This window comes from Amycolatopsis sp. NPDC026612 (assembly GCF_040638285.1).
In the GTDB taxonomy this organism is placed as follows: Bacteria; Actinomycetota; Actinomycetes; order Mycobacteriales; family Pseudonocardiaceae; genus Amycolatopsis.
The window spans coordinates 1-113,899 of the sequence record NZ_JBEZYB010000013.1; the positions used below are offsets into that span (position 1 = coordinate 1).

104 protein-coding genes (1 of these 104 cut by a window edge) are annotated in these 113,899 nt (G+C 72.5%); 67 read left to right on the forward strand and 37 right to left on the reverse strand.

Features of this window, described 5'->3' with window-relative positions; translation table 11 throughout:
• Positions 1-2,026, forward strand: a 2,026-nt coding sequence (locus AB0F15_RS15280) for a TIM-barrel domain-containing protein (RefSeq protein WP_360270269.1), incomplete at its 5' end; no start/stop codon positions are given.
• A gap of 51 nt (positions 2,027-2,077) precedes the next feature.
• Here AB0F15_RS15280 and AB0F15_RS15285 read toward each other — a convergent pair.
• Both AB0F15_RS15285 and AB0F15_RS15290 read right to left on the reverse strand, forming a co-directional pair.
• Positions 2,078-2,638 (reverse strand): DUF305 domain-containing protein, encoded by a 561-nt coding sequence (locus AB0F15_RS15285; protein WP_360270271.1) that lies wholly within the window; start codon positions 2,636-2,638, stop codon positions 2,078-2,080.
• Positions 2,635-3,567, reverse strand: coding sequence for a DUF1996 domain-containing protein (locus AB0F15_RS15290; RefSeq protein ID WP_360270272.1), 933 nt, complete (start codon positions 3,565-3,567; stop codon positions 2,635-2,637). Before AB0F15_RS15290 ends, AB0F15_RS15285 begins: the two co-directional genes overlap by 4 nt.
• A gap of 216 nt (positions 3,568-3,783) precedes the next feature.
• Between AB0F15_RS15290 and AB0F15_RS15295 the strand changes: the two genes are divergently transcribed.
• A complete protein-coding gene (locus tag AB0F15_RS15295; protein ID WP_360270274.1) occupies positions 3,784-5,913 on the forward strand; it encodes a discoidin domain-containing protein in 2,130 nt (709 codons plus the stop codon).
• Positions 5,914-5,953: 40 nt separating this feature from the next.
• Here AB0F15_RS15295 and AB0F15_RS15300 read toward each other — a convergent pair whose 3' ends face one another.
• On the reverse strand, positions 5,954-6,304 hold the full coding sequence (locus tag AB0F15_RS15300; RefSeq protein WP_360270276.1) for a VOC family protein: 351 nt from the start codon (positions 6,302-6,304) through the stop codon (positions 5,954-5,956).
• A gap of 177 nt (positions 6,305-6,481) precedes the next feature.
• On the opposite strand from AB0F15_RS15300, the gene AB0F15_RS15305 reads away from it, so the two are divergent.
• From AB0F15_RS15305 to AB0F15_RS15320, 4 genes are all read left to right on the forward strand, one after another.
• Positions 6,482-7,024: a helix-turn-helix domain-containing protein gene (locus tag AB0F15_RS15305; RefSeq protein WP_360270277.1), complete on the forward strand. Its 543-nt coding sequence runs from the start codon at positions 6,482-6,484 to the stop codon at positions 7,022-7,024.
• A 579-nt stretch (positions 7,025-7,603) separates the two neighbouring features.
• Complete coding sequence (locus tag AB0F15_RS15310; RefSeq protein WP_360270279.1) at positions 7,604-8,038, forward strand: XRE family transcriptional regulator; 435 nt, start codon at positions 7,604-7,606, stop codon at positions 8,036-8,038.
• Between the two features lie 19 nt (positions 8,039-8,057).
• Positions 8,058-8,648 carry a hypothetical protein gene (locus tag AB0F15_RS15315; protein ID WP_360270280.1) on the forward strand — a complete coding sequence of 197 codons (591 nt, stop codon included), beginning with the start codon at positions 8,058-8,060 and terminating at the stop codon, positions 8,646-8,648.
• Positions 8,649-8,657: 9 nt separating this feature from the next.
• Positions 8,658-9,734: a hypothetical protein gene (locus AB0F15_RS15320; RefSeq protein ID WP_360270282.1), complete on the forward strand. Its 1,077-nt coding sequence runs from the start codon at positions 8,658-8,660 to the stop codon at positions 9,732-9,734.
• A gap of 437 nt (positions 9,735-10,171) precedes the next feature.
• On the opposite strand, the gene AB0F15_RS15325 is transcribed toward AB0F15_RS15320, so the two are convergent.
• Both AB0F15_RS15325 and AB0F15_RS15330 read right to left on the reverse strand, forming a co-directional pair.
• A complete protein-coding gene (locus AB0F15_RS15325; protein WP_360270284.1) occupies positions 10,172-10,684 on the reverse strand; it encodes a 2'-5' RNA ligase family protein in 513 nt (170 codons plus the stop codon).
• 67 nt (positions 10,685-10,751) lie between these two features.
• On the reverse strand, positions 10,752-11,171 hold the full coding sequence (locus tag AB0F15_RS15330) for a hypothetical protein (RefSeq protein ID WP_360270285.1): 420 nt from the start codon (positions 11,169-11,171) through the stop codon (positions 10,752-10,754).
• Positions 11,172-11,326: 155 nt separating this feature from the next.
• On the opposite strand from AB0F15_RS15330, the gene dinB reads away from it, so the two are divergent.
• From dinB to AB0F15_RS15345, 3 genes are all read left to right on the forward strand, one after another.
• The gene (gene dinB / locus AB0F15_RS15335) at positions 11,327-12,517 is read left to right on the forward strand and encodes a DNA polymerase IV (protein ID WP_360270286.1); all 1,191 of its coding nucleotides are present in this window, start codon (positions 11,327-11,329) and stop codon (positions 12,515-12,517) included.
• Positions 12,518-13,532: 1,015 nt separating this feature from the next.
• Positions 13,533-13,943: an Lsr2 family protein gene (locus AB0F15_RS15340; RefSeq protein WP_360270288.1), complete on the forward strand. Its 411-nt coding sequence runs from the start codon at positions 13,533-13,535 to the stop codon at positions 13,941-13,943.
• A gap of 433 nt (positions 13,944-14,376) precedes the next feature.
• Positions 14,377-14,748, forward strand: a complete 372-nt coding sequence (locus AB0F15_RS15345; protein ID WP_360270290.1) for a hypothetical protein — start codon at positions 14,377-14,379, stop codon at positions 14,746-14,748.
• Between the two features lie 276 nt (positions 14,749-15,024).
• On the opposite strand, the gene AB0F15_RS15350 is transcribed toward AB0F15_RS15345, so the two are convergent.
• Positions 15,025-15,762, reverse strand: a complete 738-nt coding sequence (locus AB0F15_RS15350; protein WP_360270292.1) for a GntR family transcriptional regulator — start codon at positions 15,760-15,762, stop codon at positions 15,025-15,027.
• 28 nt (positions 15,763-15,790) lie between these two features.
• Here AB0F15_RS15350 and AB0F15_RS15355 point away from each other — a divergent pair, with 28 nt between their 5' ends.
• The 13 genes from AB0F15_RS15355 (at position 15,791) to AB0F15_RS15415 (ending at position 30,097) form a co-directional block, all read left to right on the forward strand.
• Positions 15,791-16,054 carry a hypothetical protein gene (locus tag AB0F15_RS15355; protein WP_360270294.1) on the forward strand — a complete coding sequence of 88 codons (264 nt, stop codon included), beginning with the start codon at positions 15,791-15,793 and terminating at the stop codon, positions 16,052-16,054.
• A 70-nt stretch (positions 16,055-16,124) separates the two neighbouring features.
• Positions 16,125-16,937: a TIM barrel protein gene (locus AB0F15_RS15360; protein ID WP_360270295.1), complete on the forward strand. Its 813-nt coding sequence runs from the start codon at positions 16,125-16,127 to the stop codon at positions 16,935-16,937.
• Positions 16,934-17,821 carry an NAD(P)-dependent oxidoreductase gene (locus AB0F15_RS15365; protein ID WP_360270297.1) on the forward strand — a complete coding sequence of 296 codons (888 nt, stop codon included), beginning with the start codon at positions 16,934-16,936 and terminating at the stop codon, positions 17,819-17,821. Before AB0F15_RS15360 ends, AB0F15_RS15365 begins: the two co-directional genes overlap by 4 nt.
• Before the next feature lies 1 nt (position 17,822).
• Entirely contained in the window at positions 17,823-19,514 is a 1,692-nt protein-coding gene (gcl, locus tag AB0F15_RS15370; protein ID WP_360270299.1) for a glyoxylate carboligase, read from the forward strand.
• 269 nt (positions 19,515-19,783) lie between these two features.
• Positions 19,784-20,653: an FAD binding domain-containing protein gene (locus AB0F15_RS15375; protein ID WP_360270301.1), complete on the forward strand. Its 870-nt coding sequence runs from the start codon at positions 19,784-19,786 to the stop codon at positions 20,651-20,653.
• A complete protein-coding gene (locus AB0F15_RS15380) occupies positions 20,644-21,114 on the forward strand; it encodes a (2Fe-2S)-binding protein (RefSeq protein ID WP_360270303.1) in 471 nt (156 codons plus the stop codon). The genes AB0F15_RS15375 and AB0F15_RS15380 overlap by 10 nt, the downstream gene beginning before the upstream one ends.
• The gene (gene pucD / locus AB0F15_RS15385; protein WP_360270305.1) at positions 21,111-23,402 is read left to right on the forward strand and encodes a xanthine dehydrogenase subunit D; all 2,292 of its coding nucleotides are present in this window, start codon (positions 21,111-21,113) and stop codon (positions 23,400-23,402) included. The genes AB0F15_RS15380 and pucD overlap by 4 nt, the downstream gene beginning before the upstream one ends.
• A gap of 1 nt (position 23,403) precedes the next feature.
• Positions 23,404-23,949: a nucleoside deaminase gene (locus AB0F15_RS15390; RefSeq protein ID WP_360270307.1), complete on the forward strand. Its 546-nt coding sequence runs from the start codon at positions 23,404-23,406 to the stop codon at positions 23,947-23,949.
• A 147-nt stretch (positions 23,950-24,096) separates the two neighbouring features.
• Complete coding sequence (locus tag AB0F15_RS15395; RefSeq protein ID WP_360270309.1) at positions 24,097-25,542, forward strand: NCS2 family permease; 1,446 nt, start codon at positions 24,097-24,099, stop codon at positions 25,540-25,542.
• A gap of 9 nt (positions 25,543-25,551) precedes the next feature.
• A complete protein-coding gene (locus AB0F15_RS15400; RefSeq protein ID WP_360270310.1) occupies positions 25,552-25,929 on the forward strand; it encodes a gamma-glutamylcyclotransferase in 378 nt (125 codons plus the stop codon).
• On the forward strand, positions 25,926-27,026 hold the full coding sequence (locus AB0F15_RS15405; protein WP_360270312.1) for a glycerate kinase: 1,101 nt from the start codon (positions 25,926-25,928) through the stop codon (positions 27,024-27,026). The genes AB0F15_RS15400 and AB0F15_RS15405 overlap by 4 nt, the downstream gene beginning before the upstream one ends.
• A gap of 35 nt (positions 27,027-27,061) precedes the next feature.
• Entirely contained in the window at positions 27,062-27,757 is a 696-nt protein-coding gene (locus AB0F15_RS15410; RefSeq protein WP_360270313.1) for a TetR/AcrR family transcriptional regulator, read from the forward strand.
• Between the two features lie 117 nt (positions 27,758-27,874).
• Positions 27,875-30,097, forward strand: a complete 2,223-nt coding sequence (locus AB0F15_RS15415; RefSeq protein WP_360270315.1) for a glycoside hydrolase family 15 protein — start codon at positions 27,875-27,877, stop codon at positions 30,095-30,097.
• Positions 30,098-30,171: 74 nt separating this feature from the next.
• On the opposite strand, the gene AB0F15_RS15420 is transcribed toward AB0F15_RS15415, so the two are convergent.
• Entirely contained in the window at positions 30,172-31,041 is an 870-nt protein-coding gene (locus tag AB0F15_RS15420; RefSeq protein ID WP_360270317.1) for a hypothetical protein, read from the reverse strand.
• 52 nt (positions 31,042-31,093) lie between these two features.
• Positions 31,094-32,095 (reverse strand): SPFH domain-containing protein, encoded by a 1,002-nt coding sequence (locus tag AB0F15_RS15425; protein WP_360270318.1) that lies wholly within the window; start codon positions 32,093-32,095, stop codon positions 31,094-31,096.
• Positions 32,096-32,178: 83 nt separating this feature from the next.
• Here AB0F15_RS15425 and AB0F15_RS15430 point away from each other — a divergent pair, with 83 nt between their 5' ends.
• Positions 32,179-32,856, forward strand: a complete 678-nt coding sequence (locus AB0F15_RS15430; protein ID WP_360270320.1) for an NUDIX domain-containing protein — start codon at positions 32,179-32,181, stop codon at positions 32,854-32,856.
• Between the two features lie 164 nt (positions 32,857-33,020).
• Here AB0F15_RS15430 and AB0F15_RS15435 read toward each other — a convergent pair whose 3' ends face one another.
• The gene (locus AB0F15_RS15435) at positions 33,021-34,166 is read right to left on the reverse strand and encodes an FAD-dependent monooxygenase (protein ID WP_360270322.1); all 1,146 of its coding nucleotides are present in this window, start codon (positions 34,164-34,166) and stop codon (positions 33,021-33,023) included.
• A gap of 86 nt (positions 34,167-34,252) precedes the next feature.
• Between AB0F15_RS15435 and AB0F15_RS15440 the strand changes: the two genes are divergently transcribed.
• The gene (locus tag AB0F15_RS15440; RefSeq protein ID WP_360270323.1) at positions 34,253-35,068 is read left to right on the forward strand and encodes a TetR family transcriptional regulator; all 816 of its coding nucleotides are present in this window, start codon (positions 34,253-34,255) and stop codon (positions 35,066-35,068) included.
• 9 nt (positions 35,069-35,077) lie between these two features.
• On the opposite strand, the gene AB0F15_RS15445 is transcribed toward AB0F15_RS15440, so the two are convergent.
• The 3 genes from AB0F15_RS15445 to AB0F15_RS15455 form a co-directional block, all read right to left on the reverse strand.
• On the reverse strand, positions 35,078-37,945 hold the full coding sequence (locus tag AB0F15_RS15445) for a glycoside hydrolase family 2 TIM barrel-domain containing protein (RefSeq protein ID WP_360270325.1): 2,868 nt from the start codon (positions 37,943-37,945) through the stop codon (positions 35,078-35,080).
• 100 nt (positions 37,946-38,045) lie between these two features.
• Positions 38,046-39,047 (reverse strand): LacI family DNA-binding transcriptional regulator, encoded by a 1,002-nt coding sequence (locus tag AB0F15_RS15450; RefSeq protein WP_360270327.1) that lies wholly within the window; start codon positions 39,045-39,047, stop codon positions 38,046-38,048.
• Between the two features lie 31 nt (positions 39,048-39,078).
• Entirely contained in the window at positions 39,079-40,470 is a 1,392-nt protein-coding gene (locus tag AB0F15_RS15455) for an amino acid permease (RefSeq protein ID WP_360270328.1), read from the reverse strand.
• 160 nt (positions 40,471-40,630) lie between these two features.
• Here AB0F15_RS15455 and AB0F15_RS15460 point away from each other — a divergent pair, with 160 nt between their 5' ends.
• Positions 40,631-41,536, forward strand: coding sequence for a glutaminase (locus AB0F15_RS15460; protein ID WP_360270329.1), 906 nt, complete (start codon positions 40,631-40,633; stop codon positions 41,534-41,536).
• A 1-nt stretch (position 41,537) separates the two neighbouring features.
• Here the strand turns inward: AB0F15_RS15460 and AB0F15_RS15465 are convergent, their stop codons facing one another.
• Together AB0F15_RS15465 and AB0F15_RS15470 are read right to left on the reverse strand one after the other, a co-directional pair.
• Entirely contained in the window at positions 41,538-42,155 is a 618-nt protein-coding gene (locus AB0F15_RS15465; protein ID WP_360270331.1) for a PAS domain-containing protein, read from the reverse strand.
• Entirely contained in the window at positions 42,152-43,261 is a 1,110-nt protein-coding gene (locus tag AB0F15_RS15470; RefSeq protein ID WP_360270333.1) for a pyridoxal-phosphate dependent enzyme, read from the reverse strand. Before AB0F15_RS15470 ends, AB0F15_RS15465 begins: the two co-directional genes overlap by 4 nt.
• 776 nt (positions 43,262-44,037) lie before the next feature.
• Here AB0F15_RS15470 and AB0F15_RS15475 point away from each other — a divergent pair.
• From AB0F15_RS15475 to AB0F15_RS15500, 6 genes are read left to right on the forward strand one after another with little or no spacing between them, the layout of a single operon-like run.
• The gene (locus AB0F15_RS15475) at positions 44,038-50,709 is read left to right on the forward strand and encodes an SDR family NAD(P)-dependent oxidoreductase (protein ID WP_360270335.1); all 6,672 of its coding nucleotides are present in this window, start codon (positions 44,038-44,040) and stop codon (positions 50,707-50,709) included.
• Positions 50,710-50,714: 5 nt separating this feature from the next.
• Entirely contained in the window at positions 50,715-55,064 is a 4,350-nt protein-coding gene (locus tag AB0F15_RS15480; RefSeq protein ID WP_360270337.1) for a beta-ketoacyl synthase N-terminal-like domain-containing protein, read from the forward strand.
• Positions 55,061-55,375 carry an acyl carrier protein gene (locus AB0F15_RS15485; RefSeq protein WP_360270338.1) on the forward strand — a complete coding sequence of 105 codons (315 nt, stop codon included), beginning with the start codon at positions 55,061-55,063 and terminating at the stop codon, positions 55,373-55,375. Before AB0F15_RS15480 ends, AB0F15_RS15485 begins: the two co-directional genes overlap by 4 nt.
• Positions 55,372-56,178 (forward strand): alpha/beta fold hydrolase, encoded by an 807-nt coding sequence (locus AB0F15_RS15490; RefSeq protein ID WP_360270340.1) that lies wholly within the window; start codon positions 55,372-55,374, stop codon positions 56,176-56,178. Before AB0F15_RS15485 ends, AB0F15_RS15490 begins: the two co-directional genes overlap by 4 nt.
• Positions 56,178-57,347, forward strand: coding sequence for a nucleotide disphospho-sugar-binding domain-containing protein (locus AB0F15_RS15495; protein WP_360270496.1), 1,170 nt, complete (start codon positions 56,178-56,180; stop codon positions 57,345-57,347). The genes AB0F15_RS15490 and AB0F15_RS15495 overlap by 1 nt, the downstream gene beginning before the upstream one ends.
• A gap of 45 nt (positions 57,348-57,392) precedes the next feature.
• Positions 57,393-57,845 (forward strand): GNAT family N-acetyltransferase, encoded by a 453-nt coding sequence (locus tag AB0F15_RS15500; RefSeq protein WP_360270342.1) that lies wholly within the window; start codon positions 57,393-57,395, stop codon positions 57,843-57,845.
• A 327-nt stretch (positions 57,846-58,172) separates the two neighbouring features.
• Here AB0F15_RS15500 and AB0F15_RS15505 read toward each other — a convergent pair whose 3' ends face one another.
• Positions 58,173-59,009 carry a PHP domain-containing protein gene (locus AB0F15_RS15505; protein ID WP_360270344.1) on the reverse strand — a complete coding sequence of 279 codons (837 nt, stop codon included), beginning with the start codon at positions 59,007-59,009 and terminating at the stop codon, positions 58,173-58,175.
• Positions 59,010-59,104: 95 nt separating this feature from the next.
• Here AB0F15_RS15505 and ligD point away from each other — a divergent pair, with 95 nt between their 5' ends.
• Positions 59,105-60,055 (forward strand): non-homologous end-joining DNA ligase, encoded by a 951-nt coding sequence (gene ligD / locus AB0F15_RS15510; RefSeq protein WP_360270346.1) that lies wholly within the window; start codon positions 59,105-59,107, stop codon positions 60,053-60,055.
• An 88-nt stretch (positions 60,056-60,143) separates the two neighbouring features.
• A complete protein-coding gene (locus tag AB0F15_RS15515; RefSeq protein WP_360270348.1) occupies positions 60,144-60,542 on the forward strand; it encodes a hypothetical protein in 399 nt (132 codons plus the stop codon).
• Here the strand turns inward: AB0F15_RS15515 and AB0F15_RS15520 are convergent.
• Positions 60,523-61,719 (reverse strand): thiolase family protein, encoded by a 1,197-nt coding sequence (locus tag AB0F15_RS15520; RefSeq protein WP_360270350.1) that lies wholly within the window; start codon positions 61,717-61,719, stop codon positions 60,523-60,525. The two genes, AB0F15_RS15515 and AB0F15_RS15520, sit on opposite strands and share 20 nt — an antisense overlap.
• A gap of 130 nt (positions 61,720-61,849) precedes the next feature.
• On the opposite strand from AB0F15_RS15520, the gene AB0F15_RS15525 reads away from it, so the two are divergent.
• The 3 genes from AB0F15_RS15525 to AB0F15_RS15535 all read left to right on the forward strand — a co-directional run bounded on the left by AB0F15_RS15525 (position 61,850) and on the right by AB0F15_RS15535 (position 63,562).
• Positions 61,850-62,287: a helix-turn-helix domain-containing protein gene (locus AB0F15_RS15525; RefSeq protein WP_360270351.1), complete on the forward strand. Its 438-nt coding sequence runs from the start codon at positions 61,850-61,852 to the stop codon at positions 62,285-62,287.
• Between the two features lie 45 nt (positions 62,288-62,332).
• The gene (locus AB0F15_RS15530) at positions 62,333-63,106 is read left to right on the forward strand and encodes an NAD(P)H-binding protein (RefSeq protein ID WP_360270353.1); all 774 of its coding nucleotides are present in this window, start codon (positions 62,333-62,335) and stop codon (positions 63,104-63,106) included.
• An 87-nt stretch (positions 63,107-63,193) separates the two neighbouring features.
• A complete protein-coding gene (locus AB0F15_RS15535) occupies positions 63,194-63,562 on the forward strand; it encodes a DoxX family protein (protein ID WP_360270355.1) in 369 nt (122 codons plus the stop codon).
• A 20-nt stretch (positions 63,563-63,582) separates the two neighbouring features.
• Here the strand turns inward: AB0F15_RS15535 and AB0F15_RS15540 are convergent, their stop codons facing one another.
• The 3 genes from AB0F15_RS15540 to AB0F15_RS15550 form a co-directional block, all read right to left on the reverse strand.
• Positions 63,583-63,753 (reverse strand): hypothetical protein, encoded by a 171-nt coding sequence (locus AB0F15_RS15540; RefSeq protein ID WP_360270357.1) that lies wholly within the window; start codon positions 63,751-63,753, stop codon positions 63,583-63,585.
• A gap of 492 nt (positions 63,754-64,245) precedes the next feature.
• Entirely contained in the window at positions 64,246-64,863 is a 618-nt protein-coding gene (locus AB0F15_RS15545; RefSeq protein WP_360270359.1) for an HAD family acid phosphatase, read from the reverse strand.
• 199 nt (positions 64,864-65,062) lie between these two features.
• On the reverse strand, positions 65,063-65,809 hold the full coding sequence (locus AB0F15_RS15550) for an ATP-binding protein (protein ID WP_360270361.1): 747 nt from the start codon (positions 65,807-65,809) through the stop codon (positions 65,063-65,065).
• A gap of 354 nt (positions 65,810-66,163) precedes the next feature.
• Here AB0F15_RS15550 and AB0F15_RS15555 point away from each other — a divergent pair, with 354 nt between their 5' ends.
• The 6 genes from AB0F15_RS15555 (at position 66,164) to AB0F15_RS15580 (ending at position 71,050) form a co-directional block, all read left to right on the forward strand.
• Positions 66,164-66,595: an OsmC family peroxiredoxin gene (locus AB0F15_RS15555; protein WP_360270363.1), complete on the forward strand. Its 432-nt coding sequence runs from the start codon at positions 66,164-66,166 to the stop codon at positions 66,593-66,595.
• 380 nt (positions 66,596-66,975) lie between these two features.
• The gene (locus AB0F15_RS15560) at positions 66,976-67,746 is read left to right on the forward strand and encodes an SDR family NAD(P)-dependent oxidoreductase (protein ID WP_360270365.1); all 771 of its coding nucleotides are present in this window, start codon (positions 66,976-66,978) and stop codon (positions 67,744-67,746) included.
• Between the two features lie 84 nt (positions 67,747-67,830).
• On the forward strand, positions 67,831-68,805 hold the full coding sequence (locus AB0F15_RS15565; RefSeq protein ID WP_360270367.1) for an LLM class flavin-dependent oxidoreductase: 975 nt from the start codon (positions 67,831-67,833) through the stop codon (positions 68,803-68,805).
• A gap of 63 nt (positions 68,806-68,868) precedes the next feature.
• Positions 68,869-69,708, forward strand: coding sequence for an SDR family NAD(P)-dependent oxidoreductase (locus tag AB0F15_RS15570; RefSeq protein ID WP_360270369.1), 840 nt, complete (start codon positions 68,869-68,871; stop codon positions 69,706-69,708).
• A gap of 20 nt (positions 69,709-69,728) precedes the next feature.
• Entirely contained in the window at positions 69,729-70,502 is a 774-nt protein-coding gene (locus tag AB0F15_RS15575; RefSeq protein WP_360270370.1) for an SDR family oxidoreductase, read from the forward strand.
• Positions 70,502-71,050 carry a nuclear transport factor 2 family protein gene (locus AB0F15_RS15580; protein ID WP_360270372.1) on the forward strand — a complete coding sequence of 183 codons (549 nt, stop codon included), beginning with the start codon at positions 70,502-70,504 and terminating at the stop codon, positions 71,048-71,050. The genes AB0F15_RS15575 and AB0F15_RS15580 overlap by 1 nt, the downstream gene beginning before the upstream one ends.
• 1 nt (position 71,051) lies before the next feature.
• On the opposite strand, the gene AB0F15_RS15585 is transcribed toward AB0F15_RS15580, so the two are convergent.
• Positions 71,052-71,750 carry a TetR/AcrR family transcriptional regulator gene (locus AB0F15_RS15585; RefSeq protein ID WP_360270373.1) on the reverse strand — a complete coding sequence of 233 codons (699 nt, stop codon included), beginning with the start codon at positions 71,748-71,750 and terminating at the stop codon, positions 71,052-71,054.
• 244 nt (positions 71,751-71,994) lie between these two features.
• On the opposite strand from AB0F15_RS15585, the gene AB0F15_RS15590 reads away from it, so the two are divergent.
• The 5 genes from AB0F15_RS15590 (at position 71,995) to AB0F15_RS15610 (ending at position 78,824) form a co-directional block, all read left to right on the forward strand.
• A complete protein-coding gene (locus AB0F15_RS15590; RefSeq protein ID WP_360270375.1) occupies positions 71,995-73,356 on the forward strand; it encodes a phenylacetate--CoA ligase family protein in 1,362 nt (453 codons plus the stop codon).
• Positions 73,353-74,078: a hypothetical protein gene (locus tag AB0F15_RS15595; RefSeq protein WP_360270376.1), complete on the forward strand. Its 726-nt coding sequence runs from the start codon at positions 73,353-73,355 to the stop codon at positions 74,076-74,078. Before AB0F15_RS15590 ends, AB0F15_RS15595 begins: the two co-directional genes overlap by 4 nt.
• Before the next feature lie 88 nt (positions 74,079-74,166).
• On the forward strand, positions 74,167-75,390 hold the full coding sequence (locus AB0F15_RS15600) for an ABC transporter substrate-binding protein (RefSeq protein WP_360270378.1): 1,224 nt from the start codon (positions 74,167-74,169) through the stop codon (positions 75,388-75,390).
• A gap of 12 nt (positions 75,391-75,402) precedes the next feature.
• Positions 75,403-78,099 (forward strand): ATP-binding cassette domain-containing protein, encoded by a 2,697-nt coding sequence (locus AB0F15_RS15605; protein ID WP_360270380.1) that lies wholly within the window; start codon positions 75,403-75,405, stop codon positions 78,097-78,099.
• Positions 78,096-78,824, forward strand: a complete 729-nt coding sequence (locus AB0F15_RS15610; protein WP_360270382.1) for an ABC transporter ATP-binding protein — start codon at positions 78,096-78,098, stop codon at positions 78,822-78,824. The genes AB0F15_RS15605 and AB0F15_RS15610 overlap by 4 nt, the downstream gene beginning before the upstream one ends.
• A gap of 6 nt (positions 78,825-78,830) precedes the next feature.
• On the opposite strand, the gene AB0F15_RS15615 is transcribed toward AB0F15_RS15610, so the two are convergent.
• From AB0F15_RS15615 to AB0F15_RS15625, 3 genes are read right to left on the reverse strand one after another with little or no spacing between them, the layout of a single operon-like run.
• Positions 78,831-79,652: an enoyl-CoA hydratase-related protein gene (locus AB0F15_RS15615; RefSeq protein ID WP_360270383.1), complete on the reverse strand. Its 822-nt coding sequence runs from the start codon at positions 79,650-79,652 to the stop codon at positions 78,831-78,833.
• Positions 79,649-80,881, reverse strand: coding sequence for an acyl-CoA dehydrogenase family protein (locus AB0F15_RS15620; RefSeq protein WP_360270385.1), 1,233 nt, complete (start codon positions 80,879-80,881; stop codon positions 79,649-79,651). The genes AB0F15_RS15615 and AB0F15_RS15620 overlap by 4 nt, the downstream gene beginning before the upstream one ends.
• A gap of 11 nt (positions 80,882-80,892) precedes the next feature.
• The gene (locus tag AB0F15_RS15625; RefSeq protein ID WP_360270386.1) at positions 80,893-82,353 is read right to left on the reverse strand and encodes a fatty acid--CoA ligase family protein; all 1,461 of its coding nucleotides are present in this window, start codon (positions 82,351-82,353) and stop codon (positions 80,893-80,895) included.
• Positions 82,354-82,415: 62 nt separating this feature from the next.
• On the opposite strand from AB0F15_RS15625, the gene AB0F15_RS15630 reads away from it, so the two are divergent.
• Genes AB0F15_RS15630 through AB0F15_RS15650 form a run of 5 tightly spaced genes read left to right on the forward strand, consistent with a single transcriptional unit; the run spans position 82,416 to position 85,858 of the window.
• Positions 82,416-83,261 (forward strand): acyl-CoA thioesterase domain-containing protein, encoded by an 846-nt coding sequence (locus tag AB0F15_RS15630; protein ID WP_360270388.1) that lies wholly within the window; start codon positions 82,416-82,418, stop codon positions 83,259-83,261.
• A gap of 23 nt (positions 83,262-83,284) precedes the next feature.
• The gene (locus AB0F15_RS15635; RefSeq protein WP_360270390.1) at positions 83,285-83,785 is read left to right on the forward strand and encodes a MaoC family dehydratase N-terminal domain-containing protein; all 501 of its coding nucleotides are present in this window, start codon (positions 83,285-83,287) and stop codon (positions 83,783-83,785) included.
• A gap of 1 nt (position 83,786) precedes the next feature.
• Positions 83,787-84,563 carry an enoyl-CoA hydratase/isomerase family protein gene (locus tag AB0F15_RS15640; RefSeq protein ID WP_360270392.1) on the forward strand — a complete coding sequence of 259 codons (777 nt, stop codon included), beginning with the start codon at positions 83,787-83,789 and terminating at the stop codon, positions 84,561-84,563.
• Between the two features lie 15 nt (positions 84,564-84,578).
• On the forward strand, positions 84,579-85,724 hold the full coding sequence (locus AB0F15_RS15645; RefSeq protein ID WP_360270393.1) for an acyl-CoA dehydrogenase family protein: 1,146 nt from the start codon (positions 84,579-84,581) through the stop codon (positions 85,722-85,724).
• Positions 85,721-85,858: a hypothetical protein gene (locus AB0F15_RS15650; RefSeq protein ID WP_360270395.1), complete on the forward strand. Its 138-nt coding sequence runs from the start codon at positions 85,721-85,723 to the stop codon at positions 85,856-85,858. The genes AB0F15_RS15645 and AB0F15_RS15650 overlap by 4 nt, the downstream gene beginning before the upstream one ends.
• A gap of 56 nt (positions 85,859-85,914) precedes the next feature.
• Here the strand turns inward: AB0F15_RS15650 and AB0F15_RS15655 are convergent, their stop codons facing one another.
• Both AB0F15_RS15655 and AB0F15_RS15660 read right to left on the reverse strand, forming a co-directional pair.
• Positions 85,915-87,063: a CaiB/BaiF CoA-transferase family protein gene (locus AB0F15_RS15655; RefSeq protein ID WP_360270396.1), complete on the reverse strand. Its 1,149-nt coding sequence runs from the start codon at positions 87,061-87,063 to the stop codon at positions 85,915-85,917.
• The gene (locus AB0F15_RS15660; protein ID WP_360270398.1) at positions 87,063-88,241 is read right to left on the reverse strand and encodes an acetyl-CoA C-acyltransferase; all 1,179 of its coding nucleotides are present in this window, start codon (positions 88,239-88,241) and stop codon (positions 87,063-87,065) included. The genes AB0F15_RS15655 and AB0F15_RS15660 overlap by 1 nt, the downstream gene beginning before the upstream one ends.
• A 106-nt stretch (positions 88,242-88,347) precedes the next feature.
• On the opposite strand from AB0F15_RS15660, the gene AB0F15_RS15665 reads away from it, so the two are divergent.
• From AB0F15_RS15665 to AB0F15_RS15680, 4 genes are all read left to right on the forward strand, one after another.
• On the forward strand, positions 88,348-89,322 hold the full coding sequence (locus AB0F15_RS15665; RefSeq protein ID WP_360270399.1) for a nitronate monooxygenase: 975 nt from the start codon (positions 88,348-88,350) through the stop codon (positions 89,320-89,322).
• Positions 89,319-90,131 (forward strand): N-acyl homoserine lactonase family protein, encoded by an 813-nt coding sequence (locus tag AB0F15_RS15670; RefSeq protein ID WP_360270400.1) that lies wholly within the window; start codon positions 89,319-89,321, stop codon positions 90,129-90,131. Before AB0F15_RS15665 ends, AB0F15_RS15670 begins: the two co-directional genes overlap by 4 nt.
• Entirely contained in the window at positions 90,128-91,003 is an 876-nt protein-coding gene (locus AB0F15_RS15675; RefSeq protein ID WP_360270402.1) for an NAD(P)-dependent oxidoreductase, read from the forward strand. The genes AB0F15_RS15670 and AB0F15_RS15675 overlap by 4 nt, the downstream gene beginning before the upstream one ends.
• A 99-nt stretch (positions 91,004-91,102) precedes the next feature.
• Positions 91,103-92,329 (forward strand): DUF222 domain-containing protein, encoded by a 1,227-nt coding sequence (locus AB0F15_RS15680; RefSeq protein WP_360270404.1) that lies wholly within the window; start codon positions 91,103-91,105, stop codon positions 92,327-92,329.
• A 41-nt stretch (positions 92,330-92,370) separates the two neighbouring features.
• On the opposite strand, the gene AB0F15_RS15685 is transcribed toward AB0F15_RS15680, so the two are convergent.
• From AB0F15_RS15685 to AB0F15_RS15720, 8 genes are all read right to left on the reverse strand, one after another.
• Complete coding sequence (locus AB0F15_RS15685; RefSeq protein WP_360270406.1) at positions 92,371-93,804, reverse strand: NAD-dependent succinate-semialdehyde dehydrogenase; 1,434 nt, start codon at positions 93,802-93,804, stop codon at positions 92,371-92,373.
• Positions 93,801-95,870, reverse strand: a complete 2,070-nt coding sequence (locus AB0F15_RS15690) for an acetate--CoA ligase family protein (RefSeq protein WP_360270408.1) — start codon at positions 95,868-95,870, stop codon at positions 93,801-93,803. The genes AB0F15_RS15685 and AB0F15_RS15690 overlap by 4 nt, the downstream gene beginning before the upstream one ends.
• Complete coding sequence (locus AB0F15_RS15695) at positions 95,867-97,015, reverse strand: acyl-CoA dehydrogenase (RefSeq protein ID WP_360270409.1); 1,149 nt, start codon at positions 97,013-97,015, stop codon at positions 95,867-95,869. The genes AB0F15_RS15690 and AB0F15_RS15695 overlap by 4 nt, the downstream gene beginning before the upstream one ends.
• Positions 97,012-98,379, reverse strand: coding sequence for an MmgE/PrpD family protein (locus AB0F15_RS15700; protein ID WP_360270498.1), 1,368 nt, complete (start codon positions 98,377-98,379; stop codon positions 97,012-97,014). The genes AB0F15_RS15695 and AB0F15_RS15700 overlap by 4 nt, the downstream gene beginning before the upstream one ends.
• Before the next feature lie 96 nt (positions 98,380-98,475).
• Complete coding sequence (locus tag AB0F15_RS15705; RefSeq protein ID WP_360270410.1) at positions 98,476-99,366, reverse strand: acyl-CoA thioesterase II; 891 nt, start codon at positions 99,364-99,366, stop codon at positions 98,476-98,478.
• Entirely contained in the window at positions 99,363-99,572 is a 210-nt protein-coding gene (locus tag AB0F15_RS15710; protein WP_360270411.1) for a hypothetical protein, read from the reverse strand. Before AB0F15_RS15710 ends, AB0F15_RS15705 begins: the two co-directional genes overlap by 4 nt.
• 17 nt (positions 99,573-99,589) lie before the next feature.
• Entirely contained in the window at positions 99,590-100,720 is a 1,131-nt protein-coding gene (locus tag AB0F15_RS15715) for an amidohydrolase family protein (RefSeq protein WP_360270413.1), read from the reverse strand.
• Positions 100,721-100,829: 109 nt separating this feature from the next.
• The gene (locus tag AB0F15_RS15720; protein ID WP_360270415.1) at positions 100,830-101,426 is read right to left on the reverse strand and encodes a helix-turn-helix domain-containing protein; all 597 of its coding nucleotides are present in this window, start codon (positions 101,424-101,426) and stop codon (positions 100,830-100,832) included.
• 147 nt (positions 101,427-101,573) lie between these two features.
• Here AB0F15_RS15720 and AB0F15_RS15725 point away from each other — a divergent pair, with 147 nt between their 5' ends.
• Positions 101,574-102,716, forward strand: coding sequence for an acyl-CoA dehydrogenase family protein (locus AB0F15_RS15725; RefSeq protein WP_360270417.1), 1,143 nt, complete (start codon positions 101,574-101,576; stop codon positions 102,714-102,716).
• A 48-nt stretch (positions 102,717-102,764) separates the two neighbouring features.
• On the opposite strand, the gene AB0F15_RS15730 is transcribed toward AB0F15_RS15725, so the two are convergent.
• A complete protein-coding gene (locus AB0F15_RS15730; RefSeq protein ID WP_360270419.1) occupies positions 102,765-103,949 on the reverse strand; it encodes an amidohydrolase family protein in 1,185 nt (394 codons plus the stop codon).
• Between the two features lie 32 nt (positions 103,950-103,981).
• Entirely contained in the window at positions 103,982-104,560 is a 579-nt protein-coding gene (locus tag AB0F15_RS15735) for a TetR family transcriptional regulator (RefSeq protein ID WP_360270421.1), read from the reverse strand.
• A 105-nt stretch (positions 104,561-104,665) separates the two neighbouring features.
• Between AB0F15_RS15735 and AB0F15_RS15740 the strand changes: the two genes are divergently transcribed.
• The 7 genes from AB0F15_RS15740 to AB0F15_RS15770 all read left to right on the forward strand — a co-directional run bounded on the left by AB0F15_RS15740 (position 104,666) and on the right by AB0F15_RS15770 (position 109,972).
• Positions 104,666-105,082: an OB-fold domain-containing protein gene (locus tag AB0F15_RS15740; protein ID WP_360270422.1), complete on the forward strand. Its 417-nt coding sequence runs from the start codon at positions 104,666-104,668 to the stop codon at positions 105,080-105,082.
• Positions 105,079-106,230: a thiolase family protein gene (locus AB0F15_RS15745; protein WP_360270423.1), complete on the forward strand. Its 1,152-nt coding sequence runs from the start codon at positions 105,079-105,081 to the stop codon at positions 106,228-106,230. Before AB0F15_RS15740 ends, AB0F15_RS15745 begins: the two co-directional genes overlap by 4 nt.
• A gap of 24 nt (positions 106,231-106,254) precedes the next feature.
• Entirely contained in the window at positions 106,255-107,016 is a 762-nt protein-coding gene (locus tag AB0F15_RS15750; RefSeq protein ID WP_360270425.1) for a 3-hydroxyacyl-CoA dehydrogenase, read from the forward strand.
• A complete protein-coding gene (locus AB0F15_RS15755) occupies positions 107,013-107,534 on the forward strand; it encodes a DoxX family protein (protein WP_360270427.1) in 522 nt (173 codons plus the stop codon). The genes AB0F15_RS15750 and AB0F15_RS15755 overlap by 4 nt, the downstream gene beginning before the upstream one ends.
• Complete coding sequence (locus AB0F15_RS15760) at positions 107,527-108,672, forward strand: acetyl-CoA C-acyltransferase (RefSeq protein WP_360270429.1); 1,146 nt, start codon at positions 107,527-107,529, stop codon at positions 108,670-108,672. Before AB0F15_RS15755 ends, AB0F15_RS15760 begins: the two co-directional genes overlap by 8 nt.
• 20 nt (positions 108,673-108,692) lie before the next feature.
• Positions 108,693-109,457: a crotonase/enoyl-CoA hydratase family protein gene (locus AB0F15_RS15765; protein ID WP_360270431.1), complete on the forward strand. Its 765-nt coding sequence runs from the start codon at positions 108,693-108,695 to the stop codon at positions 109,455-109,457.
• Between the two features lie 62 nt (positions 109,458-109,519).
• Complete coding sequence (locus AB0F15_RS15770) at positions 109,520-109,972, forward strand: PaaI family thioesterase (RefSeq protein WP_360270433.1); 453 nt, start codon at positions 109,520-109,522, stop codon at positions 109,970-109,972.
• A gap of 56 nt (positions 109,973-110,028) precedes the next feature.
• On the opposite strand, the gene AB0F15_RS15775 is transcribed toward AB0F15_RS15770, so the two are convergent.
• A complete protein-coding gene (locus AB0F15_RS15775) occupies positions 110,029-110,940 on the reverse strand; it encodes an SDR family NAD(P)-dependent oxidoreductase (protein ID WP_360270435.1) in 912 nt (303 codons plus the stop codon).
• Between the two features lie 77 nt (positions 110,941-111,017).
• Between AB0F15_RS15775 and AB0F15_RS15780 the strand changes: the two genes are divergently transcribed.
• From AB0F15_RS15780 to AB0F15_RS15790, 3 genes are read left to right on the forward strand one after another with little or no spacing between them, the layout of a single operon-like run.
• Positions 111,018-112,130: a serine hydrolase domain-containing protein gene (locus AB0F15_RS15780; protein ID WP_360270437.1), complete on the forward strand. Its 1,113-nt coding sequence runs from the start codon at positions 111,018-111,020 to the stop codon at positions 112,128-112,130.
• Positions 112,131-112,140: 10 nt separating this feature from the next.
• The gene (gene fabG / locus AB0F15_RS15785) at positions 112,141-112,896 is read left to right on the forward strand and encodes a 3-oxoacyl-ACP reductase FabG (RefSeq protein WP_360270439.1); all 756 of its coding nucleotides are present in this window, start codon (positions 112,141-112,143) and stop codon (positions 112,894-112,896) included.
• A 15-nt stretch (positions 112,897-112,911) separates the two neighbouring features.
• Entirely contained in the window at positions 112,912-113,688 is a 777-nt protein-coding gene (locus tag AB0F15_RS15790) for an enoyl-CoA hydratase/isomerase family protein (RefSeq protein ID WP_360270441.1), read from the forward strand.
• Between the two features lie 90 nt (positions 113,689-113,778).
• On the opposite strand, the gene AB0F15_RS15795 is transcribed toward AB0F15_RS15790, so the two are convergent.
• A protein-coding gene (locus tag AB0F15_RS15795) for an enoyl-CoA hydratase/isomerase family protein (protein WP_360270443.1) crosses the window boundary here: on the reverse strand, positions 113,779-113,899 show its 3' end. It continues 692 nt past the right edge of the window; only the last 121 of its 813 coding nucleotides appear in the window; its start codon lies beyond the right edge, outside the window — the gene reads right to left on this strand; the stop codon is at positions 113,779-113,781.

The following is a 113,899-nucleotide window of genomic DNA, read 5'->3' on the forward strand; positions in this document are numbered from 1 at the left end:
GCTCGCCGCGGACCCCCGCAACCCCGCACTCCCCCCCCACCCCCCACACGCGCGCCACACCCCGGCCGGGGTGACGGCACCGCAGCCCCACCTGGCGCTCGGCGGCTACCGGCGCGGGCTCGACGGCGTCAACGGCGACAACGGCACGCCGTCCACCACCGAAGGGCTCCTGCACCAGGACGGCTGGTACCTGCTCGACGACACCACCTCCGCGCTGTACGACACGCGGACCCGCGCGGTGACGCCGCGGCCGTCCCACACCGGGAACCCCTACCAGGACGGCTACCTCTTCGCGTTCGGCCACGACTACAAGGCGGGACTGCGTGACCTGGCGACCCTGACCGGGCCGCCGCAGCTGCTGCCGCGCTGGGCCTACGGCGTCTGGTACTCGGAGTACATCGACCGCACCGCGGCCGACTACCGTGACCGCATCCTGCCCCGGTTCCGCAGCGAAGGCGTCCCGCTGGACGTCCTGGTGACCGACACCGACTTCAAGGCCCCGGACACCTGGAACGGCTGGCAGTTCGACACCGCGAAGTTCCCCGACCCGGCCGGCTTCTTCGCCTGGTCGAAGGCCCAGGGGCTGCACAACAACCTCAACATCCACCCCAGCATCATGGGCTCGGACCCGCAGTTCGCCCGCGCCCAGGCGACGGCGAAGGGCAAGCTGGTCAAGTCGAACTGCGGGAGCGACTGCTACGTCTTCGACTGGGGCGACCCGGACCAGCTGAAGGCCTACCTCGACTTGCACGCCGGGATGATGCAGCAGGGCAACGACATCTGGTGGCTCGACTGGTGCTGCGACGCCTCGCGCTCGAGCCTGCCCGGGGTCACCCCGGACGCGTGGATCAACCAGCAGTACGCCGACCTCGCGGCACCCGCGACCGGCCGCGGGTTCGTCATCTCGCGGGCGTACGGGTCGCTGCAGGCCGGCGGCTACGGCGGTCCCACGGGACTGGCGACCGGGCCGTGGGCTGACAAGCGCAGCACGCTGCACTTCACCGGCGACACGTCCTCGACGTGGGGCACGCTGCGGATGGAGGTCGGCATCACGCCGGCGGAGTCGGCCGCGACGGGCATGTCGGCGATCAGCCACGACATCGGCGGCCACAACGACACGACCGGTCTGCGCGGCAGCGAGACCTACACCTCCGGCGGGCAGCAGCACCAGACGGCCAAGCTGCCGGACGACCTGTATGCGCGGTGGGTGCAGCTCGGCACGTTCCAGCCGGTCGACCGGCTGCACAGCAACCACAGCGACCGGCTGCCCTGGCAGTACGGCGACGCGGCGAAGGCGTCGGCGACGAAGTTCCTGAACCTGCGGGAAAACCTGGTTCCCACCACCTACTCGCTGGCCCAGGAGGCCGCGACGACGGGCGTTCCCGTGGTGCGCCCGACGTACCTGGAGTACCCGGAAGAGCCGGGCGCATATGCGGCGGCGCAGAGCGAGTACTTCTACGGGCCGGACATGCTGGTGGCGCCGGTGACTTCGCCGGGCACGTCGGCGACGACGTCGGTGTGGTTCCCGCCGGGGCAGTGGACGGACTACTTCACCGGCAAGACGTATGCGGGCGGCACGACCCAGCAGGTCACGTCCGACCTGGGGACGATGCCGGTGTTCCTCCGCGCGGGCGGCATCACGGCCACCCGGACGGCGGACGTCGCCAACGACGTCCAGAACCCGCTGAACCGGGCGACGGTGACGGTCGCGCCGGGCGGCTCGGGGACGTTCTCGCTGTACGAGGACGACGGTACGTCGTCGTCGCGCTCGTCGTCGACGAAGATCACCTACACCGAGTGCTTCGGAGCGCACACGGTGACGGTGGCGCCCGCCCAGGGCTCGTTCCGGGTGGCGCCCCGCGAGTGGACGGTGAAGTTCCTCGGCGTGCCGTCGGCCCCCGGCCGGGTGAAGGTCGGCAACGGCTGGGCACCGTCGTCGGCTTGGAAGTGGGACGCGGCCACGAAGACGCTGACGGTGACAGCTCCGGCTCATCAGGGACGGGCGCCGGTCACGGTCACGTACTGATGCACCGGTCGTGGAGGCCGCTTCAAGCACATCGAAGCGGCCTCCACGAACTCACGCTGTCTTCGCGAGTGCCTCGGTTTCGCGCGCACCTTCCGCGCCGACGTCGCGGGCCAGCTCGCGGGTCCCGGTGTCCGCGCCGGAGGCCTGTTCGCCGCGGGACAGCACGACGAGCTGGGCGGCGTGCGCCCGCAGCAGCGCGAGCAGCCTCCGGTCGAACGCCGGACCCCGGTCGGTGCGCAACGCCACCAGGTCGGCCGCGGTGACCATGCCCGGCATCCGGTGTCCACTGTGGATGCCGGAGGCCGGCAAACCCGCCCGGTCGCGGACCGCCCGCAGGCGGACCAGCAACCGGTCCTGCGGGCCCGCGAAGGCATCCGCCGCCGAGCGGACCGCGGTGCTCGTCGCGTGGTCCGGTGCCAGCCGGGCTGCGGAGAGGGCGTTCTCCGTCATCGGCACCACCAGCTGCAGCCAGGCCACGTCGGTCGGGTTGAACGCCGCCGGAGCGTCGGCAGCCGACGGGGTGGCGGCCGACGGGGTGGCGGTGCCGGGGCCGGTGGTGGCGCATCCGCCCATGGCCAGCGCCACCACCACCCCCAGGGCCTGTCGTCTCACGGACGGCCGGGCAGCCGGTAGTTCGGGCCGAGCACGCTGCCGCGGTCCGGCTTGTACAGGTCGAACCCGCGCGGGTCGCACTGCAGCCCGCCGTTGATGCAGTGCTTCACCAGCGCGGAGAGGGTTTCCGGGTCCCACGCGTTGAAGAAGTCGTAGTGCCACGAGTACCCGCGCCCGCTGGCCAGGTGCACGCCGGACATGTCGCCGCTGACGGGGAGCGCCATCTTGAACTCCAGCATCGGCACCGCCACCGGGTGGTCGGCGGGGCACGTCAGCGTCGCCCGGTCCGGGTACGCCAGGTGGCTCTTGTGGTCCGCGGAATCCAGGTGGACGCCGTCCCAGCAGCTCGGCGCCTGGTACCGGATGTTGAGCTGGCTGCCGTCCACGCACCGCACGGGGATGTCCCAGTTGTGGAAGCTGTCCCCGCACTCCCAGCCTTCGATCGCGCCGGGGGCGTGCTGGAACTCGTCCAGCGTCGCGGTGACGCTCCCGGCCACGTACCGCAGGCCGGGCGGGAACGGCACGACCTTCGTGTAGTCGAGGATGCCGGACTTGTAGTAGACGACCTGCGCGAAGTTCGGCAGCACCACCTGGTTCCCGTTGTATACAGTCGGGAACCAGTACGCGGACAGGTCGTCCGGCGCCAGGCAGGTCGTGGTGCCGACGCCCGCGGCCTGCAGGGACTGCAGGGTCGTGCCGGCGTTCGTGGTCTTGTTGCCGAGGAACGTGTGGTCGTGGGACGCGCCGGGCAGGCCGGGAAAGACGATCGGGTCGTCCGGCTGGTGGTGGCTGGGGGAGCAGTTGACCTGGAACTCGTGGTGGGTCACCAGGTCGTCGGCTCCGGCGGGCGACCAGGTGGCCGCGGTCAGGAAGGCGCCTGCCAGCACGGTGGCGGCGGTGCAGGCGAGGAGCGCGGCTTTCGTTGCCAAGGGTCCTCCACGGTGAGGGGGCCAAGGATGGGAGAGCGCTCTCCCACAGCATGCGCACCCGCCCGCGGCGCTGTCAAGGAATCCCTGGATTGCACCAGTGGACAGTGATTGTCGGGTTTGCGGGCGAATCTTGACAACGCGGGGCCGGTGCCCAACCATCGGTCGCGCCGGAGAGCGCTCTCCAAGCCTCCGCTCCGCTGTCGTACGGGAGTCATCGTGGACCGACCGTCACTTCTTCGTGCCGTCCCCGCGCTGGTGGCCCTGCTGGTGCTGGGCCTGCTCGCCGGCCCGTCCCCGGCGCGCGCCGCCACGCTCCTTTCACAAGGCAGACCGGTGACCGCGTCGAGCAGCGAAGGGGCAGGCACTCCGGCGTCGGCCGCGGTTGACGGTGACCCCGGCACCCGCTGGGCGAGCGCCCGGAGCGACCCGCAGTGGCTGCAGGTCGACCTAGGCGCACCTGCCGACATCAGCGAGGTCACCCTGGACTGGGAAGCCGCTTACGCGACTGCATACGAAATCCAGATCTCGGACGACACTGTGTCTTGGCAGACTGTATACAGTACGGCGACCGCGGTCGGCGGGATCCAAAAACTCGCTGTCACCGGTCACGGCCGTTACGTCCGCCTCCTCGGCACGCACCGCGTCGGCGGCTACGGCTATTCACTCTGGGAGTTCCAGGTCAGCGGCACCCCGGGGACGCCGGTGCCGGGCCCCGGCGTCACCCGGGTGACCGGTACGCAGGGGAAATGGCAGCTCACCGTCGACGGGATACCATGGACCGTCAAGGGGCTGACCTGGGGGCCGCCGGTCGGCGAAGCCGCCGGGCGGATGCCCGAGCTGCACGCGATCGGCGTCAACACCGTCCGGACGTGGGGCACCGACGGCACGACCCAGCCGCTGCTCGACGCCGCCGCGGCCAACGGGATCAAGGTCGTCAGCGGATTCTGGCTGCAACCCGGCGGCGGCCCGGGCAGCGGTGGCTGCGTCGACTACACCGCGGACACGGACTACAAGAACACGATGCTCGCCGAGATCCGGAAGTGGGTGACGGTATACAAAACGCACCCGGGGGTGCTGATGTGGAACGTCGGCAACGAGTCCGTCCTCGGGATGCAGAACTGCTACACCGGCACGCAGTTGGAGCAGGAGCGAATCGCCTACACGCGCTTCGTCGACGAGGCGGCGCAAGCGATCCACGGCATCGACGCAAACCACCCGGTGACGTCGACCGACGCCTGGACCGGTGCGTGGCCGTACTACAAGGCGTACGCGCCGGACCTCGACCTGTACTCGGTCAACTCCTACGCCCACGTCTGCCAGGTGAAGCAGGACTGGCTCGCGGGCGGCTACACGAAGCCGTACCTCATCACCGAGACCGGCCCGGCCGGCGAGTGGGAGGTGCCGAACGACGTCAACGGCGTGCCCGCCGAACCGACCGATCAGCAGAAGCGTGACGGCTACGTCAACGCCTGGAACTGCGTGCTGGCCCACCCCGGAGTGGCGCTCGGCGCCACGCTCTTCCACTACGGCACCGAGGGCGATTTCGGCGGCGTCTGGTTCAACATCACCACGGGCGGCGAGAAGCGGCTCTCCTGGTACGCCGTCCGGGGGCTCTACAGTGGACAGACGGGCGGCAACACGCCGCCGGTGATCGCGTCGATGAACCTGAGCCGCGTCACCGACGTCCCGGCGGGCGGCACCTTCACCGTGACGGCCGGAGTGTCCGATCCGGACGGTGACCCGATCACCTACGCCATGGGCTACAACAGCAAGTACATCAACAACGCCGCCGGCCTGATCCCGGCCGCGTTCACCGGGAGCGGAACGTTCACCGTCACCGCGCCGCAGCAGCTCGGCGTCTGGAAGCTCTACCTCTACGCCCGGGACGGCCACGGCAACGTCGGCATCGAGACGCGCTCGCTGCGCGTGGTCGCCCCGCCGGTGCCGGGCACGAACCTGGCCCGTGGGGCCGCGACCACGGCGTCGACGTACCAGGCCGACGGCCCCGGCGCGCCCTACCCGCCGCAGGCCGCCACCGACGGCGACAGCGCGACGCGGTGGGCGAGCGCGTGGGGCGACCCACAGTGGCTGCAGGTGGACCTGGGCCGCAGTCAGGCGTTCGACCACGTCCAGCTGGTGTGGGAAGCGGCGTTCGGCAAGGCCTACGAAATACAGGTGAGCGACGACGCGGCGAATTGGCACACTGTATACACAACGACGTCCGGTGACGGTGGCGCCGACGCCCTCGCGGTCTCGGCGACCGGGCGGTACGTACGCGTGTACGGCACTCAGCGCGGCACGGGATACGGCTATTCGCTGTACGAGTTCGGCGTGTACCGGTCATGACGGCGCGGTGGCCCCCCGGCGTCGATGGGCCACCACGGGTTCAGCCTTCGGCGAGGCAGAAGAGGTGCCCTTCGGGGTCTTGGAGGACGATCCAGTCGCCGCCGCCGGGCTGGAAGGCCGGTTTGGTGGCGCCGAGCGTCACGCATTCTTCGACGGCGACGGCGAGGTCGCCGACCCGGAGGTCGAGGTGCGCGTGCTTGGCGGCGTCCGGCCAGGCAGGACCGCGGTAGCCCGCGACGCGCTGGAAGCCGAGGCCGACCGGGCCGCCGCCGAGCTGGACGGTGTCTTCGTCCTCGTGGGTGACCTCCCAGCCGAGGGCGTTGGCGTAGAAGGCGGCGAGCGCGGCCGGATCGGCACAGTCGAGGACGACGGTGGTGAGTTCTGCGGGCACGGATGGCTCCTTTCGTCGTGCGCAGCCTGCCCGCCGTCCCGGGGCGCGGTCTTGAAGATCTTTGCGGGCGGGAACCGTCGTACCCGGGGCTTACCGTCCGGCTGGTGCGTGAAGCAGTCGAGGGATGGTCGTGGACGCCGACCCGACAGCGGCCTACCTCGTCGAAGCCGCACATCGGTGGACTTCGGTGCGCGGCTGTGGCGGAGCCTGGTGGGCGACCGCCCGGAGCGCTCCGCGGTGTACGTCGACTGCGCGCTCGAGCTCGCCGACCGGTGCGTGGTCGCTTCGGCGGCCGACCCGGACTACGCACTGGCGGAACAGCTGCTGATGATGGTCGGCCGCGCGATCACGCAGTCACCGCGCGCCCCGACACCGGCCTCGCCGTCCGAGGCGGACGACCGGGCATTGGTGGCGTGGGCAAGAGAAGCGATCGTGTCGGACGACCCGGCGGCGGCCGGCTTGTTCCCGCTGGCGGAGGCTCTGGGGGTGTCGCCCTACCGCTTGAGCCGCGCGTTCCCGCGCGAGCTGGGCATTTCCCTGACCCGTTACCGCAACCACGTCCGGGTCGGCCGCGCCCTCGAACGGCTGGAAGCGGGGGAGCGGGAACTGGCGGTCCTCGCGGCTGACCTCGGATTCGCCGACCAGGCCCACCTGACCCGCATGCTCCGCGAGCACGTCGGTGCGCCGCCAGGGGTGGCGCGCAGGTTGTTCGCGCGGTGAAAGGTCGGCGGTCACTGAGGGGTGGCGCGCTGGTTGGTGGCGCGGCGAGGTTGCTGGGGGCGCCGGTTGGTGGCGCGGCGAGGCTGTCGGGCGGCCAGCTGCCATCGGTGGCGTGGTGCGGTCGCCGGCTGGGCGGCTGTTACGGATGGCGCCCCTACTCGTTTGGCGGCGCGGTGTGGGTGCCCGATGCGCGGCTGTCACGGGTGGCGACCTGATTGGTGGCACGGCGAAGCGCCGGGCGATCGGTCGCCGGGGCGGTGTGCCGGGTCGCGTGGCGAACGTGGCCCGCGGTGCGCCGTTTGGCGGCGCATCAGTGCGTCGGGCGAGCCGTCGCCGGCGGTCCGTCCAGCACTCGCGAGGCGGAGACAAGGAGGGGCGGCGCGGCGGGAAGGGCTAGGCGCGTGGCCACCCCCAGCGGCCACGTGAGTCACCCCGCGGCCGCTGCGCCACCCCGGGTTCGGTGTCACGTTTCGGAAACGCCGAACGGGCGTATCGTAGTCTTTCCGGCACAGGCTGTGTCAAGTTTTCGGAACAGCTACGCTGTCCGGTGTCACGTTCCATGGCTGCAGGTGGTGTGTGGTGAGCGAAGAGCGCAGTTTCGCCGAACGGCTGGCGCACTTGATCGCGACCGTGCACCCGCCGGACCGCAAGCCGTACTCCTACCGGGAGATCGCGCACGCCGTCGCCGGGCAGACCGGGGTGACGATGTCGGCGACCCACGTGCAGCAGCTCGCCGTCGGTGCGCGCAAGGACCCCAAGCGCTCGCACATCCAGGCGCTCGCCCAGTTCTTCGGCGTGCCGGTGACGTACTTCTTCGACGACGAGGTCGCCGGTCAGGTCGATCGGCAGGTCGAAGACGTCGTGGCGTGGCGCGACGACGAGGCGCGGACCCTCGCGCAGCGGGCCATGCAGCTCTCGCCGCGCGACCGCGAAACCGTGACGGCGCTGCTGGATCAGCTCAGCAGCTACGACGACACCCGGCGCCGCACCGGCCGGCGGCGGAAGCCGGAGTGACAACGGGCATTCGGCTACGATGACGTCGTCCGTGTTCGCGCCCCGGTGCACCCGGCTGGCGCCCGGCCCGCGGGGAGGACCCATCGACGAGCGTGGCCTGCCGGACCTGCGCGACCGGGCCCGCGAGCGCGTGCGGACGGTGCTCGCCGCTGTCCCGCTGCCGCGGCCGTGGTCGATGAACGCCTGGGTCGACGGGCTCGAAGCGTGGCGCGGGCGCGAGATCGACCTCGTGCCGATCGCCTACCGGTCCGGTCAGCCGTCCGGCGCGTGGCAGGCGCGCCCCGGCTACGACCTGATCGCCTACACCGAACGCACCTCGGCGCTGCACCAGGACCACATCATCGCCCACGAGCTGGCTCACATGCTGTGCGCGCACACCGGGACGTGCCTGATGTCGGAGTCCGACGCCGCCGAGCTCGCCCCGGACCTGGCGCCGCGGGCGTTGTCGCACCTGCTCACCCGCGTCACGACCGGAACCGACGAGTACGAGGCCGAGCTGATCGCCGTCCTGCTGATGAGCGCGGCGACGAGCGAGCCACCCGCCGTTCAGCCGGGCGCGTCCGGCCGTGCGGCGGACCAGGCTAGGCGGCTGGCCGCACTCCTGGGATAGTCGCGTTCCGTGATCGACACACTATTCGTCGGAGTCGGGCTTTTCGCTCTGTTCACCGGGATCTGGCGGGCGGTCCGCGTGCGGCGCACCGGGGTGGGTGCGGGCTTGGCTGTCTCGCTCATCGCGCTGGGTGCGGCGTTCTGCTTCCTGTCCGACGGGGCGCAGCAGTTCGAGAGCGAGATCTACCCGAGCCTCGGCCGGCTGCTGTCGAACCTGGCGACGATGGTCGCCGCGTACGGCATCGGCCTGACGGTCGCGGAAATCAGCGGCACCCGTGACCGCGGTCGGCGCACCAGGCCGGTCGCGCTCGGGGTGGCGCTGGCGGTGCTGCTGGTCACGTTCTTCAGCACGACGGGGCTGCCGCGCGGCATCGGCGTGTTCGACGCGCTGTACGGCACGCACCCGACGCTGGTGGTGTACGTGTTCACCTACACGGTGTACCTGGGCTTTGCGGTGCTCGACATCGGGATCGTGGCGGCGGTGACGATCCGGGCGAGCGGCGGCGCGCTGCGGGCGGGGCTCGCGCTCTTGCTGCTGGCGTCGGCGTTCGCGGTCGCCTACCTGGCCGGGAAGGTGGTCGCGACGATCCGCGCCCTGCAATCCGACCACCCGGTGAAGGCGTTGTGCCGCGGGCCTTTCTCGAGTCTGCCGTGCACCCTGGACGTCGGTTTCCCGGCGGTGTCGGTGCTGCTGATCGTGGTGGGGCTGACGATCCCGGCGATCCCGGGCCTGGCGGCAGCGCGTCGCGACGCCCGCACGCTCCGCCTGCTGCGCCCACTGCGCGCGCACCTGACGCGGCGGTTCCCGGAGATCGCCCGCATCGACCCGGCCGGACCGTCCCGCCGCGAGCGCCTGCTGACGGCGATGAGCGAGACCAACGACGGCTTGATCCTGGCGGAGGTGACCCCGGACCTGCCACCCCCGGCGGCGGCGCGGCTGGTGCGTGACCTCCCGGACAAGCCGGACGAGACAGAGCCGCCCACCGTGGCGACGGAACCGTTCGCCGCGGACGTGGCCCGGTTGCGGGCGATCGCCCGCGCGTACCGGAGGTTGGAGGGAACGGCGGCCGGGGTCACCGACCCGTGAGCGGTGGCTTCCTGGGCACGCTGCCTCAACGCCCGGCTTCACCGCCTGGCTTTTCCGCCCTGCTTCAACGCGCGCAGCCTTGACCGCCCTGCTCCGACCACGCCCGGGCCCGGACCACGCTCTGCCTCACCGTCCGGCCTCACTGTCCGGCCTTGACCGACTTGCGTTGCTGCGGAGCCGGCAGCGCCTTGCTCCCGACCGCTGTCCGGCAAGGTGGATCGACTTAAAGGAGGCATCAAGTGCGAAAGTGTAGTGACTAATGGTTCGCAGTCGCTCTATGCCTGTCTGGCTGCGAAGTTGTACTCGCTGCAAGCATGCACTCGCTCCAGGGGTGCATCGAGTGCAAAGGTGTAGTGACTAACGCTGTGAAACCCGGCGCAAGGTGTAGTCGCTCCAAAACTGGGCCCGCTACGCCATCGCGCGCGCCCTTTCGGCCGTCACCCGCCGAACGGCGCTTCCAGCCGCGGCTCCCAGCCGCGTTCCGTGAGCGCGACCAACTGCAATGCCTCCGCACGATCGGCCACTGGCAGCAGCGGCCGGACTTCGCGGGCCACGCGCTCGAGAGCGTCCGGCGACCCGCCCATCGCGACCGTCAAGTGCGCCACCGGACGTGGCCCGAACCGGCCCCCGTACGGCGGGATCTCCGGCCACCGCGCACAAATCGCGTCGCTGACCGCCTGAAGACCCGGAGCCGCGAGAGCCACGAAACCCGGCGTTGTCACCAACTCCGTGAGCCGCACGTCCGGAGGCGGAAACCCGGCCGCCAGGGAACGGACCGCCGCGAACACGTCGTCGGTCAGCGAGCTGTCCGGTAGGAACGGGTACAACGCCGTCACATGGGCGGGCAGGCCGGGGCGGACCAGGGTGGGGTCGACCCGCCGGGCCGCGGCCAGTACCGGTTCGGCGGCGGGCAGCAGAATCAGCAGTGCGGTGGTTCCGGATTCGGGCACCGCGGCATCATCGCAGTCGGGCCGGCGAGGTCACGGCAGCGAGGTCCTGCCAGCAAGGTCACGGCAGTCAGGCGGCAGCGCTCTCCGGGAACCGGCCCGATCGGGCCAGGGCCAAGCTTCGCCGGCACATCTCCACGAGCTCCCGGTTGGCGCGGCTGAGCGGGACACCGCCGCAGAGCCCGCAGCGGATGGTCACCTGGCCGGCCAGCTCGTCCACCGCGACCAGCGCCTGGTGGTCGCAGCGGCGGCACCAGCGGTACCCGATCGCCGGGTTGGTGTGCACCGGTGAAGCCACGCAGTCGTGCAGCCAGCGGTGGTGCGTGCGGCAGGTGACGCGGTCGGTCGGGTCGAGGCCGCCGGCGTCCTCCGCCCGGTCTTCGTGCGCCAGTGTCGTGGCCAGCAGCGGCTGCCGCGCCGCGGCGGGCCGGTCCTGCGGGCTCGGCGTCGCCCACGCGTGGTGGTCGCCGCACTTGCACTTCTCGGTCATGTCGTCCCCAGCAGTCGGGTGGTTCGATGCCTTCGAGTGTGAGCGGCGCAACAGGTGCGGACAATCGGAAAAGCGCGCAATTTCGACCGGCGGCAGGCCGCCCGCGGCAGGCGGACGAACGGACTTCGGCCCACAGGTATGCGAACATGTGTTCTATGACCGCCGAGGGGCCCATCCTGCACGCCGACCTCGACTCCTTCTACGCCTCGGTCGAACAGCGCGACGATCCGGCGCTCAAGGGACGGCCGGTGATCGTCGGCGGCGGGGTGGTGCTGGCCGCGAGTTACGAGGCCAAGGCCTACGGCGTGCGCACCGCGATGGGCGGCGCGCAGGCCCGCCGGTTGTGCCCGCAGGCGGTCGTCGTGCGCCCGCGGATGTCGGCCTACCTGGCCGCCAGCCGGGCGGTGTTCGACGTCTTCCACGACACCACGCCGTGGGTGGAAGGCATCTCGATCGACGAAGCGTTCCTCGACGTCGGGGGATTGGCGAGGATCGGCGGGCGGCCGAGCCACATCGCCGAACGGCTGCGCGCGGACGTCGCCGAGCGAGCCGGGCTGCCGATCACCGTCGGGGTGGCGCGAACCAAGTTCCTCGCCAAGGTCGCCAGCCGCGTGGCCAAGCCCGACGGCCTGCTCGTCGTGCCGCACGACGCGGAACTCGAGTTCCTGCACCCGCTGCCGGTTTCGGCGCTCTGGGGCGTCGGCAAGGTCACCGCCGAGAAGCTGCGGGCCCGGGGGATCACGACCGTGGGCCAGCTGGCCGCCTCCGAGCACGTGGACCTCGTCGGCCTGCTCGGCCGAGGTGCGGGGGAGCACCTGCACCACCTGGCGCACAACGAAGACCCGCGGCACGTCGAGATCGGCAGGCGGCAGCGCTCGATCGGCGCCCAGCGGGCCCTGGGGCGCGGCAGACGGACCCCGGCCGAGCTCGACGTCGTCCTGGTGGCGCTGATCGACCGGATCGCCCGCCGGTTGCGCACGGCCCGCCGTGTCTGCCGGACGGTGACGATCCGCCTGCGCTTCGCCGACTTCTCCCGCGCCACCCGCTCCCACACGCTGACCGACCCGACCGCCGGCACGGGCGTGCTGCTCGCCGCGGCGCGGGACCTGCTCGTCGCCGCGTTGCCGCTGATCGCCGACCGCGGGATCACGCTGCTGGGCGCGGCGCTGTCCAACCTGGCCGACGACAACCCCTTCCAGCCGGCCCTGCCGTTCGAACAGCAGCGGGCGACCGAGCTCGATTCCGCGCTGGACGCGGTGCGGGACCGGTTCGGGAAGGCGGCGGTCACCCGGGCGGTGCTGCTCGGCCGGCCGGACGACCTCGAAGTGCCGATGCTGCCCGACTGACCGGAAGCGCGGCCGGCTACGCGGGCCGGCGGGGAATGCGTGCGTGCGCCGGCGCGGAAAGCACGTCGATGCGGTGCCACGGCTGCGGCGCACCCGCCTGTTCGACGACCCCGAAGCCCGCTTCGCGTAGGAGCGAGGACGCCGCCGCGAAAGACAGGAACGTGCCTGGCGGCCACCGGCCCGGCGGCTGCGGTGCGGCCGTTCCCGGCCGCGTCCCCGCAGTTCCTCGGCAGCGGGTGAGCGGGCCGGATTTTCCGATCTCAGTGCGAATCCGGCGAGCTCGCCCCATATCGCGGCAATCGCCGCCGCCGTCAGGTCCGTCGTGACACCGAGCCAGCTGACGAACACGGGGCGAAACGGGTCCAGTCCACTCTGGACGGGCCGTTCCGCGGCGGATCGGCTTCGAACCCGATCCTGACGAAGGTGACCGAAGCCGGTTCGGCGACGCCGCCGGCGACCGGCGGTTCCCGTTCGGTCGCCGGGGCCGATACGCGAACGAATCAAGCCCGGTGCCCGGAATCGATACTGGTCTATACCAGAATTGCGCGCTTCGGGCGCTTCGGTGAACCGGTTCCGGTACCGCTTCGACGTGGGAATCGGCTAGGATCGGATGCGTGCCGTGGAGCCGGTGGCAGGTCAGGGGTTCTTCGGTTCGCTCGCCGAGTAGGCTCGCGCAGGGAGTTCCGGAGAAGGTGAACGGCTCGGTGCCGACGAGCAAATGTGCCGCTCGCGCGGGGCTCGCTGTGAAGGTGGTGGCGCTGACGTGGGGAGCATTACCGGAAATCCGGTGGTTTTCGTCCCGCGACGGTACCGATCCGATTTCGGACGTATCACAAAAACGAATGCCCGACAAGACGACGAGCATTCCGGCTCGGTTGCGGTCACTCTGGGCATGGGCGACGCGCTCGCCCGAGCGGCCATTGTGGACGCTTCAGGGTGTCGCGCGTGCCGGGCGTGATTCGACAGGTTAGGGTCAGTCCGACCGTGTTCTGGAGAAGATGAGGAACGACGAATCATGGCGCAACGGGTACAGGTCCAGATGGTGGACGATCTCGACGGCAGCGAGGCTTCGCAGACCGTCCCCTTCAGTCTCGACGGGGTGACGTACGAGATCGACCTGTCCGAGGAGAACGCCTCCTCGCTGCGGGACGAACTCGCCCGCTACGTCGCCGCCGCGCGTCGCATCGGTGGCCGCAAGGTCCGCCTCGCGACCGGCCAGTCGCTGTCCGGCCCGACCGGTTCGGGTACCGACCGCGAGCGCAACCGGCAGATCCGCGAATGGGCGCAGGCGAATGGCTACGAGGTCGCCGAACGCGGCCGTCTCTCCAGCGAGATCATCGCCGGTTTCGAGGCCGACCAGGTCGCGGCGGCCGAGCCGGCCGAAGCCAAGCCGGTGCGCAAGCGAGCGACGCGCAAGAAGTCTTGAAAGCTGGGCTCGTGCCGGCGAAGCTGCGCCACCGTGCGCGGCTTCGCCGGTCGACTGCCGCTTGAGCGTTCTCGAGTGTCAGTCGGTATTTCTTTCGTGTCTCACCGTCACCCGCCCCGTTCGATGTGGACGCAGCGGGGCGGTCGCCGCCGGTTCGAGCGGTATTGCGCAGTTTGACCGACGGCGAAAGCTTGTCGGAAGGCCGCCCCGATGGCCAGACTGTCAGTGCTCCACGCGGCCGGTACCGCGGCGGAGCACCGGCCCGGTGGCTGCCTCCTCCCTCGATGGCCACCGGGCCGCCTCCTTCTTGCTGGGTGGATTCGCCATCTGAGCGGCCGGCCCGACTTTCCGATGGACATCCACGCGGCAGAAGTGCACACTCAGCCTACTGAATACTGCATACAATCTGCAGTAAGGCGAGGAGGCGGTCGCCGTGGCCGAAGTGCGCGAGCTCCGGGACGTCTACGGCCGGCGGTACCGCGTGGGGGAGTCCGACCGGAACCTGCTCGGCCGGCCGCGGACGTGGATCATCTGGCTCACCGCGGCGGCCATGGTCGCCGCCGGCGTGCAGCAGTACGGCTTCGCCACCATCGTGCCGTCGCTGGGCCGGACGTCCGTCTGGACGTTCGCCGGGATCGTGCTCTCGCTCGCGGTGTGGGCGATCTGCCAGGTCGGGGCCGCGTTCCCGGCGGGCGTGGCTCCGCGAACGCGGCCTGCTCCCGGCGCCCGCGGCGATGGCCGCCGGCGCGGTCCTGTGCTGCCGCGAGATCGGCTGGGGCGTAGCGCGAGCCGCCGGGTGCGGTGACGAGGACCAGCTCCTCGGAGGGAAGGGGAGTGGTGATGACGGGTGTGGAATCACCGGTCACCGGCTCGCTCTCCGCTGCCGATCCCGTCACAGAACCGGCCGGTGCCAAGGTCAGTCCGACGTCCACAGTGGACTCACGCGGTGCTTTCGGCGGTGCTGACGTTGTTCCTGCGCCAGCCGGGCCGGATGCGCCACCAGTTCGCCGGAACCGAGCTGGTGGCGCGGCCGTCGGCGGCAGGCGGCTGATCCGGTTCCCGTGCCCCGGTCCTGCCGGAATCAGGGTCGGGGCGCTTCCGGGCGTTCGTGGTAGGCCTGACGGGTCCGTTCGGTGTGCTTGGCCATGATCTGCTCCGCCGCGCCGGCGTCGCCGTCGGAGATCGCGTGGATCAGCTCGTCGTGCTCGTCCCACGCGTCCCGCCCGCGCGGGCGGGCGATCGGCGTGTAGTACCAGCGGACCCGGCGCTCGACCAGGCCGATCAGCTCCGCGAGCACGGCGTTCCCCGACAGTTCGGTGACGAACGCGTGGAGGGCGGCGTTGGCGGCGACCAGGCCTTCGGTGTCCTCCGCGCGCAATGCGTCGACCCCCGCCTGCTGCAGTTCCCACAGCCGCCGGACGTCCTGCGGGGTCGCGTTGGCGGCGGCGAGTTTCGCGGAGTGGGTTTCGAGCACGCTGCGGACGCTGAGCAGCTGGTCGGCCTCTTCGTCGGTGGGCAAGTGGACGAACGCGCCCTGGCCGGGACGGAGGTCGACCCAGCCTTCGCTCTGCAGCCGTTGCAGGGCTTCGCGGACGGGCTGTCTGCTGACGCCGAGGTATTCGGCGAGGTCGGCTTCGACAAGGTGCTGGCCGGGTTCGAGGGTGCGGTTGATGATCAGCTCGGCGAGGGCCTCGTAGACGACCTGGCGCAGCGGGGCGGGCCGTTCGATCCGCTTGGCCGCGGTCGAGCTGAGCGAGCCCTTGGCTGTGCGGCGGCCGGTCGGGCCGTGGCCGGGGAGCGGGGTGGTGGGCTGGCTCACAGGACACCTCGAAGGGGGAGGGAACACGATGATCTCTGCCCAGGATACAGGTTTTGGTATGCAAAATCCCGCGTGCGCCCCCGAAGCAGGGATATCTGACCACGAGATCGACGCGATCATCGGCGCGGTCGTCGAACTGGCCGGTCTCACCGGCGTCCCCGCCCCGCGCTGCGGCACGTCCACGCCGCCGTTTCGCTGCTCGGCCACACCGGCACCACGCCTGTCCCCATCGGGTAGCGGTGTTTCCCGCGTCGGCGAGGGGTGGCGAGCGGTGGTCGACGTGAGTCGTTGACCCGTCCCAGCTCGGCGGCTATTCTCGTTATGCGAAAGAAAACTTCCGTATAGCGAAATCAGAGGTCGCGATGCCAGAAGAGGGGCACTCCCTGCCGTACGTCGCCAACCTGTCGATCCTGTTCAAGGAGGTTTCCCTCCTCGACCGGGCCGCCGCCGCGCGCGACGCCGGATTCACCGACGTCGAGTACTGGTGGCCGTTCGACACCGCGGTCCCGGCGCGCGACGAGGTGGACGCCTTCGTGCGCAGCCTCGACGGGGTCCGCCTCCGCGGGCTGAACTTCTACGCCGGCAACCTGGCGGCGGGGGAGCGGGGCCTGGTCTCGTGGCTCGGCCGGGAGGCCGAGTTCGCCGACAGCCTCGTCGTCGCACTGGACATCGCCGAACGCACCGGCTGCCGCAGCTTCAACGCCCTCTACGGCAACCGGCTCGACGGCGAAGACCCGGCCAAGCAGGACGACCTGGCGCGGGTGCACCTCGGCAAGGCCGCCGACGCCGCCGCGCGGCTCGGTGCGCAGCTGGTCCTCGAACCGCTCTCGGGTGCGGACCGCTACCCGCTCAAGACCGCCGCGGACGCCGTGGCCGTGCTCGACGACCTCGGGCGCGCCAACGTGCGGCTGCTGGCCGACCTCTACCACCTGGCAGTCAACGGGGACGACCTGGACGCGCTCACGACGCGGCACCTCGCCCGGATCGGGCACGTGCAGATCGCCGACGCGCCCGGGCGCCACCAGCCCGGCACCGGCGCCCTCGACATCCCCGGCCACCTCGCGAGGCTGCAGAACGCGGGTTACGCCGGGTTCGTGGGCATCGAGTACGTCCCGGAACCCGACACCGTCACGTCGCTGGACTGGCTGCCGATCACCCGAAGGGGACGAGCATGAAACTGGGATTCATCGGACTGGGCGTGATGGGCGCCCCGATGGCCGCGCACCTCGTCGCGGCCGGGCACGACGTCAGCGGTTACGACGTCACGCCGGCCGCGGGCGAGAAGCTCGAGGCGGCCGGTGGACGCGCCGCGAAGGGCGTCGCCGACGCCGTGGCCGGCGCCGACGTCGTGATCACGATGCTGCCCGACCACCCACAGGTCGAGGCCGTCGTCCTGGCCGCGGGCGGGGTCCTCGACACCGCCTCGCCCGGCACGCTCCTGATCGACATGAGCACCATCCGGCCCGAGACGTCGATCAAGGTCGCGAACGTCGCGCGGGACAAGCGGATCCGGGTCCTCGACGCCCCCGTCTCGGGCGGCCAGGCCGGGGCCGAGCAGGCGTCGCTGTCCATCATGGTCGGCGGCTCCGGAGAAGACTTCGCCGCCGCGAAGCCGGTCCTCGACGCCGTCGGCAAGACGATCGTGCACGTCGGCCCGCACGGCGCCGGCCAGGTGGTGAAGGCGGCCAACCAGCTCGTCGTCGGCGGGATCTACGGCCTCGTGGCGGAGGCGATCGTGCTGCTCGAAGCGTCCGGTGTGGACGCTGCCACGGGCCTCGACGTGCTCGCCGGCGGCCTCGCGGGCAGCCGGATCCTCGAGCTCAAGCGCCAGTCCATGGTGGACCGCCGGTTCGCGCCGGGCTTCCGGATCGACCTGCACCACAAGGACATGGGCATCGCGCTGGCCGCCGCCCAGCAGGCCGACGTCGCGCTCCCGCTCACCGGGCTGGTCGCCCAGCTCGTCGCCGCCGGCCGCGCCATGGGGTACGGCTCCCTGGACCACTCGGCCTTGCTCAAGGTCGTCGAACAGTTGTCGGGCCGCGTCCCGGCGGAGGTGTGACATGCCCAGAATTCCCGCGATGCAAGCGGTCGTCGACGTCCTCGAGAGCGAAGGCGTCGACACCGTCTTCGGCTGCCCCGGCGCCGCCATCCTCCCGCTGTATAACGCCCTACAAGGCCGGGCTATCGAGCACCTGATCGTCCGGCACGAAGAGGGCGCGACGCACATGGCCGACGGCTGGGCCAGGACGAACGGCAACGTCGGCGTGGCCATCGGCACGTCCGGGCCGGCCGGCACGAACATGATCACCGGGCTCTACACCGCGCACGCGGACTCGATCCCGATCATCTGCATCACCGGCCAGGCGGCGACGAACAAGCTCCACCAGGAGGCGTTCCAGGCCGTCGACATCGTCGAGATCGCCAAGCCGGTGACGAAGTGGGCGGTGCAGGTCAAGGAGGCCGCGCAGCTGCCGTGGATCTTCCGTGAGGCGTTCCGGATCGCCCGCTCGGGCCGGCCCGGCCCGGTGCTCATCGACCTGCCGATCGACGTCCAGAGGCAGGACATCGAGTGGGACTCCTCGATCGACTCGCCGCTGCCGGCCACCGCGGTGCGGCCGGCGCCCGCGCGGGTCGAGCGGGCACTCGACCTGCTCCTGGCCGCCGAACGCCCGCTGCTCCTGGCCGGTGGCGGGGTCGTCCTCGGCGAGGCGAGCGAGCAGCTCCGGGCCGCGGCCGAACGGCTGGGCGTCCCGGTGCAGGTGACGCTGATGGGCAAGGGCAGCTTCCCCGAAGACCACGAGCTGTTCGCCGGGATGGCCGGCATTCAGACGTCACAGCGCTGGGCGAACGCGGCTTTCCTGGAGTCCGACCTGGTGCTGGCGCTGGGGGCCCGGTTCGGCGACCGGCACACCGGTGAGCTTTCGGTGTACCGGGGTGAGCGGAAGTTCATCCACGTCGACATCGAGCCGACCCAGCTGGGCAAGGTGTTCGGCCCCGACCTCGGGATCGTGTCGGACACGCGGGAGTTCCTCGTCGCGCTGCTGACGGCGCTGGAGAAGCGCGCGGTGGAACCCCGCCGCGAATGGGTCGGCCGGATCGCGGAGCTCAAGGAAGCGCTGCCGCGGCGCGACGACTTCGACAGCCTGCCGATCAAGGCACCGCGGGTCTTCAAGGAGATCAACGAGACCTTCGGTGAAGACACCTACTTCGTCACCGCGATCGGGCTCTACCAGATCTGGTCGGGCCAGTTCCAAAAGGCGCACAAGCCGAGGCACTACCAGGTGTGCGGTCAGGCCGGCCCGCTCGGCTGGGAGATCCCGGCCGCGATCGGCGTCAAGAAGGCGCGGCCGGAAGCCGAAGTCGTCGGCGTGGTCGGCGACTACTCGTTCCAGTTCCTGGTCGAGGAGCTGGCGGTGGCCGCCCAGTACGACGTCGGGTTCGTGCTGATCATGCTCAACAACGAGTACCTCGGGCTGATCCGCCAGGCCGAAACCGGCTACGAGATGAACTTCGAGGTCGACATCCACTACGACTCGATCGGCACGGACAACGTGAAGATCATGGAGGCCTACGGCTGCTCCGGCACCCGCGTGCACGAGCCGGGGGAGATCCGGACGTCCCTGGAATGGGCGCGCAAGGAGGCCGAGCGCACCAGCCGTCCGGTCCTGGTGGAGATCATGATCGAGCGTGAGGGCAACGCCGCCATGGGTGCCGCCCTCGACGCCGTCCGCGAGTTCGAGCCGACGGGCTGACGCTCGCTCAGGCCAGGAGCCCGAGCACTTCGCCGCCCGAGCCAGGTCGGCCTCGTCCCACGCAGGAAGTCCGGAATTCCGTACCCCCAGGCCGCCGTGCGAGGCCCCCGACCTCGCACGGCGGCTTTTTCGCGTCCACGGGACGGCGGTTGGAGGAAAGTACAAACGCCGGCCCGAAATTCACCCGCCTTTCAGGGGTTTTGCCGTGGTCGGAGACACACCGCAGCGTGTGTACTTCTTGCCGAAGCAGCCCCGAAAGGACGTCCACAGTGGAATTCCTCCGATCCGCCTCGCTGGCCGACGCGCTCGCCGCGAAGGCCGCGAATCCCGGTGCGGTCCCGATCGCCGGCGGCACGGACGTGATGGTCGAGCTCAACTTTGACCACCGCCGCCCGGAGTCGCTCCTCGACCTCGGCCGCGTCGCCGAGCTCCACGAGCACGGCACCGACGGCGGCCGGATCCGGATCGGCGCGGCCGTGCCCTACGGCCGGATCATCACCGAGCTCGGCGCGCGGTTGCCCGGCCTGGCGATGGCCTCGCGCACCGTCGGGTCCCCGCAGATCCGCAACCGCGGTTCCGTGGGTGGCAACCTGGGCGCGGCTTCGCCCGCGGGGGACTCCCACCCGGCGCTGCTGGCGGCGGGCGCCGAGGTCGAGATCGCCTCGGTCCGGGGCACGAGGATCGTCGCGGCGAAGGACTTCTACACCGGCGTCAAGCGGAACGTCCTGGAACCGGACGAGCTGATCACGGCCGTGCTGCTCGAACCGGCCACCGGCCCGCAGCAGTTCAGCAAGATCGGTACCCGCAACGCCATGGTCATCGCCGTTGCCGCCTTCGGGCTGGCCCTGCACCCCGAGCAGCGCCGCGTCGGCACCGGTATCGGCTCGGCCGCGCCCACGCCCCGGCGGGCGTTCGACGCCGAGGAGTTCCTGGTCGGCGAGCTGGACTGGGACTCGCCGAAGCCGATCGCCGACTCGGTGAAACGCCGGTTCGGTGACCTGGTCGCCTCGGCCGCGTCGCCGATCGACGACGTCCGGGGGAGTGCGGCCTACCGGCGTCACGCACTGAGTGTCCTGGCGAGAAGGACGCTGACCTGGGCCTGGACCGAATATTGCGGAGGGAGCGCGAAGTGCGCGTGAACGTCACCGTCAACGGCGAGGCTCGCCGGGCGGACAACGTCTGGGAAGGCGAAAGCCTCCTCTACGTGCTGCGTGAGCGGCTCGGCCTGCCGGGCTCGAAGAACGCCTGCGAGCAGGGCGAATGCGGCTCGTGCACGGTCTACCTCGACGGCGTCCCGGCCTGCGCCTGCCTGGTCGCGGCCGGGCAGGCCGAGGGCCGCGAAATCGTCACCGTCGAAGGGCTCGCCGACGGTGAGAACCTGGACCCGGTCCAGGAGGCGTTCGTCGAGCGCGGCGCGGTCCAGTGCGGCTTCTGCACCCCCGGCCTGCTGGTGGCCGCGCACGACCTGATCGAGCGCGTCCCCGAGCCCAGTGACGTCGAGATCCGCGAGGCCCTCGCCGGCAACCTCTGCCGCTGCACCGGCTACGAGAAGATCCTCGACGCCGTCCGCGACGCCGCCGCGAAGAATGCCGTCCGATGAGCGCCCCGGCCCGCTCGCCGCAGGAGCTGCACGACACGATCGCCGGCGGCATCGGCGAGAGCCCGCTGCGCCCGGACGGGACGCTCAAGGTCCGCGGTGAGTTCGCCTACTCCTCGGACCTGTGGCACGAGGACATGTTGTGGGGCGTCACCCTGCGCAGCCCGCACCCGCACGCCCGGATCGTCCGCCTCGACGTCTCCCGCGCGCTCGCCCAGCCCGGGGTGCACGCGGTGCTGACCCACGAGGACGTCCCCGGCGAGAACGTCTACGGCCTGAAGTACCAGGACACCCCGGCGCTGGCCGCCGACCTGGTCCGTTACCAGGGTGAGCCGATCGCCATCCTGGCCGCCGACCACCCGGAGATCGCGCGGCAGGCGCTCAAGGAGATCGTCGTCGAGTACGACGTCCTCGAACCGATCACCGACCCCGAGCTGGCCGCGCACGACGACACCCTGCCGAAGCTGCACCCGGGCGGGAACCTGGTCCGCCACCAGCGGATCGTCAAGGGCGACCCGGCCGCCACCGCGGACGTGGTCGTGTCCGGGGTGTACGAGATCGGCATGCAGGACCAGGCGTTCCTCGGGCCGGAGTCCGGGCTCGCGGTCCCGGCCGAGGACGGCGGCGTCGACCTCTACCTGGCGACCCAGTGGCTGCACGTCGACCAGCGTCAGACGGCGAAGGCCTTGGGGTTGCCGCTGGAGAAGGTGCGGCTGACGCTGTCCGGGGTCGGCGGCGCGTTCGGCGGCCGCGAAGACCTGTCCATGCAGATCCACTCCTGCATGCTGGCGCTGCGCACCGGCCGGCCGGTGAAGATGAGCTACAACCGGCTGGAATCGTTCTTCGGGCACGTCCACCGCCACCCGGCGAAGATGTACTACGAGCACGGCGCCACCCGCGACGGCAAGCTCGTCTACGTCCGCGCGAAGCTGTACTTCGACGGCGGTGCGTACGCCTCCAAGACGCCGGTCGTGGTCGGCAACGGCACCACGCTGAGCGTCGGCCCCTACGACGTCCCGAACGCGCACATCGAGGGCTGGGGCGTCTACACCAACAACCCGACCTGCGGGGCGATGCGCGGTCTCGGTGCGGTGCAGCCGACCTACGCCTACGAGTCCCAAATGGACAAACTGGCGTCCGCTTTGGACATAGACCCGGCGGAACTGCGGATCCGCAACGCGCTGAGCGAAGGGTCCACTGTGGTCACCGGCCAGGTGGTCGACTTCCCGGCGCCGGTGGCGGAACTCGTCCAGCGGGTCCGCGACCTGCCACTGCCGCCCGAGCCCACCGGCTCACGGGACATCCGGGAGCTCCCGGGCGGCGCGTCCAACACCACCCACGGCGAAGGCGTCGTCCGCGGCGTCGGCTACGGCGTCACCATCAAGAACATCTCCTACGCCGAAGGCCTCGACGACTACTCGACGGCTCGCGTCCGCCTGGAGGTGCTCGGCGGTGAGCCGGTGGCGATGGTGCACACCGCCGCCGCGGAGGTCGGGCAGGGCCTGGTGACGTTGCAGCAGCAGATCGCCCGCACCGAGCTGGGCGTGCCGCGGGTGACCGTGCACCCGGCCGACACGAGCGTCGGCGACGCGGGCTCCAGCTCGGCGTCGCGGCAGACCTACGTCACCGGCGGGGCGGTCCGCAACGCCTGCCGCGCGGTCGCGGACGCGGTGTACGCCCGGCTCGGTGTCTCCTCCGAAGGCATGTCCCTCACCGGCGGGAAGGTGGTCGCGGCCGACGGCGAAGTCGTCGCGGACCTGGCGGAGCTGCTCGGCGACACGGCGATCGAGGAGACCCGCGAGTTCCACCACCGGCCGACGTATCCGCTCGACCCCGAAACGGGCCAGGGTGACGCCCACGTCCAGTACGGCTTCTCCGCCCACCGCGCGGTGGTCGACGTCGACCTGGACCTCGGCCTGGTCAAGGTCGTCCAGCTCGACTGCGCCCAGGACGTCGGCAAGGCGATGAACCCCGACGCCGTCGTCGCCCAGATCCAGGGCGGCTCGGCGCAGGGCCTCGGCCTCGCCGTGATGGAGGAGATCCTGGTCGAGAACGGCAAAGTGCGGAACCCGTCGTTCACCGACTACCTGATCCCGACGATCCTCGACATGCCGCCGATGCGCGTCGAGGTGCTCGAGCGGCCCGATCCGCACGCGCCCTACGGCGTCCGCGGCGTCGGCGAGCCGCCCACGATCTCCGCCACCCCGGCGATCGCCAACGCCATCCGCGCGGCCACCGGCCTGGAGCTGCCGCGCGTCCCGATCCGTCCCGAGCACATCACCGGAGTCTGAGATGACCACTGTTGCACGCCGGGGCTCCGCCCCGGTCCGGGGGCTCCGCCACCCGGACCCCCGCAAAGACACGTCGATTTCCGTCGAGCAGGACTGGCTGAACGAAGCGGTCCGGATCGCCACGCGCAACGTCGAGAACGGCGGCGGCCCGTTCGGCGCGCTGATCGTGAAGGACGGCAAGGTCGTCTCGACCGGCGTCAACCGCGTCACGGCGAACCTGGACCCGACCGCCCACGCCGAAGTGGTCGCGATCCGCGCGGCATGCCAGGAGCTGGGCACCTTCAAGCTGGACGGCTGCGTGCTCGTCTCCAGCTGTGAGCCGTGCCCGATGTGCCTGTCCTCGGCGCTGTGGGCCCGGGTGGACAAGGTCCTCTTCGCCGCCGACCGCGACGACGCGGCCAAGGCGGGCTTCGACGACCGCGCCTTCTACGAACTCTTCGACCGTCCGCGCGAGACGTGGACGGTGCCCGTGACGCGACTGTCCGCAAAGGACGGATTCGCGCCGTTCGCGGCCTGGCTCGACAAGAGCGACCGCACCGACTACTGACCGCCACTTTCACGGCGAAAGTGATCCGGAGGCCACCCCTCCAGGTCACTTTCACGTGAAAGTGCGGCTTGGAAATCGTCCCGCTCGGCCAGGCACGGCGTGGTGCCTGGCCCTGGCCGAGCACCCCCACCGGCAAGGGCAGGACGCATGACCCAGGTAGAGATCCAGGAACCCGAACTCGGGGAAGTACCTCCAACACGCCGTTCCTTGCTCGAGAAGCTGTTCGAGCTGCGGGCCCGGCAGAGCACGGTCGGCCGCGAAGTCCGCGGCGGTGTCACGACGTTCGTCGCGATGGCCTACATCGTGCTGCTCAACCCGCTCATCCTCGGCGCCTCCGCCGACATCACCGGCGCCCGGCTCTCCGCGGCGCAGGTGACCACGGCGACCGCGCTGGCCGCCGCGGTGATGACCGTCCTCATGGGACTCGTCGGCAACGCGCCCCTCGCGCTGGCCGCCGGCCTCGGCATCAACGGCATCGTCGCCTTCCAGATGGCGCCGTCGATGACCTGGGCGCAGGCGTTCGGCCTGGTCGTGCTCGAAGGCGTGTGCATCGTGCTGATGGCCGTCAGCGGTGTCCGCGAGCGGATCATGAACGCCATCCCACGGCCGCTCAAGACCGCGATCACCGTCGGGATCGGGCTCTACATCGCTCTCGTCGGCCTGGTCAGCGCCGGGTTCGTGAGCCGGGTGCCGGACGCGGCGGCCACCCCGGTGCCGGTGCGCCTCGGCACGAACGGGCACCTCGCCGGCTGGCCGATCGTCGTGTTCTGCGTCGGCTTGCTGCTGATGATCGTGCTGGTGGCGCGCAAGGTCCCGGGCGCGGTGCTGATCAGCATCGGCGTCGCGACGGTGTTCGCGGTCGTGCTGCACGAGGGCTTCGGCGTCGGCGGCTGGGGCCGCACCGACCCGGCGCTGCCCGACCACGTCCTCGCCGCACCCGACTTCGGGCTCTTCGGCCACATCGACCTGTTCGGCGGCTTCGCTTCGGCGGGTGCGCTCGCGGCCACGGTCTTCCTGTTCACCCTGGTGCTGTCCGGGTTCTTCGACGCCATGGGCACCATCACCAGCGTCTCGGACGAAGCTGGTCTGTCGAAGAACGGCAAGGTCCCGCGGATGGGCCGCATCCTGCTGGTCGACGGCGCGGGGGCGATCGCGGGCGGCGTCACCGGCTCGTCGCCGAACACGGTGTTCCTGGAATCGGCGGCGGGCGTCGGCGAGGGCGCCCGGACCGGGCTGGCGAGCGTCGTCACCGGCCTGCTGTTCGCCGGGACGCTGCTGTTCACGCCGCTGGCCGGGGTCGTCCCGGCCCAGGCCGCGGCGCCGGCACTGGTGGTCATCGGCGGCATGATGGTCGCGCAGTGCCGCTCCATCCCGTGGCACGACCCGGACTACACGATCCCGGTGTTCCTGACCGCTGCGCTGATTCCGTTCACCTACTCGATCACCAACGGCGTCGGCGCCGGCCTGATCGCCTTCGTGCTGATCAAGATCGGCCGCGGCAAGTGGCGCGAGGCCGGCTGGCTGCTGCCCCTGCTGGCGCTGGTGTTCGCGGTGTACTTCGCCATCGACGGTGTCGAAGCCCTGTTCCGCTGAGGAGTTCCCGTGGCCCTGATGTTCTTCAACGGCGGCGCCATGCGCGGCGAGCCGCTGCACCACCTCCTGGACGGATCGCCGTTCGTGGCGGTGACCGACACCGCGCCGAAGTACCGGTTCTACGCCGTCGGCGACCAGTGCCCGGCGTTGTACCCGGTGTCGCACGGCGGGGCGGCGGTCACCGGCGAGGTCTACGACGTCTCCTTGGACGCCCTGCGCGACAAGGTGCTGCCGGCCGAGCCGCACGAACTGGAGCTCGGCGTGGTGGAGCTGGCCGACGGCAGTTCGGCGTTCGCGATGCTGCTGCGGCGGCCGTACACCTCGCACGTCGCCCTGCGAGACATCACCGAGATCGGCGACTGGCGGGCGTTCAAGGCGAGCGCGTGAAGGTCCTGGTCGCCCCGGACAAGTTCAAGGGGTCGCTGACCGCGGGGGAGGTGGCCTCGGCGGTGGCTTCCGGCCTCGCCGACGGCTGTCCTTCCGTGGCGGTGCGGACCATCCCGGTGGCCGACGGCGGCGAGGGCACGATCGACGCCGCCGTCGCCGCCGGCTACGAGCGGGTGCCGGTCCCGGCCCGCGGACCGACCGGGGCGCGGCTGACGGCGTCCTACGCGGTGCGCGGCGAAACCGCCGTGGTCGAACTGGCCGAGGCGTCCGGGCTGCACCGGCTGCCCGGTGCGCCGGAGCCGCGGACCGCGACCAGCGCGGGGACCGGGGACGTCATCGCCGCCGCGGTGCGGGCGGGCTGCCGCCGGATCGTGCTCGGCGTCGGCGGCAGTGCCTGCACCGACGGCGGCGCGGGCATGCTGACCGCGCTCGGCGCCCGGCTCCTCGACGACGCCGGCCGGGAGCTGCCGTTCGGTGGCGCGGCGCTGTCCCGGCTCGCTTCGCTGGATCTGTCCGGTGTGGACCTGTCCGGAGTGGACTTCCAGCTGGCGGGCGACGTCGGCAACCCGCTGTGCGGGCCGGACGGCGCCGCGTTCGTCTACGGCCCGCAGAAGGGCGCTTCCCCCGATGACGTCGAAGTGCTCGACGCGGCGTTGCGGCGCTGGGCGTCGGTCGCCGGCCCGGAGTTCGCTTCCCGTGCGGGTGCCGGGGCGGCCGGGGGAGTGGGCTTCGCCGCGATGGCGGTGCTGGGTGCCCGGATGCGTCCCGGCATCGAGCTGCTGCTGGACCTGCTCGGGTTCGACGACGCACTGGCCGGGGCCGCGCTGGTCGTCACCGGCGAGGGCTCCCTCGACCGGCAGACGCTGTCCGGCAAGGCCCCGGCCGGGGTGGCGCGCGCCGCGGCCGCCCGGGGTATTCCGTGCGTCGCCGTCTCCGGGCGCTGTCTGCTGACCGCACCGGAGCTGGCTCGGACGGGCATCACGGCCGCGTACGCGCTGACGGACCTCGAGCCGGATCCGGTTCGCTGCATGGCCGAGGCGGCGCCGCTGCTGCGTCGGCTGGCCCGCCGCGTCGCCGCGGACCACCTCGGCGGCTGAACGAGTGCTACCTCAGTATTGTTATCATTGGAACCATGGTGACGAAGACGGCGGCGGACACCCGCGAGCGGATCCTCCGGGCAGCAGCCGCACTGCTGGCGGCGGAGGGGCGCGACGCTCTCTCCACCCGCGCGGTCAGTCTCGCGGCCGGCGTCCAGCCGCCCGCGCTGTACCGGCTCTTCGGTGACAAGGACGGCCTGCTGGACGCGGTCGCCGCGTACGGCTTCGACGAGTACCTGACGAGCAAGCGCGCGATGGGTTCGACCGGTGACGCGGTGGAGGACCTGCGCCGCGGCTGGGACCTGCACATCGAGTTCGGCGTGTCCCGCCCGGAGTTCTACGTGCTCATGTACGGCGACGCGCGCCCGGGCCGCACGTCACCCGCCGGGCGGGAAGCGGAGGCGATGCTGCACGGCATCGTCGAGCGCGTCGCGGCGGCGGGCCGGCTCCGGATGAGCGTCGAGCGCGCGGCGCGGCTGGTGCACGCGACCGGGATGGGGGTCGTGCTGAGCTTGATCGCCACCCCGGTGGCGGAGCGCGACCCCGACCTGTCGGAGACGGCCCGGGAGATCGTGCTGGGCCGCATCCTGACCGGGGCCGCCGAACCGGCGGGTTCGGATCTGCCCGGGCGGGCGATCGCGCTGCGGGCCGGGCTCGAAGGCGTCGCCGTGCTGACCCCCGCCGAGCGCGTCCTGCTGGCCGAGTGGCTGGACCGCATCGCCGACGCCTGAGCCGTCCGGGGGAGGCCTGGATCGGTTCAGGCCGATCGGACATTGCTTGTCACCGGCCGACGGCCCAATATGTTGCGGCTCGCAACATATTGACGACAACGCCGTCGGAGGGTCCCCATGATCAGGTGGAAAGCGGTACTGGCCTGCGCCGGAACGGGAATTCTGCTCGCCGGGACGCTGCCCGGCACGGCGCTGGCCAGCGGGACCGCGACCGACTGCTGCGGCGGCGGAGCCTCGTGGGCGACGGGCAACAAGTCCGCGCTCGGCACCTCGACGACCACCGGCAGCCCGGTGTGGTTCACCGTCGCGAACGGCGTGACGTCCGAGGTCTTCTACCCGCGTGCCGATGTCCCCGACATGCAGGACATGCAATATGTGGTCACCGACGGCTCGAGCTTCGTCGACCTGGAACGCGACGCCACGAACCACGTCGTGTCCATGCCCGACGAGAAGGCGCTGCAGTACACCGTCACCAACACGGCGAAGAGCGGGAAATACCGGATCACCACGAGCTACGTCACCGACCCGGCGCGGGCGACCCTGGTCACGAACACCCGGTTCCAGTCGCTCGACGGCGGTAGCTACCGGGTCTACCTGCTGGCCAACCCGTCGATGGCCGGCGGCGGCGGAGGCGACAACGCCTGGTGGGACACCGGCGCCTTGATGGCAAGCGGGACCGAGACGCTGTTCGGTGGGACCGCCACCACGGTCGTCTCCGCCCTGCGGGTCTCGACCGGCTTCACCGCGCACGACAACGGCTACACCGGCGCGGCCAGCGACTGCCTGGTCGACCTGCGCGCCGACAAAGCCCTGAACAACCAGTTCGACACCGTTTCCGGGGTCGGCAACGTCGTCCAGTGCGGTCAGATCCCGGTCGGCACGGACACGACGTTCACCGTCGCGCTCGGCTTCGGCGGCACCGCCGCGGCCGCGTCTTCGGCCGCGAGCGGATCGCTGAGCAGCGGATTCTCCACCGTGGCGACGTCCTACCGCAGCGGCTGGAACTCCTACGTCGGCGGCCTGAAACCCGCGCCCGCCAGCGTCTCCGGCGACACGCAACGGCGTCGCGCCTACTACGTCGCGGCGATGGCGCTGAAGACCGCCGAGGACAAACAGCACCCGGGCGCGAGCGTCGCGGGCCTGGCCACGCCGTGGGGCGACTTCACGAACGGTGACCACCTCAACGACGGCTACCACCGCGTCTGGGGCCGCGACCTCTACCAGCAGGCGACCGGCCTCCTGGCCGCCGGCGACAGCGCGCAGGCCAAGCGGATGGCCCAGTTCCTCTGGAACTCGCAGTGGATCGGCAGCCCGACCGCGGGCGACGGCATGACGTACCCGGCGGGGTCGTTCCCGCGCTACAGCCCGGTTTCCGGCGTCGCGGGCGCCAGCGCGCAGCAGCTCGGCTGCTGCGAACAGCTCGACCAGGACGCCGACGCCATCCTGCTGGCCTGGCTGACCGGCGTCACCGACGCCTCGACGTACGCCAAGGTCAAGACGACCGCGAACCACATCGCGGCGACCGGTCCGGACACCACCGAGCGGTGGGAGGAGCAGTACGGCAAGTCGCCTTCGTCGGTGGCCGCCGAGATCGCCGGGCTGATCGCGGCGGGCGCGATCGCGCGGGCGAACGGCGACACGGGGAGCGCGTCGGCGTGGGAGTCCACCGCGGACTCCTGGCGGAACTCCCTGGCCGGGTGGACCGTGACGACGTCCGGCTACTGGGGCGGCCACACCTACTACGAGCGCCTCGACCGCGCGGGCAACCCGAACGACGGCGCGACGATCTGCTTCGACGAAGGCTGCTTCTACGAGCACGACGTCACCGACTTCGGGTTCCTGGACCTGGTGCGGCTCGGGATCCGGCCCGCCGGGGACACGACGATCGCGAACTCGGTGGCGCCGACGGCGGCCGCGGCGGACGGCAACTCGGCGATGCAGGTGACGCTGCCGAACGGCGACGTCTACTTCCACCGCTACCCCCACGACAACTACGGCGAGAGCACCGCGAACTGCAGCGGCTGGCCGGCCGGTGGCGCGCAGCGGTTCGGGCGGCTCTGGCCGGTGCTGTCGGGGGAGCGTGGCGAATACGAGCTGGCCAACGGCCGCTCGGCGGCGGTGTACCTCAAGTCCATGGCGGACTCGGTCAACGACGGGTACTTCGTGCCCGAGCAGGTCTGGGACCGCGCGGACGTCGGCTGCTTCGGGCTCGGCCGTCCGACCGGCAGCGCCGGCCCGCTGATGTGGGCCGAGGGCCAGTACCTGCGGCTCGCGCAGAGCATGGACGCCGGCCACAACCTCGACACGCCGTCGATCGTCAAGACCCGCTACGGAACCTGACCGGACGCCACGCGGACCCAGCCGGACGACACGCCCCCTCGGTGTGTCGTCCGGCCCGGCACGCGTGTTCGCCGCTACCGGACCAGGCGGACGGTCTTCGCCGCGGGGGCGAACGTCGCCGTCTGGCCGCGGGTGAGGGCGACCGTGTCGGTTTCGAGGCCGTCGCCGAACGCGACCAGGCGGTCGGATTCGACCTCGACCGTCAGCGGCACCCGCGTCAGTTCTCCTTCGGTGCAGGTGGTCCCGGTCGTCGGCGACGGCCACGCTTCCCGCACGAACCAGACCAGCCGGGCCTCCCCGGGCGCGGGCAGGGACACGCCGCTGTCGCGCTCCCGCCACACCGAGCCGCACCAGCCGGTGGCCCCGGTGCCCGTCCCGACGAGGATGCCCGACGACGCCTGGCGTTCCGCCCGCACGCCGCCGGCCCCCAGCCGGTAGCGGGCGGTCTGGTGCCCGGCGTGCCCGAGGTAGATCTCGTTGAGGGCGAGCAGCCGCTGGCCGTCGTCCGCGGTGAGCTCGGCCATCGTCCGGTGCTCGACGTCCGTGGTTGACCGCACGAGATCGGCCACGGCCTCGACCGGGTGTTTGACGAGCACCCCGGGCTCGCCGGGCGCGACCCCGATCACCGGCTGGCCGTCGAGGTACTTGGCGACGTTGGCGATCAGGCCGTCCTGGCCGACCACGACGACGATGTCCTCCGGGGTGAAGAGGAACCGGTCCAGGTCCGCGCGTTCGACCTCGCCGCGGCGCCAGTCGATCGGGATGGCCGCACTGGTCGCGGCGAGCGCTGTGCGCGAGGCCGCGTCCGCTGCGGTGACCTCGGCGAGGTCGCGGCCACGGGTGCGCAGGAAGAACTCGGCCTGGCCGCGGGTGCCGTGGCGGGCGAGGAGCTCGTCCAGCTCGGTCCGGCGGTGCACGACCACGACCCGCGGGGCGAGGCTCATGGCCGGCCGTCCGCGGTGCGCCGGTGCCGCGGCACGCCCCGGGAGGCCGGCCTCACGACTTCACCCCCAGCTTCGTCAGCAGCGGCGTCAGCAGATCCGGCGTCAGGACCAGGCTGTCGATCCGCGGCAGGTTCCCCGCCAGTTCCTTCAGCGCCAGCCCGGTCAGCACGCCCTCGGGCAGGTCGCGGTACGCCGCCAGCCGGGCCGCCTCGCCCGCCGCTTCCGCTTCGCCGAGCGCTCGCCGTCCGTCCGCCTGCACCTGGGTCAGCCGTTCCTCACGGGAAGCCTGGGCTTCCGTCTCGATCCGGTTCGCCGCCGCGGCTTCTTCGGCTTGGCGCCGGGCGTTCGCGCCGCGCTGGACGAGCAGCTGCTCTTCGCGGCGGGCCAGCTCGATCTGGTTCTGCAGCTCGTTTTCGCCGATCGCGCGTTCGCGTTCGACGGCGAGCGCGCGCCGCTCGAAGGTCGCGCGGTCGGCCTCCTGCTGCACCTTCTCCCGCGCTGTCGTCTGGAGCGCCTTCTCGACCTCCGGCTGGGCCCGGATGGCGACGACGCGGACGTCGATCACCGCCGAGCCGGTCTGCGCGAGGCGGGTGTCCTGTTCGGCCAGGCCCGCGCGGATCCGGTCGCGGACCGCGCGCACGCCGTCGACGAGGGCCGTGGCCAGGGGAGTGCGGGTGAGCACCTCGACCGCGTACTGCTGGACGTTTTCGGTGAGCAAGCCGCTGATCTGGGCCAGGGGGTCGCTTCTCCACCGGCCGGTGTCCGGGTCGATGGAGAAGTCGATCCGCTGCGCGGCCAGCGCCGGGTCCTCGATCCGGAAGGTCAGCGCGAGCTGGACGGTGACGTCCTGGAAGTCGGCCGTGCGGGCGTGGAACAGCAGCGGCAGCTCGCGGTCGTCCACCGGGACCTCCGAAACCACCGCCGTCAGCGGCCGGTACCAGAACGACAGCCCGACGCCGTCGTGCGCGAGCTTGCCGCGGCGGTAGTGGCGGATGTGCACGGTCGGGACGCCACGCAGGTGCCGGAACCCGAACCGGCGGTTGATGTCGGCCATGGAGCCTCCTCTTATCGTCAGCATGACGATATTCGGTCGGCTCCCTAATCGTCAAGATGACGATTAGGGGGTAGGGTGGTGGCATGGGTCACCCGCCGTTCGCCGTCACCGTCGACCTCGTCGTGCTCACCCTGACCGGGGACGAGCTGTGCGCCCTGGTCGTCCGCCGCGGAATTTCGCCGTACCGGGGGGAATGGGCGTTGCCGGGCGGCTTCGTCCGGGAGGACGAGGACCTGCCGGACGCGGCGCGCCGGGAACTGGCGGAGGAGACGGGGCTGCCGCCGGGAACCGTCCACATCGAACAGCTCGCCGGCTACGGCGCACCGGACCGGGACCCGCGGATGCGGGTGGTGACGATCGCGTACCTGGCGCTGGCGCCGGATCTCCCGCTCCCGCGCGCGGGCTCGGACGCGGCGGAGGCCCGCTGGACGCCGGTGCGGTCCCTGCGGGCCGAGCGCTTGGCGTTCGACCACGACCGCATCCTCGCCGACGGCCTCGAACGCGCCCGCGCGAAACTGGAGTACTCCCCGTTGGCCACGGCGTTCTGCGCGCCGGAGTTCACGGTCGCGGAGCTGCGCCGGGTGTACGAACTGGTGTGGGACACCCGGCTGGACCCCCGCAACTTCCACCGCAAGGTGACGGGCGCCGACGGCCTCCTGGAGCCCACCGGCCGGACGACCACCCGCGACGGCGGCCGCCCGGCCCAGCTGTATCGCCGAGGCGGCGCGGAACTGCTGTACCCACCCATGTTGCGCAGCTGAGCCGGGCTTCGGCTGAAAACCGGCTGTCGTGCTCGGATTCCGGCGGAAGCGGAAGGACAAGGCGGCCGGGCCGGTTCGCCGCCGACACGGTCGGTAGCCGGGTGACGGCCCTCGGGCCGAAGTCGCGTGATGGCCGGTACCGACGGCTGCGAGCCATCAGCGCGCTACGCCGCCCGCGCGGGAACCAAACGGCGCGCCGCCGAGTAGAGCGGCAGCAGCCGCGTGCCGAAGTTGCGTGCCGCCAGCCCGCCTCGGGTGGCCGGGATCAGCAGCGCCGCCGCCGTCGATACCGCGCGCTGCTTCGGCTCCACCAGCTTGCGGTGCTCGCTTTCGTACCGCCGGAACGCCGCCGCCGGGTCTCCGGGCGTCCGGCCCAGCTCTTCCGCCAGCGTGTACGCACCCGCCATGGCCAGCGTCGAGCCGTCGCCGAAGAGCGACACGCACGAGGCCGCGTCGCCGGCCAGGACGATCCGGCCCGAGTGCCAGCCGTCCATCCGGACCCGGCTCACCGAGTCGAAGTACAGGTCGTCCGCCGAACGCACCTGGTCCAGCAGTTCCGGCACCCGCCAGCCCGCGCCTGCGTAGGCGTCCGCGAGCATCCGCCGGTGCAGCGCGGTGTCCCGGTGGTCGAACCCCGGCACCGCGTCGCCACGGAACATGAACGCCGCGATCCCGTGGCCGCGTGACGGGTGCACCGCGACTGCCCGGCCGGGCGAGTTGTACATCTCGATCGCGGTCGCGTCGGCCGGCGGTCCGGCCAGCGGCAGCGTCGCGATGTAGACACCCACGTGCTCGACGAACTCCTGCTCCGGGCCGAACGCCAGCCGCCGCACCGCCGAGTGCAGCCCGTCCGCGCCGATCACCAGGTCGAAGCGCCGCGGGGCGCCGCGCTCGAAGGTGACGTCGACGCCGCCGCCGTCCTGGTGGAGCCGGGTGATCGAGTCGTGGAAGACGAACTCGGCGTGGTCGCGCGCCGCGCCGTGGAGGATCGCCGCGAGGTCGGTGCGGGGGAGTTCGATGTCGTCGGCCGCTCCGAGCAGCCCCACCGGGATCCGGCCGGTGCGCCGTCCGGCGTCGTCGACGAAGTTCAGCGACGTCGCGCTCGTGCTCGCTTCGCGCAGCTTCGCGGTGATGCCCATGCGCTCCGCCACGCGCCCGGCCGGGCCGCGGACGTCCACCGGGCTGCCGCTCGAGCGCAGCCCGCCGGCGCGTTCCACCACGGTGGGTCGGAAGCCGGCGCGGGCCAGCCAGTACGCCAGCGTCGGCCCGGCCACCCCGGCGCCGGAAATCAGCACGGTCTGTTCGGTCATGTGGTGCCCCCATCTCGGTCCTGACCATCGGTCAGTCGGACCGTACGCTCCTGTCCGGTGGTCAGGCAAGGGGTTAGGCTCGGGTGATGACGGACGACACCCGGGCCCGGATCCTCCGCGCGGCGCTGGAGGAGTTTTCCGCGCGCGGCTACCACGAGACTTCGGTGCGGGAGCTGGCCGAGCGCGTCGGCGTGACCAAGACCGCGGTGCTCTACCACTTCCCGGGCAAAGCGGACATCGTCACGGCGCTCGCCGAGCCGATGCTCGCCGACCTCGAAGCCGCGCTGGCGAAGGCGGCCGCTGCCCCTGACGCACGCCGAGCGGCCATCGAAGGGCTCCTGGGCGTCTGGTTGACGCACCGGTACCTGATCCGGATGAACCTGCGCGACCTCGGCCTGACGGCATCGGCGGTGGTGTTCGAGCGCTTCCGTGACGGCATGCTGCGGGCCAACGAGCTGGTCGCGGGTCCGGACGCGGGCTTCGCGGCCCGGGTCCGCGCGGCGCAGGCGATCGCGATGCTCAGCGACCCGGTGGTCCTGTTCGCCGATGCCCCGCCGGCGGAGCTGCGCGCGGCCATCCTGGATGGTGTCGACCGGCTGTTCACCGTCGCGGCCGGAGCCGAGGGGCGCGGCGGGTCTTCGGTGACCAACCCGGAACCGACCGAAACCGCCGCCGGGGACGAGAGCCCCCGAAGCGACTCCTCGGCGACCAGCCCGAAGCCGACCGGAACCGCCGCCGGAGGCCACGCCCGCAGCCGACGCGGTCGGCCACCCGCGATGAGCCCCGCGACCATCGAGGCGGCCCGGCGCCTGTACACCGCCGGGCGGGCTCCAGCCGACATCGCGACCGCGCTCGGCGTCTCCCGGGCGACGATCTACCGCCATCTCACCGCCACCGATTAATGAGACGGATTATGAGACATTTTGAGACGCACCCGCGGCCGAGACTCCCGGCAGGGCCCGGAACCACAGCGTGAAGTCCGTCTTCTGCGGCACCAGCCGGTACCGCGGCAGCACCCCCGGCCCGCACGACGCCGTCCCGAGCCCCTGCTGGGCGACGTCCAGCGTCAGGTGCACCAGCTCGCCCGGCACGAGATCGACGGTGTGCCGCGCCTCCTCCAGCTCCGCCGCGGTCCAGCGGCGGGCGGTGAAGTCGAAGACCGGTTCGCCGTCGACGCGGAGGCCCGCGCCGTCGGGTGCCGTGAGCCGCGCCCAGCGGACCGCCGTGCGGTTGCCGTTCTCCTGCGGGTACACGTACGGCGTCTGCAGGCCGTCGACGCTGCTGGAAAACCGGCCGATCCGCGCCGCCTGGCAGCTGTCCGGGTACGCCTCGCCGGGTCCGCCGCCGAACCACTCGGCCGAGCCGAGCGCACCCGGAATCGCCATCGCCAGGCCCAGCCGGGGGAGCGTGCCGGGGAACTCGCCGTCCGGGGTCACCTCGACCCGCAGCCGCAGGCGGTCGTCGAACGCCGTCCACGTGTAGTCGGCGAACAGGCCGAACGGCTGCGCCGGCGGGGCGACCCGGGTGCGCACCACGAGTTCCTCGCCGTCGGCGTCGACCGCGATCACCCGGTGCTGCATCCGGTGCAACCCGGCCTCGCGCCACCGGCCGGCCTCGGGTGGCCCCGGGAAGCCGCCCCGGTCGTTGTCCGTCGTCGCGCGCCAGACGTCGAGCCGGGGGCCCTGCACGGTGTGTCCGCCGAGGGCGGTCAGCGTGCCGGTCGCCGGGTCGAACTCTCCGGCGCCCAGCACCAGCCGGCCGCCGGTGCGGAACACCGGTCCGCGTGGCGGCAGCGGTGCCACGGCGGGAGCCGCCGACACCGGCAGCTGCCCCCACCCGACGACGTGCCCGGCCGGCGCCCACGCGGTCGCCGAAGCCAGCGACGCGGACACGGTCAAGAACGACTCGCCGCCCGTCGGCGGCAGCTCGGGCAGCGGCACCGCAGCGTTCTGTCCTGAGTGGACGGTGGGAACGTCGAGCACGCCTTGGGCGACGGCGGTTCCTTCGTCCTCCAGCACCCAGGTGAACGTGAGGTGCGCGGTGCTCACGAAGTCGTAGTGGTTGCTCACCCGGATCCCGGCCGCGTCCGCGTCGATCCGGACCGGCTCGATGATCTTCGCGTACTCGACCAGCCCCGGTGACGGCGTCCGGTCCGGGAAGACCAGCCCGTCGATGACGAAGTTGCCGTCGTGGATCGGTTCGCCGAAGTCGCCGCCGTAGGCGAAGTGCCCGTCGGCGGCGAGCCCGTGGTCGATCCACTCCCAGATGAACCCGCCCTGGCAGTTCGGGTACCGCTCGAACAGCTCGCGGTACTCCAGCAGGCCACCCGGGCCGTTGCCCATCGCGTGCCCGTACTCGCACTGCAGGAACGGCAGGTCCCGGCGGCGCTCGTTGTCGTCTTCCCGGCGGCCGATCCGCTCGACCTCTTCGTGGGTGGCGTACATCCGGCTGTGGACGTCCACATAGGCGCAGTCGTGATCGCCCTCGTAGTGGATCGGCCGGGTCGGGTCGCGGTGGCGCACCCACTCCGCCATCCGCGCCAGGTTGTCCCCGGTGTGGCTCTCGTTGCCCAGTGACCACAGGATGACGCTGGGCCGGTTCTTGTCCCGCTCCACCGTGCGCCGCATCCGGTCGAGGTACGCCTCGGCCCACCTCGGCTCGCCGCTGGGGTTGCCCGCCCAGCCCAGCGGCTCGAAGCCGTGGGTCTCCAGGTCGCACTCGTCGATCACCCACAGGCCGTGGGTGTCGCACAGCTCGAGGAACACCGGATCGGGCGGGTAGTGGCTGGTCCGGACGGCGTTGACGTTGTGCCGCTTCATCAGCAGCACGTCGGCCAGCGCCGTCTCCGGCGACACCACGCGCCCGGTGCGCGGGTCGTGCTCGTGGCGGTTCACCCCGCGCAGCAGCAGCCGGCGGCCGTTCACCTTGAGCTGCCCTTCGGAGACCGTGATCGTCCGGAACCCGATCCGCACCCGCACCTGCTCGGCCGCGGTGGACAGCGTGCCCTCGTAGAGCCGCGGGGTCTCGGCGCTCCACGGCTCGACCGGCAGTTCCAGCGGTTCCCCGGCCGGGTGCCCGACGACACCCAGCTCGGGCAGGTCCAGCACGACGTCCTGGCCGGTCTCGACCCGGACCGTCCCCAACCCGGTGGTGTGGTCGTAGTCCGCGCGGACCCAGTAGTCGCCGATGCCGCCGTCCGGGCGGGCGAGCAGGGTGACCGCGCGGAAGATCCCCGACAGCCACCACATGTCCTGGTCTTCGAGGTAGCTGCCGGCCGACCACTGGTGCACGCGGACCACGAGGACGTTGCCTGCCGGCCGCAGCAGCGGACCGACTTCGAACTCCGAGGGCAGCCTGCTGCCCTGCGTGATCCCGAGTTCGGTGCCGTTGAGCCAGATCCGGCCGCACGAGTCGATGCCGTCGAAGCGCAGCACCGCGGACCCGGCAGGCCAGTCCGGTGGCAGGTCGAACCGCAGCCGGTGGTCACCGGTCGGGTTGTCCGACGGCACGTGCGGCGGGTCGACCGGGAACGGGTAGAGCACGTTCGTGTAGGCGGGCCGCCCGTGGCCGTGCAGCTGCCACAGCGACGGCACCGGCAGCTCGTCCCACGCCGAGTCGTCGAACTCGTCCCGCTCGATCCCCGCCGGAGCGGCCGCGAGGCTCGGCGAGAGCCGGAAGCGCCACGTGCCGTTCAACGGCAGCGCCGGCGCGTCGGAGGTGAAGGCCGCGCGCGGCGGAAGCGAACCGCGGCCGGGGCCGGGGTCTTCGAGGTACGACATGGGGTCCTTTCGGCACTCGGCACGGCGCCCGTGAGCGTTCCCGTGAACGTTCACGGACCGCTCGGCAGTGTGCTGGGCGGCGGGCGCGAGTGTCAAGGGATCAGGCGGATTCGCGCAGGTGGAGCCGGGCGCGGACAGTCAGCTCGCCGGGCGGGAGCGGCTCGGCCCCGGTGACGAGGCGGGCCGCCTGTTCGACGGCCAGCGCGCCGAGCGCGCGGGTGTCGATGGCGACGCTGGAGAGCTCCGGTTCGACCAGGGTGCCCAGCGCCAGCCCGTCGAACCCGATCACGGCGAGGTCGGCGGGCACGCGCAGGCCGAACCGGCGGGCCTCGCGCAGGGCGCCGATGGCCATCACGTCGTTGAAGGCGAACAGGGCGGTGACGTCGGGGTGGGCGGCGAGCAGGGTGGCCAGCGCCGCGCCGCCGCCGTCGACGCTCTGGGCGCCGTCGGTGATCCAGCCGGGGTGCACCGCGACCCCGCACGCCGCGGCGGCCCGCAGGAACCACCGGCGGCGGACGCTCGGGGCGGGCCGGCCGTCGAGCATGCCGATCCGCCGGTGCCCGCGCGAGACCAGGTGGGCGACGGCCTCGTGGACGCCGTCCTCGCCGTCGATCCCGATGCCGCTGAACCGCGGGGTGCGGGGTTCGCGGCCGATCAGGACCACCGGGATGCCGGCGGTGAGGCGGTCGAGGTCCTCGTCGGACCGGCCGAAGTACCCGGCGACGGCGTCGACCTGGGCGCCGATCACCCGCAGCGTGGCCAGTTCCTGCTCGGGGTCGTCGGCGGTGTCGTGGACGACGACGTGCCAGCCGCGGGCCCGGGCCGCCTCCAGCGCGCCGGAGGCGACCTCGGTGAAGAACGGGTTGAGCAGGTCCGGCACGACCAGGCCGATCGTGGTGGTGTCCGGCCGGACCAGGCCGCGGGCGAAGCGGCTGGGGCGGTACCCGAGCTCGCGGGCGGCGTCGAGGACGCGCTGCTTGGTCGAGCCGTCGATCTCGGCCTTGTCGTTCAGCGCGCGGGAGACCGTCTGCCGGGAGACGCCGGCCGAGCGGGCGACGTCGTGGATCGTCACCCGCCGGGGTTCCGTGCTGCTCGGGGACATCCGTCGAGTATGCCCGCCCGCGGCCGGCTCGCTACCCGGCCGGGGTGCGTTCGCGCCGCTTCCCCACGGAACGCCAGCCGACCGCCAGGACCACCGCGAGCACCGGGATCGACCAGAACGCGATCTTCTCGGCGCCGTCGGAGAAGCCCATCAGGACGACGACCAGCGCCAGGAAGCCGAGGGTGGCCCAGCCGCTGTAGGGCGCCCACGGCATCCGGTAGGACGGCCGCTCCAGCTCGCCGCGCAGGGCGGCCTGGCGCAGCCGGAGCTGGCAGAAGATCAACGTCGCCCACGTGCTGATCACACCCAGCGACGCGATCGCGATGGCGATGTCGAACGCCTCCTTCGGCACCAGGTAGTTGAGCACCACGCCGAGCACGTAGGCGACCGAGGTGAACAGGATGCCGCCGTAGGGCACCTGCCTGCGGCTCATCCGGCTGACGAACGACGGCGCCTCGCCCTTTTCGGCCAGCGAGCGCAGGATCCGGCCGGTGGAGTAGAGGCCGGAGTTGACGCTGGACAGCGCCGCGGTGAGGACCACCGCGTTCATCACGTCGCCGACGCCCGGGACACCGAGGCGGCTGAACACCGTGACGAACGGGCTTTCGTCGCCGCTGTAGAACGGCCACGGCAGCAGCATCGCCAGCAGCAGCACGGAGCCGACGTAGAACACGCCGATCCGCCAGACGACGCCGTTGATCGCCTTCGGCAGCACCTTGCGGGCGTCCTTCGTTTCGCCGGCCGCGATGCCGACGACCTCGATGGCCGAGTAGGCGAAGATGACCGCCTGCAGCGTCATCAGCGCGACGCCGATGCCGGCCGGGAACAGTCCACTGTGGCCGGTCAGGTTGTGGGCGCCCGCGGGTGTGCCGCCGATGTCGGCGCCCGTCAGCACCAGGCCGGCGCCGGTGATCAGGAAGACGACGATGGCCAGCACCTTGACCACCGAGAACCAGAACTCCAGCTCGCCGAACACCTTCACCGACAGCAGGTTCACCGCCAGCAGGACGCCCAGCGCGATCAGCGCGGTGATCCACTGCGGCAGGTCCGGCAGCCACTTGTGCACGTAGATGGCGACCGCGGTGATCTCGGCGATCCCGGTCATCGCCCAGTTCACCCAGTACATCCAGCCGGCGGCGAACCCGGCCCACGGCCCGATGAACTTCCGCGCGTAGGTGACGAAGCTGCCGGAACTGGGCTCGTGCAGAACGAGTTCGCCGAGCGCGCGCATCACGAAGTAGGCGGCGATTCCGCAGATCGCGTAGGAGAAGATCAGCGACGGGCCGACCTGGTGGAGCTTGCCGCCGGCCCCGAGGAACAGCCCGACGCCGATCGCGCCGCCGATGGCGATCATCTGCACTTGGCGGTTGCCCAGCGCTTTCGAATAGCTTGCACCTTCATCGGTGCGCAGCGAGGAATCCATGGTTGCCAGACGCTAGAGCCGTGTGCGGCAAGTCACCAAGAATCCTAAGGAAGACTTAAGGTGTGCCGGACATCACTGCGGAGATCGTTCCGCGTTTTGCTGATTCCGGTTGTCCCGGGGTGCGCGCCGCCCGGCCGGGAGTGCCTTCTACGCTACGGCCGTGGATCTCGCAGCGCTGCTGGACCGGATAGCCGACGACGTCGCGACCGACGTCGGCCGCGGCGCCGTCGCGGACTACATTCCCGCGCTGGCCAGGGTCGAGCCGTGGCGGTTCGGCATGGCGGTGGCCGAAGTGGACGGTGCGGTGCACGGCGTCGGCGACTGGGAGCGCCCCTTCTCCGTGCAGAGCATCTCGAAGGTGTTCACGCTGGCGCTCGCGCTCTCGCGCGGCGACAGCGTGTGGGCGCGGGTCGGCCGGGAACCGTCGGGCGACCCGTTCAATTCGCTGGTGCAGCTGGAACACGAGGACGGCATTCCGCGGAATCCGTTCATCAACGCGGGCGCGCTGGTGGTGACCGACGAACTCGCGTGCGAGGGCGACGCGGCGGAAGCGCTGCTCGCCTTCCTCCGGCACGAGAGCGGCCGTACGGAGATCGCCGTGGACCCCGAGGTGGCGGCGTCGGAGGCCGGGCACGCCGACCGCAACCGCGCCCTCGCGTACTTCATGGCCTCCTACGGCAACATGCGCCACCCGGTGCCGTCGGTGCTGGACCAGTACGTCCGCCAGTGCTCGATCGCGATGAGCTGCGGCGACCTCGCGCGGTCGGCGTTGTTCCTGGCCCGCCACGGCGTCCGCAACGACGGCTCCCGCCTCCTCGGGCTCAGCGCGGCGAAGCGGATCAACGCGGTGATGCTGACGTGCGGCACGTACGACGCGGCGGGCGAATTCGCCTACCGGGTCGGTCTCCCCGGCAAGAGCGGCGTCGGCGGCGGCATCGTCGCGATCGTCCCGGGCCGGTGCGCGGTCTGCGTCTGGAGCCCGGGCCTGGACGCACGCGGCAACTCCGTCGCCGGGGTCGCCGCGCTCGACCGGTTCACGACGCTGACGGGCTGGTCGGTCTTCTGAGTCAGCGCAGGTAGTTGTAGACGCTGGCCCGGGAGATCCCGAGCAGGTCGGTCAGCACCGGCACCGCGTTCTTCAGCTCCAGGAAGCCCCGCCTCTTCAGCGACCGCACGAGGTCCTTCTTCGCGGCGCCCGGGAGGCTGCGCGGGGTGTGGCCGCGCTCGGTGGCGTAGTCCTCGACCAGGGCACGCAGCTCGTCGCCGGTGCGGGCGCGCAGCGACTCGGCGAGCGGGGCCGGTTCGTCGGTGCGGGCCAGCCGGGTCAGGGCGCGCGCCGCCGAACCGAGCAGGGAGACGTCCAGGTTGAGGCACAGGGCGGCGACGTACTCGCCGCGCGCGTTGCGGATGCCGATCGACGTGCTCTTCGCGGGCCGTCCGTCCGGGAACCGGTTCGGGTAGTTCTGCAGCACGTCCGGGAATTCCGGGTCGGCGATCCGGGCCAGGCCCAGCTCGGTCGCGGGGTCGCCGACGGCACGGCCGGAGAGGCCGCCTTCGATCGCGCGGACCGCGTGGGCGGGATCGCGCAGGTCGTGCAGGACCACCTCGCACAGGCCCGGGAACATCCGGCCGACGGCGTGGGCGATCTTCCCGGCTTCGCGCAGCAGCAGCTCGTCCTCGGTCATCCGATCAGCTCACGCAGCTTGTCCGCCGCCTTCAGCCCGGATCCGGTGAGCACGACGACCGTGGTCTCGCCGGGCCGGAGAGCGCCCCGGGCGCGGAACACGTCGATGGCCGCGGCCGCCGTCGCGCTGGTCGGCTCCGCGTAGAGGCCGAGGGACGCCAGGCGGCGGGCGGCCGCGGCGATGGCGTCCTCGTCGATCGCGGCGGTGTCGCCGCCGGAGCGCCGGATGGCCGCGACGACCTCCGGCAGCCGCACCGGCTGCCGGATCGCCGTCCCTTCGGCGACGGTCGGGGCGAACTCCGGTGGCCGCCGGCCGTGGAAGGCCGCGTCGACGGGGGAGCAGTTCCGCGGCTGCGCGACGAGCAGGCGCGGGCGCTGCGTGATCGACCCCGCGGCCAGCAGCTCCCCGAACCCGAGGTCGCAGCCCAGCACGATGCTGCCCGCACCGGCGACGGTGACGACGGCGTCCGGGGCCCGGAAGCCGAGGTCCTCCCACAGTTCGTAGGCGAGGGTCTTGGTGCCCTGCAGGAAGAACGGGTGCCAGTTGTGGCTGGCGTAGGTGGTGCGGTCCGAGCGGCGGACGGCTTCGGCGGCGGTGTCGTCGCGGGTGCCCGGCACCAGTTCGACGGTGGCGCCGTACGCGCGGGTCTGCAGGACCTTCGCCGGCGACGTCCCCTCCGGGGCCAGGACGGTCGCCGCGATCCCGGCCGCGGCGCTGTAGGCCGCCACCGACGAGCCGCCGTTGCCGGAGCTGTCTTCCAGCAGCGCCCGGACTCCGGCGCCGGCCAGCGCCGAGACCATGACGGTGGAGCCGCGGTCCTTGAAGCTGCCGGTCGGGCTGAACCACTCGAGCTTGAACCGGACTTCGGCGTCGCCCCAGGCCAGCGGCACGAGCGGGGTGCAGCCCTCGCCGAGCGACACCGGGCGGAGGTCGCCGGGCAGCGCGGCCCGGTATCGCCAGAGCGAGCGGACGCCGGTGTCGACCTCCTCGGGGCGCAGGCCGGGCAGTGGGGCGACCGTCAGCGGGGCGCCGTCGTCGCCGCGCCAGCGCAACGGATCGGCGGGGTACCGCGTCCCCGACCGCACGTCGGTGTACCAGTGTTCCACCGCCACCTCCCGATCTGGACGTACTGTCCAACGATAGACCTACTGTCTAGTACTACTCACTGGTACCCGAAATGTCTTCAGCTTCCTCTCAGGAAAAGCTCGTCACGTCCGGGGGGAAAATTTCGATCACCGACGCCCGTCCCGTGCCGGGGGCGGCACCGAAGGTGGCCGGCCGAATACCGGCGGTCGCCTCCGGTCGGTCGCCGGTCGCCGCCGCCTCACTCGTTAGTGGTCGCGTGAGCACCGAGAACCCCGGTGCGCAGGCAATCCACAGTGGACTCCCGGCGCTGCGCGGAGTCGGATCTCGTATTCTTGGCGCGATTCTTCCGGTGCTCGGAAAAGGCAAGTGAAATCGACGGTTATAAGCTGTGAAGAGCGGTCCGGTGTGGTGGCAGGAGGCGGGTATTCGAACGTCGACCGGGCCGCCGGGACAACCGGGCGCGGTCGTGGGGAAACGCCGGACCCGACGGACGGCGTGGTCCGGATCGCCGAACGCTCCCGCGTCCACCAGGCGGGATGGCTTGCGCCGTCCGGTGGCGCCCACCGAGTGGACCACGTCACAGAACCGGTCCGGACAGCGGGACCGGGCAATCCGCATCCCTCGCGCGGGGTGGAGAACGTGACGGCGACGTTAAATTCTTGCACCGTCGGCCTGGTCGATCCCGAATTTTCTGAACCTCGGCTATGAAATCGCGGTGGGTTGTTGACGGCACGGAAGGAACCCGCTTAAGTACACCCCGTTACCCATCACCCTTTCGTGCGTAGCGGGAGTTCCCATGCGTCTCTCGAAAGACGACTTCGTGCCGGCCGGGCTGGTCGTCGCCGTCTCGCCGCTGCGATGGCCGTCGGCGCGCGGGGTCGCCGCCGCGGCACGCGGAGGCGGGCTCGGCGTGCTCGACCTGACCGGCGGCTCGTCCGCGGCCGCGGACGAGCTCGCGCTGCTCGGCGAATGGGGCGTCCCGGCGTTCGGCGTCCGGCTCGCGCGCCCCGCGGGCACGGAACTGCCCGAAGCCGTGACCACCGTGCTGCTGACCGAAGACTCCCCGTGCACGGCGCGGGACTTCCCGGGCCGGCGGGTACTGGCCGAGGTCACCTCCCGCGCGGCGGCCGGGCGGGCGGTCGCGGCCGGCGCCGACGGCCTGATCGCGCGCGGGCACGAATGCGGTGGCCCGACCGGGGAACTGAGCACTTTCGTGCTGGTGCAGGCCCTGCTCGCCGACGACACGCTCGGCGTCCCGGTGTGGGCGGCCGGCGGCATCGGGCCGCACACCGCCGCGGCCGCGGTCGCGGGCGGCGCGGCCGGCGTCGTCGTCGACACCCAGCTCGCCCTGCTGCCGGAAGCCGAACTGCCGTCCGCCCTCACCACCGCCGTCACCGGCCTCGACGGCTCGGAAACGACCGTCGTCGACGGCATCCGCGTCCTGTCCCGCCGCGGGGCGGCCGGGAGCACGCCGATCGAGGCCGGGCAGGACGTCTTCCTCGCCACCCGGTTCCGCGACCGCTGGGGCACGGTGACCGCGGCGGTGCGCGGACTCGCCGACGCCGTCGAGGCCGCCCTGAGCGTGCCGGACGTGGTGCTGGGCCCCGGCGGTGCGGGCAGCCGCGCGTTCGGCACGGCACTGCCGGTCGTGCAGGGGCCGATGACCCGGGTCAGCGACCAGCCAGCGTTCGCGGCCGAGGTCGCCGCGGGCGGGGCGCTGCCGTTCATCGCACTGGCCCTGTCCGGCCCGGAGCAGACCCGCGACGTCCTGGAACGGACCCGCGCGGCCGTCGGCGACGCACCCTGGGGCGTCGGTGTCCTCGGGTTCGCCGCCGACGACGTCAAGGCCGCCCAGCTGGCGGTGATCCGCGACCTGCGGCCCACCCACGCGATCATCGCGGGCGGGCGCCCGGCCCAGGCCGCGGCCCTGGAGGACGCCGGCATCGCCACGTTCCTCCACGTGCCTTCGCCGGGGCTGCTGAAGCAGTTCCTCGAGGCGGGCGCGCGCAAGTTCGTCTTCGAAGGCTCGGAGTGCGGTGGCCACGTCGGCCCGCGCACCAGCTTCCCGCTGTGGGAGGCCCAGCTCGGCGTGCTCGCCGACTTCCTCGCCGTCACCCCCGGTGCCGCCGCGGACCTGCAGCTGCTGTTCGCCGGCGGCATCCACGACGAGCGCTCGGCCGCCATGGTGGCCGCGCTCGCCGCACCGGTTGCGGTGCGGGGCGCGGCGATCGGGGTGCTGATGGGCACCGCCTACCTCTTCACGCGCGAGGCCGTCGACGCGGGCGCCGTGCTCCCGCTGTTCCAGCGCCGGCTGCTGGCGGCCGACCACACCGACCTCCTGGAAACCGCGCCGGGCCACGCCACCCGCTGCGTCCGCAGCCCGTTCACCGAGGAGTACGCGGCGATCAAGGCGGAGCTCGCCGAACGCGGGGTGCCGAGCCGGGACGCCTGGGAACACCTGGAGACCCTCAACGTCGGCCGCCTTCGCCTGGCGAGCAAGGGCATCGAACGCGTCGGGGCCGAACTGCGCGACGTCGAGGAGGACCGGCAGCTCGCCGAAGGCATGTTCATGGCGGGCGAGGTCGCCGTGCTGCGCTCGGCCGTCACCACGATCGCCGGCCTGCACCACTCGGTGGGTGCCGGCGCGCACGCGTTCCTGCGCGCGCGGGCCGCCGGATTCGGGGCCGCCGAGGCGGTACCGCCCGCGCCCGAGCCGCTCGACATCGCGATCGTCGGCATGGCCTGCATGTTCCCGCAGGCCCCCGACCTGGCCGCGTTCTGGGCGAACGTCCTGGCCGGGGCCGACGCGGTCACCGAGGTGCCCCCGCAGCGCTGGGACACCTCCCTGTACTACGACCCCGAAGGCCAGGGGGAGCGGACGCCGTCCCGCTGGGGCGGGTTCCTGCCGGAGATCGGCTTCGACCCGCTGCGCTACGGCATCCCGCCGTCCTCGCTGGCCAGCATCGAGCCCGTGCAGCTGCTGGCCCTGGAGGCCGCGCACCGCGCGCTGGCCGACGCGGGCTACGCCGATCGCGCGTTCGACCGCGCCCGGACCTCGGTGGTGTTCGGTGCCGAGGCGGGCAGCGACCTGTCGAACGCGATGACCCTGCGCTCGGTGCTGCCGTCCTACCTGGGCGAACTGCCGTCCGAACTGGACGAACGGCTGCCGCGGATCACCGAGGACTCCTTCCCGGGTGTGCTCGCCAACGTCATCGCCGGCCGGATCGCCAACCGGCTCGACCTGGGTGGCGCCAACTACACCGTCGACGCCGCGTGCGCGTCCTCGCTGACCGCGGTCGACGTCGCCTGCAAGGAACTGACCGCCGGCACCAGCGACCTCGTCCTGTGCGGCGGCGCGGACCTGCACAACGGCATCAACGACTACCTCCTGTTCGCGTCGGCGCACGCGCTCTCGCCGACCGGGCGGTCGGCGACGTTCGACAGCGCGGCCGACGGCATCGCGCTCGGAGAAGGCGTCGCGTGCGTCGCCCTGAAGCGCCTCGCCGACGCCGAACGCGACGGCGACCGGGTGTACGCCGTGATCAAGGGCGTCGGCGCCGCTTCGGACGGCCGGGCGCTCGGCCTGACCGCACCGCGGCCCGAGGGCCAGCACACCGCGCTGACCCGCGCTTACCACAACGCCGGCGTCTCGCCCGCGCAGATCGGGCTCGTCGAGGCGCACGGCACCGGCACCGTCGTCGGCGACCGGACCGAACTCGGCACGCTGACGAAGGTGTTCATCGAAGCCGGCGCCGCGCCGGGCGGGTGCACGATCGGCTCGGTGAAGTCGCAGATCGGGCACACCAAGTGCGCCGCGGGCCTGGCCGGGCTGATCAAGGCCGCAATGGCGCTGCACACCGCCGTCAAACCACCGACGCTGCACCTCACGGACCCGAACCCGGCGTGGGATCCCGAGACCAGCCCGTTCGTGTTCCAGTCGGCGGCCCAGCCGTGGGCGGCGGCGCCGGCCGAGCGGCTCGCCGGGGTCAGCGCGTTCGGCTTCGGCGGCACCAACTTCCACGTGGTCCTCGGCGCGCACGACGGGGTGCCCCCCGCGCAGGCGGCGGACGAGTGGCCCGCGGAACTGTTCACCTTCACGACGGAGGCCGCGGCGCGGGCCCTGCTCGAGCTGGCCACGGGCGTCCCGGCGGGCCGGGAGCCGTGGCGGCTGCGGGACCTCGCCCTGGCCGCGTCCCGGCGGGCCGAAGCGGCGGGCGGCCGGATCCGGCTCGCCGTCGTCGCGTCCACTGTGGACGAACTGACCCGGCTGCTGCGGCAAGCACTCGACGGACAGGACGCCCCGGGCGTGTACCGCACCGCCGACACCGAACCCGGCGACGTCGCGGTGCTGTTCCCCGGCCAGGGCAGCCAGCGGCCGGGCATGTTCGCCGAGCTGTTCGTCACCTTCCCCGAACTGCAGCGGTACCTGCGCCTGGACCCGGCGACGGCCGAGGTCGTCTTCGGCCCGGCGGTGTTCGGGGAGCGGGCGCGGCAAGCGCTGGCCGAGCGCGTCACGGACACCCGTGTCGCCCAGCCCGCCCTCGGCGTCACCGGGCTGGCGGCGGTCCGGCTGCTGACCCGCGCCGGCGTCCGGCCCGCGATGCTCGGCGGCCACAGCTACGGCGAACTGACGGCGCTGGCCGCGGCCGGCGCGCTCACACCGGAAGCCCTGCTGCACGCCAGCCACGCACGGGCCGGAGCGATCGTCGACGCGGTGCCGCAGGACGATCCGGGCGCGATGGCCGCGGTCGCGGCCGGGGCCGCGGAGACCGCGAAGGTCCTCGCCGACGCCGGGCTCGCCGCCGTCGTCCTGGCCAACCACAACTCGCCCAAGCAGACGGTGATCTCCGGGCCCACCGCCGACGTCGAGACCGCCGTCGGGCAGCTGCGCGCGGCCGGGCTCGGCGCGAAACGGATCCCGGTCGCGTGCGCGTTCCACAGCCCCCTCGTGGCTCCCGCGGGGGAGGCGTTCGGCCGTGCGCTCGACGCGATCGGCGTCGTGCGGCCCGCCGTCCCGGTGTACGGCAACCGGACGGCCGGGCCGTACCCGGCGGATCCGGACGCGATCCGCGGTGAACTGGCCGCCCAGCTGGGCGCGCCGGTCCGGTTCGTCGAGCAGGTCGAGGCGATGTACGCGGCCGGGGCCCGGGTGTTCGTCGAGGCCGGGCCCGGGGCCGTGCTGGCGAAGCAGGTCGCCGCCATCCTCGGCGACCGGCCGCACCGGACGGTCGGCTTCGAACAGCCGGGCCGCCGGGGCGTGCCGGGCTTCCTCGGCGCGTTGGCGCAGCTGGCGGTGTCCGGCGTGCCCGTCGAGACCGGCTGGCTGTTCCGCGGCCGCGACGCCGTCGACGCGGCCACCGCGCCGCGGCCGAAGCGTCCCGGCTGGACGGTCGACGGCCACCTGGTCCGCGCCGCGGACGGCACGATCCCGGCCGGCGGCCTCCGCCCGGCCGAACGGATCTCCCTCGGCCGGTCCGTGGCGGCCCCGCAGGCAGCCACGTCGGAGGCGATGGTCGCGGACTTCCTGCGCACCAGCCGCGAGATGATCGCCGCCCAGCGCGACGTGCTCCTCGGCTTCTTCGGCACCGACGCTCCCTTGCCGGCCGCGGCGCCGGTCCCGGTGCCGGTCGTCGAGCGCCCCAATGTGGCCTTGGTTGCGTTGAGCGCACCGAAGGCCGCCTTGGGTGCGTTGAGCGCACCGAAGGCCACATTGGGGCGCTCGGTGCTGGAGACCGTGGTCGAGGTGATCGGCGAGCGGACGGGGTATCCGGTGGAGATGATCGAGGCGGACCTCGATCTGGAAGCCGACCTGAGCATCGACTCGATCAAGCGCGCCGAGATCGCCGGGGAACTGGCCACGCGCCTGAACCTCGACACCGGCGGGGACGTCGAAGAGCTGGCCAAGGCCCGCACCGCCGCGGCGATCGCGGAGCTGATCGACGGCGCCACCTTGGGTGCGCTCAACGCACCGAAGGCCACATTGGGTGCGTTGAACGCACCGAAGGCCACATTGGGTGCGTTGAACGCACCGAAGGCCACATTGGGGCGCTCGGAGCCGGCCGAACCCGCGCCGCTCATCGTCGCGCCGAAACGCCTGGTGATGGCCGAATTCGACCTGGCTCCCGCCGAACTGCCCGACATCGACGGCCGGAAGTTCCTCCTGATCGGGCGCGGCCCCCTCGCCGAGGCCGTCCGGACCCGCCTCGCCGGGCTGGGCGCGACCGCCGAAATCGCCGACGACGTCCGGGCCGGGTTCGACGGGGTCCTGCACCTGCCGGACGCCGGGCCGGTGCTGCCCGCCGCCTTCCCCCGGTACCAGGCCGCCCTGGCCGCGAAGCCCGCCTGGCTGCTGACCGCCGGGCCGGGCGAGGGCCTGCGCGGCTTCCACCGCAGCCTCGCCCGTGAATACCCGGACACGCTCACCCGGGTGGTCGAGCTGTGCCCGGATGAAACTCCCGAAGAACAGGCGGCGGCCTTCGTCGCCGAGCTGTCCACAGTGGACCGCGAGCCGGTCGTCGTCAAGGAAAGCGCTGCCCGCCGGGGCTTCCGGATGACCGAGCAGGACCTCGGCCCGCTCGGCAGCAGCGGCGCGGGCCCGGCGGGCGACGGGGCGGCCGAAGCCGCCGCGATCGGCCTGGACCGCGACTCGGTCGTCCTGCTCGTCGGGGGCGCCAAGGGCATCACCGCCCGGTTCGCCGCGACCCTGGCCGGCGCCGCGCGCTGCCGGATCGAGCTCCTCGGCCGGACGCCGGTGCCCGCGGCGGAAGACGAGTTCCCGCACGCGAAGGAAGCCAAGGACCTCCGCGCCGCGCTCATCGAAGCCGGGCTGAAGAGCCCCGCCGAGATCGAACGGACGGTCCGCCGGATCCGAGGCGAACGCGAAGTCCGGCAGACACTGGCGAAGCTCGAAGCCCTCGGCAGCCCGGTGCGCTACCAGTCGGTCGACATGCTCGACGCCGAAGCCGTGCACCGGGCGGTCAAGGAGATCCACGCCGAGCACGGCCGCCTCGACGGCATCGTCTACGCCGCGGGCGTGATCGAGGACAAGCTCGTCGCCGAGAAGACACCGGAGTCGTTCGGCCGCGTGTACGGCACGAAGGTCGACGGCGCCCGCACCCTCCTGGAGGCGACCGCCGACCTGCCCGACGAGCCGAAGTTCGTGGTCCTGTTCGGCAGCATCGCCGCGACGCTGGGCAACCGGGGCCAGTCGGACTACGCCGCCGCCAACGACGCCCTCGAGACACTGGGCCACCGCTGGCCCGCCGGGCGCGCGGTGACCGTCCACTGGGGACCGTGGGCGCCGACCGGCGACCACGACGGCATGGTGACGCCCGAGCTGATGCGCGACTACGCCCGCCGCGGCATCGCGCTGATCGATCCGGAGGAGGGCACGCTCGGCCTGCTGCGCGAGCTGGCGTGGGGCCGTCCGGACACCGCCGCCGTCGTCCACACCGCCTCGGGCTGGTGACGCGGATGCCTCGGCCCGCCGGTTCCCAGCCCGTGGCCATCGTCGGGATGTCGGTGCTGCTGCCCGGCGCCCCCGACCTGGCGAGCTACTGGCGCAACCTCGTCGGCGGCGTCGACGCGATCACCGAGGTGCCGCCGGAGAAGTGGGACGGCACGCACTACGCGCCGGACGAACCGCGCCGGGCCGACCGGCTCTACTGCCGACGCGGCGGTTTCGTCGACGAACTGGCCGAAGTGGACGTCACCGGGTTCGGGATCATGCCGAACTCGGTGTCCGCCACCGAACCGGACCAGCTGATCGCGCTGCGGGTCGCGGCCCAGGCCGTCGCGGACGCGGGCGGCCCGGAACGGCTGCCCGCCGACCGCGCGAAGGTCGGCGTCGTCCTCGGCCGCGGCGGCTACCTGACCCCCGGGCTGGTCCGCCTCGACCAGCGCGTCCGCACCGCGAGCCAGCTCGTCCGCACCCTCGGCGAGCTGCTGCCGGACCTGGACGCGGACCGGCTCGACGCCGTCCGGCAGGCCTTCACCGACCAGCTCGGTCCCGAGGCGCCCGAGTCCGCGATCGGGCTGGTGCCCAATCTCGCCGCGTCCCGGCTGGCCAACCGCCTCGACCTGCGCGGACCCGCGTACACGGTGGACGCGGCCTGCGCGTCCTCGCTGATCGCCGTCGACCACGCCGTGCGCGAGCTGGCCACCGGCCGCTGCGACGTGGTCCTCGCGGGCGGGGTGCACCACTGCCACGACATCACCTTCTGGAGCGTGTTCAACCAGCTCGGCGCGCTGTCGCCGTCCGAGCGGATCCGGCCGTTCCACCGCGACGCCGACGGCGTCCTGATCGGCGAGGGCACCGGCGTCGTCGTGCTCAAGCGCCTGGCCGACGCCCAGCGCGACGGCGACCGCGTCTACGCCGTGATCACCGGCACCGGCGTCGCCTCCGACGGGCGGACCGCGAGCCTGCTCAACCCCGACTCCGGCGGCCAGGTCCGTGCCGTCCGCCAGGCGTGGGCCGCGGCGGGCCTGGACCCTGCGGTCCCGGACTCCATCGGCCTGCTGGAGGCGCACGGCACCGCGACCCCGGCCGGCGACGCGGCCGAGCTGGCCACCCTGGAAGCGGTGTTCGGCCCCGCGGGCAGTGCGGTCCTCGGCTCGGTCAAGTCGATGATCGGCCACACGATGCCCGCGGCCGGCGTTGCGGGGCTCGTCAAAGCGGCACTGGCGGTGCACCACGGCGTCCTGCTGCCCACCCTGCACTGCGACGACCCCCACCCGGCGCTCGCGAAGACCCGGTTCTCCACGCTGGCTGCCGCCCGGCCGTGGGACGCCCCGGTGCGCCGGGCCGGCGTCAACGCGTTCGGCTTCGGCGGGATCAACGCCCACGTCGTCCTGGAACAGGCACCGGGCCGCGCCAAGCCGGTCGCGGTGCGCGAGCCCGAACGCGTGGTGCGGCTCGCCGCGCCGACCGTCGACGCGCTGCGTGAGCTGTTCGACCGGCGGCCCGGCACCCGGGAAACCGGCGACGGGCCGGTCCGGCTCGGCATCGTCGACCCGACGGAGAAGCGGCTGGCCCTGGCCAGGAAGGTCCTGGCGCGCGGCAGGCCATGGCGCGGCCGCAACGACGTGTGGTTCGCCGACCGCCCCCTGCTCGGGCCGGGCGGCGGCAAGATCGCGTTCGTCTTCCCCGGCCTGGAATCGGAGCTCGCGCTCAACTGCGGTGACGTCGCCCGCCACTTCGGCCTGCCGTGGGAGCACGCGGACGTCGAGGTCGGCGACGTCGGACGGCAGGGCGCCGCGGTGTTCGAGCTGGGCAGGCTCCTGCACGCCGCCCTCGGGCGGATCGGCGTCACGCCGGACGCCGTCGCCGGGCACAGCCTGGGCGAATGGACGGCGATGGCGGTGGCGGGCGTGCACGCCGAAGCCGAGATCGACGCCTTCCTCGCCGGCTTCGACCCGGACGCGCTCGTCGTCCCCGGACTCGCCTTCGCCGCGATCGGCGCGCCCGCGCCCCGGGTGATCGAGGAGCTGGCCGGCCGGGCGGACGTCGTCCTCTCCCACGACAACTCCCCGAACCAGGCCATGATCTGCGGTCCGCAGGCGGCGGTCGGCGCGCTCGTGCAGCGGTTCCGGGACGCGGGGATCGTGGCGCAGGTGCTGCCCTTCCGGTCCGGCTTCCACACCCCGATGCTGCGGCCGTACCTGGACCCGATCCGCGAAGCGGCCGGACGCTTCACCCTGCACCCGCCGAAGCTGCCGCTCTGGTCGGCGACCACGGTGTCGGAGTACCCCGCGGACGAAGCCGGGGTCCGCGAGCTGTTCGTGCGCCACCTCCTGGAGCCGGTCCGGTTCCGCCCGCTCGTGCGGGCACTGCACGCCGCCGGGTTCCGCGCGTTCGTCCAGGTGGGTGCCGGGCAGCTCGGCTCCCTGGTCGGCGACACGCTGCACGGCGAGGACCACCTCGTCGTGGCGGCGCACTCGGCGCAGCGCCCCGGGCTCGCGCAGCTGCGCCGGGTCGCGACCGCACTGTGGGCCGACGGGCTCGACATCGGCTTCACCAGCCTGCCCGGCGAGCGCCCGGCCGCGCCCAAGGCGGTCAAGCTCGACCTCGGCGGCCGCCTGATCTCCCTGGACGAGCAGGTCCGTGCGCGGATCGCGCTGCCGGCGGCCGGGACGTCCAGTGTGGACCAGCTGGCCGGGAAGGGCCCGCTGGCCGCCGAGTTCGCCGCCCTGCTGGCCGACACGGCCGAGCTGGCGTCTACCGTGCTCGCCGGCCGCCCCGATGCGTCGCTTTCACGTGAAAGCGACGCCCCAGGTCGTAGCTTTCACGTGAAAGCTACGCCACCGATCGAACTGGACACCACCCTCACCGTCTCGATCGAGGCGATGCCGTACCTGCTCGACCACTGCTTCTTCAAGCAGCCGCCGCAGGCCGACCCGGGCGACCGCTGGCCGGTCGTGCCGGCCACCACGGTGATCGACCACCTGATGCGGTTCGCCGAGCAGGCGGCGCCCGGCCGCCGCGCGGTCGCCGTGCACGACGTCCGGCTCAGCCAGTGGATCACGGCGGTCCCGTCGGTCACCGTGCCGGTGCGCGTCCGGCCGCAGGGCGCCGACCGGGTGCTGGCCGCTTTCGACGGGTACTCGCAGGCGGTCGTCGAACTCGCCCCGGCGTACTCCGCGGCCGCCCCGGCGCCGTGGCGGTTCCCGGCGTCCGCGGAACAGGTGCCGGAGACGAAGGCCGCCGAGCTGTACGACGACCGCTGGATGTTCCACGGCCCGCGCTTCCAGGGCGTCACCGAGCTGACCGCGGTCGGCGAACGGCACGTCCGGGCCGTGCTGACGACGCCGGCCGCGCCGGGCGCGCTGCTCGACAACGTCGGCCAGGTGCTCGGCTACTGGATCATGTCCCGGCTGCCCGAGCGCACCACCGTCTTCCCGGTCGCCATGCGCGAAATCCGGTTCCACGGCCCGCACCCGGCCGCGGGCGAGCGCCTGGAGTGCCTGATCCGGATCACCGGGTTGACGGAGGAGTTCCTCGACGCCGACATGCAGCTCGTCCACAACGGACAGGTGTGGGCCGAGTTCGGCGGCTGGCGCGACCGCCGGTTCGACAGCACCGCGCACATCCGGCAGGCCGACCGCACCCCCGAGCGTTCGACGCTGTCGAAGGACCAGCCGGGTGGCTGGGCGCTGGTGCACGAGCAGTGGCCGGACCTGGCCACCCGCGAGCTGATCATGCGCAACTACCTCGCCGGCCCCGAACGCGACGCCTACGATCGCCGTCCGCCGCGCGGGCGGCGCCAGTGGCTGCTCGGCCGGATCGCGGCGAAGGACGCGGTCCGCCAGTTCCTCTGGGCCCGCGGCGAACCCGAGATGTTCCCCGCCGAGCTGCGCATCGGCAACGACGAGGCCGGCCGTCCGGTGGTGACCGGCGCCTACGGCCGGCAGCTGCCGGCCTTGACGATTTCGGTGGCGCACCGGGCCGAGGCGGGGGTGGCGATCGCCCGGTTCGGGCCGTGCGGCATCGACGTCGAAGAGGTCGTGCCGCGCTCGGAGTCCACTGTGGACGCCGCCTTCGGGGCGGCGGAGCGGGCCCTGTACGCGAGCCTGCCCGGCGATCCGGACCGCTGGTTCGCCCGGTTCTGGACCGCGAAGGAGGCCGTCGCGAAGCTGCGCGGGACCGGCCTGCGTGGCGAACCCCGGGACTTCGCGGTCGTCGCGGCAGCGCCGGACGAGCTCACGGTCCGGGTGGCCGGGCGCGACCACCGCGTGTGCTGCGCCGAAACCGAAAACCCGCCCGGCGCACCGCCGCGCCGCTACGTCGTCGCCTGGACCGAAGAGACGAAGGAGACCGCGGAATGAGCATCGAAACCACAGCGGCGGACGAGGTGACCGTGCTCGCCCAGCTCGGCGGAATGCTGCGGGAGCTGCTCGAGGAGTACGGCCTCGACGAGGAAGACGCTGCCGAGATCACCATGGACACCACCTTCCACGACGACCTCGAACTCGAAAGCGTCGACCTGGTGGCGCTGTCCGGGCAGCTGCGCGAGCACTACGGCGACCGCGTCAACTTCGCGACCTTCATCGCCGAGCGCGACCTCGACGAGATCATCGCGCTGACCGTCGGCGAGCTCGTCCGGTACATCGTCGCGTCCCTGCGGGCGACGGCGTGAGCCGGATCCGCGCGGGCGAGCTGGACGTGCACGTCCAGCGGCTCACCCCGGACGCGCCGCTCGACGGGGACGCGCCGATCGTGGTGTGCGTCCACGGCCTGCTCACCGACAGCCTGGCCAGCTACTACTTCACGCTCGGCCCGGCCTTCGCCGCCCGCGGGCTCGAGGTGCTGATGTACGACCTGCGCGGGCACGGCCGCACGACGCGGCCGGAGTCCGGGTACCGCCTGGAGCAGTTCGTCGACGACCTCGTCGCCGTCCTGGACGCCTGTGGTGTCACGCGGCCGGTGCACGTGGTGGGCAACTCGTTCGGCAGCTCGGTGGCCTTCGGGCTCGCCGCCGCCCGGCCGGACCGGGTGGCGAGCGTGGTCGTGATCGAAGGCGAACCGCCGACCGAGGAGTGGACGCGGCACATGGCCGACGGGCTCGCCGACGCGAAGACCCGGCTGGCCATCGACGAAGTGATCGGCTGGATCGCCGACAACCACGGCGCGCACACCGCCCGGCTGTCGAAGGCGGCGAACCGGATCCTGCAGACCACCACGATCGCCGAGGACATCCCGCGGAGCGCGACGATCGCGGCCGACCTCTCGGCGGTGCACTGCCCGGTGTTCGCCATTTTCGGCGGCGACTCGGGACTCGCCGCGCAGGTGCCGCACTTCGAGACGCACCTGGCGCGCTGCCGCACGGTCGTGCTGCCCGACCAGGGCCACTCGGTGCTGGTCGAGCGGACCGCCGAAACGATCGAGCTGATCTTCGAGTGGGTCCGCGACACCTCGCGCAGCGCGGCGCGGGTGCGGTAGTGGGCCGGTTCCTGTTCGTCGTCCCGCCCCTGGTCGGGCACGTCAACCCGGCCGTGGGTGTCGCGGCCGAGCTCGCCGCGCGCGGGCACGAGGTCGCCTGGGCCGGGCACGACGAGCTGCTGTGGCAGCTGGCCGGCCCGGAGGCGCTGGTGTTCTCGTGCGCGCTCCCCGCCGGCGCGGCCGACCGGCCGCCGGAGCTCAAGGGACCCGCCGCGCTGCGGTTCCTCTGGCAGGACTTCCTCGTCCCGCTCGCCGACGCGATGGCGCCCGGGGTGGCCGCGGCGATCGACGCGTTCCGGCCGCACGCGCTCGTCGCCGACCAGCAGGCCCTCGCCGGTGGTCTGCTCGCCGAGGCGCGCGGCCTGCCGTGGGTCACCTCGGCGACGACGTCGGCCGAGCTGGCCGACCCACTGGCCGGGATGCCGAAGGTCGCGGAGTGGGTGGGCGAGCTGCTGGCCGGCCTGCGCGGGCGGATCGCCGGCGGCCGCGGCTCGGCGGACCCCCGGTTCTCCCCGCACGGCGTGCTCGCCTTCACCACCGCCGAGCTGCTCGGCGCGGTCGAGCTGCCGCCGCGGACCCGGCTCGTCGGGCCCGCGCTCGGCGCCCGTCCGTCCACAGCGGACTTCCCGTGGGCGTGGCTCGACCCGATCCGCCCGACCGTGCTGGTTTCCCTCGGCACGGCGAACACCGGCGCGGGCACGGCGTTCCTGACCGCGGCGGCGGAGGCGTTCACCGGACTGGCCGCGCGGGCGGTGATCGTGGACCCGGGCGGCGTGCTCGGCGAGGTCCCGCCGAACGTCCTGGTGCGCCCGCGGGTTCCGCAGCTGCCGTTGCTGCCGAAGGTGGACGCGGTGCTGTGCCACGCGGGCCACAACACCGTCTGCGAGGCGCTGTGGCACGGCCTGCCGCTCGTGGTGGCGCCGATCCGCGACGACCAGCCGATCGTCGCGAGCCAGGTGGTCGCGGCGGGCGCCGGGATCCGGCTGCGCTTCGGCCGCGCGGACGCACCCCGCATCGCGGCGGCGGTCACGGAGGTGCTCACGGAGCCGTCGTACCGGCGGGCGGCGGAAACGGTCGCGGCTTCCTTCCACGCGGCGGGCGGAAGTGCCGCGGCGGCCGGGCACCTGGAGCAGCTCGCCCTGGAAAGCCTGGCGCAGCTGCGCCCCTGAAAGTCGAAATTTACTTCGAAAAATCACCGCGTTACGGTGCCTGACATGACTGTTTCCGTCTGTACCATCGAAGATGTGCCGGAACTGGTGTCGTCGGCTGCCGGGTTGTTCGCCGAAGACGCCGGTCGCCACGACCCGTTCACGGACACCGGCTGGCCCGCCCGCGACGGCGAGGCTTACTACGCCGGGCTCGTGGAAGATCCGCAGTGCCTGTGCCTGCTGGCCGGCGGGGGAGCGGGACACCTGGTGGGACGGCTGCGCGCACCGAACCCACTGCGGCCGGACGCCGTGACGGCCGTGCTCGAGAGCATGCGGGTGGCACCCGGACGGCGGCGTGCGGGAGTGGGCGGCTCGCTCGTGGCCGCTTTCCTCGAGTGGGCGCGGGAACGCGGCGCGAACGAGGTGACCGTGCAGGCGTACGCGCAGAACGAGGGGGCACTCGCCTTCTACGCGGCACACGGCTTCCGCCCGTTCCTGGTGACCTTGACGCGCCCCTGACCTCGTCGGCTACCACGTGCCGCCCAGGGACCACCGGAACGGGTGGCTATCCACAGTGGACCCCGCGCACCAGCTTGGAGGCCGAGCGAGGAGAGTGGGAGATGACGGCCACCGCGGAGGTCAGCCCCGGCGCCGTGGCGCCGCCCGCCCTGGGCCGCGGCCGGGTCAACGCCGTGTTCGGCGCCGTGCTGCTCGGGATGCTGCTGGCGGCGCTGGACCAGACCATCGTCGGGACCGCGCTGCCCACCGTCGTCGGCGACCTCGGCGGCGCCGGGCACCGGCCTGACCGCGAGCCCGAGGCGCGGCTCCGGGCCGCAGCCTCGAGGGTCAGCGGCGCCAGAAGTCGTGCGGGGTCCGGCCCGGCCGGAAGCCGCACGACTCGACCAGGCCCGCGGCTTCCCGGAAGCCGCGGCCCACCAGGCCCGGCTCGTGGGCGTCACTGCCGAACGCGACCGCCTCGCCGCCCACCCGGAACCACCAGCGGACCACCTCGCCCGGCAGCGGCACCTTCGTGTTCACCTCCAGCGCGCGGCCGCTCGCCTGCAACGCCCGCAGGACCGCGCGGAACTCCTCCTCGAAGTCCGCCGCCACGAACGGTGGACCCTCGCCCGGCCACGAGCGCAGGGCGTAGTCGATGTGGGCGAGCACCGCGAAGTCCGCCGTCGACTCGACGAGCCCCAGCACTTCCCGCAGGTACGCCCGTAGCAGCTCCTCCGGAGGCCGGTCCGCCACCGTCGTCACCTCGTGGTGGTGCTCGCCGTCCGGCAGCGAATGCACCGAGCCCAGCACCCGGTCGAAGTCGTGGGCCGCCAGCAGCGCGTCGGCGCGCGGGCGGTGCCAGTGCGGCTCGCTCAGCTCCACGCCGGACAGGATCCGCAGCGCCGGAAACCGGGAGCGGCACTCCTCGACGCACGCCAGATACCCCGCGACGTCCAGCTCGGGCGGCTCGAGAACGCCGTCGTCGCGCAGCCGCACCCGGAAGTGGTCCGGCAGCAGCGGCCGGATCGGCTCCGGCAGCAGCCACGGCGTCAGGTCCGCGTGCTCGGTGAACGCCACCGACGGCAGCCCCAGTTCGATCGCCCGCTCGCACGAGCCGATCATCGACCCGGTGACGGTGTCCCAGGACCATTCGGTGTGGACGTGACCGTCCGGCGGCAGGTGCACCAACCCACTGTAACCGTGGTTTTCGGCTACCCTCCGCCTTCCTCCCCGCCGCCACCCTCGACGGAGACGCTGCGCGCCGCTGTACCGTCTGGTGCATGGCACAGAAGTCGGCGGCGGTGGAGCTGGAGGTCGGCCCGCACACCGTGCGGATCTCCAACCCGGACCGGGTCTATTTCCCGGCCCGCGGCGAGACGAAGCTCGATCTGGTCAACTACTACCTCTCGGTGGGCGACGGCATCGTCAACGCGCTGCGCGAGCGGCCCTGCATGCTGCACCGCTTCCCGTCCGGCGTGGCGGGGGAGAAGGTGCACCAGAAGCGGGTGCCGAACGGCGCCCCGCCGTGGCTGGAGACGGTCCGGGTCCACTTCCCGCGCTACGGGCGGCACGCCGACGAACTGTGCGTCACCGAGCTGGCGCACGTCGCCTGGGCCGTGCAGATGTCCACAGTGGAGTTCCACCCGTGGAACTCGCGGCGCGCCGACACCGAGAAGCCCGACGAGTGGCGCATCGACCTCGACCCGATGCCCGACTGCGGCTTCGACCGCGTCCGCCGGGTCGCGCACGTCGCCCACGAGATCCTCGACGAACTCGGCGCGGTCGGCTGGCCGAAGACCTCCGGCGGCCGCGGCCTGCACGTCTACGTCCGGATCGAACCCCGCTGGGGCTTCGCCGAGGTCCGCCGGGCGGCGCTGGCCTTCGCCCACGAGGTCGAACGGCGTGCCCCGGACGACGTCACCACGACCTGGTGGCGCAAGGACCGCGACCCGCGCCTGCTCTTCGTCGACTACAACCAGAACGCCCGCGACCACACGATCGCCGGCGCCTACTCGGTCCGCGGCAACCCCGAAGGCACGGTGTCGGCGCCGATCCGCTGGGCGGAGATCGACGACGCCGAGCCGGGGGACTTCACCATCGCGACCGTCCCGGCCCGCTACGCCGAGCTCGGTGACCTCCACGCCGGTATCGACGACGCCGTCTTCTCGCTCGACCCGCTGCTGGAGTGGGCCGACCGCGACGGCCTCGAGGAACCACCCGACCCCGGCTGACGTCGTTCCGACGAGCCGGGCAGCCGTGGCGGCGTACCCGGGGCCCGGCTGCGAAACCGGCGCGGACATGACGATTCAAGGAGCCGATGTGGCCTCGGATGCGCTCGAAGGACCGGTCTCGGAGCCGAGCGGACGGGGGCAGGTGATCCTCGGCCTGCTGGACAAGGCCATCGGTGTGCAGACACCGTTGGTCCGCAAGAACATCGCCCGTGCGCGCCAGCGCAACCCGGAGGCGACACCGGCGGAGGTCGTCCGCACCCTGGAGCGGATGTACGTCAGCGCCCTGGCGAGCACGGGGACCGCGGTCGGAGCCACCGCGCACGGGATCATCGTGCTCGGCCGGGTGGTCCCGTTCGGCATCGGCGCGGTGATCGGCGGCAGTGCCAACGCCACCATGGCCGCCCTGGCGGTCCGGGCCGCCCGACGTGCGTTCGGCCCGGCACCGCAGGCGTGGCCCGACCTCCAAGTCAGTCCAGGCGCTCGATGATCGTCGCGTTGGCGAGGCCACCCGCCTCGCACATCGTCTGCAGGCCGTAGCGGCCGCCGGTCTGCTCCAGTACCGAAAGGAGCGTCGTCATCAGCCGGGCGCCGCTGCCGCCGAGGGGGTGCCCGAGCGCGATCGCGCCGCCGTTGACGTTGACCTTCGCCAGGTCGGCGCCGATCTCGGCCTGCCAGGCGAGCACGACGCTCGCGAACGCCTCGTTGACTTCGAACGCGTCGATGTCGGCCACGTCCAGCCCGGCGCGGGCCAGGACCTTGCGGGTGGCCGGGATGACGCCGGTCAGCATGAGCAGCGGGTCGTCGCCGGCGACGGCGAAGCTGTGGATGCGGGCGCGGGGCCGCAGCCCGAGCGCCTTCGCCGTCTCGGAGCTGGTGAGCAGCAGGCCGGCGGCGCCGTCGTTGATCGGCGAGGAGTTCCCGGCGGTGACGTGCCAGCCGAGGTCCGGGAACCGCTGCTCCCAGACGTCGGCGCGGAACGCGGGCTTCAGGCCGGCGAGGATGTCCGCGGTGGTGCCGGGCCGGACGGTTTCGTCGGTCGTGACGTCGACGAGCACGCCGTCGGCGCCGGGCGCCTTGAGCGGTGCCACCTCGCCGGCGAACTTCCCGGCGGCCCACGCCTTCGCGGCGCGCTGGTGGCTTTCCGCGGAGAATTCGTCCAGCCGGGCACGGCTGAAGCCCCACTTGGCCGCGATCAGCTCCGCGCTGATGCCCTGCGGCACCAGCCCGTCGGGGTAGCGGGCGGCGATCTGCGGGCCGAACGGGTCACGCCCGGCCACCTGGCTGCCCATCGGCACCCGGCTCATGGACTCGACGCCGGAGGCGATGACGACGTCGTACGCGCCGGCGATGACGCCCTGCGCGGCGAAGTGGACGGCTTGCTGGCTGCTGCCGCACTGCCGGTCGACGGTCACCGCCGGCACCGACTCCGGCAGCCCGGCGGCCAGCGCCGCCCAGCGTGCGGTGTTCATGCTCTGCTCGCCGATCTGGCCGACCGCGCCGCTGATCACGTCATCGATCCGGGCGGGGTCGACGCCGGTGCGCTCGACGAGCGAGCGCAGGGCGTGGGCGTGCAGGTCGACCGGGTGCACCCCGGCGAGTGTGCCGGTCGGCTTGCCCTTGCCGATCGGGGTCCGTACCGCATCGACGATCACCGCGTCCGTCATGACGTCTGCCTCCTCGCAGATCGGGATGTCTTCGGTATACGCCCGGTCAGTTTGATTTCACAACTTACTTGTCTGCCAGGTCACATGGTCTTGACGTGCTAGGTTGGATTTTCAACCCCGTGGAGGTGGCATGGTCCGGCGTGGTCGCGAGTGCTCGGTCGCCGACGCTCTGGAGGTCGTCGGCGAGCGGTGGAGCCTGCTGGCGCTGCGGGAAATCATGCTGGGGGAGCGGCGCTTCAACCAGATCGCCGAGAACACCGGCGCCAGCCGCGACATCCTGGCCGCCCGGCTGCGCAAGCTCGTCGACGCGGGCGTCCTCGAGAAGGTCCAGTACGAAGCACACCCGCCGCGCCACGAATACCGCCCGACCGAAGCCGGCCGCGCGCTGCAGCCGATCCTGCTCGGCTTGATGGCCTGGGGTGACAAGTACGTCCACCAGGGCGAGCCGCCGAGCCTCTGGCGCCACGCCTGTGGCGAGGTGCTGGAGCCGGCGACGGTCTGCGCGCACTGCGGCGAGCCGGTCGACGCGCCCGGCACCCGCGTGATCCGCCTCGGCGCCGTGCACTGATCCCGGTCCGTTCGCCGTCGACCGCGGCGGAGCCGCCGTGCCAGGATGGCGCCGGAGGTGGTCGACGTGCGGATCCTGGTCACGGGCGGAACCGGACAGCTGGGCCGCGCGGTGGTCGCCCGGCTGCGGGCGGCGGGCGAGGAGGTCCGCGTGCTGAGCCGCCGGGCCGCGCCCGAAGTCGTCCGCGGCGATCTGCGGACCGGGCGCGGGGTCGACAGCGCCGTCGCCGGGGCGGACGTGGTCGTCCACTGCGCCACCGACTACCTCGGACGCGAGACGGCGCTGGCCCGCACCCTGGTCGAGGCCGCGCGGTGGGCCGGCGGCCCGCACCTGGTTTACGTCTCGATCGTCGGCGTCGACCGGGTCCCGCTCGGCTACTACCGGGCCAAGCACGAGACCGAGCAGCTCGTCGCCGCCTCGGGCCTGCCGTACACGATCCAGCGCGCCACCCAGTTCCACGGCCTGGTCCGTGGCTTGCTTGCGAGCGTGTCCCGGCTGCCGGTGGTGCCGGTGCCGCGGATCTCGTTCCAGCCGGTGGACGTCCGCGACGTGGCGGGACGCCTGGCGGACCTCGCACTGGCCGACCCGGCCGGCCGCGCCCCGGACTTCGGCGGACCGGAGATCCGGCCGGCGGTGGAGCTGGCCGAGGCGATCGGCGAGGTGAGCGGCCGCCCCCGGCGGATCGTGCCGGTGAAGGTGCCGGGGGAGACGTTCCGGGGCTACGCCGCCGGCGGCCACCTCGCACCCGAGCACCGCGAAGGCGAGATCACGTTCCGGCAGTACCTGGCCGAACAAGCCGCGGCCGACGATCGCCGGTGATCGGCTCGGTCACGTTCCGGCAAAGTTGAGATACCTTCTCCGGAAATGATGTAGTGTTCAACTACCTTTTCCGGACCGGAGGTAACCGTGAACGTCGTCCTGTGGGCCGCGGCGGGCCTGCTCGCTGTGCTGTACCTGTTCGCCGGGGGCATGAAGCTCGCGACCCCGCGCGAGAAGCTCCTGGAAAACCCCAACATGGGCTGGACGGCGGACTTCTCCGCGGCGGCGGTGAAAGGCATCGGCGCGGTCGAGATCCTGGGCGCGCTCGGGCTGATCCTGCCGCGGGCGCTGGACATCGCCCCGGTGCTGACGCCGCTGGCGGCCACCGGCCTGGCGGTCGTCCAGATCGGGGCGATCGTCGTGCACGCGCGGCGCAAGGAGACGAAGGCGCTGCCGATGAACGTCGTGCTGCTCCTGCTGGCGGCGTTCGTGGCGGTGGGCCGGTTCGCGGGCTGACACCGGTCCGCTGACCGCCGTCACGTGGGGGGCACCTCCGCCCGGTGGGCCGGGAACACCGCGGCCCACAACGCCTTCCACGGCTTCGAAGGCGGCCGTTCCCGCGCCGCCCGCAACGCCGGCGGCGGGGGAGACCCGGCCCGGTAGTCCATCTCCACCCGCACCCAGTCGTGGATCCAGTCGCCTCGCACGGTTGCTCCCTCACTTCGCCGGTCGATGAAGCCGACGATCGTCCTGAGGTCACCCCGCCCGCATCGGGTGAACGCGCACTCCCTGCCCGGCGGACCCCTTACCCGCCGGGTGCCTGCTCGGCCAGTGACGGCCGGCCACCCGAACTCGCCACGGAGCGGCTGGGCTACGTGCCGGATCCGGTGTCGGCGCGCACCGGCTCGCTGAAGGCGGCGTCCTCCTGGCCAAGCAGATCCCGGTGGACGCCGTCGGCTTGCTGCTCGCCGCGGGCTCCCCGACCGGACGCAGCCCGGCGGCCGCGTTCCCCGCGTGGACGCGGATTACGCGGCCGCATCGGCCGAGGTGATCAGCCGCCCGGCGCGTCGGCTACCTGCGTGACCGCACTGATCGTCGAGGGAGTCGCCGCCTGTGCGGTGTCCCCCGGCCGACCTCGGGATCAGCGGGTTCGAGGTGCCGTGGCGGGCGCGCCGGTCGCCTGAACCCGGCCCGGCCGGTCAGGACAGGGTGCCGTTGTAGTCGGGAAGCTTGAAGGTGCGCTCGGCGTGGCCGCCGTTGAGGTCGGTCAGGTTGTTGCCGATGTTCGCGACGATCGTGTACCCGGCCTGTTCGATGGCGACCCGGGCCTTGGTCTTGTTGGTCTGCACCGGGTCGAAGTTGAACAGGGGACGCAGGTAGAGCCCGTCGATCGGATAGCCGACCGCCTTCAGGTTGCCTTCGGTGGGCCAGCGGATCAGTTCGGTGCGGTCGCTGACGAAGAAGACCGCGGCACCCTTGGCTTTGGCGAGTGTCGCGAGCGCCAGGACCGGCTTGACCGCCGGGGTGGTGATCCCGCCCGAGTAGTAGCTCTCCAGGGTGGTGTTGTCGATGTCCAGCACGATCGCGGTCCGTCCGCCCGGGTCGGCCAGCCGCTGGTCGAGGTAGTCCGTGGCCGCGGCGGCGACCGCGGTCACGTCGGCGATCCAGGTGGCGTAGGGCGGTGCAGCGGCCGGCACCGCGGCTTGCGGAGCCGGTGCGGCGACGGCGCGGGCCTCGGCGGTGCCGGCGCTTCCGAGCAGCAGCAGAACGGCGGAAGCGGCGCCGGCGGCGGCGAGACGGGCTTTTGACGTTGACATGGCCGACAGTCCACCAGCCGGGCGAGGACGAACGTACCGGCAAGTAGGCGAATCTGTTTCATGTTTTGGTCGCCGGTTGGGGGTACGTGGCGGTGCCCCGGGCCGCCGGGCGGGGCAGGACCGTCCCGGGCGGCAAGCCGTCCACAAGGGATCGACCGGCTTGCGCCGCCCCGGCCGGATCCCGGCCGGCGAGCTTGCGTCAGCCGCTGGGCCGGTTCTTGGTGGTGAGAACGGCCCAGACGGTCTTGCCGCCGGACCATCGGGAGCTGGAGCCCCAGGCGCGGGCGGCGTGGGCGATCATGTGCAGCCCCAGGCCGGGGTCGCGCGGGTGGGTGCGTTCGAGCAGGACGGCGGGGTGGGGGTCGTCGTCGGCGACGGCGATGGTGAGCATGCCGTGGCGCAGCTCGAGCCGGAGGTAGGCCGGTGAGCTGGTGTGGCGGATGGTGTTGTCGACCAGTTCGGCCGCGATCATGGTGCCGTCGTCGTTGAGTTCCGGTACCTGCCACAGGGCGACCAGTTCGCGGACGAACGAGCGGGCGGCGATGGTGGCGTGCTCGGTGCGGCGGATGGTGCGTTCGGTCCGCCGCTGGATCGGTGTGCGCTGGTGGCGTTCGGCGGTGGGCACGTCGGGGTGGACCGGGACGAACAGATCGGTGCCCCGTTCGTGCAGGGCTTCCAGCTGGGCTGGTTGGCGGGTGACGACCGAGAACGGGATGCCGGGCCAATCGGTGATGCGTTTGGCGACGAGCGAGAGCAGTGCCGCGGGGGACATCTCGGTGATGACCAGGCCGTTGACGTCGGCGATCAGGCCGGGCGGGGTGTCCGCGGCGACTTTGAGCAGGCCGTCGCGCAGCACGGCGTAGCCGGGCAGATCGAGCTTTCCGGTGACGGTGACCAGGGTGCTTTCGTGGCGGGAAGTGAGCGTCAGCGCGAGGTCGGTCGGCACGGCCGGATCACGATCCCCGAGCCACCCGAATTCGACCCAGCCACGGTATGCGGACGCGGACGATCGCAGTGCACGGCATCTGGTTCAGGCTAGTCGTCCGGCCACCGGGCGGCCATCCGCTCTTCGGGGCGGGACGATGACGCTGCGTGAGGGCGGGCTGCCCGAGCTTCGAGTGGACAGGCCCTTCCCGTGGATGATCTCTGCGGGGGCTTCGCCGAGGTCAACCGAACCACGGATCCTCTGGCTTCCTTCTTGCATGTATAACGACATATACGGCACGACATTCGCTTTGGCGCGTGCCGTTCGATCCTGCTTGACTCGGCACCGACACCGATCACGATCTCTGGAGGACGCATGCCGATCTCGAAGGCCCACGCGAACTGGAACGGCGACATCCCCACCGGGTCCGGGCAGTTCACCGCGGGTGACGGGAGCATCAGCGGGGGCGTCACCTACAAGTCCCGCTTCGAGGACGGTCCCGGCTCGAACCCCGAGCAGCTCATCGCCGCGGCGCACGCGTCCTGCTTCTCGATGGCGCTGGCGAGCACGCTGGCCGGGGCCGGGTTCCCGGCCGAGTCGATCGAAACGGACGCGGCGGTGACCCTGCGTCCGGTCGACGGCGCGCCGACCATCCTCAAGATCGAGCTGACCACGCAGGGCCGCGTCGCCGGCGTGGATGAGAAGCAGTTCCAGGAGTACGCCGAGCAGGCCAAGGCGAACTGCCCGGTCAGCCGTGCGCTCGCCGGCGTGCCCGAGGTGACGTTGCGGGCGAGTCTCGCGAGCTGACCCGGTGCGTGGGTGGCGCCCGTCAGCGCCACCCACGCCGGTGTGGTTCGCCGTGCTTCAGTGGCTCAGTGCGCGGCGAAGCCCGGCGCGCGAGTCGGTCCGCTGTCGGACGCGGTGTGCCCCGGCAGCCGCAACGCGTGCAGGACCCGCCGTACGTCCATGGGGGCGTGCCCGTTGACGCGGGCCGACACGACGCACCCGGTGACCACCTTGCCGACGAATTTCTCGCGCGGATTAGGACGGCGGGCGGGAACCGCGTTCGGGACCGGAACCTGGACGGCCGCACGGCACGCTCCCTACCGTGCACCACGGGACCGCCGGCCCCGGTTCGGGAGCGTGCCCACCGGGTCACCGGAACGACCACGCTGGAGGTTGTCACGATGCGGGAGTTCGACGGGCGGATCGCGGTGGTCACGGGTGCGGGCTCGGGGATCGGCCGGGCGAGCGCACTGCGGCTCGCCTGCGGTGGGGCGCACGTCGTCGTCAACGACGTCTCGGCGGAGGCCGCGGAAGAGACCTCCGCCGAGCTCGCCGCCGCCGGGGGGACGGCGGAGGTCGCGGTGGGTGACGTTCTGGTGGCGGGCTACCTCGACGAGTTGTTCGACGCGGTCGTCGCCCGGCACGGGCAGCTCGACATCGTGCACAACAACGTGGGTTTCGGGCGCCGAGCCGCCATTGTGGACGTCGCCGACGAAACCTGGGCGCGCGGCATCGACGGGAATCTCGGTGCCACCTTCCGGGGTGTGCGGGCGGCGCTGCGGGTGATGGCTCCGCGCCGCCGGGGTGCGGTGATCAACACCTCGTCGCTCGCCGGGCTGGCGAAGGTGCCGGGTGTGACGCCTTACTACGGCGTGGCGAAGGCCGGCGTCATCCAGCTCACCCGCGAGGCCGCGGTCGAGGCCGGGGAGTTCGGTGTCCGGGTCAATGCCGTCGTGCCGGGGTCCGTCCGCACCCCGTCGCTGGAGGCGTTCTTCGGTTCGGACTTCGACGCCTACGTCGAGCAGCTGCCGCTTCGGCGGATGGTCGAGCCCGGCGACATCGCGAACCTGGTGGCCTTCCTCGCCTCCGACGGCGCCGCCGCCATCACCGGGGTCGCCATCCCGGTCGACTGCGGGCAGAGCGCGGTGCTGTACCAGCCGTCGGTCGGCTGACCCGGAACCCGGTTCGGCCCCGCGACCGGTCGTGCCGCGCGATGCTGGCGCACGAGATCCCGGCGGTGGAGGTGGAAGCGGCCCATGCGAACCGGCCTGTACTTCGACATGCGCAATCCCGTGGCCTGGCGCCGGGACCCGGTGACGCTCTACCGCGAGTTCCTCGACCTCTGCCAGGAAGCCGAGCGGCTGGGCCTCGACTCGGTGTGGGTGACCGAGCACCACGGCTTCGACGACGACTACCTGCCGGCCCCGCTGACGCTGCTGGCCGCGGTCGCCGCGCGGACCACCCGGATCCGGCTCGGCACCGGCGTGGTGGTGGCGCCGCTGCACCGGGCGGCCGAGATCGCCGAGCAGGCCGCGGTCGTCGACCTGCTCAGCGGCGGCCGGCTGGACCTCGGGCTCGGGGCCGGGTACCGCCCGGCCGAATTCGACCTGTACGGCGCTTCCCTGCGCGCCCGGTACGCCGAGAACGACGCGCGGGCCAGGGAAGTGCGTGAGCTGTGGCGGTCGGGCGCGGTGACGCCGAAACCGGCGCAGGCGCGGCTGCCGATCTGGATGGGGTACCTCGGGCCGAAAGGCGCCCGCCGGGCCGGGTTGCTGGGGGAGCACCTGCTGTCGGCGGACGCGCGCAACTGGGAGCCGTACCGGGCGGCGCTCGCCGAGGCCGGGCACGATCCGGCCGGCGGGCGGATGGCCGGTGGCGTGCAGGCGTGGGTGACCGACGATCCCGACCGGGACTGGCCGGTCGTCTCCCGGCACCTGGCCGCCCAGGTCGACTCCTACGCCCGGCACGCCCGTCAGGGCACCGCGCTGCCGCCCGCCCGCCCGGTCGACCCCGAGCGGCTCCGTGCCGGGGAACCCCGTACGTCGCTGAACTACTTCTTCTACGGCACCCCGGAGGACGTGGCGGCCCGGATCCGGGCCTACACCGCGGGTGCGCCGGTCGATGCGGTGTACCTCTGGGCGGGGCTGGCGGGCATGGACCGGGAGCTGGTCGCCCGGCACATCACGACGATCGCGACCCGGCTCGCGCCACTGCTGCGCGCGGCGGGCTGACCCGGAACCCGGTTCCCGTCGCGAGGGTCCCGGCGCGCCCGGGCGGCGGGCTACCGTCGGGACATGGCGGAGCACGGGAGTGCCGGGCAGCCGGGTGGCGGATCCCTGGCCGGCCGCGTCGCGCTGGTCACCGGCGCGGGGCGGGGGCTCGGCCGGGCGCACGCCGTGGCGCTCGCGGCCGCGGGGGCGGCGGTGGTCGTCAACGACCTCTCCGTTTCCCTCGACGGGACCGTCGTCGAGGACCGGGATCTGGCGACGCGGACGACGGCGGAAATCGTCGGGGCGGGCGGGAAAGCGGTCGCCGACCGGTCCGACGTTTCGTGCTTCGACGGAGCCGGCGCGGCGGTGCGGTGTGCGCTCGAGACCTTCGGTGGACTGGACATCGTCGTCAACAACGCGGGCATCTACACCGGCACCGGGGTGGGCGAACTGTCGCAACAGGAACTGGAACGGTGCCTGGCGGTCAACGTGCTCGGCAGCGCCGGGACCGTCCGCGCGGCCTTCGCGCACATGCGCGGTCAGCGCTACGGGCGTGTGGTCAACACGATCTCCGAGGCCGGGCTGCGGACCGGTTGCCACGCCGGTGCGGCGTACGCGACGGCGAAGGCGGCGCTGTGGGGGCTGACGATGGCGCTGTCCGACGAGGCCGCGCCGCACGGCATCACGGTGAACGCGGTGTCCCCGGGCGCGCGCACCCGCATGTCGCAGGACCACCTCGACCGCGCGGGCGGTGCCCTCGCCTTGGCGCCCGAGCACGTGTCGCGGATCGTGCTGGCGCTCGTCGCCGAATCGGCGGGAGACGTCACGGGCCGCGTGGTGCACGCCGCGGGCGGTGCGGTCCGGGAGTACCGGCTGCGCCGGGAGGCCGACACCCCGCTCGTGCGGCGCCTGGCGCCGCGGTGACCACCGCAGGAGGACAGGCCATGCCGGACACGAAGGCGTCGTCGAACGGGACCGGCCGGCTCGCCGGGAAGGTTGCGCTGGTCACCGGAGCCGGGCAGGGCGTCGGGCGGGGCACCGCGCTGGCGCTGGCCCGCGAGGGCGCCTGCGTCGCGCTGGCCGGGCGCACGGTTTCGAAGTGCGAGGCGGTCGCGGCCGAGATCGGCGCCTTCGGCGGATCCTCGCTCGCGCTCGCCTGCGACGTCACCGACCGGGCTCAGCTCGAGGCGGCGATCGCCACGACGGCCGGCCGCTTCGGCGGGCTCGACGCGCTCGTCAACAACGCGCAGACGTCCGTGCAGCGGTTGCTCGCCGAGACGACGCCCGAGGACGTGGACGTCTGCTGGCGCAGCGGGCCGCTGGCGACGTTGCACGCGATGCAGGCGGCGCTGCCGCTGCTGCGGGTGCGGGGCGGCTCGATCGTGAACTTCGGGTCGAGCACCGCCATCGACGGCAACGTGACTTTCGGTGCGTACGCGATGGCCAAGGAGGCGATCCGCGGGTTGTCCCGCGTGGCGGCCCGGGAGTGGGGCCGCTACGGCATCCGCGTGAACGTGGTCGTGCCCAACGCGCTTTCGCCCGCGGCCGAGCGGTTCAGCACGGACGAACCCGAGCGGTTCCGGAAGCTGACCAGGACGATGCCGCTGGGGCGCATGGGCGATCCGGAGACCGACATCGGGCGGGCGGTCGTCGCACTGGTGAGTGACGACCTCGCGTACCTGACCGGTGACACGCTGATGCTGACCGGAGGCGCGTGATGGCCGGGCCGACCGAGCAGCGGCTGGCCCGCGTCGAGGCGCGGCTGGACATCGGGCAGCTCCCGATCCGCTACGCGCTGGCCGTGGACCAGCGGGACCTCGACGCCTGGGTCGCGTTGTTCGTGCCCGACGTCGAGATGGGCCGCCGGGGCAGCGGGCGGGAGGCGCTGCGTGCCTACATCGAGCCCCGGCTGCGCTGGTTCCACCGCTCGGTGCACCTGCTGGCCGGCCACCGGATCGAGCTCGGCCCGGGCGATCTTCCCGCCACGGCGACCGGGCAGGTGTACTGCCGGGCCGAGCACGAGGTCGGCGACCGGTGGATCGTGATGGCGATCCGCTACGACGACACGTACCGGCTGGTGGACGGCGAGTGGCTGTTCGAACGACGGCAGGAGCGCCACTGGTACGCCGCGGATCTGGCCGAGCACCCGCAGGCCGTGGGGTTCGACAGCTGGGGAACCGGTGGTCCGCCGGCGTTGCCGGCCGCCGACCCGGCCTGGCACCGGTTCTGGGACGGCGCGCCGGCCGGGCAGCCGTCGCCGGGGTGAGTCAGGACAGCGCGCGCAGGGTGCGTTCGTCCCGGGTGTCCGACGCCGGGCGCAGGGCGCGGAGCACGAAGTCGAAGGCGGCCTGCAGGGCCTCTTCCTCGGTCATGGCGAGCCGGCCGTCCAGGCCGTCGGTGAGCAGTCCGCGCGTCAGGTGACCCACCATGGCGGCGTCGGCGACCGGGTCGCCGGCCCGGAACACCCGGTCCGCCATGCCGCCGCGGATCACCTCCACGAGACGCCTGCCCAGCACGCCGTAGAGCTGGTGCACCTCGTCGGGGAGTTCCTCGAGCAGTCCCGTGTCGAGGAAGAGCCGGGCGCGTTCGGCGAGCTCCCGCCGGTAGATCGTCCGGATGTTGAACTTCAGCCAGGCCCGCAACCGGCCTTCGGCCGAGTCCGCTTCGGCGAGCCGCTCCGCGAGCCGCCGGTCCCCGCGGGCGGTCTCGTCGGCCAGCAGGGCGAGCAGGAGGCGCGCCTTGCTGGGGAAGGACCGGTAGAAGGTGCTGGCGGACGTGTTGGAGGCGGTCAGCACCTGGCGTATCTTCAGCGAGCGGAAGTGCGACCGCTCGAGCACGGCCCACGCCGCGCGCAGGATGTGTGCGGTCTCGGCGTCCGCGGGCGAGTCCGCATCGGGTGGTACCGAGGTCATCACCGGCACGCGGTGCGGCGCGTGGGGACCTTCGACGACGGCAAGCTGCGACATCGCACCTCCGCTCGGGCCGGGCGGCTACCTCGCCGAGCCGACACTAATAGTTAAATAAATTACACTATGGTGGCGCGACTTCCAAGCGTCGCGAACGGCACTTGATCTCCACGAAGACCCCCATGTCGTCGACCCTCAACGGCCCCGGCGACGGGAACGCCGTTCCCTGGGCCTCCCGGATCGCGGAGGTTACGGTCGTGACCTAAATCTCTTAATCTTCTAACTCTTTGGTCAAGGGCGATCGATGGAGGTACTCACCGTGGCCGACACGCAGCCCACAGTGCTCGAACCGGTGGTGGCGGCCGGCGACGGCCGCCGCTACCTGGAGCCCGAGCTCGAAACGATGTCCCGCGCGGAACTGGAGGCGTTCCAGCAGCGACGCGTTCTCGAACTGGTGCCGGAGGCCTACGCGCACTCGGGCTTCTACCGCGAGCTGTGGTCCGCCGCCGGGGTCGATCCGGGGCGGATCCGCTCGCTGGCCGACTTCCGCCGGCAAGTGCCGACCTTCACCAAGAAGGACGTCCAGGCCTATCGGGAACGCACCGGCGACCCGTTCGGCGGGATGTTGTTCGGGCCACCGTCGGAACTGACGTCGATCATGTCAACCTCCGGCACGACCGGTGATCCCGAGCTGATCCCGGAGATCTGGGACGCCTACCCGCCGCTGCAGCTGTGCTCGGCCCGCGACCTGTGGGAGGTCGGGCTGCGACCGGGCGACAAGGTGCTCGTCTCGGCGGGCTCGTTCCGGGGCTTCTACGACACCTTCTACCACGGCATGGGGCTGGTGCCGATCTTCGTGGACACCTGGATCGGCAAGGGCGAGGAGATCGTCCAGGCCCTGATGCGGTTCCGGCCCGCCTACCTCCAGCTGATGATGCCGACCGTGCTCGAGCTCGAACGGCTGGAGCACACCTACGACATCCGAAACGCGCTTTCCTCCCTGAAGGGGGCCTCGTTCGCCGGGCAGCCGCTCGGCCGGGCGCTCGCCGCGAAGGTGCGCGACGAGTGGGGTGTCGAGATGTTCACCTACAGCAGCGCGGGTGACACCGGGACGTGCTGGGAGTGCCGCGAACACGACGGCTACCACCTGTGGGAAGACCTCGTGCTGGCCGAGAGCCTCGACCCGGCCTCCGGCGAGGCGACCGGTGCGGGTGCGGTCGGCGAGCTGGTCGCCACCGACCTGGACAACCGCGCGGCACCGCTGATCCGGTACCGCAGCGGCGATCTCGTCCGGCTCGACCGGCAGCCGTGCGGCTGCGGGCGGACCCACGCCCGCCAGTGGGTGGTGGGCCGGTGCGGCGAGGAGACGACGGTCGGCGGCGTCCCGGTCGTGCTCAGCGAGGTCTGGGCCGCCGTCGAATCCCTGCCCGAAACCAAGGACGGCATGTTCCAGATCATCCGCGAATCGGCCGTGGTGGACAGGTTGCGGCTGAGAGTCGGCTACGAACCGGCCCGCACCGCCGACGTCACCGAACTGGGGGACCGGTTGCGGCACGCCGTGCTCGACCGGGTCGGCGTCGAGCCCGACCTGGTCCTCGTCACCGTCGACGACCTCCTCTCCCGCAGCTCCAGCGTGGCCAAGTTCCCGCGGGTGGTGAAGGCGTGAGCAGGGCGAGTATGGCCGCGGCGCTGACCGGTCCGGTCTCCCCGCTGTTCGGCATCGGGTTGTACCTCGACGGCGACCGGCAGGTCCCGTTCGACATCGGCTGGGCGGAATTCGCGCGTGACGTGCGGTGGGCGTCGGAGGTCCTGGCGGTCTGGGACATCGGCCGCGCCGATCACGTGCTCATCAGCACCCCGAACTTCGAGGGGCCGTGGGCCAGCCCGGTGGTGCGTGCCCTGCGGGACCGCCAGGTCGTCCACAGCAACGCCGAACCGTACAGCTGGGACGTGCGGCGATCCGCGACCTTCCTCCGGTTGCTCCCGTTCCGGGCGTTCCTCGGCATGTCCGTGGAGACCGCCCTGGGGCTGGTGAAGCAGGAAGATTGTGCCGGGCCGCTGGCCGCGCTGGCCCCGCTCTGGGCCCGGCCGGAGGCGATCGGCCCGTTGCGCGACGCCGGCCTGGACCCGGCCGTCTTCGCGATGCTGGGCCCGGCGCTCGGCCTCGAGTGCCCGCAACGATCGGGGGCCCACGTCGATCCGGCCGAGTGGCGGCTGGCGGAGGGACCCGCCGGCATCACCTTGAGCACCGCGGGCGACCGCGCCCACGTCGTGCGGGACCTCGTCGTCAGCCGGACCGCCCGCCTCGACCACACGCCGTGCCCCTGCGGGCTGCCCGGACCCCGCATCCGGGTCGTCGACCCCCTTCCGCCGCTGCCTGCCGGGTAACCCCCGGCCTCTGCCCGAACACACATACACACCGCGCGCCGGCGCGCCGGTGCCGTCGTCGTACCCGAAATCCGAGGAGAACCAGCCCATGCACCCGACGAGATCTCGCGCACTGACCCGGTTCCGCTGGGCCGCCGGCGCCGGCCTGGCGACGGTCGCGCTCGCGACCACCGCGTGCAGCGCCGGCGGGGCCGCCGCGACCGACACCCACGGCCTCACCGGAACCCCCGTCAAGATCGGCGTGCTGGCCAACGTCAGCGGGCCCACCGGGGCGTCGGAAGCGTCGGCCACGAAGGTGTTCCAGGCTTGGGCCGCGCACACCAACAAGGGTGGCGGCATCGCCGGGCACCCGGTGGAGGTCGTCGTCAAGGACACCAAGGAGGACGCGCCGACCGCGGCGGCCGCCGCCCGGTCGCTGATCTCCGACAAATCCGTCGTGGCCGTGGTGGCGGCGAGCACCAGCACCGACCCCGCGGTCGGTGCCGTCCTCGCCGACTCCGGGCTGCCGGTCACCGGCGGCATCGGCTACAACCCGACGGTGTGGGGCAAGCTGAAGAACTGGTTCGGCATCACCACCACCTTCCCCCAGGTGGTCAACATGCAGATCGCCTCGGCGAAACCGGTCGGCGGCAACGCCATTTCGGTGGTCGCCTGCGCGGAGGAACCCGCCTGCGTCGCGGCCGTGCCGCTGTTCGAGGCCGCGGCCAAGGCCGCGGGCAACACCTACTCGGGCACGATGCAGGTCGCGGCCGCCGCCCCGAACTACACCGCGCAGTGCTTGGACCTGGTCAACCGCAAGGTCGACTTCGTCCAGCTGTCGATCTCGCCGTCGGTGGGCGTGCGGGTCGTCAAGGACTGCCAGACCCAGGGCTACACGGGCTACTTCGGGTCGTCCGCCTCGGCGATTTCCCCGACGCTGTACCACACGGCGAACATCCGGCTGGCCGGCGCGCTCAACGCGTTCCCCTGGTGGGCCGACACGGCACCGGTCAAGGCCTACCGGGCCGCGATGGCCGAGGAGGGCGTGGCGGACAACGATTCCGGGCAACCCGCCTCGACCGCGATGTGGGCCAGTGGCGAGCTGTTCAAGAAGGCGCTGACCCCGGCCGCCGGCCAGGCGTCGGACACCGTCACCCGGCAGGCCGTGCTGGCCGCCTACGGGAAGGTCAAGGGGGAGACGCTGGACGGCCTGCTGCCGCAGCCGATCACCTTCACGGCCGACCAGCCCGCTCCGCCGGTGAACTGCTACTGGCTCTACCAGTACCAGAACGGCGCGTTCGCCGGCTCCGCCCAGCCCACCTGCCCCAGCTAGGAAGGCGCCACCGTGCTGCAGCTGCTGCCCTTCGTGGTCGCCGGGATCGCCGCCGGGGCGATCTACGGCCTGGCCGGGACGGGCCTGGTGCTGACCTACAAGTCATCGGGCATCTTCAACTTCGGCCACGGCGCGATCGCCACGGTCGCCGCCTACGTGTTCTACGCGCTGCACACCGAGCTCGGGCTGCCGTGGCCGGTCGCGCTGATCGTCAGCGTGGGCCTCGTGGGCCCGGTGATCGGGCTGCTCATGGAGCGCATCGCCGCCCGGCTCGCGCCGCAGCGGATCGCCCTGCAGATCGTCGGCACCGTCGGCATCGTCCTGGCGGTGCAGGGCCTGGCCACCCTGGTGTTCGGCGCGAACACCATCCAGGTCGAGCCGTGGCTGCCGGCCGGGCAGGCGAACTTCCGCCTGCTCGGCGCGGTGGTCGCCTGGGGTCAGGTCACCATCGTGGCCATCGCCGTGGCCGCCGTCGCCGCGCTGTACGCGATGTTCCGGTTCGCCCGGATCGGCCTGGCCATGCGAGCCGTCGTCGACGACCCGGACCTGCTGGCGATGCAGGCCACCGACCCGCGGCGGGTCCGGCGGATCGCCTGGATCATCGGCTCGACGTTCACGGCCCTGTCCGGGGTGCTGGTCATGCCGCTGATCGGCTTGGACGCCGTCGGCCTGACCTTCCTCGTGGTGCAGGCGTTCGGCGCCGCGGCGGTCGGGGCGTTCGGCAACATCCCGCTGACGTTCGCCGGCGGCCTGGTGATCGGCGTCGCCTCGGCCGTTTCGCAGCACTACGTCCTCGACGTGCCGTGGCTGAGCGGGTTGCCGTCGGCCCTGCCGTTCCTCGTGCTCTTCGTGACGTTGCTGGTGCTGCCCAAGCGCAAGCTGGTCCGGCCGTCCACAGTGGAGAGACGACCGCCGCCGGCCTACCGGGCGCCCGGCCGGGTGCGGCTGACGACCGGCGTGGTGGTCGTGGTGGTGCTGCTCGTCCTGCCCCAGCTCGTCGGCACGGACGACCTGTCGTACTGGATCGCCGCACTGGTCAGCGCGATCATGCTGCTCTCGCTCGGCCTGCTCGTGCGCACCTCGGGCCAGGTTTCGCTGTGCCACGCGGCGTTCGCGGCGATCGGTGCGGTGGCTTTCTCCCAGTTCGCCGTCGACCTCGGCCTGCCGTGGGTGGTCGCCCTCCTGCTCGGCGGCCTGGTCGTGGTTCCGGTGGGCGCGCTGATCGCCCTGCCCGCGATCCGGCTCTCCGGCCTGTTCCTGGCCCTGGCGACCTTCGGGTTCGGCATTCTCGTGCAGCAGCTGCTCTACCACGAGCAGTACATGTTCACGTCGCTGTCCCAGGGCCGCACGATGCCGCGGCCGGACTTCGCGCCGGACGACAGCGCCTACTACTACGTCGTGCTGGCCGTGCTGGTGGTGGTCGCGGTGCTGCTGGTGCTGATCCAGCGGGGCCGGCTCGGCCGGCTCCTGCAGGGGATGTCGGACTCGCCGACGGCGGTCACGTCGATGGGCCTGAGCACCACCGTGTCCAAGGTGATCGTCTTCTGCGTGTCGGCGTTCCTGGCCGGGATCGCCGGAGCACTGCTCGGCGTCGCCCGGATGTTCGCGGTCGGTTCGGACGCGTTCTTCCAGCCCTTCGCGTCCCTGCAGCTGCTCACCCAGCTGAGCCTGGCGACCCTCGCCGAGCCGTGGTTCGCGCTGATCGCGCTGATGAACGTGCTCCCCGGCTACGTGCCGGGCGACGGGGTCACGGAAATCCTCGGGATCGTCTTCGGCGTGTCCGCCGTCCTCGTCGCCGTGCGGGGCGGCGGTCCGGCGATGCCGCGGCGGTGGCGCGTGCTGCTCGACCGGCTCGGTGGACGGCGGCGGGTGCCCGTGGTGGCCGCGGTGGCGCCGCACCGGGTCACCGGCGGCAGCGGCGTTTCCGTGCGGAACCTGTCGGTTTCCTTCGGCGGCCTGACCGCCGTGGAGGACCTCAGCTTCGACGCGCCGCTCGGCCGGATCACCGGGCTGATCGGCCCGAACGGCGCGGGCAAGACCACCACCTTCAACGCCTGCAGCGGCCTGAACCGGCGGTTCGGCGGCCGGGTGCTGCTGCACGACCGGGACGTCACCCGGATGCCGCCCGCCCGGCGGGGCCGCAGCGGCATCGGCCGGACGTTCCAGCGCATGGAACTCTGCGAGACGCTCACCGTGGCGCAGAACGTGGTCCTGGGCCGGGAATGCGCGCAGGCGGGGGCCGGTGTCTTCGCGCAGCTCGCGGCGCGCCCGGGAGAATGGCGGGCGGCCGAGGCGGCCGCGGGGGCGGCGATGGAGCTGTGCGGGATCACGCACCTGGCCGGCGAGCAGGCCGGCGCGCTGTCGACCGGGCAGCGCCGGCTCGTCGAGCTGGCCCGCTGCCTGGCCGGTCCCTTCGACGTGCTGCTGCTCGACGAGCCCTCGTCCGGCCTGGACCACGACGAGACCGAGCGCTTCGGCGAGATCCTCCAGCGGGTCGTGGAGGAGCGGGGCGTCGGCGTGCTGCTGGTCGAACACGACATCGCCCTGGTGATGCGGATCTGCGCCAAGATCTACGTCCTCGACTTCGGCCGCCTGCTCTTCCACGGCACCCCGGCGGCCATCGCGGCCAGCCCGATCGTGCAGTCCGCCTACCTCGGGGCGGCCGGAACCCGTGCGGCCGGACCCCTTGCCGAATCGGAGGTCCGATGACCGTGCCCGGCACCCACCCACCGGCGGCACTCGAGGTCGACGGCCTCTCGGCAGGCTACGGGCAGGTCGCGGTCCTGCGGGAGGTGTCGGTCGTGGTCCCCGCCGGCGCGGTCGTCGCCCTGATCGGGGCGAACGGCGCCGGCAAGACCACGCTGCTGCGCGCGGTGTCCGGCCTGCTGCCGGTGCGCGCCGGGCAGATCAGGCTGGCCGGGCGGGACGTCACCCGCGAACGCGCCCAGCGCCGGTTCTCCCGCGGGCTGTGTCACGTTCCGGAGGGCCGCGGGGTCTTCCGCGGGCTGACCGTCCGGGAGAACCTCGTCCTGCAGGGCGCCGCCGGACGGGAGGACGAGGCCATCGAGCGGGCCGTCGCCGCGTTCCCGATCCTGGGCGAACGCCTCGGCCAGCAGGCCGGCACGCTCAGCGGGGGACAGCAGCAGATGCTGGCGATGGCCGCGGCCTACGTCCGGAACCCGGACCTGGTGCTGGTCGACGAGGCGTCGCTGGGGCTCGCGCCGATCGTGGTGGACGAGATCTTCGGGTTCCTCCGGCAACGCGCGGCGGACGGCACGGCCCTGCTGATCGTCGACCAGTTCGCCCGGCGCGCGCTCGCGATGGCCGGGTACGCGTACGTCCTGCGGCGCGGCCGGATCGTGCACGGCGGCCCGGCCGCGGAGCTGCTGGACTCGGACCTGTTCGCCTCCTACCTCGGCGGGCACCCGGACTGAGCCGGCTCAGGCACCCGGCAGGGGATCGGGCTCGGCGGGCATCGCCGGGTCCCACGCCTCGAACAGCGGCGGCCGCTTCTCGAGGAAGCTTTCGACGCCCTCCTTGAAGTCGGGGTGGCCGCGCAGGTGCCCCATCCAGAAGCGGATCGCCGTGACCCGGGACTCCTCCAGGGACGTCTCCCAGCTCTCGTAGACCTGGCGCTTGATCGTGCCCATCGCCACCGGCGAGCTGGTGGCCGCGAGGGACTTCGCGTACTCCAGGGTCTTCGGCATGAGCTCGGCCGGGGCGAAGACGCGGTCCGCCAAGCCCAGCGCGACGGCCTCCTCGCCGAGCACGACCCGCCCCGAGAGCAGCAGGTCCAGCGCGCGTGAAGTGCCGATCAGCCGGGGGAGCGTCCAGGCCAGTCCGTGCTCGGCCATGATGCCCCGCTGGACGAACGCGGTGGTCAGCTTCGCCGTGGCCGAGACGAACCGCAGGTCGCAGTTGAGCGCGGCGATCAGGCCGATCCCGGCGCAGGCCCCGTTCACCGCGGCCAGCACCGGCTTGGCGATCCTCGTCGGCGTGGTCATCGGCTGCCGCAGGTGGGGGTTGGTCGAGATCCCGGTGGCCACCTGGTCGGCGAGCGCGGCCGTATCCATCCCCGGGCAGAAGCTCCGGCCCGCGCCGGTGACCACGACGACCCGGACGTCCGGATCGCGTTCGGCTTCGCGGAGCAGGTCGTAGTACCGGTTCTCCAGCTCCACCGACCAGGCGTTGTGCCGGTCCGGCCGGTTCAGGGTCAGGACGGCGACGCCGTCGGCCACGGTCCGGGTGACGATTTCGCTCATCGGGAGCTCCTGTCGGGTCGGGGTTCACGTGGCATGCCCAGTGCCGACTCGGCCAGGATGTTGCGCTGCACCTCCGAGGTGCCGGCGTAGATCGTGCCGGACACCGCGTGCAGCCACACCGTGGACCAGGACGCCGTCGAGTTGGGTGCGCCGGGGTCGTCGGTGCGGTAGTGGCGCAGCGGGCCGCGGCCGGTCGGCACCATCGACTCCGGCCCGAGGATGTCCATGGCCAGCTCGGTGACCGCCCGGTGGTGCTCGCTCCAGTAGAGCTTCGACACCGAGGCTTCGGTGCCGGTCGGCTCGCCGCGCAGCCACCGCGTCAGGACGCGGTGGCCGAGGTGCCGCATGATCTCGGCGCGGCTGTAGCACCGGGCCAGCCGCTGCCTGACGACCGGGTCGCCGTCGACGCCGCGTTCGCGGGCCAGCTCGATCAGCCGGTCGACCTCGGCCCGGAACATGATCGGGTTGGTGGCCGCTTCGTCGCCGCGTTCCAGGCCGAGCAGGCTCATGGCGACCGCCCAGCCCTCGCCGACCTCGCCGACGACGTTCGCTTCGGCGGTGCGCACGCCGGTGAAGAAGACTTCGTTGAAGCCGGTGTCCCCGGTGATCATGGTGATCGGCCGGATGTCCACTCCGGACTGGTCCAGTGGCACCAGCAGCATCGTGATGCCGCGGTGGCGGCCGGCGGCGGGGTCGGTGCGGGCGAGCAGGAAGATCCAGCCGGCGCTCTGGGCCTGCGAGGTCCACACCTTCTGCCCGTCGACGACCCACTCGCCGTCCACCAGCACGGCCCGGGTGCGCAGGGCGGCCAGGTCGGAGCCGGCGCCGGGCTCGGAGAAACCCTGGCACCACCTGTCCTCGCCGCTGATGATGCGGGGGAGGAAGTGCCGCTTCTGCTCGTCGGTGCCGTACCGGAGCAGCAGGTTGCCGATCATCTTGATGCCGAAGACGTCCTGGGACCCGCTCGCCGGGAGTCCCGCCTTCGCCAGCTCCTCGACGAGGACCACCTGCCGCAGCCGGTCCAGCCCGCCGCCGCCGTACTCGACCGGCCAGGCGGGGGCCAGGTAGCCGTGCTCGGCCAGCACCCGGCGCCACCGCTCGACGAAGGACTTCGCCGCGCCGGTGTCCAGCGCGCCGAGCCCGTGCCAGTCCGGGGGCACGTTCGCGGCGATGAACGTCCGCACCTCTTCCCGGAACCGCTGCACCTCGGGTGGGTAGCTCAGGTCCACATCGACCTCCGTCAACGAGTGGGCTGGGTGAGGGCTCGGCGCAGGACCTTGCCGTTCGGGTTGCGGGGCAGGGCGGGGACGAACTCCCAGAGCTCGGGCACCTTGAACCCGGCGAGCGTCGTCCGGGCGAAGGCGCGCAGTTCGGCGGGGTCCGGTGGGGCCGCGGGATCGCGCGGGACGACGAACGCCTTCACGGCCTCGCCGACCCGTTCGTCGGGCACCCCGACCACGGCGGCCTCTTCGACGTCGTCGTGGCGGGTGAGGGTCTGCTCGACTTCGAGGGGGTAGACGTTCTCCCCGCCGCGGATGATCATGTCGCCCCGGCGGCCGGCCAGGAACACGTACCCGCGCTCGTCGACGCGGCCGAGGTCGCCCGTGCGCAGCCAGCCGTCGGCTCCCGGGGCGAACAGGTGCGCACCGCGCGCCCACACCTCGCCGACACCGTCGTCGTCCGGCTCGTGCACCGTCAGCTCGACTTCGCCGACGGGAGTCCCGACGGACTTCAGCAGTTCTTCGTCACCGTTCGCCGCGCGCTCGTGGTCTTCGGGGGACAGGCAGGTGAGGGGTGCTCCCTCGGTCTGCCCGAAGAGGTTCACGAAGGCGGCTCCGGGCATCGCGGCCAGTGCCCGGCGCAGCGTGGCGGGGTGGATCGGGGACGCGCCGTACTGCAGCAGGCGCAGGGTGGGGAGCGCGAAGGCGTCCGCCCGCAGCAACATCTCGATCATCGACGGCACGGCCTGCGCGTGGGTGACGCCCAGGCGGCCCAGGCTCTGCCAGGCGTCCACAGTGAACCGGGGGAACGTCACGATCCGGGCGCCGGCGGCGAGCGCCACGGCGAAGGCGCCGAGGCCGCCGATGTGGTGGAACGGCGAGCTCGCGCTGTAGACGCTGCCGGCGTCGAGCCGGGTCAGCCGGGCGTTGACGACCGCACGGGCGCCCATCCGGTCCTGCCGGACGTCGACCCGCCGCGGCCGCCCGGTGGTGCCGGAGGTGTGCAGCACGAAGGCGGTGGCGTCCGCGGCGGCGGACAGGGGCGGTGGCGGCGCCGGGGCCAGGTCCCCGACCGGCACCAGTTGCCGCCCGCACGCCCCGGCCAGTGCGCGGCCGAGCGCGATCGAACCGGGTTCGCACAGGATGACCGGCGAGTCGAGAGCGCCGGCGCAGTCCGCGAGTTCGGCCACCGTGAGCCGCGGGGACAGGGGAGCGACCGGCCGCCGGGTCACCGCGCCGGCGACGACGACCGCCATCGCCTCGGGCCGGGTCGTCATCAGCGCCGGGACGACGGTGCCGGGCGGGCAGCCCGCCCGGTCGAGCAGGGCCGCGGCGCCGCCGATCCGCCGGGTGAGCTCGGCGCCGGTCCAGCCGGCACCGGGGTCGTCGCCCGGGACGACCAGGACCCGGTCGCGGCCGGCTTCGACGGCCCGGGCCACGAGGTCGATCCACAACGGCGTGCCGGACGCTCGATCTGTCATCCCTGTGTCCTCCGCGCTCAAGTCGCTCTATTATCTATATCAGTTAACTGATAGGAGGCCAAGTGAACCGCTCACTGACCGACTCGCTCGCCTGGCTGGCGGAGCTGGAACGCCTCGAAGGGGACGTCTTCGTCGCGCCACCGTCGGGCCGCTCCGCCCGGATGTTCGGCGGCGAGGTCGCCGCGCGCGCCTTGGCGGCCGCGCAGGGCACGGTGTCCGCCGATCGCGCGGTGCACGTCGCGCAGGCCGGCTACCTGCGCCCCGGGAATCCGTCGGTGCCGCTGTGGCTGCGCGTCGCCCGGCTGCGCGACGGCCGGGCGTTTTCCCAGCGCCGGGTGGACGCCGAGCAGGATGGCAAGCTCATCTTCACGGCGATGTTCTCGTTCCACGCCGGAGCGGGCGCCTTCGAGCACGGCGACCGGATGCCGGTGGTTCCGGCGCCCGAAGAACTCGGCGGCGTCGAAGGCTGGACCGAGGCGGCCGCCGTGTGGCCGCAGTGGCTCCTCGACGACCCGTCGGTGGAGCTGCGACCGGTCCCGGCCGCCGGTGCGAACCCGGCAGGCACGCGTGCGCTGTGGTACCGCGCCGCCGGCCCGGTGCCGGACGATCCCGCGGGCCACGCGTGCCGCTGGCTCTACGCCAGCGACCTGACCCTGGTCGCCTCGATCCGGTTGCCGCACGAACGCGGTTCGCGCAAGACGTGGTTGATGACGTCCCTCAACCACACGGTCTGGTTCCACCGGCCGTTCCGGGTGGACGAGTGGCAGCTGGTGGTGCAGCGGTCGGCCCGCGCTTGCGACGGCCGTGGTCTCGCGTCCGGGAAAGTCTTCACCCGTGACGGGCAGCTGGTGTCCAGTCTCGCGCAGGAGGGGCTCGCTTCGCCGATCCCGCCGGTGTATAAACAGTAAGATAGGTTAGATAATTAGAAGGGATGTCCGACGTGACAGACGACGGCGAAGCTCCGCTGCTGGCGGCCGGACTGACCTGGGACCGGATGACGGCCGGGTCGGCCTTCCGGACCTCGGCGCGCACCATCACCGAGACCGACCTGGTCAACTTCGTCGCGCTGGGCGGCTTCACCGAGCCGTTGTTCTACGACGCCGGGCACGCGAAGGCGGGCGGCTACTCGGGCCGGCTGGTCCCGGGCGGGCTGGTCTACATGTTCGCCGAAGGGCTGGTGCTGCAGACGAACGCGCTGCACGGCACCGGGCTGGCCCTGGTGCACCTGGACTTCGACATCGCGGAGCCCACCTACGTCGGTGACACGCTGCACGTCGTGGTGCGGACGATCGAGTCCCGCCCGTCCCGCAAGCCCGGCCGCGGAGTCGTCACCAGCCGCTGTTCCATCCGCAACCAGCGGGGTGAGGAAGTCGCGGTGTACCGGCCCGTCCGGCTCATCCGCGGTGCCGACTTCGCCGAGACGGGGGCGTGAAATGGCCGACGACGCGGTGCTCGTCACGGCCGACGGCCCGGTCCGGGTGCTGACCCTCAACCGGCCGGACACGCTCAACGCGTTCGACGCCGAGCTGCACCACGCGCTGCCCCGCGTGCTGGCCGAGCTGAGCCTGGACCGGGACGCGCGCGCGGTCGTGCTGACCGGTGCGGGCCGGGCGTTCAGCGCGGGCGGCGACCTGGAAACCTTCGAACGGCACGCCAACGACATCGAGGAACGACGGCGGACGCTGCGCATCGGGCGCCGCCTGTTCGACGAGCTGGTCGGCCTGCACCTGCCGGTCGTCGCGGCCGTCAACGGCCCGGCGGTCGGGCTGGGCGCGACCCTGGTCACCGCCTGCGACATGGTCTTCATCGCCGAGCACGCTTTCCTCGCCGACCCGCACGTCACGGTCGCGCTGGTCGCCGGGGACGGCGCCGCGGCGACCTGGCCGCTGAACACGAGCCTGCTGCGCGCCAAGGAGTTCCTGCTGACCGGGGACCGGGTGCCTGCCGCGACCGCCGTCGAGCTGGGGCTCGCCAACCGGGTCGTGCCCGCGGAGTCGCTGCTGGCCGACGCGCTCGCGTTCGCCCACCGGCTCGCCGCGCTGCCCCCGCAGGCGGTCCAGGACACCAAGGCGGTGCTCAACCAGTGGGTGCGCCAGGCGGCGGTCTCGGTGCTGGGCTACGGGCTGGCCGCCGAGAGCCAGTCGCACGACACCGCGGAGTTCCGCGCCGTCCCCGAGGCGTTCCGCGCGCGGTCCGCCCGCCAACCCTGAGCCCGGAGGTCAGCCGTGCGGTTCGCGCTGGACAAGGAGCAGGACGAACTGCGGTCGGTCGCGCGGGAGTTCCTGGCGGACTTCTCGCCGGAGCCGGTCGTGCGGCGGCTGATGGCCGCGGACGAGCAGCACGATCGTCCGATGTGGACGAAGATGGGCGGTGAGCTGGGGCTCGCCGGGCTGGCCGTGCCGGAGGAGTACGGCGGCGCCGGCTACACCTTCGTCGAACTCGGTGTCGTGCTGGAGGAGCTGGGCCGGGCGCTGGCGGTCACCCCGTTCCTCGCGTCGGTGGTGATGGCCACGACCTTGCTGCTGGCCACCGGCGACGAGGCGGCGAAGCACGACTACCTGCCCGGCCTGGCCGACGGGCGGCTGATCGGCACCGTCGCCCTCGCCGAAGACGCCGGCAAGTGGACGGGCGAGAGCGTCGGGATGCGGGCCACCGGCACCGGCGACGGCTGGGTCCTCGACGGCCACAAGTCGTTCGTCCTGGACCTGCTGAGTGCCGGCCTGGTGTTCGTGGTCGCGCGGGCCGACGCCGGCCTCGGGGTGTTCGCCGTCGAGCCCGGGGCCGCGGGGCTGGCCCGGCAGCCGCTGCCGGTGCTGGACCAGACCCGCAAGCAGGGGCGGCTGACCTGCACCGCCACCCCCGCCCGGCTGATCGGCACCCTCGAGCACGGCTGGGCCGCCGTCGACCGGATGCTGGATCTGACGGCCATCGCGGTGAGCGCGGAGATGCTCGGCGGCGCGCAACGGACCCTGGAGATGGCGGTGGCCTACGCCGGTGTGCGGGAGCAGTTCGGCCGCCCGATCGGCTCGTTCCAGGCGATCAAGCACAAGTGCGCCACGATGCTGGTGGAGATCGAGGCGGCCCGCTCGGCGGTCTACTACGCGCTGTGGGCCGCCGCGACGGACTCGCCCGACCTCGCCGCGACGGCCAGTCTCACCAAGGCGTTCTGCTCCGACACCTACCTGCTCGCGGCGGGGGAGAACCTCCAGATCCACGGCGGCATCGGCTACACCTGGGAACACCCGGCCCACCTGTACTTCAAGCGGGCGAAGAACTGTGCCCTGTTCCTCGGCGGCCCGGACTTCCACCGCGAACAACTCGTCCAGCGCATCGGAATCCGAGCCGACATCGAAGTCCGGAGGAGCCCATGACACTCGACGCAGAGCCGGAGGGCCGGTTGTACATCGACGGGAAGTTCCGCGAAGCGGCCGGCGGCGAACGGTTCGAGGTCGTGAACCCGGCCGACGAGTCCCTCCAGGCCAAGACCATCGCGACCCCGGCCTGACCGGACCCGCTTCCCGGTGTCCTGCCCAGTCCTTCGACGGGCAGGACACCGGGAGTTCAGCCGGGTTCGGTGCCGATGACGCCTTCGTCCCGGAGTTTCGCGGTCTCGTCGTCGTCCAGGCCCCAGTCGCGCAGGGCGGCCACCGAGCCCTCGCCGGGGCGCGGCGGTGGGCCCGCGATGGCCCCGGGGGTGCGCTGCAAGCGCGGCGCCGGGGCCGGCTGCACCACGCCGAACGCCGTGGTGAACACCTCCCGGGCCCGGTTGTGCGGGTGATCCGGTGCCTCGGTCAGGCTCAGCACCGGCGTCACACAGGCGTCGGATCCGTCGAACACCTTCTCCCACTCGTCCCGGGTGCGGCGGCGCAGCACGTCGGCGACGATTTCCCGCAGCGCGTCCCGCTGGGCCGGGTCGTCGCGGTCGGGGACCGCCCGCGGATCGAGCCCGAGCCGCTCCAGGAACTCCGTGTAGAACCGCGGCTCGGCGGCGGCGACCGCCACGAACCGGCCGTCCGCGGTTTCGTGGACGTCGTAGTGCGGGGAGCCGCCGTCGGAGAAGTTCACGCCGACCTCGTCCACCCAGCGGTCCTGGGCGAGGAATCCGTGCAGCATCGCGGTGAGCGAGGCCACCCCGTCGACCATCGCCGCGTCGATCACCTGGCCGAGGCCCGACCGGGACGTTTCCAGCAGCGCGCAGACGACTCCGAAGGCCAGCATCATCCCGCCGCCGCCGAAGTCGGCGACCAGCCCGGGCGGGGTGGCCGGCGGCTGCCCGGGCCGCGCGAACAGGCGCAGAGCCCCCGACAACGCCAGGTAGTTGAGGTCGTGCCCGGCGGTCGAGGCCAGCGGACCGTGCTGACCCCAGCCGGTCATCCGGCCGTAGACCAGGCGCGGGTTGCGGCGCAGGCACACGCCGGGACCGAGGCCCAGCCGTTCCATGACGCCGGGCCGGAAGCCCTCGACGAGGACGTCGGCGCGGTCGGCCAGCCGCAGGACCGTTTCCGCGCCACCGGGTGCCTTCAGGTCGACGACCACCGACCGCCGTCCGCGGTTGAGCACGGCCTTGGCCGGGTCGCCCTTGAGCGTGGACACCGGGCGGTCGACGCGCAGGACGTCCGCGCCCATGTCGGCCAGCATCATGGCGGTGTAGGGCGCCGGGCCGAGCGCGGCGAGCTCCAGCACCCGGATCCCGGCGAGCGGTCCGGGCATCAGCCGAGCCGCTCGATCAGGGTGCCGGTGCCGAGGCCGCCGCCACAGCACATGGTGACCAGCGCCCGGCGGCCGCCGGTGCGCTCGAGCTCGTGCAGCGCCTTCGTGATCAGGATGCCACCGGTGCCGCCGAGCGGGTGGCCGAGCGCGATCGCGCCGCCGTTGGGGTTGACGCGGTCGAAGTCCACGCCGGTTTCCCGCTGCCAGGCCAGCACCACCGAGGCGAAGGCCTCGTTGATCTCGACCAGATCGAGGTCGTCGAGGGTGAGCCCGGTGCGCTCGAGCAGCTTGCGCGTCGCGGGGATCGGCCCGGTCAGCATCAGCTCCGGGTCGCTGCCCACCAGCACGGAGTCCACGATCCGGGCCCGCGGCTGCAGCCCGAGCTGCTCGGCGCGCTCGGCGGTCATCAGCAGGACCGCCGAGGCGCCGTCGGCGATCTGCGACGACGACCCCGCCGTGTGCCGCGCCGGGGTGCGGTCCGGCAGGTTGGGCTTCAGCGTGCGGAGGACCTCGAGGCTGGTCGGGCGCGGGCACTCGTCGGTGTCGAACGTCGTCGCGCCGGTCTTGACGCCGTGCTCGTCGGTCACCGGCACCGTGACCGGGACGATCTGGCCGCGGAAGCGACCCTCGGCGACCGCCTGGGCCGCCCGGTGCTGGGACAGCGTCGCGAAGGAGTCCAGCGCGGCGCGGTCGAGCCCCCAGCGTTCCGCGATCCGCTCGGCCGCCTCGAACTGCGTGGTCGCCTCCCAGTGCTCGACGTACCGGCCGCCGCGGCTGTCGCCCAGCTCGGCGATGGTGCTCGAGCCCATCGGCACCTGGCTCATCGACTCGACGCCGCACGCGACGGCGATGTCGGACAGGCCGCCGGCGACGAGCCCGTGGGCCAGGGTGTGCGCCTGCTGCGCGGATCCGCACTGGACGGTCACGGTGCTCGCCGGCACCTCCGGCGGCAGCCCGGCGCCGAGCCAGGCGTTGCGGGCGACGTTGCCGCCCTGCTGGCCCACCTGGCCGACGCACCCGCCGACGACCTGGCCCACCAGCGCGGGGTCCAGGCCGGTCCGGTCGAAGAGCGCGGCGAGCACGTCGCCCAGCAACTCGGGAGCGCGGTACCCGGACAGGGACCCCCGCCGTTTGCCGACCGCCGACCGGACCGCCTCGACGATGACCACCTCCGGCATGGGTACCTCCTGCGTTCGGCCAGTATCAGGTAGATTGTAGCAATCAGATTAACTATCTAACTGATAAGCTGGCCACTGTGGCCGTGCCGACTCCGGGAGACAGACGATGATCCAGACGCGTTTCACCGAGGTCTTCGGCGTCCGGCACCCGATCGTGCAGGGCGGCATGCAGTGGGTGGGTACGGCGCCGCTCGTCGCCGCCGTCGCGAACGCCGGTGCCCTCGGGCTGATCACCGCGCTGACCCAGCCCAGCCCCGAGGAACTGCTCCGCGAGATCGGCCGCTGCCGGGACCTGACCGACCAGCCGTTCGGCGTCAACCTGACGATCCTGCCGAGCATCAAGCCACCGCCCTACGCCGAATACCGCGCGGCCATCGTCGAGTCCGGAGTGCGGGTCGTGGAGACCGCCGGGTCCAACCCGGAACCGCACCTGCCGCACTTCCACGCGGCCGGGATCAAGGTGCTGCACAAGTGCACCAGCGTGCGGCACGCGGTCAAGGCGCAGGCGGTCGGCGTCGACGGCGTCAGCATCGACGGGTTCGAGTGCGCCGGGCACCCGGGTGAGGACGACATCCCCGGCCTCGTGCTGATCCCGGCCACCGTCCGCCGCCTCGGCATCCCGGTGATCGCCTCCGGGGGGTTCGCCGACGGCCGCGGACTGGTCGCGGCGCTCGCCCTCGGCGCGGACGGCGTCAACATGGGCACCCGCTTCCTGTGCACCGCCGAGGCGCCGGTGCACGAGCGGGTCAAGCAGGCCATCGTGGACGGCGACGAGCGGAACACCGAACTGATCTTCCGCCCGCTGCGCAACACCGCACGGGTGGCGCGCAACAAGGTCAGCGTCGACGTCGTGCGGATGCTCGCGGAGGGCGCGCAGTTCGCCGAAATCCGCGAGCTGGTCGCCGGGGTGCGCGGACGTGAGGTGTTCCGGACCGGCGACCTGGACGCGGGGATCTGGACGGCGGGCTGTGCCCAGGGCCTCATCGACGACGTCCCCACCGTGGCCGAGCTGGTCGGCCGGATCGTCGACGAGGCCGAGAAGCTGATGGAGGCGGGACTGCCCGCGCTGATCTCGCGATGAGCCCGGGCTTTCGCGTGTTCGCCATCCGCTACGCCCATCGCGACGGCGTGGCGGCCACCGAGGTGTTCCACCACGCCACGCCGGCCGACGAGCCGCGGGCGATGGCCTACTACCTCTGGCTGATCACCGGCCAGGCGGGGACGTTCCTGGTCGACACGGGCTTCGGGTGCGAGGTGGCCCGCAAACGCGGCCGGGAAGACTGCCTGCGCGGAGACCCGCTCGATGCGCTGCGCGCCTTGGGTGCCGACCCCGAAGAGCTGACCGACGTGGTGCTCACGCACCTGCACTTCGACCACTGCGGCGAGCTCGGCCGGTTCCCCCGCGCCCGGTTCTGGGTGCAGCGGCGGGAAATGGCGTTCTGGACCGGGCCCGCGGCGAGCCGCCCGTCGTTCCGCCGGGTCGTGATGAGCGAGGACATCACCGAAGTGGCCGGGTTGAACCTCGACGGCCGGGTGCGCTGGGCCGACGGGGACGTCACCGTCGCGCCGGGCCTGTCGCTGCACCTGGTCGGCGGGCACACCGCCGGGATGCAGGTGGTGCGCGTGGAAACCGGGCACGGCGTGGTCGTGCTCGCGTCCGACGCCGCCCACTACTACGTCAACCTCGAAACCGACCGGCCCTATTCGGCCCTGGATTCGGTCAGCGGCGCGCACGCCGCCTTCGACCGGCTGCGGGAGCTGGCCGGGCCGGCCGGCGACATCGTGCCCGGCCACGATCCCGCGGTCCTGCGGCGCTACCCCGTGGCCGGGCCCCACCTGGACGACGTGGCCGTCGAACTGACCCCTGTCGAGCGTGAGGAGCTGCCATGATCAGCACAGCGGTGATCAGTACTGCGGTGATCGGTTTGGGCACCATGGGTGGGGCGGTGGCGGAACGGCTGGTTTCCCGCGGTTTTCCCACGCTGGTCCACGACATCGAGCCGGCCGCCGTCGCCCGGCTCGCCGGACTGGGGGCCACGGCGTGCGACCCGGCAGGCGCGGGAGCCGCGGACGTGATCATCACCAGCCTGCCCAACGACCGGATCGTCCGTGACGCGCTGATCGGGAGCGGTGTCCTGAAGAGCTGGGCGGGCCGCGTCCTGGTCGAGCTGAGCACGACCCTGCCCGCCACGGTCGAAGCGGTCGCCGACGCGGCCCGGCCGCACGGGGTCGCGGTCGTCGACTGCCCGGTCAGCGGGGGCCCGGGTGAAGCCCTCGCGGGCCGGCTCGTCCAGCTCGTCGGAGCCGGCGAGGACGCGCTGGAACGTGCCCGTCCGGTGCTCGAAGCCCTCGGCTCGATCGAGCACGTCGGCGCGGTCGGCCACGGCAAGACGGTGAAGCTGCTCAACAACCTGATGGCCATGGGCAGCATCGTGGTCGCCGCGGAGGCGTTCACCCTCGGGGTGCGGCTCGGCCTGGACCGCCACGAGCTGTTCGACGTGCTCAGCCGCTCGGGTGGCCGCTCGTTCCACTTCCTCAAGCGCTGGCCGTACGCACTCGCCGACGACTACCACGCCCGGTTCGCGGTGGCGCTGGGGGAGAAGGACATCCGGCTCGGGCTGGAGCTGGCCCACGAGAGCGGCTACGTGATGCCCGCGGCGAGCATCGTGCACCAGATCTTCGAGATGGCTCGCGCCAAGGGCCTCGGGAACGAGGACGTCGTCGCGGTGCTCAAGGTCTACCAGGAGTGGGCCGGGCTGTAGGGCGAAGGTGTCTGATGTGGACAGTCGACGGCGGAGTGAAATCGCAAGCCACCTGATCGTGTGATGCGTGTCGAACAGCTGTTCGGGTAGTTTGGGAGTGTGGCCGAGACCGAACACACCGCAGCGTGGCAGCTCTCCGACGACGAGCTCGCCTCGATGCTGTGTGCCACCGAGAAACGCCTGCGGATCGAGTATGCGCGGCATCTGGAGCTGGTGGCCGAGGCCGACCGGCGCGGCCTCGGTCCGTCGAACGGCTGCCGGGACACCGCGGCGTTCCTCGTGGGCAGCACGCGGGTGTCGTGGCAGGATGCCCGTGCCCGGGTCGCGATCGCCACCTCCGATCTTTCGCTGGTGCGGGCAGCGCTCGCCGCGGGAGAGATCACCGCCGGACATGCCGCGGAGATCATCGCGGTGCTGGACCAGGCCCCGGAAGCGCTTGAGGCTCAGCAGTTCGCCGCGGACGAGGCGACGCTGGTGGCCCTGGCCCGGCAGGCGATCCCGTCGACCGTGCGCAAAGCCGGACAGCGCCTGCTGGCCTACTGGGACCTGGATCGCCAGGAACCGAACGGCCGCGACGAGGAGCTGAGGCGGCCGAAGCGGGAGTTCCGCTACTGCTGGACGCGCGAAGGACGCCTGCGGTTCTCCGGCGAGTTCGACTCCGAAACCGGGCACCTTGCCGAGGATCTCTTCGTGCCGCTGGCGAAACCGGAGCCGAAGGACGAGGACGGCGACCCGGACTCCCGCACCACCGCCGAACGCCAGGGCGACGCCGTCGCGGCGATCTTCGAACTCGCCGCACGATCCGAGGACCTGCCGGTGCGGGCCGGCGAACGCGCCGTCGCGACCGTGACGGTCCAGCTGGAGGATCTGCGGCGCGAGGCGGGGTCGGTGCTGCTGGACAACGGCGACACGATGACCACGTCGCAGCTGCGGCGGCTGCTGTGCGACGCCAAGATCTACCCCGCGGTACTCGGCGGCGAAGGCCAAGTCCTGGACCTCGGCCGTGCCGCGCGCACGGCGACTCCGGCGCAGCGACGGGCGTTGGCGATCCGGGACAGGGGATGCACCCGGCCCGGCTGCGACCGCGGTCCGAAGTGGACGACGCCGCACCACATCATCTTCTGGGCGACCCAGGGCGGCGAGACGAACGTCAACGATCTCGCGCTCGTCTGCGAACGGTGCCATCACCTGATCCACCACGGCGGTTGGGACATCCGGCTCCACGACGGAGTGGTCCACTGGGTTCCGCCCGCCTGGCTGGATCCGCAGCGGAAACCCCTCCGCAACAAGGCTCACGACCCACCACGCCACCAGGCCGCGGCGTGAGCTCGGTGAACCGGCGGCCGGTCACCTCGCTGGTCGGCCGGTCAGCTCCGGCTCACGTACTTGAGCCGCTGGAAGCCGTGCAGGCCCTCCGCTCCGCCCTCGGTGCCGACGCCGCTGAGGTGGAACCCGCCGAACGGGGTTTCCGGCAGGGAGGGCCGCCAGCTGTTGACCGCCACCGACCCGGCCGCCAGCTCGCGGACGATGTGCGCCGCCGCCCCCGAGTCGCCGGTCCACGCGTAGGACGCCAAGCCGTACGGCAGCCGGTTCGCTTCCGCCAGCGCCTCGTCCAGGTCGTCGAACGGGGTGACGGTCTTCAGCGGGCCGAACGGCTCGACCGTGCCGGCGAGGGAATCCGGCGGCACCGACGTCAGCACGGTCGGGGCGAAGAACCACCCGGCGTCGCCGATCCGCTCGCCGCCGGTCTCCACGACGGCGCCGCGAGCGCGGGCGTCGGCCGTCATGTCGGACAGCGCCCGCAGCCGCCGTCCGGTCGCCACCGGTCCCATCTGGACACCGTCGGCCCGGCCGTCGCCGACCTTGCGGTGGCGGACCGCGTCGACGAACGCGGCCAGGAACCGGTCGTGGACGTCGGCGTGGACCAGGAACCGGGTGGGGGAGGTGCACACCTGGCCGGAGTTGCGGTAGCACGCCGGCACGGCCGACCGCGCGACCGACTCGATGTCGGCGTCGGCGAGCACGAGGACCGGCGCGTGCCCGCCGAGCTCCATGGTCATCCGGGTCATCGACGGGGCGCCCAGGGTCCGCAGCTCGGCGCCGACCGCGGTCGAGCCGGTGAAGGTGACCGCCTGCACGACCGGCGAGGTCACCAGGTGCCGCCCGATCATCGGCGGGTCGCCGAAGACCACGTTGAGCACGCCGCGGGGCAGGCCGGCCTCCTCCAGCGCCGCGGCCATCATCAGCGCCGCCGTCGGGGTTTCCTCGGCCGGTTTGAGGATCATCGAGCACCCCGCCGCCAGCGCGCCGCCGATCTTCCGCGACGGCGTCACCGCCGGTGCGTTCCACGGCGCGAACGCCGCGACCACGCCGACCGGTTCGAGCACGGTGTGCTGCACGGTGTCCGGATCCCGGGCCGGGATGACCCGGCCGTACGAGCGGCGGCCCTCTTCGGCCGCCCATTCGAGGTGCTCGGCGGCCAGGAGGACCTCGGCGCGCGACTCGGCCAGCGGCTTGCCCAGCTCGAGGGTGATGACCACGGCCAGGTCGCCGGCCCGGTCGCGGATCAGCCGGGCGCCGTCCCGCAGCACCCGGCTCCGCTCGATCGGGGAGGTCCGGCGCCAGCCGGGGAACGCCCGGCGCGCGGCGTCCAGTGCCTCGTCGAGGTCGGCGGCGGTGGCGACCGGCAGCTCGGTGAGGGTTTCGCCGGTGGCCGGGTTCTCGACCGGGCGTGTCTCCGTCCCGGAACCCCGGGTCCAGCGGCCGTCGATGAGCATCCGGGGTTCGGGGTGGGGGATCACTCTGCCGCTCCGTTCGTCGACCCGTCGCGCACCCGGACCACGGCGTCGAGCGCGACGACACCTTCGCCGGCCGCGCGGACGAGCACGGGGTTGATCTCGGCCTCGACGACGTCACCGTGCGCGGCCAGCTCCGACACGGCCACGACCAGCCGGGCCAGTGCGTCGAGGTCGCCGGGCTGCGCACCGCGATGGCCGCGCAGCGCCGCGATGCCCTTCACCTCGCCGAGCAGGCGGTGCGCGGTGGCGAGGTCGACCGGGGCGGTGCTGAGGCTGCGGTCGGCGTAGACCTCCGTCAGCACGCCACCGGCGGCGACCAGCACGAGCGGGCCCGTGTCCGGGTCGATCCGGTAGCCGACGAGCACCTCGCCGAGGCCCGATTCCATCGACTGCACCAGCACCTCCGGGATCTCGACTCCGCCTCGCGCGGCCACGTCGGCGCGGATCCGGCCGGCCGCCGCACGGAGTTCGGCGGCCGTCCGCACGTTCAGCACCACGCCGCCGACATCGCTCTTGTGCCCGAGCTCGGCGGACAGCGCCTTGACCGCGACCGGGAACCGCAGGCCGTCCGCGTCCGGGTTGTCCACCGGAAGCACCCGGTGCGGCGCGGCCTCGACGCCCACCTCGGCCAGCACGGCGTACGACGCCGCCTCGTCGAGCGGGCGGACCGGCCCGGGCCTGCCGGGCGCGGCGGGTGACAGGCGGCGCGGGGCCCGCCGTCCGAGTGCCGCGGCGATCGCGTCGGCACACGATTCCGGGGTGCGGAACGCGGGCACGCCCGCCTCGGCGAGCATGGCCAGCGCCTCCGGGGCGTGCGGCACGAGGAACGCCGCGAGCTTCTCCCGGTGGGCGCGGTCGACGATCGGGCGCACCGCGACCTCGGGCTCGAACCGGGCCGAGGAGCCGACCACGGCGACGACCAGGTCGAACTCGCCGCAGGAGAGCAGCACGTCCAAGGCAGCGGACATCACCGCGTACCGGGTGCCTGCCAGGGTGAGGTCGACGATCACCCCCGGTGCGGCGGGCGCTCCCGCCGCGGCGAGCCGGGCCAGCGTGCCGGGCGTGGGCCCGGCCACGTCGATCCCCAGCACCCCCAGCTGGTCGACGACCATCGCGGCGCCCCCGCCGGTGGTCGTGACCACGCCGACCCGCCGGGGCGTGCCCGCGTCGACGGGAGTCCTGGCGAGCAGCGGGAGGCCTTCGAGCAGGCCGTCGAGGGTGTGGGCGCGGGCGATGCCGCAGTCGGCGAGGAAGGCGGCGGCCACGTCGTCTTCGCCCGCGAGGGAGCCGGTGTGGGACACGGCCAGGTCGGCCGCGGCGCGGGAGCGGCCCAGTTTGTAGGCCAGCACCGGCTTCCCGTGGGCCGCGGCCGCCCGGGCGAAGGTGCGCAGGCCGTCGGCGTGGCGGAGGTTTTCCAGGAACAGCAGGAACCCGGTGACTTCCGGGTCGGCCACGGCCGTGCCGCAGATCTCGCCGATCCCGAGGTCGGCCTCGCCGCCGACCGACACCAGGCGCGAACACGCGGCCCCACGGGACAGCAGGGCACCGATGAGGCTGCCGGAGTGCGAGGCGACGAAGATGCCACCCTGCTTCAGGTCCGGATCGGCGAACGCCGCGTTCGCGGTGAGCGTCAGTCCGGTGCGGGTGTTGACCACACCGAGGCTGCTCGGCCCGACGACGCGGGTGCCGGACTCCCGGGCGACGGCCGCGAGCTCCCGCTGCCGCGCGGCGCCCTCCGGACCGGCTTCGGCGAAGCCGCCGGACAGGACGGTCACCACGGGCACGCCCAGCAGGCCGCACTGCCGGACGGCGTCGACGGTGGCGGCCGCCGGGGTCATCAGGAACGCGTGCTCGGGCACCTCGGGCAGGGCGTCGAGCGACGGGAAGGCCCGCTCCCCGTCGATCTCGGTGACCCGGTGGTTGACCGGGTAGACGGCGCCGGCGAACCCGCTGCGCCGCAGGAAGCGCAGCGGCCGCGAAGACGCCTTCGCGGGATCCGCGGAAGCGCCGACCAAAGCCACGCTGCGCGGCGTGAACAGCGCGGCGGCGAGCTCGGCCCCGGCGGTCACCGTGGCGCCCGCTGGCTGAACCGGCGGCCCAGCACGTCCTCCGCGATCCGGTTGCGCAGGACCTCGAGCGAACCGCCGGCGATCATCCAGCCCCGCGTGCGGCGGAAGCAGTACTCGACGAGGGTGTCCGTGCTGTAGCCCATCGCGCCCATCACCTGCATGGCCTGGTCGGCGGCCTGGAAGCCGGCCTGGTTGGCCGCCAGCTTGGCGACCGACGTCTCGTAGGCCGAGGGCAGGCCGTCGTCCGCGTTGGCCGCGGCGCGCTCCAGCAGCAGGTCCGCGCCGTCCAGGGCCACCGCCATGTCGGCGAACTTCCACTGGACGCCCTGGAAGTCCGCGAGCGGGCGGCCGAACTGCTCGCGGCGGAGCACGTGGTCACGGGCGATGCCGAACGCCAGCTTGCCCAGTGCGAGCGAGCGTGCGGCGTTGCCGAGCCGCTCGACGTTGAACCCGCTGATCTGCTTCTTGAAGCCGCCGGGGCCCAGCAGCACGTTCTCCGCGGGGATCCGGCAGTTCCCGAAGTACAGCGGGGCCCACTGCTCGCCGCTCAGGTAGTCCGACGGCTTGCCGATCTCCAGGCCGGGGGTGCCGCGTTCGACCAGCACCGAGCCGATCCCGCCGACGCCGGGGCCGAAGCGGACGTAGACGAGGAACACGTGCGCCTCGACGCTGTGGGTGGACCAGATCTTGGTGCCGTCGATGACGTACCCGTCGCCGTCCGGCTCGGCGCTCGTGGTCAGGTCGGTGACCGCCGACCCGGCCTCCGGCTCGCTCATCGCCAGCCCCAGCAGCGTCTTGCCGGCCAGGAACCCGGGCAGGAAGCGGGCCTTCTGGTCGTCGTCGGCGTACTCGGCGAAGGTCCGCAACGCGCCGAAGTTGCCGGCCTGCACGACATCGGCGCTCTTCGGGCAGACGAGGCCGACTTCCCGGATGGCCGTCACGGCGTCGAGCAGCGTGGCGCCCTGGCCCCCATCACGCTCCGGCACGGTCAGCCCGAGCAGGCCCTGCTGCGCGAGCAGTTCCGCGATGTCCCACGGGTACCCGGGGGCGTGCGCTCGGTCGAGCGCCCCGGGAGCCAGCCGGTCGCGGGCGAACGCCCGGACCGACTCGGCGAACGCCGTCCGTTCGTCGGTGCTGGTGGTCATCGGGACTCCCTCTCGTTTTCGTCCGCAAGCCCGGACATGACCGCGGCGATGTCGTCGAACGCCCACACGGCGCCGGCCAGGCCGGCCGCGCGCCCGGGGCCCAGTACCGGATCGGCGAGCAGCCGGAACTTCGCCGTGAGTGCTTCGTCGTCCAGGGGCCGGCTCGGCTCGCCGCGCGGCTGGCCGACCTCCCGGCACAGCGACGGACGCCCGGCGCGGTGCACGGTGACGCGGGCCGGCCGTTCGGCGGGGTAGCGGGCGTCGAACTCGGCGACGGCGGCGACCTCGACCCGGGCCGCGAGGGCGGCCACCGCCGGTGACGTCCGGTGGGCCTCGTCGAACTGCGGCAGGCCGGCCTGCCCGTCGAGCAGGGTCACCGCCACCGCGTAGGGGATGCTCAGCTGCGCGTCGAGGAAGCTGCCGAACGTCGTGTGGGCGTGGGCCGCGGCGACCGAGTAGGTCTCGACGCGCACCGCCGTCACCGCGGCGAGGTCGTGCTCCGCTCGCAGGTCCAGCAGCGCGTCGATCGGCCCGTGCAGGTGCCGGCAGCACGGGTGCACCTTGACGTAGGTGTCCCGCAGCGCCCAGCGCTCGCCGAGCCCGTCGAGCAGGTCGGCCGGGCGCCATGCGCCGCGGGCGAAGGCGGGGAAGTAGCCGTTGGTGCCTTCGAGGACCGTCGCCGGACCGCTGACACCCAGCCGGGCGAGGTGGGCGGACAGCAGGCCGTCGCGGGCCGCCTTGCCGGCGTGCAGCCGCTTGACCTCGGCGCCGCTGCCCAGGAACTCGAACAGCCCGCCCGAGTGGGAGCCCGCGACCCCCAGCGCCGAGACGACCTCGGCCCGGTCGAGGCCGAGCACCACCGACACCCCGGCCGCGGCGCCCAGCACCCCGGCCAGCGCGGTGTTGTGGAACCCGGCCTCCCGGGTCGCGGGGTGGGCGGCGCGGGCCAGCCGGCAGGTCACCTCCACCGCGGTCGCGACGGCCCGCAACACGGTGTCCGCCGGGGCGCCGGTGCTCTCGGCCGCGGCCAGGACGGCCGGGATCGTCGGCGCGCTCGGGTGCACCGAGCCCGGGGTGTAGCCGTCGTCGACGTCCAGCGCGTGCGCGGCGGTGCCGTTCGCCAGCGCCGCCCCGGCGGCCGACGCGCGCCCCCCGCCGACGACCCCCGCGTGCTCGCCCGGGTACATCCGGGCGACGAGGTCGCGGACCGCCGCCGCCACCGGCGTCGCCGAGCCGGCGATCGCGGCCGCGAGGCAGTCCAGCACGAGCCTCCTGGCCTGGTGGGCGACCGGGGCGTCCAGGCTCGCCCGTTGCATGCCGTGCACCCACTCGGCGAGCTGCGCCGTCGCGCCGGAACCGGACATCTCACGCACTCGGCTGCCACCCTCGACCGGAAGACCAATAGTCAATTCATCTAACTATATAGGAGAGGGTGGTCGATCGGAAGGGGTGCTCCTCGTCTACTGAGGACGGACGCGCACGAGTCCTTCCTGGACCGCGCTGGCCACGTGCCGCCCGGCGCGGTCGAAGAACTGCCCGCGCGCCAGCCCGCGGCCGCCACCGGCGGTCGGGGAGTCCTGGTCGAACAGCAGCCAGTCGTCCACCCGGACCGGGCGGTGGAACCAGACCGCGTGGTCCAGGCTGGCCATGGCGACCGGGCCGTCGTCCGCGCCGAACGGCTCCAGCCGGTGGGCGTAGGTGACGCCGCTGAGCAGGGTCAGGTCACTGGCGTAGGTGAGCAGGCAGGCGTGCAGCAGCGGATCGTCGCCGAGTTCGTCGGCCGCCCGCAACCAGACCTGGGTGGAGCGTTGCGGATCCGACCCGGCCCGCCAGCCGTCCTCGCCGACCCGGCGCAGGTCGAACGGGAGGATGTTGCGCGGGGTGTCCCGGCCGGCCCGCAGGAACGCTTCGCGCGGGGTGGGCAGCGATTCCGGTGCCGGCGCGGCCGGCATCGGCTCCTGGTGGACGAGGCCCGGTTCGTCGCCGTGGAAGCTCGCCGACATCGTGAAGATCGTTTCGCCGTGCTGCAGCGCGTCCACCCGGCGGGTGGTGAACGAGCGGCCGTCCCGGATCCGGTGGACGCGGTACACGATGGGCGTCGCGGGCCGGCCGGGCCGCACGAAGTAGCCGTGCAGGCTGTGCACCGGCCGATCCCGGGCGACCGTGCGCCCCGCGGCCACCAGCGCCTGCCCGGCGACCTGGCCGCCGAACACCCGCTGGGTGGCCTTCCGGGGGCTCCGCCCGCGGAAGAGATCCACCTCGAGGTGCTCGAGGTCCAGGATTTCGCCGACCAGTTCGAGCAGCGCGGCCCGCGCGGGATCGTGCACCGGCCGGGTGGGCGCGCCGGTCACGGGATCGAGCCGGTGTGCCGGCGGGCGAGCCGCAGCCCGTCGGCACGGCTGGGCGCGGTCACCTCCCACCGCTCGCACGAGCACGCGCACACGTAGGAGCCGTCCTCCCGCGGGATCACGGACTGGGCCACGCAATGGCCGGTCTTCTCGGCCACCTCGTGCAGGAATTCGGTCGGGGAGTCGTACAGGACGGTGTCGTCACTCACGTCGGCGCGCTCCTCGGTCAGACCGCGGCCGGCGTCGGCAGGGGCGGCACGTCGGGGAACAGTTCGGTGAAGGCGCCGACCGTGATGCGGTGCCGGACCCTCGGGTCCACCCCGTCGAACAGGTGGTGCAGTGTGTCCTGCGTGTGCCCGTAGGTGCCTTCCATGTGCGGGTAGTCGCTGCCCCACATGACGTTTTCGTACCCCATCGCGGTGCACGCGGCGATCGCGGACTCGTCGTGCTGGAACGAGGCATACACCTGCGAGTAGATGATTTCCTTCGGCGACCGCTTGAGCTTGGGCCGTACCGCCATCGCGTGCTGGCGGTACCCCTCCTCCATCCGGTCGGCGACGAACGGCACCCAGGTGGCCCCGCCCTCGGACACCAGGACCCGCAGGTCCGGGTGGCGGTCGAGCGCACCGGAGGCGACCAGCTTCATCACGGCGCGCTGACCGCCGAAGGTCGTCTCGGTGTAGTTCAGCACGGCGCCGCCGGGCCCCCGGTAGACCACTCCGGACGCGCCGCCCTTGGACAGGTCGATGGGGTCGGTGCCGATGTGGAACGCGAGCACCATGTTCGCCCGCTCGGCGGCCGTCCAGAACGGCTCCCACGCGTCCTGGTTGTAGTCCTTCTGCAGCGGGTGCGGCGCGACCGGGAGGTAGACCGCGCGGTAGCCCATTTCGGCGACTCGCTCCAGCTCCGCCACCGCGTCGCCGATGTCCAGGGTGGACACCTGCGCGGTGGTGACCAGCCGCGGGGAGAAGTCTTCGATCGCGTCCCAGGCCCAGTCGTTGCTGACCCGGAGCGCTTCCCGCAGGACCTCGGGCGTGCGGAACGACGAGCTCCACATGCCCAGCGACGGGAAGACCAGTTCGGCCCAGACGCCCTCGTTGTCCAGGTCGATCATGCGCTTGGCGAGGTCACGGGCGCCCGGCGCCCGGTGCGTCGCCTCGAGGAACTCCTTGCTGCGTCCCGTCGGCAGCTTGCGGCGGAAGGACATGCCGTCGATGTGCACGGTCTCCCACTCGCCGTCCGGGTCCTTCTCGGCGCGCGGGACGAGCTCGGCCAGCCGGGCCGGCAGGTTTTCCCGCCAGAGCTCTTCGGGCTCGAGGAAGTGCGAGTCACCGGAGTTCGCCCAGATCTTCTCCATCGGAAATCCTTCTTCCCCGGGGCTCGGCACCCGGCCAGTGAAAATGACGTTTTCAGTAGATGCCTTGGCAGCCAGGCTGTCAACACCCGGGTGCTGTCGATCCGCGGCCTCAGTGGCCGACGACCGCCCGTGCTCCGAGGGCACGCAGTGCGAAGCCGGTCACCAGCTCCGCCGTCTCGTTCGGGGCGGCCGGGGCGGTCCCGGCGATCTGCTCGTCGAAGGCGTGCTGGATCGCGGCGCGGATCCAGCCGGCGTCCGAGGCCGGCCGGGCCAGCGGGAACGAGCCGTCGGCCTGGCCGCGTTCGAGGATGTGGACCAGTTCGCCCTGCACGAGAGCGTGGTAGCGCTGACGCTCGGCGAGGTACCCCTTCGCGCGGGCGATCTCTTCGGAAGACATGACCAGCACGCGCTGGCGCCGGCGCGGATCGGCGGTGATCCGCAGCATGGCCTGCACGAAGGCGAGGAGTGCGGCCGCGGGAGGCTCGGCGGCCGCGGCGCGGCGCAGGCGGGCGGCCACCCGGTCGGAGTCCTGCCGGAACAGGGCGAGCAGCAGTTCGTCCTTCGAGTCGAAGAGGCGGTAGAACGCGCGGGTGGACAGCCCGGCTGACCGCAGGACCTCGTTCACCGACAGGCCGGCGCCGCCCGTGACCGCCAGGGCGCGGTACGCGGCGTCGATGATCCGGTCACGTTCCGAAGACTGGTCCACACACCCTCCCTCGTCGGACTCTCGGCACAGCGTAGAGCAGGCGCGCGCCGGCCGCCGCCGACCTTGACAGGAGTCGTTATAGTTTAATTAGCTAACTGAATATCCCGACGGCAACGGCTACCAGGCCGGGACGAGGAGTCGGCCGAGATGCGCCGGACCATCTTCACCACAGAGCACGAGCTGTTCCGCCGCTCGGCGAGAACGTACTTCGAGAAGGAGTGCGTGCCGTTCGTCGACGAGTGGGAGGCCGCCGGCAAGGTCAGCCGCGAAGCCTGGCTGAAGGCCGGCGAGCAGGGCCTGCTCGGCTGGGAGGTCCCCGAAGAGTACGGCGGCTCCGGGGTCGGCGACTTCCGGTTCAACGCGATCCTCACCGAGGAGTACTGGGCGAGCGGTGCGGTGGGCATCGGGCTGGGCCTGCAGAACGACATCATGGCGCCGTACCTGATCACCTTGACGACACCGGAGCAGCGGCGGCGGTGGCTGCCCGGGTTCTGCTCGGGGGAGATCATCACCGCCATCGCGATGTCGGAGCCGGGCGCCGGGTCCGACGTCCGCGGCCTGCGCACGACCGCCCGCCGCGAGGGCGACCACTACGTGATCAACGGGACGAAGACGTTCATCTCGAACGGGCTCCTCGCCGACCTGGTCATGGTCGCGTGCAAGACCGACCCCGCGGCCGGGCACCGCGGCATCAGCCTCATCGTGGTGGAAGCCGGGACCCCGGGTTTCTCCCGGGGCCGCAAGCTCGACAAGATCGGGCAGCGCTCGGCCGACACCGCGGAGCTGATCTTCACCGACGTCCGGGTGCCGGTCGAAAACCTCGTCGGCGAGGAGAACCGCGGGTTCTACCACCTCATGCAGAACCTGCCCAAGGAACGGCTCGGCATCGCCGTGCACGCCGTCGCGAGTGCGCGGCGGGCCTACGAGATCACCCTCGCGTACGCCGGTGACCGGGAGGCGTTCGGCCGGCCGATCGGGAAGTTCCAGGTCAACCGGCACGCGCTCGCCGAGATGCGGACCAAGATCGACGTCATGGGCACCTACCTCGACCAGTGCATCCTGGCGGCGAACGCGGGCGAGCTGACCGCGGAGGAAGCGGCGGGCGCGAAGTGGTGGACCACCGAGACGCAGTGGGAGATCCTCGACCGCTGCCTCCAGCTGCACGGCGGATACGGCTACGTCAACGAGTACGAGATCGCCAGGCTGTGGCGGGACGCCCGGGTGCAGCGGCTGTACGGCGGAACCACGGAGATCATGAAGGACCTGATCGGCCGGTCGCTGGGAATGTGACTCCCGGTTCGGGGCGAGGGCGGTGGCCGGCCCTCGCGCCCGGCCGGGTCAGTCCACCAGTACCGAGAGAGCGTTGTCCCGCAGGAACTTCCGGCGATTCTCGTCGCCGAGGCCGCTCAGCCGGTCGTAGAAGTCGGCCGGCTCGGCCAGTCCTTCGGCGTGCGGCCAGTCCGAGCCCATCACGAGCGAGTCCGCGGTGCCCAGCCGGTCGACGAGACCCACGATGTCGTCTTCGGGGTACGGCACCACCTTGACGTGCTTGTGGAAGATGCGGCTCGGGCGCTCGGGCAGCTGCCCGCCGAGCCAGATGCCGTTGCGGCCCATGCCGCGGCTCTTGTCCATGTGCTTCAGGAAGTGCGGCACCCACTCGGACCCGAACTCGCTCACCACGACCTGGATGTCCGGGAACCGGCCGAAGAGGTTGTCGAAGATCAGCGCCGACAGCGTGTCGGTGATCGGCCGCTCGCCGTAGGTGTTCTGCCACTGCCAGGCCGAGAACTGGAACGGCGGGACCAGGCCCCAGCCCCACTGCGACGCCACGTTGGACTGGTAGTGGAACTCGGAGATGTGGAAGGCGACGCGGGCCTTCGCCTCGTTGATCCGCGACCAGATCGGGTCGAAGTACGGGTCGCCGGGGGAGCGGCCGTACGCCGGCCCGGCGGGCAGCAGGACGAACCGGGCTCCGGCGCCGAGCACCGTGTCCAGCTCGGCCACGGCCCGGTCGAGGTCGCGCAGGGACAGCATCGCCGGCGCGTAGATCCGGTCCTTGTAGTTGAACCCCCAGTCCTCGTCGATCCAGCGGTTGAACGAGTGGAGGTTGTCGTACAGCGGGTCGATCCCGTCGAGGTACGCCTCGGCCATCAGCGCCCAGCCGCCCGGGTACATGAGCCCGCGTTCGATCTGCTGCTCGTCCATCTTGGCCAGCCGGGCGTCGTGCCGGAGGTACTCGTCCTTGATGTCCTCGAAGAAGCGCTCGGAATCGGACTGCTCGCCCTGTGACCGCTGCCGGAGCATCTCGGCCAGAGAACCCGGCACGTACGCCTTGTCGAGGTCGTTCTCGAGCGCGTTGACGATCTTGTGGTTGGCGAGCAGGACCTTCTTCCCGGAGGCCAGCCGCACGGTCTGGATCGCCGAGTCCTTCTTGGCCTCCGGCATGAAGCGGGTGAAGCAGTCCTCGGTCTCGTAGGAATGGGTGTCGAAGTCGATCATCTGGTAGGGCAGCCGGTCGGCCATCGTCGTTCTCCTTGTCTTCTCGGTCAGCAGGTTCAGCAGGCGAGGTCGGCGCAGTGCGCGAAGGCCCGCCGGGTCAGGTGGGCGATGGAACCGCCGGTGTGGTGTCCGGCCCGCAGGGCGCTGGTGAGGCACGACACCGCGATCGCCGCGACCACCGAGTGGGCGAGGTCCGGGCGGTCGGCGCCGGCCTCGCGGGCCAGTTGCTCGCCGATTTCGCGTTCCCAGCGCAGCCGGAGCCGGAGGCTGCGGGCCTCCAGGGCCGGGGTGGTCATGACCAGGTGGGTCAGCCGCTGGCCGTCGGTGGCCGGGTTGGCGACCGAGCGGTGCGCGAAGCGGCACACCGGTTCGGCGAGCGCGGCGACGCTGCGGCGGCGGTCGCCGCGCTCGGCCACCAGCGCGACGAGTGTCCGTGCCGAGCTGTCTTCCCCGCTGAAGAGCACGTCCTCCTTGGCCCGGAAGTACCGGAAGAACGTGGCACTGGAGATTCCCGCCCCGGCGGCGATCTGCTCCACCGTGGTGTCGTCGTAGCCGTGCAGCTCGAACAGCCGCAGTGCGGCGGTCTCCACGTCGCCCGCGGTCCGCAGCCGGTTGCGCTCCCGCAGTTCTGTCATGGCCGCGATGCTATGTCGGGTTGAGAGACTCTCACAAGAGTATTGGGTTAATTATCTAACTGATAAATATAGATAGATGAGTGACCGACTGCTAGCATCGGTCGCATGACGACGCAGGTGGCCGTCGCGGACGGCCTGTTCACGTGGCCCTCGCGCGAACCCAGGCTGATCGCCTCCCGGGGGGACGACGGTGTCCTGTCGTTCCCCGCCCGCCCCGGCGAAGAGCGGTGCCTGCTCGGCAGGCGCGGCACGCTCTGGGCGTTCACGACCCAGCAGTTCCGGCCGCCTTCACCGCCGTACGACGGGAACGACACCGACGAGACGTTCCAGCCGTACGCGCTCGGGTACGTCGAGCTGCCCGGCGAGCTGCTGGTGCAGGCGCGGTTCACCGAGGCCGATCCGGCGAAGCTGCGGATCGGGCAGCCGATGGAGCTGCGGATAGTTCCGTACACGACCCGGGAGGACGGCACCGAGGTGCTCACTTACGCGTTCGCGCCGGTTCCGGCCGAGGTGACGTCATGAGCACGCCGGACGTGGCGATCGTCGGCGTCGGCCTGCACCCGTTCGGCAGGCACGGCGACAAGCTCGCGCTGCAGATGGGAGCCGAGGCCGCCCAGGCGGCGCTGGCCGACGCCGGGACCGGGTGGTCCCGGGTCCGGGCGGCGTACGTCGGCAGCTACGAGGTGTCGAACCCCGACGCGATCGTCGGCCTGCTGGGGCTCACCGGCATCCCGGTGCGCGGCGTCTTCAACGGCTGCGCCACCGGCGGCACCTCGCTGCAGATGGCGGCCGCCGCGATCAGGCACGGCGAAGCCGACGTCGCGATGGCGATCGGGATGGACAAGCACCCGCGGGGCGCGTTCGCGGCCGACCCCGCGGTGGCCGGGCTGCCCGCCTGGTACGGCCGTACCGGCCTGTTCCTCACGACCCACTTCTTCGGCACGAAGATCGGCAAGTACCTGCACGACCACGACGTGTCGGTCGGCAGCCTGGCGAAGATCGCCGCCAAGAACCTGCGCAACGGCTCGATCACCCCGCACGCCTGGCGGCAGAAGCCGCTGTCCGAGCGCGAGATCCTCGACGCTCCCGTGGTGAACCACCCGCTGACGCGGTACATGTACTGCGGGCCGGACGAGGGCGCCGCGGCCGTCGTGCTGTGCCGGGGCGACCTCGCGCGGGAGTTCACGTCGGCGCCGGTGTACGTGCGCGCCGCCGAACTGCGGTCCCGGCGGTTCGGCGCCTTCGAACTGCAGAGCCCGTCGCTGCCACTGACCAGCGCGCCGAGCCCCACGGTCGACGCGTCGCGAGCCGCGTACGAGGTCGCGGGCATCGGCCCGGACGACGTGCGGGTCGCCCAGCTGCAGGACACCGACGCCGGGTCCGAACTGATCCACCTGGCGGAGAACGGGTTCTGCGCCGACGGCGAGCAGGAGCGCTGGCTCGCCGAGGGCGCCACCGAAATCGGCGGCCGGCTGCCGGTGAACACCGACGGCGGTCTGATCGCCCACGGCGAGCCGATCGGTGCCTCCGGCCTCCGCCAGATCTACGAAATCGTGCTTCAGCTGCAGGGCCGCGCCGGCGCCCGCCAGGTCGGCGGCGACCCGCGGGTCGGCTACACCCACCTCTACGGCGCGCCCGGCGCGTCCGCGGTGACCATCCTGTCCCGCTAGCTCCGAAGACGAAAGGTGACGGCAATGGATATCCGTGACGGGGTCGCCGTGGTGACCGGCGGAGCGTCCGGGCTCGGCCTGGCGACCACCCGGGCCCTCCTCGGCGCGGGAGCGCGCGTGGTGATCCTCGACCTGCCCGGCTCGCCCGGCGAGGAGGTGGCCGCCGAGCTCGGCGCCGACGTCCGGTTCGCGCCCGCCGACGTCCGGGACCCCGAGCAGGTGGGGGCGGCCCTCGACGTCGCGGACTCGCTCGGTGCGCTGCGGGTCGCGGTCAACTGCGCGGGCACCGGCAACGCCGTCCGCATCCTCGGCCGCCACGGGGTGTTCCCCCTCCCGGAATTCACGAAGATCGTGGAGATCAACCTGATCGGCACCTTCAACGTGATCCGGCTGGCCGCCGAACGGATGGCGAAGCAAGACCTCTCGGGCGAGGAGCGCGGCGTGGTGGTCAACACCGCGTCGGTGGCGGCCTTCGACGGGCAGATCGGCCAAGCGGCCTACTCCGCGTCCAAGGCCGGCGTCGCGGGCATGACCCTGCCGATCGCGCGGGACCTGGCCGGGCAGCAGATCCGGGTGGTCACCATCGCGCCGGGGCTGTTCGACACCCCGCCGATGGCCGCCGCGCCCGAGGAGCTGCGCACGGCGCTGGGCAAGCAGGTCCCGCACCCCTCCCGGCTCGGCGATCCGGCCGAGTTCGCCGCCCTCGTCGCCCACGTCGTGGCCAACCCGATGCTCAACGGCGAAGTGATCAGGCTCGACGGCGCGATCCGGATGAGCCCGCGATGACCGCGGCGGACACCGCGGCGCTGCTCGTCCGGCTGGTGGTCGGGGCGACGATGGCCGCGCACGGCTACAACCACCTCTGGGGCGGCGGCGGGGTCGACGGCACCGCCCGGTGGTTCGCCTCGCTCGGCATGCGTCCGGCCCGGCTGCACGCGATGCTCAGCGGGGCCGGCGAGCTGGCGGCGGGCGCCGCGCTCGCGGCCGGCTTCCTGACGCCCCTCGCCGCGGCCTTCGTGGTCGGCACGATGGTGGTCGCCGGGATCACCGCCCACCGGGCCAACGGCTTCTTCGTGTTCAAGGACGGCTACGAGTACGTCCTGATGATCGCGGTGATCTGCGCGGCCGTCGCGCTCGCCGGGCCGGGCGGGTTCTCGCTGGACCACGCCCTCGGCTGGGACGGGACCTTGTCGGGCGGGGCCGGGCTGGCGATCGCCGCCGGCGGTGGCGTGCTCGGTGCCGCGGCGCTGCTCGCCGCGACCTGGCGTCCCCAGCGAACCGAACAGAGGAGCGGACATGCGTGACGCGGTGATCGTCGAAGCGGTGCGGACGCCGGTCGGCAAGCGGGGCGGCGGGTTGTCCGGTGTGCACCCGGCAGACCTGTCGGCCCACGTGCTGACCGCGCTCGCGCTGCGGAGCGGGCTCGATCCGGCCCTGGTCGACGACGTGGTGTGGGGCTGTGTCGGGCAGGCAGGCGAGCAGACCGCCGACATCGCGCGGACATCGGTCCTGGCGGCCGGCTGGCCCGAGTCGGTGCCCGGCGTCACCGTCGACCGCCAGTGCGGTTCGTCGCAGCAGGCCGTGCACTTCGCCGCGGCCGGGGTCGTCTCCGGGCAGTACGACGTCGTGGTCGCCGGTGGCGTCGAGTCGATGTCCCGCGTGCCCATGGGCTCCACGGCGATGGGGCAGGACCCGTACGGTCCGCGCTACCTCGCCCGCTACGGCGCGTACCCGAACCAGGGCATCGGCGCGGAGATGATCGCCCGGAAGTGGGGCTTCGGCCGCACCCGGCTCGACGAGTTCTCCCTCGGCAGCCACGAGAAGGCCGCGGCCGCCCAGGACGAGGGACGGTTCGACGCGCAGATCGCGCCGGTCAACCTCGACGACGGCACCGTCGTCGGGAAAGACGAGGGCATCCGCCGCGGCGGGACGCTCGCATCGCTGGCCGGGCTCCGGACGGCGTTCGACGAAAACGGGACGATCACCGCGGGGAACTCGTCGCAGATCTCCGACGGGTCGGCCGCCCTCCTGATCACGACCACCGCCAAGGCCGCGGAGCTCGGACTGCGCCCGCTCGCCCGCGTGCACACCGCCGTGCTGGCCGCGGGTGACCCGGTGATCATGCTGACGGCGCCGATCGAGGCGACCGCGAAGGCGCTGGCCCGCAGTGGGCTGGCGATCGGCGAGATCGGCGCGTTCGAGGTGAACGAGGCGTTCGCCCCGGTGCCGCTGGCCTGGCTGGCCGACCTCGGCGCGGACGTCAAGGCGCTCAACCCGAACGGCGGGGCGATCGCGCTGGGGCACCCGCTGGGCGGTTCCGGGGCCCGGCTGATGACGACGCTGGTGCACCACATGCGGGACAACGGGATCCGCTACGGACTGCAGACGATGTGCGAGGGTGGCGGCCAGGCCAACGCCACCATCCTGGAACTGCTCGGCTGAGCCGGGGAAGAAGGCACGAAATGGCGGACGAAGTCCTGCTCGAGCGCGACGGCGCGACGCTGATCATCACGATGAACCGGACGGAAGTGCGGAACGCGGCGAACGGCGCGCTCGCGCGCGGTGTCGCGGACGCACTGGACCGGCTCGACGAGGACCATTCCCTCGTCACCGCCGTGCTGACCGGTGCCGGGGGCACCTTCAGCTCGGGGATGGACCTCAAGGCGTTTCTCACCGGTGACACGCCGGACATCCCGGGGCGCGGGCTGCTGGGGTTCACCGCCTGCCCGCCGGTCAAGCCGATCATCGCCGCCGTCGAGGGGTACGCGCTCGCCGGTGGCTGCGAGATCGCCCTGGCCTGCGACCTGATCGTGGCCGCGCGCGATGCGCGGTTCGGGCTGCCGGAGACGAAACGCGGGCTCGTCGCCGGTGGTGGTGGCCTGTTGCGCCTTCCCCAGCGGATCCCGCGGGGGATCGCCCTGGAGTACGCGCTCACCGGAGACCAGTTCGGGGCCGAGGAGGCGTCGCGGTGGGGCATGGTGAACCGGCTGACCGAGCCGGGCGGAGCACTGGCCGCGGCGCGCGAACTGGCCGGCCGGATCGCGGCGAACGGCCCCCTGGCGGTGTGCGCGACCAAGCAGATCGTGGCGGAGGCGGGCGAATGGCCGGCCACCGAGCAGTGGGAACGTCAGCGCGTGGTGACCGATCCGGTGTTCGCCTCGGCCGACGCCGTCGAGGGCGCCCGCGCGTTCGCCGAGAAGCGGCAGCCGGTCTGGAGCGGACGCTGAACCGCCCGGAGCGGCACTGGGTCGGGTCCGACTTCCAGGAGCCGCCGCGGACCGAGGGCGGGGTGGCGCTGTGCGGGGCGTGCCGGCTGACCGGCAAGTGCCGCCTGGGGGTCGAACGCGAACGCCTGGACGGTCCCGACACCGCCCTGTTCGACGTCCGCTGCCCGCGTGACCAGGAAGGTGGCCCCGACGTCGCCCACGGGGGCTGGACCGCGGCGGTGCTCGACGAGTGTCTCGGGCACATCGCCCTGCTGCAAGGGGTGCTCACGGTCACCGCGGAGCTGAGCGTCAGCTTCGTCAAGCCGGTGCCGGTCGAGCGGCCGATCGAGGTGCGCGCCTGGGTGGAGCGCCGGGCGGGGTCCCGCTGGTACATCCAGGGCGAAATGGTGCTGCTGCCCGGCCGGGCGCTGCTGGCCAAGGCGTCGGGCATCTGGGTGCGGCGGGACCCCGCGCACTTCGACCGCCACCAGCGCTGGCTGGCCGAGCAGGACGCACCCGAGCCCCGCGGGTCGTGAGTGGTAAGTCGGGTTAGAACCCTCCTTACCACTCACGACGGCCGCGGCAGACCGTCCTAACGCGACTGCACCACCGGGCGTCCGGTCGGCGCCGCACCGTAGAGCTGCGGGAGGGTCTCGGTGAGTTCGCCGGCGGTGACGGCTCGCCCGGTGCTGCTCGGGTGGCTGCCGACGACCGTCCAGCCCTGGAGCCGGTTGACCGTGGCGCCGTCGATGCGCAGCACCTGGCCGGTCAGCCAGCCGGCCGCGTCCGAGGCGAGGTAGACGACCGCGCCGGAGGCGTTGGCGGGGTCGCGCGGGTCGAACCCGCCGGCGTCGCTGCCCGTTCCGGCCACCGCCAGGTCGGCGGTCATCCGGGTGGCCGCGATCGGCGAGATCGCGTTCGCCGTCACGCCGTAGCGGCGCATCTCCAAGGCGGTGATCACGGTCAGGCCGGCGATTCCGGCCTTCGCGGCGCCGTAGTTGGCCTGTCCCGCGTTGCCGAACAGGCCGGTGCCGGACGTCGTGTTGATCACCCGGCCGGCGACCGGTTCGCCGCGCTTGGCCGCGGCACGCCAGTACGCGCAGGCGTGCCGGGTGAGGGCGAAGGTGCCTTTCAGGTGGACCGCGATCACCGTGTCGAACTCCGCCTCGGACATGGAAAACAGCATGCGGTCGCGGACGATCCCGGCGTTGTTCACCACGATGTCCAGCCGGCCGAACTCCGCGACCGTGCCGGCGACCATCGCCTCGGTCGCGGCCCAGTCGGTCACCGACGCGTGGTTCGTGGTCGCCGTCCCGCCCAGCTTGACGATCTCCGTCGCGACGTCGTCGGCCGGGGATTCGCCGGTCTGCTCGCCGTGGAGGCCTGATCCGAGATCGTTGACCACGACCGTCGCGCCCGCCTCCGCGAGGGCGAGGCAGTGTGCCCTGCCGAGCCCCCGGCCGCCGCCGGTCACGATGGCCACCTTGCCGTCGAGGATGCCCACAGCCGCTCCAATCAGTTAACTAATCTTATTCTTTATGCTAGCTTGTTGGGCGGGCCGAGTCACGCCGAGGAGGGCAGATGACCGAAGTGGGGCAGCACGAGGTGGCCGGTCCGGCCGCCGCCGGGGTCGACCCCGGCCGGCTCGGCGTCCTCCTGGGCCGGATCAGGCAGGCGGTGGCGGAGATGCCGTTGCCCTCCATGCAGGTAGCCGTGGCCCGCGACGGCAGGCTGGCGGCGTTCGAGACCTTCGGCGACGCCACCGGCCGGGACCGGTACGTGCTGCAGTCCGTCGGCCGGTCGATCGTCGCCGGCGTGGTGTGGCACCTGGTCGGAGCCGGGCGCCTCGACGTCCGCGAGCGGGTCGGCGAGATCGTTCCCGGATTCGGCACCAACGGCAAGGACGCGGTCACCGTGGAGCACGTGCTGACCCACACCGCCGGTTTCCCGTTCGCCCCGCTCGGCTACCCGAAGATGGTCGACCGCGAGCAGCGGCTCGCCGCGTTCGCCCGCTGGCGGCTGGACTCCCCGCCCGGTACCCGGTTCCAGTTCCACCTCACTTCGGCGGCCTGGCTGATCGGCGAGATCGTCCACCGGCGTACCGGCCTGACCTTCGCCGAGTACCTGCGCACCGAGCTCACCGGTCCGCTCGGCCTGTCCTCCCTCGACCTGGGGGTCCCGGCGGACACGGTCCTGCCGATGATCGCCACCGACCGCACCGGCGACGACCAGGAGCCCGATCCCTGGGGCCCGTGGTACCTCTCCGATCCCCGGGTGCTCGCCGCCGGGGAGCCGAGTCACGCGCTTGTCGGCACGGCGGCGGACGTGGCCCTGTTCTTCCAGGCGCTGGTGCACTCCGGGCGCTGGACGGCGGACGCTGTCGCGCAGGGTAGCCGGATCCGCCTCACCGAGCGCCCCGCCGGTGAGGAGGCCTACGGGGGCGGCACCCCGGTCAGCATGGGGCTCTTCGTGACCGTGGCCGGGCGGGACGCGGGCGGCGGCCTGCCGTCCACCGGCTCACCGGCCCTGTTCGGCAACAGTGGCGCCGCCTACCAGCTCGGCTTCCTGGACCCGGTCAGTGACGTGTCGTTCGCTTTGCTGTGCAACGGATATCCGCTCGCCGGCTACGACCTGTCCGTGCGCGGCCGGGCGATGCTGCGGACCATCGCCGATCTCGCCGCGAACCTGACCTGAGGAGGACCACGTGGACACACCCGACAAGGTCGCACTCGTCACCGGAGCCGGGCGCGGCATCGGCGCGGCCATCGCCGCCGAACTGGCTGCGCGCGGCCACCGGATCGCCGTCTGCGACGTGGACCGGGCCGCGGCGGCCGACTCCGCCGCGAGCATCGCCGACCAGCACGGTGTGAAGACGATGGCGGTCGTCGCGGACATCGCCGACAGCGAGGCGGTGCGAGCCGCGGTCGCCGAAACCGACGCCGGGCTCGGCCCGGTGGACGTGCTGGTGAACAACGCCGCCATCGACGTACTCGGCCGGTTCGCCGACAGCACCGAGCAGGACTGGGACCGGATCATCGCGGTGAACCTGCGGGGCACCATCACGGTGACCAGGGCCGTGCTGGACGGGATGATCGAGCGCGAGCGCGGGCGGATCGTCCACATCGCCTCCGACGCCGGCCGGGTCGGCTCCTCCGGTGAGGTGGTCTACTCCGCGACCAAGGGCGGGATCATCGCGTTCGGCAAGGCGCTGGCCCGCGAGGTCGCCCGGCACGGCATCACGGTCAACAGCGTGTGCCCCGGCCCGACCGACACCGCGTTGCTCGGACAGGTGGCCGAGTACAGCCGGCGGATGTACGAGGCGACCGTCCGCGCGATTCCGCTGCGCCGCGTCGCCCAGCCGACCGACATCGCCGGCGTGGTCGGCTTCCTGGCCTCCGACGCGGCCGCCTACCTGACCGGTCAGTCGATCTCGGTCAGCGGCGGTCTCACCATGTTGTGACCGAAGGGATCAGCCGTGGCAGACCTGCTGCGCGTCGACGTGGCGGACCGCGTCGCCGTGCTCACCCTCGACCGCCCGGACCGGCTCAACGCCATCGGGACCGCGACGGCGGACCGCCTCGAGTCCACACTGGACTCCCTGCGCGGCGACCCGGCGGTCCGGGCGCTGGTGCTCACCGGGGCGGGGCGGGGCTTTTCCGCGGGAGCCGACCTCGGCGAGATCGAGGCGTTCCGGACCGCCTACCAGTTCCGCGCCTTCGTGGGACGGCTGACCGAGGTGTTCGGCCGGCTGCAGGAGTTCGGCAAGCCGTCGGTGGCCGCGATCCACGGGTTCGCCCTCGGCGGCGGCTTGGAGCTCGCGCTCGCCTGCGATCTGCGGGTCGCCGAGCGCGGCGCCGAGCTCGGGCTGCCGGAGATGAAGCTCGGCGTCCTGCCGGGGGCCGGTGGTACCCAGCGGCTGCCCCGGCTGGTGCCGCCGGGGATCGCGAAGCAGATGATCCTCACCGGCGAGCCGATCGACGCCGAGCGCGCCTACGCCGTGGGTTTGGTGAACGAGCTCGCGGAGCCGGGGGAGGGGCTGCGCGTGGCGCGGGCGCTGGCCGGGCGGCTCGCGGCGGGTGCCCCGCTGGCCCTGGCGGCGGGGAAGGCCCTGCTCGACCGGATCGACGACGGCCTCGATGCGGGGATCGCCGCCGAGCGGGAGACGGTGGCGGTCATGTTCACCGCCGAGGACCGGGCCGAGGGGCTGCGTGCCTTCCGCGAGCGGCGCCCCGCCGACTTCCGTGGGGTGTAAGCGTGGCTCGCCCGCAGGTCGTGAGTGGTAAGTAGGGTTCTAACCCGACTAAACACTCACGACACCTGAGCCCGGCGACGAGCGGCCTCGCTACAGCGGGAGGTCGGCGCCCGCGGTGAAGTCGGGGCTGCGCTTTTCCCGGTGCGACGCGAGCCCCTCCTGCACGTCGGGGCCGCCGAAGCCGAAGAATTCCAGGCCCAGTGAAGACTCG

Coding starts and splice junctions, on each gene's coding strand:
- AB0F15_RS15315 (WP_360270280.1), top strand. CDS start 8,058: ATGACGTCGTCCGTGTTCGCGCCCCGGTGCACCCGGCTGGCGCCCGGC.
- AB0F15_RS15330 (WP_360270285.1), bottom strand. CDS start 11,171: ATGACCGAGAAGTGCAAGTGCGGCGACCACCACGCGTGGGCGACGCCG.
- dinB (WP_360270286.1), top strand. CDS start 11,327: ATGACCGCCGAGGGGCCCATCCTGCACGCCGACCTCGACTCCTTCTAC.
- AB0F15_RS15340 (WP_360270288.1), top strand. CDS start 13,533: ATGGCGCAACGGGTACAGGTCCAGATGGTGGACGATCTCGACGGCAGC.
- AB0F15_RS15355 (WP_360270294.1), top strand. CDS start 15,791: ATGATCTCTGCCCAGGATACAGGTTTTGGTATGCAAAATCCCGCGTGC.
- AB0F15_RS15360 (WP_360270295.1), top strand. CDS start 16,125: ATGCCAGAAGAGGGGCACTCCCTGCCGTACGTCGCCAACCTGTCGATC.
- AB0F15_RS15365 (WP_360270297.1), top strand. CDS start 16,934: ATGAAACTGGGATTCATCGGACTGGGCGTGATGGGCGCCCCGATGGCC.
- gcl (WP_360270299.1), top strand. CDS start 17,823: ATGCCCAGAATTCCCGCGATGCAAGCGGTCGTCGACGTCCTCGAGAGC.
- pucD (WP_360270305.1), top strand. CDS start 21,111: ATGAGCGCCCCGGCCCGCTCGCCGCAGGAGCTGCACGACACGATCGCC.
- AB0F15_RS15390 (WP_360270307.1), top strand. CDS start 23,404: ATGACCACTGTTGCACGCCGGGGCTCCGCCCCGGTCCGGGGGCTCCGC.
- AB0F15_RS15395 (WP_360270309.1), top strand. CDS start 24,097: ATGACCCAGGTAGAGATCCAGGAACCCGAACTCGGGGAAGTACCTCCA.
- AB0F15_RS15410 (WP_360270313.1), top strand. CDS start 27,062: ATGGTGACGAAGACGGCGGCGGACACCCGCGAGCGGATCCTCCGGGCA.
- AB0F15_RS15415 (WP_360270315.1), top strand. CDS start 27,875: ATGATCAGGTGGAAAGCGGTACTGGCCTGCGCCGGAACGGGAATTCTG.
- AB0F15_RS15420 (WP_360270317.1), bottom strand. CDS start 31,041: ATGAGCCTCGCCCCGCGGGTCGTGGTCGTGCACCGCCGGACCGAGCTG.
- AB0F15_RS15425 (WP_360270318.1), bottom strand. CDS start 32,095: ATGGCCGACATCAACCGCCGGTTCGGGTTCCGGCACCTGCGTGGCGTC.
- AB0F15_RS15430 (WP_360270320.1), top strand. CDS start 32,179: ATGGGTCACCCGCCGTTCGCCGTCACCGTCGACCTCGTCGTGCTCACC.
- AB0F15_RS15435 (WP_360270322.1), bottom strand. CDS start 34,166: ATGACCGAACAGACCGTGCTGATTTCCGGCGCCGGGGTGGCCGGGCCG.
- AB0F15_RS15440 (WP_360270323.1), top strand. CDS start 34,253: ATGACGGACGACACCCGGGCCCGGATCCTCCGCGCGGCGCTGGAGGAG.
- AB0F15_RS15445 (WP_360270325.1), bottom strand. CDS start 37,945: ATGTCGTACCTCGAAGACCCCGGCCCCGGCCGCGGTTCGCTTCCGCCG.
- AB0F15_RS15450 (WP_360270327.1), bottom strand. CDS start 39,047: ATGTCCCCGAGCAGCACGGAACCCCGGCGGGTGACGATCCACGACGTC.
- AB0F15_RS15455 (WP_360270328.1), bottom strand. CDS start 40,470: ATGGATTCCTCGCTGCGCACCGATGAAGGTGCAAGCTATTCGAAAGCG.
- AB0F15_RS15465 (WP_360270331.1), bottom strand. CDS start 42,155: ATGACCGAGGACGAGCTGCTGCTGCGCGAAGCCGGGAAGATCGCCCAC.
- AB0F15_RS15475 (WP_360270335.1), top strand. CDS start 44,038: ATGCGTCTCTCGAAAGACGACTTCGTGCCGGCCGGGCTGGTCGTCGCC.
- AB0F15_RS15480 (WP_360270337.1), top strand. CDS start 50,715: ATGCCTCGGCCCGCCGGTTCCCAGCCCGTGGCCATCGTCGGGATGTCG.
- AB0F15_RS15485 (WP_360270338.1), top strand. CDS start 55,061: ATGAGCATCGAAACCACAGCGGCGGACGAGGTGACCGTGCTCGCCCAG.
- AB0F15_RS15500 (WP_360270342.1), top strand. CDS start 57,393: ATGACTGTTTCCGTCTGTACCATCGAAGATGTGCCGGAACTGGTGTCG.
- ligD (WP_360270346.1), top strand. CDS start 59,105: ATGGCACAGAAGTCGGCGGCGGTGGAGCTGGAGGTCGGCCCGCACACC.
- AB0F15_RS15520 (WP_360270350.1), bottom strand. CDS start 61,719: ATGACGGACGCGGTGATCGTCGATGCGGTACGGACCCCGATCGGCAAG.
- AB0F15_RS15525 (WP_360270351.1), top strand. CDS start 61,850: ATGGTCCGGCGTGGTCGCGAGTGCTCGGTCGCCGACGCTCTGGAGGTC.
- AB0F15_RS15530 (WP_360270353.1), top strand. CDS start 62,333: ATGGCGCCGGAGGTGGTCGACGTGCGGATCCTGGTCACGGGCGGAACC.
- AB0F15_RS15545 (WP_360270359.1), bottom strand. CDS start 64,863: ATGTCAACGTCAAAAGCCCGTCTCGCCGCCGCCGGCGCCGCTTCCGCC.
- AB0F15_RS15555 (WP_360270363.1), top strand. CDS start 66,164: ATGCCGATCTCGAAGGCCCACGCGAACTGGAACGGCGACATCCCCACC.
- AB0F15_RS15560 (WP_360270365.1), top strand. CDS start 66,976: ATGCGGGAGTTCGACGGGCGGATCGCGGTGGTCACGGGTGCGGGCTCG.
- AB0F15_RS15565 (WP_360270367.1), top strand. CDS start 67,831: ATGCGAACCGGCCTGTACTTCGACATGCGCAATCCCGTGGCCTGGCGC.
- AB0F15_RS15570 (WP_360270369.1), top strand. CDS start 68,869: ATGGCGGAGCACGGGAGTGCCGGGCAGCCGGGTGGCGGATCCCTGGCC.
- AB0F15_RS15575 (WP_360270370.1), top strand. CDS start 69,729: ATGCCGGACACGAAGGCGTCGTCGAACGGGACCGGCCGGCTCGCCGGG.
- AB0F15_RS15580 (WP_360270372.1), top strand. CDS start 70,502: ATGGCCGGGCCGACCGAGCAGCGGCTGGCCCGCGTCGAGGCGCGGCTG.
- AB0F15_RS15585 (WP_360270373.1), bottom strand. CDS start 71,750: ATGTCGCAGCTTGCCGTCGTCGAAGGTCCCCACGCGCCGCACCGCGTG.
- AB0F15_RS15590 (WP_360270375.1), top strand. CDS start 71,995: ATGGAGGTACTCACCGTGGCCGACACGCAGCCCACAGTGCTCGAACCG.
- AB0F15_RS15600 (WP_360270378.1), top strand. CDS start 74,167: ATGCACCCGACGAGATCTCGCGCACTGACCCGGTTCCGCTGGGCCGCC.
- AB0F15_RS15610 (WP_360270382.1), top strand. CDS start 78,096: ATGACCGTGCCCGGCACCCACCCACCGGCGGCACTCGAGGTCGACGGC.
- AB0F15_RS15615 (WP_360270383.1), bottom strand. CDS start 79,652: ATGAGCGAAATCGTCACCCGGACCGTGGCCGACGGCGTCGCCGTCCTG.
- AB0F15_RS15625 (WP_360270386.1), bottom strand. CDS start 82,353: ATGACAGATCGAGCGTCCGGCACGCCGTTGTGGATCGACCTCGTGGCC.
- AB0F15_RS15635 (WP_360270390.1), top strand. CDS start 83,285: ATGTCCGACGTGACAGACGACGGCGAAGCTCCGCTGCTGGCGGCCGGA.
- AB0F15_RS15640 (WP_360270392.1), top strand. CDS start 83,787: ATGGCCGACGACGCGGTGCTCGTCACGGCCGACGGCCCGGTCCGGGTG.
- AB0F15_RS15650 (WP_360270395.1), top strand. CDS start 85,721: ATGACACTCGACGCAGAGCCGGAGGGCCGGTTGTACATCGACGGGAAG.
- AB0F15_RS15655 (WP_360270396.1), bottom strand. CDS start 87,063: ATGCCCGGACCGCTCGCCGGGATCCGGGTGCTGGAGCTCGCCGCGCTC.
- AB0F15_RS15660 (WP_360270398.1), bottom strand. CDS start 88,241: ATGCCGGAGGTGGTCATCGTCGAGGCGGTCCGGTCGGCGGTCGGCAAA.
- AB0F15_RS15665 (WP_360270399.1), top strand. CDS start 88,348: ATGATCCAGACGCGTTTCACCGAGGTCTTCGGCGTCCGGCACCCGATC.
- AB0F15_RS15670 (WP_360270400.1), top strand. CDS start 89,319: ATGAGCCCGGGCTTTCGCGTGTTCGCCATCCGCTACGCCCATCGCGAC.
- AB0F15_RS15675 (WP_360270402.1), top strand. CDS start 90,128: ATGATCAGCACAGCGGTGATCAGTACTGCGGTGATCGGTTTGGGCACC.
- AB0F15_RS15695 (WP_360270409.1), bottom strand. CDS start 97,015: ATGACCACCAGCACCGACGAACGGACGGCGTTCGCCGAGTCGGTCCGG.
- AB0F15_RS15700 (WP_360270498.1), bottom strand. CDS start 98,379: ATGTCCGGTTCCGGCGCGACGGCGCAGCTCGCCGAGTGGGTGCACGGC.
- AB0F15_RS15715 (WP_360270413.1), bottom strand. CDS start 100,720: ATGGAGAAGATCTGGGCGAACTCCGGTGACTCGCACTTCCTCGAGCCC.
- AB0F15_RS15725 (WP_360270417.1), top strand. CDS start 101,574: ATGCGCCGGACCATCTTCACCACAGAGCACGAGCTGTTCCGCCGCTCG.
- AB0F15_RS15730 (WP_360270419.1), bottom strand. CDS start 103,949: ATGGCCGACCGGCTGCCCTACCAGATGATCGACTTCGACACCCATTCC.
- AB0F15_RS15735 (WP_360270421.1), bottom strand. CDS start 104,560: ATGACAGAACTGCGGGAGCGCAACCGGCTGCGGACCGCGGGCGACGTG.
- AB0F15_RS15740 (WP_360270422.1), top strand. CDS start 104,666: ATGACGACGCAGGTGGCCGTCGCGGACGGCCTGTTCACGTGGCCCTCG.
- AB0F15_RS15745 (WP_360270423.1), top strand. CDS start 105,079: ATGAGCACGCCGGACGTGGCGATCGTCGGCGTCGGCCTGCACCCGTTC.
- AB0F15_RS15750 (WP_360270425.1), top strand. CDS start 106,255: ATGGATATCCGTGACGGGGTCGCCGTGGTGACCGGCGGAGCGTCCGGG.
- AB0F15_RS15755 (WP_360270427.1), top strand. CDS start 107,013: ATGACCGCGGCGGACACCGCGGCGCTGCTCGTCCGGCTGGTGGTCGGG.
- AB0F15_RS15760 (WP_360270429.1), top strand. CDS start 107,527: ATGCGTGACGCGGTGATCGTCGAAGCGGTGCGGACGCCGGTCGGCAAG.
- AB0F15_RS15765 (WP_360270431.1), top strand. CDS start 108,693: ATGGCGGACGAAGTCCTGCTCGAGCGCGACGGCGCGACGCTGATCATC.
- AB0F15_RS15780 (WP_360270437.1), top strand. CDS start 111,018: ATGACCGAAGTGGGGCAGCACGAGGTGGCCGGTCCGGCCGCCGCCGGG.